91 protein-coding genes, 1 pseudogene and 1 riboswitch (1 of these 93 only partly in view) are annotated in these 115343 nt (G+C 73.3%); of the genes and pseudogenes, 57 read left to right on the forward strand and 35 right to left on the reverse strand.

The window, feature by feature from the left end; all coding sequences use genetic code 11:
• Positions 1-3, forward strand: the 3' end of a protein-coding gene (locus ACIRRU_RS06270; RefSeq protein WP_403676733.1) for a VOC family protein. It extends 471 nt beyond the left edge of the window; the window shows 3 of its 474 coding nt (coding positions 472-474); the start codon falls outside the window, past its left edge; its stop codon occupies positions 1-3.
• A 183-nt stretch (positions 4-186) separates the two neighbouring features.
• Here ACIRRU_RS06270 and ACIRRU_RS06275 read toward each other — a convergent pair whose 3' ends face one another.
• Positions 187-1470, reverse strand: coding sequence for a methyltransferase domain-containing protein (locus ACIRRU_RS06275; protein ID WP_403676736.1), 1284 nt, complete (start codon positions 1468-1470; stop codon positions 187-189).
• A 165-nt stretch (positions 1471-1635) separates the two neighbouring features.
• Here ACIRRU_RS06275 and ACIRRU_RS06280 point away from each other — a divergent pair, with 165 nt between their 5' ends.
• The 3 genes from ACIRRU_RS06280 (at position 1636) to groL (ending at position 4927) form a co-directional block, all read left to right on the forward strand.
• A complete protein-coding gene (locus tag ACIRRU_RS06280; RefSeq protein WP_403676739.1) occupies positions 1636-2535 on the forward strand; it encodes a polysaccharide deacetylase family protein in 900 nt (299 codons plus the stop codon).
• 356 nt (positions 2536-2891) lie between these two features.
• Entirely contained in the window at positions 2892-3200 is a 309-nt protein-coding gene (gene groES / locus ACIRRU_RS06285) for a co-chaperone GroES (protein WP_363200553.1), read from the forward strand.
• Positions 3201-3301: 101 nt separating this feature from the next.
• Positions 3302-4927, forward strand: coding sequence for a chaperonin GroEL (gene groL, locus ACIRRU_RS06290; protein ID WP_403676743.1), 1626 nt, complete (start codon positions 3302-3304; stop codon positions 4925-4927).
• A gap of 114 nt (positions 4928-5041) precedes the next feature.
• Here the strand turns inward: groL and ACIRRU_RS06295 are convergent, their stop codons facing one another.
• Positions 5042-5815, reverse strand: a complete 774-nt coding sequence (locus tag ACIRRU_RS06295; protein ID WP_403676746.1) for an SDR family NAD(P)-dependent oxidoreductase — start codon at positions 5813-5815, stop codon at positions 5042-5044.
• Between the two features lie 123 nt (positions 5816-5938).
• The gene (locus ACIRRU_RS06300; protein ID WP_403676749.1) at positions 5939-6607 is read right to left on the reverse strand and encodes an MOSC domain-containing protein; all 669 of its coding nucleotides are present in this window, start codon (positions 6605-6607) and stop codon (positions 5939-5941) included.
• 89 nt (positions 6608-6696) lie between these two features.
• Here ACIRRU_RS06300 and ACIRRU_RS06305 point away from each other — a divergent pair, with 89 nt between their 5' ends.
• Positions 6697-7587, forward strand: coding sequence for a LysR family transcriptional regulator (locus tag ACIRRU_RS06305; protein ID WP_403676752.1), 891 nt, complete (start codon positions 6697-6699; stop codon positions 7585-7587).
• A 98-nt stretch (positions 7588-7685) separates the two neighbouring features.
• On the opposite strand, the gene ACIRRU_RS06310 is transcribed toward ACIRRU_RS06305, so the two are convergent.
• The gene (locus ACIRRU_RS06310; protein ID WP_363200558.1) at positions 7686-8018 is read right to left on the reverse strand and encodes a WhiB family transcriptional regulator; all 333 of its coding nucleotides are present in this window, start codon (positions 8016-8018) and stop codon (positions 7686-7688) included.
• 451 nt (positions 8019-8469) lie between these two features.
• Between ACIRRU_RS06310 and ACIRRU_RS06315 the strand changes: the two genes are divergently transcribed.
• From ACIRRU_RS06315 to ACIRRU_RS06330, 4 genes are all read left to right on the forward strand, one after another.
• Positions 8470-9081 carry a response regulator transcription factor gene (locus ACIRRU_RS06315; RefSeq protein WP_003948568.1) on the forward strand — a complete coding sequence of 204 codons (612 nt, stop codon included), beginning with the start codon at positions 8470-8472 and terminating at the stop codon, positions 9079-9081.
• A gap of 274 nt (positions 9082-9355) precedes the next feature.
• Positions 9356-9931, forward strand: coding sequence for a sigma-70 family RNA polymerase sigma factor (locus ACIRRU_RS06320; protein WP_032782904.1), 576 nt, complete (start codon positions 9356-9358; stop codon positions 9929-9931).
• A 139-nt stretch (positions 9932-10070) separates the two neighbouring features.
• Entirely contained in the window at positions 10071-11573 is a 1503-nt protein-coding gene (gene guaB, locus ACIRRU_RS06325) for an IMP dehydrogenase (RefSeq protein WP_363200559.1), read from the forward strand.
• A 105-nt stretch (positions 11574-11678) separates the two neighbouring features.
• Positions 11679-12803, forward strand: coding sequence for a GuaB3 family IMP dehydrogenase-related protein (locus tag ACIRRU_RS06330; protein WP_363200560.1), 1125 nt, complete (start codon positions 11679-11681; stop codon positions 12801-12803).
• Positions 12804-12876: 73 nt separating this feature from the next.
• Here the strand turns inward: ACIRRU_RS06330 and ACIRRU_RS06335 are convergent, their stop codons facing one another.
• Together ACIRRU_RS06335 and ACIRRU_RS06340 are read right to left on the reverse strand one after the other, a co-directional pair.
• Positions 12877-13497, reverse strand: coding sequence for a hypothetical protein (locus ACIRRU_RS06335; RefSeq protein ID WP_403676758.1), 621 nt, complete (start codon positions 13495-13497; stop codon positions 12877-12879).
• Positions 13498-13655: 158 nt separating this feature from the next.
• On the reverse strand, positions 13656-14918 hold the full coding sequence (locus ACIRRU_RS06340; RefSeq protein ID WP_403676761.1) for a nucleotide sugar dehydrogenase: 1263 nt from the start codon (positions 14916-14918) through the stop codon (positions 13656-13658).
• A gap of 242 nt (positions 14919-15160) precedes the next feature.
• On the opposite strand from ACIRRU_RS06340, the gene ACIRRU_RS06345 reads away from it, so the two are divergent.
• From ACIRRU_RS06345 to ACIRRU_RS06380, 8 genes are all read left to right on the forward strand, one after another.
• On the forward strand, positions 15161-16867 hold the full coding sequence (locus ACIRRU_RS06345) for a glycerol-3-phosphate dehydrogenase/oxidase (protein ID WP_403676764.1): 1707 nt from the start codon (positions 15161-15163) through the stop codon (positions 16865-16867).
• A gap of 437 nt (positions 16868-17304) precedes the next feature.
• Positions 17305-19566, forward strand: a complete 2262-nt coding sequence (locus ACIRRU_RS06350) for a protein kinase (protein ID WP_403676767.1) — start codon at positions 17305-17307, stop codon at positions 19564-19566.
• A gap of 181 nt (positions 19567-19747) precedes the next feature.
• Positions 19748-23080: a serine/threonine protein kinase gene (locus ACIRRU_RS06355; RefSeq protein ID WP_403676770.1), complete on the forward strand. Its 3333-nt coding sequence runs from the start codon at positions 19748-19750 to the stop codon at positions 23078-23080.
• A 229-nt stretch (positions 23081-23309) separates the two neighbouring features.
• A complete protein-coding gene (locus ACIRRU_RS06360; RefSeq protein ID WP_403676773.1) occupies positions 23310-25076 on the forward strand; it encodes a serine/threonine-protein kinase in 1767 nt (588 codons plus the stop codon).
• Between the two features lie 92 nt (positions 25077-25168).
• Positions 25169-26779, forward strand: a complete 1611-nt coding sequence (locus tag ACIRRU_RS06365; RefSeq protein WP_403676776.1) for a serine/threonine-protein kinase — start codon at positions 25169-25171, stop codon at positions 26777-26779.
• A gap of 173 nt (positions 26780-26952) precedes the next feature.
• The gene (locus ACIRRU_RS06370) at positions 26953-28569 is read left to right on the forward strand and encodes a succinic semialdehyde dehydrogenase (protein WP_403676779.1); all 1617 of its coding nucleotides are present in this window, start codon (positions 26953-26955) and stop codon (positions 28567-28569) included.
• Positions 28570-28618: 49 nt separating this feature from the next.
• Positions 28619-30496 (forward strand): GMC oxidoreductase, encoded by a 1878-nt coding sequence (locus tag ACIRRU_RS06375; protein WP_403676782.1) that lies wholly within the window; start codon positions 28619-28621, stop codon positions 30494-30496.
• A 117-nt stretch (positions 30497-30613) separates the two neighbouring features.
• Positions 30614-32404: a peptidase gene (locus ACIRRU_RS06380; protein WP_403676784.1), complete on the forward strand. Its 1791-nt coding sequence runs from the start codon at positions 30614-30616 to the stop codon at positions 32402-32404.
• A 525-nt stretch (positions 32405-32929) separates the two neighbouring features.
• Here ACIRRU_RS06380 and ACIRRU_RS06385 read toward each other — a convergent pair.
• The gene (locus ACIRRU_RS06385) at positions 32930-33250 is read right to left on the reverse strand and encodes a chorismate mutase (RefSeq protein ID WP_403676787.1); all 321 of its coding nucleotides are present in this window, start codon (positions 33248-33250) and stop codon (positions 32930-32932) included.
• A 341-nt stretch (positions 33251-33591) separates the two neighbouring features.
• Between ACIRRU_RS06385 and guaA the strand changes: the two genes are divergently transcribed.
• From guaA to ACIRRU_RS06410, 5 genes are all read left to right on the forward strand, one after another.
• Complete coding sequence (gene guaA / locus ACIRRU_RS06390; protein WP_363200571.1) at positions 33592-35178, forward strand: glutamine-hydrolyzing GMP synthase; 1587 nt, start codon at positions 33592-33594, stop codon at positions 35176-35178.
• 118 nt (positions 35179-35296) lie between these two features.
• Entirely contained in the window at positions 35297-35575 is a 279-nt protein-coding gene (locus tag ACIRRU_RS06395) for a hypothetical protein (RefSeq protein WP_403676791.1), read from the forward strand.
• A 102-nt stretch (positions 35576-35677) separates the two neighbouring features.
• Positions 35678-36463, forward strand: a complete 786-nt coding sequence (locus ACIRRU_RS06400) for a class II aldolase/adducin family protein (protein WP_403676794.1) — start codon at positions 35678-35680, stop codon at positions 36461-36463.
• Positions 36464-36576: 113 nt separating this feature from the next.
• Complete coding sequence (locus ACIRRU_RS06405; protein ID WP_403676797.1) at positions 36577-37845, forward strand: hypothetical protein; 1269 nt, start codon at positions 36577-36579, stop codon at positions 37843-37845.
• A 161-nt stretch (positions 37846-38006) separates the two neighbouring features.
• Entirely contained in the window at positions 38007-38519 is a 513-nt protein-coding gene (locus tag ACIRRU_RS06410) for a DoxX family protein (protein ID WP_363200573.1), read from the forward strand.
• On the opposite strand, the gene ACIRRU_RS06415 is transcribed toward ACIRRU_RS06410, so the two are convergent.
• Together ACIRRU_RS06415 and ACIRRU_RS06420 are read right to left on the reverse strand one after the other, a co-directional pair.
• A complete protein-coding gene (locus tag ACIRRU_RS06415) occupies positions 38426-38689 on the reverse strand; it encodes a hypothetical protein (protein ID WP_363200574.1) in 264 nt (87 codons plus the stop codon). The genes ACIRRU_RS06410 and ACIRRU_RS06415 overlap by 94 nt on opposite strands.
• Positions 38676-40001, reverse strand: a complete 1326-nt coding sequence (locus ACIRRU_RS06420) for a PspC domain-containing protein (RefSeq protein ID WP_403676801.1) — start codon at positions 39999-40001, stop codon at positions 38676-38678. The genes ACIRRU_RS06415 and ACIRRU_RS06420 overlap by 14 nt, the downstream gene beginning before the upstream one ends.
• 296 nt (positions 40002-40297) lie before the next feature.
• On the opposite strand from ACIRRU_RS06420, the gene ACIRRU_RS06425 reads away from it, so the two are divergent.
• Complete coding sequence (locus tag ACIRRU_RS06425) at positions 40298-41584, forward strand: PspC domain-containing protein (RefSeq protein ID WP_403676803.1); 1287 nt, start codon at positions 40298-40300, stop codon at positions 41582-41584.
• Positions 41581-42276, forward strand: a complete 696-nt coding sequence (locus tag ACIRRU_RS06430) for a LuxR C-terminal-related transcriptional regulator (protein WP_403676807.1) — start codon at positions 41581-41583, stop codon at positions 42274-42276. Before ACIRRU_RS06425 ends, ACIRRU_RS06430 begins: the two co-directional genes overlap by 4 nt.
• 19 nt (positions 42277-42295) lie before the next feature.
• Here the strand turns inward: ACIRRU_RS06430 and ACIRRU_RS06435 are convergent, their stop codons facing one another.
• Both ACIRRU_RS06435 and ACIRRU_RS06440 read right to left on the reverse strand, forming a co-directional pair.
• Positions 42296-43375, reverse strand: coding sequence for an NlpC/P60 family protein (locus tag ACIRRU_RS06435; RefSeq protein ID WP_403676810.1), 1080 nt, complete (start codon positions 43373-43375; stop codon positions 42296-42298).
• 191 nt (positions 43376-43566) lie between these two features.
• Positions 43567-44775 carry an NlpC/P60 family protein gene (locus tag ACIRRU_RS06440; protein WP_403676813.1) on the reverse strand — a complete coding sequence of 403 codons (1209 nt, stop codon included), beginning with the start codon at positions 44773-44775 and terminating at the stop codon, positions 43567-43569.
• Positions 44774-44941: riboswitch (cyclic di-AMP (ydaO/yuaA leader) on the reverse strand. Its footprint overlaps the gene before it by 2 nt.
• Before the next feature lie 291 nt (positions 44942-45232).
• Here ACIRRU_RS06440 and pcrA point away from each other — a divergent pair.
• On the forward strand, positions 45233-47671 hold the full coding sequence (pcrA, locus tag ACIRRU_RS06445) for a DNA helicase PcrA (protein ID WP_403676816.1): 2439 nt from the start codon (positions 45233-45235) through the stop codon (positions 47669-47671).
• A 182-nt stretch (positions 47672-47853) separates the two neighbouring features.
• Here the strand turns inward: pcrA and ACIRRU_RS06450 are convergent, their stop codons facing one another.
• The gene (locus ACIRRU_RS06450) at positions 47854-49566 is read right to left on the reverse strand and encodes a M23 family metallopeptidase (protein ID WP_403676819.1); all 1713 of its coding nucleotides are present in this window, start codon (positions 49564-49566) and stop codon (positions 47854-47856) included.
• 527 nt (positions 49567-50093) lie between these two features.
• On the opposite strand from ACIRRU_RS06450, the gene ACIRRU_RS06455 reads away from it, so the two are divergent.
• A complete protein-coding gene (locus ACIRRU_RS06455; RefSeq protein WP_403676822.1) occupies positions 50094-50507 on the forward strand; it encodes a cobalamin B12-binding domain-containing protein in 414 nt (137 codons plus the stop codon).
• Positions 50508-50660: 153 nt separating this feature from the next.
• On the opposite strand, the gene ACIRRU_RS06460 is transcribed toward ACIRRU_RS06455, so the two are convergent.
• Together ACIRRU_RS06460 and ACIRRU_RS06465 are read right to left on the reverse strand one after the other, a co-directional pair.
• Positions 50661-52517 (reverse strand): DUF5691 domain-containing protein, encoded by a 1857-nt coding sequence (locus tag ACIRRU_RS06460; protein ID WP_403676825.1) that lies wholly within the window; start codon positions 52515-52517, stop codon positions 50661-50663.
• Positions 52518-52628: 111 nt separating this feature from the next.
• The gene (locus ACIRRU_RS06465; RefSeq protein ID WP_403676828.1) at positions 52629-54425 is read right to left on the reverse strand and encodes an SWIM zinc finger family protein; all 1797 of its coding nucleotides are present in this window, start codon (positions 54423-54425) and stop codon (positions 52629-52631) included.
• A gap of 149 nt (positions 54426-54574) precedes the next feature.
• Between ACIRRU_RS06465 and ACIRRU_RS06470 the strand changes: the two genes are divergently transcribed.
• The 6 genes from ACIRRU_RS06470 to sucD all read left to right on the forward strand — a co-directional run bounded on the left by ACIRRU_RS06470 (position 54575) and on the right by sucD (position 62734).
• Positions 54575-55009, forward strand: coding sequence for an MmpS family transport accessory protein (locus ACIRRU_RS06470; protein ID WP_403676832.1), 435 nt, complete (start codon positions 54575-54577; stop codon positions 55007-55009).
• Positions 55010-55209: 200 nt separating this feature from the next.
• Complete coding sequence (locus ACIRRU_RS06475; RefSeq protein ID WP_403676835.1) at positions 55210-56355, forward strand: AAA family ATPase; 1146 nt, start codon at positions 55210-55212, stop codon at positions 56353-56355.
• 32 nt (positions 56356-56387) lie between these two features.
• Complete coding sequence (locus ACIRRU_RS06480) at positions 56388-58964, forward strand: DUF5682 family protein (RefSeq protein ID WP_403676838.1); 2577 nt, start codon at positions 56388-56390, stop codon at positions 58962-58964.
• 226 nt (positions 58965-59190) lie between these two features.
• The gene (locus tag ACIRRU_RS06485; protein ID WP_403677037.1) at positions 59191-60357 is read left to right on the forward strand and encodes a VWA domain-containing protein; all 1167 of its coding nucleotides are present in this window, start codon (positions 59191-59193) and stop codon (positions 60355-60357) included.
• Positions 60358-60648: 291 nt separating this feature from the next.
• A complete protein-coding gene (gene sucC / locus ACIRRU_RS06490; protein WP_403676841.1) occupies positions 60649-61830 on the forward strand; it encodes an ADP-forming succinate--CoA ligase subunit beta in 1182 nt (393 codons plus the stop codon).
• 19 nt (positions 61831-61849) lie between these two features.
• Positions 61850-62734: a succinate--CoA ligase subunit alpha gene (sucD, locus tag ACIRRU_RS06495; protein ID WP_403676844.1), complete on the forward strand. Its 885-nt coding sequence runs from the start codon at positions 61850-61852 to the stop codon at positions 62732-62734.
• A gap of 114 nt (positions 62735-62848) precedes the next feature.
• On the opposite strand, the gene ACIRRU_RS06500 is transcribed toward sucD, so the two are convergent.
• Positions 62849-64102 (reverse strand): helix-turn-helix domain-containing protein, encoded by a 1254-nt coding sequence (locus ACIRRU_RS06500; RefSeq protein ID WP_403676847.1) that lies wholly within the window; start codon positions 64100-64102, stop codon positions 62849-62851.
• 125 nt (positions 64103-64227) lie between these two features.
• Between ACIRRU_RS06500 and ACIRRU_RS06505 the strand changes: the two genes are divergently transcribed.
• Positions 64228-66234 (forward strand): DUF6350 family protein, encoded by a 2007-nt coding sequence (locus ACIRRU_RS06505; protein WP_403677040.1) that lies wholly within the window; start codon positions 64228-64230, stop codon positions 66232-66234.
• Here ACIRRU_RS06505 and ACIRRU_RS06510 read toward each other — a convergent pair.
• The gene (locus tag ACIRRU_RS06510) at positions 66224-67075 is read right to left on the reverse strand and encodes a hypothetical protein (RefSeq protein ID WP_403676850.1); all 852 of its coding nucleotides are present in this window, start codon (positions 67073-67075) and stop codon (positions 66224-66226) included. The genes ACIRRU_RS06505 and ACIRRU_RS06510 overlap by 11 nt on opposite strands.
• Positions 67076-67369: 294 nt before the next feature.
• Between ACIRRU_RS06510 and purN the strand changes: the two genes are divergently transcribed.
• The 3 genes from purN to ACIRRU_RS06525 all read left to right on the forward strand — a co-directional run bounded on the left by purN (position 67370) and on the right by ACIRRU_RS06525 (position 71248).
• Complete coding sequence (purN, locus tag ACIRRU_RS06515) at positions 67370-68023, forward strand: phosphoribosylglycinamide formyltransferase (RefSeq protein ID WP_403676853.1); 654 nt, start codon at positions 67370-67372, stop codon at positions 68021-68023.
• Complete coding sequence (purH, locus tag ACIRRU_RS06520) at positions 68010-69563, forward strand: bifunctional phosphoribosylaminoimidazolecarboxamide formyltransferase/IMP cyclohydrolase (protein WP_403676855.1); 1554 nt, start codon at positions 68010-68012, stop codon at positions 69561-69563. Before purN ends, purH begins: the two co-directional genes overlap by 14 nt.
• A gap of 155 nt (positions 69564-69718) precedes the next feature.
• Positions 69719-71248, forward strand: a complete 1530-nt coding sequence (locus ACIRRU_RS06525; protein ID WP_403676857.1) for a DUF2079 domain-containing protein — start codon at positions 69719-69721, stop codon at positions 71246-71248.
• A gap of 101 nt (positions 71249-71349) precedes the next feature.
• Here the strand turns inward: ACIRRU_RS06525 and ACIRRU_RS06530 are convergent, their stop codons facing one another.
• Positions 71350-71973, reverse strand: a complete 624-nt coding sequence (locus ACIRRU_RS06530; RefSeq protein WP_403676860.1) for an RDD family protein — start codon at positions 71971-71973, stop codon at positions 71350-71352.
• Positions 71974-72191: 218 nt separating this feature from the next.
• Between ACIRRU_RS06530 and ACIRRU_RS06535 the strand changes: the two genes are divergently transcribed.
• From ACIRRU_RS06535 to ACIRRU_RS06550, 4 genes are all read left to right on the forward strand, one after another.
• The gene (locus ACIRRU_RS06535) at positions 72192-73073 is read left to right on the forward strand and encodes a bifunctional methylenetetrahydrofolate dehydrogenase/methenyltetrahydrofolate cyclohydrolase (RefSeq protein ID WP_363200594.1); all 882 of its coding nucleotides are present in this window, start codon (positions 72192-72194) and stop codon (positions 73071-73073) included.
• Positions 73074-73097: 24 nt separating this feature from the next.
• The gene (locus ACIRRU_RS06540; protein WP_403676863.1) at positions 73098-73736 is read left to right on the forward strand and encodes a DUF3017 domain-containing protein; all 639 of its coding nucleotides are present in this window, start codon (positions 73098-73100) and stop codon (positions 73734-73736) included.
• 552 nt (positions 73737-74288) lie between these two features.
• Positions 74289-75560: a helix-turn-helix domain-containing protein gene (locus ACIRRU_RS06545; RefSeq protein WP_403676866.1), complete on the forward strand. Its 1272-nt coding sequence runs from the start codon at positions 74289-74291 to the stop codon at positions 75558-75560.
• A 261-nt stretch (positions 75561-75821) separates the two neighbouring features.
• Complete coding sequence (locus ACIRRU_RS06550) at positions 75822-76811, forward strand: malate dehydrogenase (protein WP_403676870.1); 990 nt, start codon at positions 75822-75824, stop codon at positions 76809-76811.
• A gap of 84 nt (positions 76812-76895) precedes the next feature.
• On the opposite strand, the gene ACIRRU_RS06555 is transcribed toward ACIRRU_RS06550, so the two are convergent.
• Positions 76896-77420 (reverse strand): carboxymuconolactone decarboxylase family protein, encoded by a 525-nt coding sequence (locus ACIRRU_RS06555; protein ID WP_403676873.1) that lies wholly within the window; start codon positions 77418-77420, stop codon positions 76896-76898.
• Between the two features lie 47 nt (positions 77421-77467).
• On the opposite strand from ACIRRU_RS06555, the gene ACIRRU_RS06560 reads away from it, so the two are divergent.
• A complete protein-coding gene (locus ACIRRU_RS06560; RefSeq protein WP_403676876.1) occupies positions 77468-78868 on the forward strand; it encodes a PLP-dependent aminotransferase family protein in 1401 nt (466 codons plus the stop codon).
• A gap of 76 nt (positions 78869-78944) precedes the next feature.
• Here the strand turns inward: ACIRRU_RS06560 and ACIRRU_RS06565 are convergent, their stop codons facing one another.
• A complete protein-coding gene (locus ACIRRU_RS06565) occupies positions 78945-79802 on the reverse strand; it encodes a hypothetical protein (protein ID WP_403677042.1) in 858 nt (285 codons plus the stop codon).
• A gap of 122 nt (positions 79803-79924) precedes the next feature.
• Here ACIRRU_RS06565 and ACIRRU_RS06570 point away from each other — a divergent pair, with 122 nt between their 5' ends.
• Positions 79925-80200, forward strand: coding sequence for a hypothetical protein (locus tag ACIRRU_RS06570; RefSeq protein ID WP_363200599.1), 276 nt, complete (start codon positions 79925-79927; stop codon positions 80198-80200).
• A gap of 4 nt (positions 80201-80204) precedes the next feature.
• Complete coding sequence (locus ACIRRU_RS06575) at positions 80205-81392, forward strand: glutathionylspermidine synthase family protein (RefSeq protein ID WP_403676879.1); 1188 nt, start codon at positions 80205-80207, stop codon at positions 81390-81392.
• Positions 81393-81487: 95 nt separating this feature from the next.
• Here ACIRRU_RS06575 and rocD read toward each other — a convergent pair whose 3' ends face one another.
• Positions 81488-82696 (reverse strand): ornithine--oxo-acid transaminase, encoded by a 1209-nt coding sequence (gene rocD, locus ACIRRU_RS06580; RefSeq protein WP_403676881.1) that lies wholly within the window; start codon positions 82694-82696, stop codon positions 81488-81490.
• 302 nt (positions 82697-82998) lie between these two features.
• Between rocD and trpS the strand changes: the two genes are divergently transcribed.
• The gene (gene trpS, locus ACIRRU_RS06585; RefSeq protein ID WP_363200662.1) at positions 82999-83991 is read left to right on the forward strand and encodes a tryptophan--tRNA ligase; all 993 of its coding nucleotides are present in this window, start codon (positions 82999-83001) and stop codon (positions 83989-83991) included.
• Positions 83992-84115: 124 nt separating this feature from the next.
• Positions 84116-84715 carry a 2'-5' RNA ligase family protein gene (locus tag ACIRRU_RS06590; RefSeq protein ID WP_363200603.1) on the forward strand — a complete coding sequence of 200 codons (600 nt, stop codon included), beginning with the start codon at positions 84116-84118 and terminating at the stop codon, positions 84713-84715.
• Positions 84716-84785: 70 nt separating this feature from the next.
• On the opposite strand, the gene ACIRRU_RS06595 is transcribed toward ACIRRU_RS06590, so the two are convergent.
• Positions 84786-85541 (reverse strand): decaprenylphospho-beta-D-erythro-pentofuranosid-2-ulose 2-reductase, encoded by a 756-nt coding sequence (locus ACIRRU_RS06595; RefSeq protein ID WP_403676884.1) that lies wholly within the window; start codon positions 85539-85541, stop codon positions 84786-84788.
• Between the two features lie 71 nt (positions 85542-85612).
• Positions 85613-87088 carry an FAD-dependent oxidoreductase gene (locus tag ACIRRU_RS06600; protein WP_403676888.1) on the reverse strand — a complete coding sequence of 492 codons (1476 nt, stop codon included), beginning with the start codon at positions 87086-87088 and terminating at the stop codon, positions 85613-85615.
• Between the two features lie 172 nt (positions 87089-87260).
• On the opposite strand from ACIRRU_RS06600, the gene ACIRRU_RS06605 reads away from it, so the two are divergent.
• Positions 87261-88220, forward strand: coding sequence for a YihY/virulence factor BrkB family protein (locus ACIRRU_RS06605; RefSeq protein ID WP_403676891.1), 960 nt, complete (start codon positions 87261-87263; stop codon positions 88218-88220).
• Between the two features lie 234 nt (positions 88221-88454).
• On the opposite strand, the gene ACIRRU_RS06610 is transcribed toward ACIRRU_RS06605, so the two are convergent.
• Positions 88455-89699 (reverse strand): D-alanyl-D-alanine carboxypeptidase, encoded by a 1245-nt coding sequence (locus tag ACIRRU_RS06610; protein ID WP_363200607.1) that lies wholly within the window; start codon positions 89697-89699, stop codon positions 88455-88457.
• Between the two features lie 136 nt (positions 89700-89835).
• Here ACIRRU_RS06610 and ACIRRU_RS06615 point away from each other — a divergent pair, with 136 nt between their 5' ends.
• From ACIRRU_RS06615 to ACIRRU_RS06625, 3 genes are all read left to right on the forward strand, one after another.
• Positions 89836-90081, forward strand: coding sequence for an SCO4848 family membrane protein (locus ACIRRU_RS06615; protein WP_403676894.1), 246 nt, complete (start codon positions 89836-89838; stop codon positions 90079-90081).
• 38 nt (positions 90082-90119) lie between these two features.
• Complete coding sequence (locus ACIRRU_RS06620; protein WP_403677045.1) at positions 90120-91583, forward strand: metallophosphoesterase; 1464 nt, start codon at positions 90120-90122, stop codon at positions 91581-91583.
• A 301-nt stretch (positions 91584-91884) separates the two neighbouring features.
• A complete protein-coding gene (locus ACIRRU_RS06625; protein WP_403676897.1) occupies positions 91885-93438 on the forward strand; it encodes an ABC transporter substrate-binding protein in 1554 nt (517 codons plus the stop codon).
• A 37-nt stretch (positions 93439-93475) separates the two neighbouring features.
• On the opposite strand, the gene ACIRRU_RS06630 is transcribed toward ACIRRU_RS06625, so the two are convergent.
• The 7 genes from ACIRRU_RS06630 to ACIRRU_RS06660 form a co-directional block, all read right to left on the reverse strand.
• Complete coding sequence (locus ACIRRU_RS06630; protein WP_403676900.1) at positions 93476-94243, reverse strand: TetR family transcriptional regulator; 768 nt, start codon at positions 94241-94243, stop codon at positions 93476-93478.
• Positions 94244-94284: 41 nt separating this feature from the next.
• Entirely contained in the window at positions 94285-94890 is a 606-nt protein-coding gene (locus tag ACIRRU_RS06635) for a hypothetical protein (RefSeq protein ID WP_403676904.1), read from the reverse strand.
• Between the two features lie 141 nt (positions 94891-95031).
• A complete protein-coding gene (locus tag ACIRRU_RS06640; RefSeq protein WP_363200612.1) occupies positions 95032-95799 on the reverse strand; it encodes a succinate dehydrogenase iron-sulfur subunit in 768 nt (255 codons plus the stop codon).
• Entirely contained in the window at positions 95799-97553 is a 1755-nt protein-coding gene (gene sdhA, locus ACIRRU_RS06645) for a succinate dehydrogenase flavoprotein subunit (RefSeq protein ID WP_363200613.1), read from the reverse strand. Before sdhA ends, ACIRRU_RS06640 begins: the two co-directional genes overlap by 1 nt.
• Positions 97554-97584: 31 nt before the next feature.
• On the reverse strand, positions 97585-98067 hold the full coding sequence (locus tag ACIRRU_RS06650; RefSeq protein ID WP_363200614.1) for a succinate dehydrogenase hydrophobic membrane anchor subunit: 483 nt from the start codon (positions 98065-98067) through the stop codon (positions 97585-97587).
• A 5-nt stretch (positions 98068-98072) separates the two neighbouring features.
• The gene (sdhC, locus tag ACIRRU_RS06655) at positions 98073-98453 is read right to left on the reverse strand and encodes a succinate dehydrogenase, cytochrome b556 subunit (protein WP_030112669.1); all 381 of its coding nucleotides are present in this window, start codon (positions 98451-98453) and stop codon (positions 98073-98075) included.
• 228 nt (positions 98454-98681) lie between these two features.
• Positions 98682-99323, reverse strand: a complete 642-nt coding sequence (locus ACIRRU_RS06660) for a 2-oxo-4-hydroxy-4-carboxy-5-ureidoimidazoline decarboxylase (RefSeq protein WP_403676909.1) — start codon at positions 99321-99323, stop codon at positions 98682-98684.
• A 438-nt stretch (positions 99324-99761) separates the two neighbouring features.
• On the opposite strand from ACIRRU_RS06660, the gene ACIRRU_RS06665 reads away from it, so the two are divergent.
• From ACIRRU_RS06665 to ACIRRU_RS06675, 3 genes and pseudogenes are all read left to right on the forward strand, one after another.
• Positions 99762-101372 (forward strand): glycoside hydrolase family 20 protein, encoded by a 1611-nt coding sequence (locus ACIRRU_RS06665; protein WP_403676912.1) that lies wholly within the window; start codon positions 99762-99764, stop codon positions 101370-101372.
• Positions 101373-101508: 136 nt separating this feature from the next.
• Entirely contained in the window at positions 101509-102090 is a 582-nt protein-coding gene (locus ACIRRU_RS06670; RefSeq protein WP_403676915.1) for a hypothetical protein, read from the forward strand.
• Between the two features lie 324 nt (positions 102091-102414).
• Positions 102415-103169: pseudogene (locus ACIRRU_RS06675) on the forward strand (SDR family NAD(P)-dependent oxidoreductase).
• Between the two features lie 94 nt (positions 103170-103263).
• On the opposite strand, the gene ACIRRU_RS06680 reads toward ACIRRU_RS06675, so the two are convergent.
• From ACIRRU_RS06680 to ACIRRU_RS06700, 5 genes are all read right to left on the reverse strand, one after another.
• Complete coding sequence (locus tag ACIRRU_RS06680) at positions 103264-104298, reverse strand: NAD-dependent epimerase/dehydratase family protein (protein WP_403676918.1); 1035 nt, start codon at positions 104296-104298, stop codon at positions 103264-103266.
• Positions 104295-104930, reverse strand: coding sequence for a dTDP-4-dehydrorhamnose 3,5-epimerase family protein (locus ACIRRU_RS06685; protein ID WP_403676921.1), 636 nt, complete (start codon positions 104928-104930; stop codon positions 104295-104297). The genes ACIRRU_RS06680 and ACIRRU_RS06685 overlap by 4 nt, the downstream gene beginning before the upstream one ends.
• Before the next feature lie 73 nt (positions 104931-105003).
• Complete coding sequence (locus ACIRRU_RS06690) at positions 105004-106344, reverse strand: NDP-hexose 2,3-dehydratase family protein (protein ID WP_403676924.1); 1341 nt, start codon at positions 106342-106344, stop codon at positions 105004-105006.
• 52 nt (positions 106345-106396) lie between these two features.
• Positions 106397-107506: a DegT/DnrJ/EryC1/StrS family aminotransferase gene (locus ACIRRU_RS06695; RefSeq protein WP_403676927.1), complete on the reverse strand. Its 1110-nt coding sequence runs from the start codon at positions 107504-107506 to the stop codon at positions 106397-106399.
• Positions 107503-108216 (reverse strand): LmbU family transcriptional regulator, encoded by a 714-nt coding sequence (locus tag ACIRRU_RS06700; protein WP_363200623.1) that lies wholly within the window; start codon positions 108214-108216, stop codon positions 107503-107505. The genes ACIRRU_RS06695 and ACIRRU_RS06700 overlap by 4 nt, the downstream gene beginning before the upstream one ends.
• A gap of 447 nt (positions 108217-108663) precedes the next feature.
• On the opposite strand from ACIRRU_RS06700, the gene ACIRRU_RS06705 reads away from it, so the two are divergent.
• The 5 genes from ACIRRU_RS06705 to ACIRRU_RS06725 all read left to right on the forward strand — a co-directional run bounded on the left by ACIRRU_RS06705 (position 108664) and on the right by ACIRRU_RS06725 (position 115275).
• The gene (locus tag ACIRRU_RS06705; RefSeq protein WP_403676931.1) at positions 108664-108921 is read left to right on the forward strand and encodes an acyl carrier protein; all 258 of its coding nucleotides are present in this window, start codon (positions 108664-108666) and stop codon (positions 108919-108921) included.
• Between the two features lie 74 nt (positions 108922-108995).
• The gene (locus ACIRRU_RS06710) at positions 108996-110111 is read left to right on the forward strand and encodes an AMP-binding protein (RefSeq protein WP_403676934.1); all 1116 of its coding nucleotides are present in this window, start codon (positions 108996-108998) and stop codon (positions 110109-110111) included.
• Position 110112: 1 nt separating this feature from the next.
• Entirely contained in the window at positions 110113-111645 is a 1533-nt protein-coding gene (locus tag ACIRRU_RS06715; protein WP_363200626.1) for an aromatic amino acid ammonia-lyase, read from the forward strand.
• Positions 111626-113530: an ABC transporter ATP-binding protein gene (locus ACIRRU_RS06720; RefSeq protein WP_403676937.1), complete on the forward strand. Its 1905-nt coding sequence runs from the start codon at positions 111626-111628 to the stop codon at positions 113528-113530. The genes ACIRRU_RS06715 and ACIRRU_RS06720 overlap by 20 nt, the downstream gene beginning before the upstream one ends.
• Positions 113527-115275 (forward strand): fatty acyl-AMP ligase, encoded by a 1749-nt coding sequence (locus ACIRRU_RS06725; RefSeq protein ID WP_403676940.1) that lies wholly within the window; start codon positions 113527-113529, stop codon positions 115273-115275. Before ACIRRU_RS06720 ends, ACIRRU_RS06725 begins: the two co-directional genes overlap by 4 nt.
• Positions 115276-115343: the final 68 nt, after the last annotated feature.

A 115343-nucleotide genomic window follows, 5' to 3' on the forward strand; every position in this document is an offset into this window, starting at 1 on the left:
TGAACACCCGGCGGCCGCGCTGACCGGCCCACCCCGAGGGGGCCCTGCGGCTGCCCGGCCGAAGCCCCTGCCCGGCCTGAGCCCATCCCGAGGAGGCCCGCCGGAGCGCCCTCCCGCCCGGCCGGGGCCCCACCGGGAGGGCGCCCCGCAGCTGCCCGCCCCGCGCCTGCCCGCCCCGCGTCCCGGTCAGCGCAGCGGGTGTCCGAGCAGCATCGTCGGGGCGCCCGCCACCCGGGTCAGGAACACCGTCGCCGAGCCCGGACCGCTCAGCTTCATCCGGCGGCGCAGTTCCTCCGGCTCGACCGGCGAACCCCGCTTCTTGACGGTCAGCACGCCCACCTCGCGCTCCCGCAGCAGCGCCTTCAGCCTCTTCATGTTGAACGGCAGCTGATCGGTGATCTCGTACCCGGCGACGTACGGGGAGGAGTACGGGGCGTCGCTCGTGACGTACGCGATCGTCTCGTCCACCAGCCGCCCGCCGCACCGCTCCACGATGTCGGCGACCAGACGTGCCCGGATCACCGCCCCGTCCGGCTCGTACAGATAGCGCCCGACCGGGCCCACCGGCGGGGCGGGCAGCGGGGCGGGGGCGGTCAGTGTGGCGCCGGACGGCAGCAGCGTGGCCCGGAACGTGCCGGGCTCGACGCCCTCCCCGTACCAGAGCACCGCTTCCTTCACGTCCCCGCCGTCCGAGATCCACTCGGCCTCCGCCTCCGGGCCGATCGCCTCGTGCGGGATACCCGGCGCGATCTTCAGCGCCGCCCGGGGGGCCTTCAGCGCGGCGGCCGTGGCCCAGGAGAGCGGCGGCGAATAGGCCTCCGGGTCGAAGATCCGCCCGCCCGTCGCCCGGCCGCCGCCCCTGCCCGACGCGCCGCGCGCGGCCCCACCTGTCCGGCCGCGCCGCGCCGGGTCCACGAAGACCGCGTCGTACGGGGAGGTGTCGGTCTCCGTGACATCGGCGCACCGCACCTCGATCAGGTCCCCGAGCCCGAGCGCGGCCGCGTTGGCGCGGGCCACCTCGGCGGTGAGCGGATCGTGGTCCACGGCGAGGACGGAGATCCCGGCGCGGGCCAGCGCGATCGCGTCGCCGCCGATGCCGCAGCACAGGTCCGCCACGCTGCGCACACCCAGCGCGGCGAACCGGGCGGCGCGGTGGGCGGCGACCGAGGTGCGGGTGGCCTGCTCGACCCCGTTCGGCGTGAAGTACATCCGGTGGGCGTCCCCCGCCCCGAACTTCGCGACCGCCCGCTGCCGCAGCCGGGCCTGCCCCAGCGCCGCCGACACCAGCTCCGCCGGGTGCGTGCGGCGCAGCCGGGTCGCGGTGGCCAGTTCGTCGGCCGGGTCGTGGTCGCGCAGCCCGGCCAGCAGCTGTTCGCCCTCGGGGGTGCGCAGCGCGGCGAAGGCGGCGCGTGCGGGGTCGTCGGCCGAGGGGGAGGAGGCGGGGGGCGTCGATGCGTTCACCCGGTCCATTGTGAGCCAGCCGCGCCGGGCCGGGTTCCTGTGGGCCGCCCGGGGGACGGGGCCCGTCCGCTCGCGGTGTCGGGACGGGGGGCGGTCGGGTGGCTGGCAGGATGCGGCGCCATGCGACTAGTACGACAAAACGAAAAATACGTCAGAAGTCGGCACAGGTCGGGCATGGTCGCGCTGGCGGCCCTGTTGACCGCCGCCGTCGCCTCCGGATGTGCGGCGGAGACGGGCGGCGGCAAGACCCCCGGCGGACCCGCGACGCCCGCGGCCGGGGGGCAGCCCGGCGAGGCGGCCCCGCAGGGCGGCCCGGCCCGCGCCCTGGACTCCTACGCCGAGCAGCTCCAGCGCAAGCAGGCCGCACGGGCCGTCGCCGCCAGGAAGTGGGGGCTCGCCAAGGTCCCTCTCGCGGCGCCCGAGCCGCCGGAGGTGAAGCCGGACATCCCCACCCGCAAGGGCTTCGAGGTCCGTGACGACGCGGGCCTGCCGCCCGTCTTCACCACCGTCCCGACCAAGGAGAAGATCGTCTTCCTGACGATGGACGACGGAGCGGAGAAGGACCCCGAACTGCTGCGGATGATGACCGAACTGGACATCCCCTACAGCGCGTTCGTCAGCGACTACGTCATCAACGACGACTACGGCTACTTCAGGAAGATGCAGAAGCGAGGGGTGACCATCAGCAACCACACCCTCAACCACCGCTATCTGCCCGGTCTGTCGTACGCCGGGCAGAAGAAGGAGATCTGCGGCCAGCAGGAGAAGATCCTCAAGCACTACGGGAAGCGGCCGACCCTCTTCCGCCCGCCCTACGGCAACTACAACCGCGACACCCTGGTCGCCGCCAAGTCCTGCGGCATCACCGCCGTACCCCTGTGGACCGCCGAGGCCTTCCCCGGCCACATGGAGTGGCGCGAGTGGGACCGGGACCTGCACCCCGGCGACATCGTCCTCACCCACTTCCGGGGCAAGGGCGACTGGAAGGGCTCGATGCCCGACATGGTCCGCCGGGTCATGAAGACCATCACGGACAAGGGGTACGCGGTGGCGAAGCTGGAGGACTACGTCTGACCCGCACCCCTCCCACGTACGTCCCGCGAACGCGCGCTCAGCCCCTGCCGAGCGCGCGTTCGCCGTTCCCGGAACACCGCGTCCCACCTCCGCGTTGTGCCGGTGGGCGACCCGGGAGCCCGAGGGGGACGGCGAGCCGCCAGGACCGTCACCGGGGTGGCGCGCGGGTGGTGAATTGGCACTCCGCTTGACCGAGTGCTAATCGCGGTCATAGTCTCGGTTCTGGCACTCCCCCAGGGAGAGTGCCAGCATCACCGCGCGACAGGGCAGGTCCGGCACCCGCGACGACGGATCGGTCCGATCGCCACCCACAGACTGTTAAACCCCGTGAGATCTCCGAAGGGGGAGACCGGATCGTGTCGACCACCAGCTCCAAGGTTGCGATCAAGCCGCTCGAGGACCGCATCGTGGTCCAGCCGCTCGACGCCGAGCAGACCACCGCTTCCGGCCTGGTCATTCCGGACACCGCGAAGGAGAAGCCCCAGGAGGGCGTCGTCCTCGCCGTCGGTCCGGGCCGCTTCGAGAACGGCGAGCGGCTTCCGCTCGACGTCAAGGCCGGCGACGTCGTCCTGTACAGCAAGTACGGCGGCACCGAGGTGAAGTACAACGGCGAGGAGTACCTCGTCCTCTCGGCCCGCGACGTCCTCGCGATCATCGAGAAGTAAGTCACCCACGTCTGCTTGTGTTCTGCGCCCCTGGCCCCCTGCGTAACAACTAGCCGGGCGGCGAGGGGCGCAGTTCGTTTTGAGAGGGAAAAGAACAGCCCATGGCGAAGATTCTGAAGTTCGACGAGGACGCCCGTCGCGCCCTTGAGCGCGGCGTCAACAAGCTTGCCGACACCGTCAAGGTGACGATCGGCCCCAAGGGCCGCAACGTCGTCATCGACAAGAAGTTCGGCGCGCCCACCATCACCAACGACGGTGTCACCATCGCCCGCGAGGTCGAGCTCGACGACGCCTACGAGAACCTCGGCGCCCAGCTCGTCAAGGAGGTGGCGACCAAGACCAACGACGTAGCGGGTGACGGCACCACCACCGCGACCGTCCTGGCCCAGGCGCTCGTCCGCGAGGGCCTGCGCAACGTCGCCGCGGGCGCCTCCCCGGCCGCCCTGAAGAAGGGCATCGACGCCGCCGTCAGGGCCGTGTCCGAAGAGCTTCTCGCGACCGCCCGCCCGATCGACGACAAGTCCGACATCGCCGCCGTCGCCGCGCTCTCCGCGCAGGACACCCAGGTCGGCGAGCTCATCGCGGACGCGATGGACAAGGTCGGCAAGGACGGTGTCATCACCGTCGAGGAGTCCAACACCTTCGGTCTGGACCTGGAGTTCACCGAGGGCATGGCCTTCGACAAGGGCTACCTGTCCCCGTACATGGTGACCGACCAGGAGCGTATGGAGGCCGTCCTCGACGACCCGTACATCCTGATCCACCAGGGCAAGATCGGCTCCATCCAGGAGCTGCTCCCGCTGCTGGAGAAGGTCATCCAGGCCGGTGGCTCCAAGCCGCTCCTGATCATCGCCGAGGACGTCGAGGGCGAGGCGCTCTCCACCCTCGTCGTCAACAAGATCCGCGGCACCTTCAACGCCGTCGCGGTGAAGGCCCCCGGCTTCGGCGACCGCCGCAAGGCCATGCTCGGCGACATCGCCACCCTCACCGGTGCGACCGTCATCGCCGAGGAGGTCGGCCTCAAGCTCGACCAGGCCGGTCTGGACGTGCTCGGCACCGCCCGCCGCGTCACCGTCTCCAAGGACGACACGACCATCGTCGACGGCGGCGGCAACGGCGACGACGTCAAGGGCCGCGTCAACCAGATCAAGGCCGAGATCGAGACCACCGACTCCGACTGGGACCGCGAGAAGCTCCAGGAGCGCCTCGCGAAGCTGGCCGGCGGCGTGTGCGTCATCCGGGTCGGCGCCGCCACCGAGGTGGAGCTCAAGGAGAAGAAGCACCGCCTCGAGGACGCCATCTCCGCCACCCGCGCCGCGGTCGAGGAGGGCATCGTCTCCGGCGGTGGCTCCGCCATCGTCCACGCCGTGAAGGTCCTGGACGGCAACCTCGGCAAGACCGGCGACGAGGCCACCGGTGTCGCGGTCGTCCGCCGCGCCGCCGTCGAGCCGCTGCGCTGGATCGCCGAGAACGCCGGCCTGGAGGGCTACGTCATCACCTCCAAGGTCGCCGACCTCGACAAGGGCCAGGGCTTCAACGCCGCCACCGGCGAGTACGGCGACCTGGTCAAGGCCGGCGTCATCGACCCGGTCAAGGTCACCCGCTCCGCCCTGGAGAACGCCGCGTCCATCGCGTCGCTGCTGCTCACGACCGAGACCCTGGTCGTCGAGAAGCCGGCCGAGGAAGAGGCCGACGCCGGTCACGGCGGCCACGGCCACTCCCACTAGTACCGCCCGTTCCGTCCGGCCGCTCCCTTCGGAGCGCCGTTCGGAACGCCCGAGGCCCGGTGCCCCCGTCGCGGGGGCACCGGGCCTCGGCGCGTGTCAGCGACCCGGGCAGGTCTACCGGGGGCCGTACGCGCGCCCCGTACGCGAGGTGACCCCGCCCAGCAGTCTGCGCGGGGTCACCTTCGCCAGCCCCATCAGCGCCTTGTAGCGCGGGTCCGGGATCGACACCGCCTTGCCCCGGGCCAGGTCCGCCAGCGCCGACGTCACCAGCTTGTCCGCGTCCAGCCACATCCAGCCCGGGATGTTGTCCGTGCCCATCCCGGCCCGCTCGTGGAACTCCGTCCGCACGAACCCGGGGCACAGCGCCATCAGCCGCACCCCCGACCCGTCCAGGTCCTTCGCCACGCCGTGGGTGAACTGCACGACCCACGCCTTGGACGCCCCGTACGTACCGCGCGGCACGAACGCCGCGACGGACGCCACGTTGATCACCCCGCCCCGGCCGCGCTCCCTCATCCCCGTGACGGCCGCGGCGGTCAGCCGGAGCACGGCCTCGCAGTGCACCTTCAGCATCGTCAGCTCATCGGCCATGGACACCTCCAGGAAGCGCCCCTTGTTGCCGAATCCGGCGTTGTTGACCAGCAGGTCGACCGGGTGTCTGCGGTCTCCGAGCCGCTTCACGACCGCCTCGATCCCGCTGTCCGTGGACAGGTCGGCGGAGAGCACCTCGGCCTCGATGCCGTGCCGGTCGTGCAGTTCGGTGGCCTGCTCGCGCAGCCGCGCGGTGTCCCGCGCCACCAGCACCAGGTTGTGCCCCTGGGCCGCGAGCCGCCGCGCGAACGCGGCCCCGATACCCGCCGTCGCGCCCGTGATCAGTGCAGTCGTCATACGCGGCACGTTAGTGCCCCGGACGTTCCGGCGGCCCACCCGCCCGCCGCCTCGTCCCCCCGGTGACCCGCGGCGCGCCGGGGCTGCCGCGGGCGGGGGAGCGACGCAGGCGGCGCCGGGGCGTCACCCCTGGGCGGCCGTGTACTCCCGGGCCTTGCGCAGCGCCTCGGGGTGCAGCGCCTCCCCGGCGGCCAGCAGCGCGGGCAGCAGCGTCCGCTCGGTCGTCACGGCCCGGAACTGGAGGGCCGCCGTGACCTCGTGGTCCGGCCGGTGCACGATCTCGATCGGGTCCCCGGAGCGGACCACGCCCGGCCGGATGACGCGCAGATAGGCGCCGGTCACGGCTTCCTGCGTGAACCGGCGGACCCACCCCTTCTCCCCGAGGTGACCGGCGAACGTCCGGCACGGGACGCGGCCCGAGGTCACCTCCAGCACCAGCTCCCCGCCCACCTGCCAGCGTTCGCCTATCCGGGCGTTGCTCACGTCGAGGCCCTGGGTGGTGAAGTTCTCGCCGAACGAGCCGTTGGCCAGCGTCCGGCCGCCCAGCTCCCGCTCCCAGGCGTCCAGCTCCTCCCGGGCGAAGGCGTAGACCGCCTGGTCGCTGCCGCCGTGGTGGCGCAGGTCGCACACCGCGTCCCCGGCGACCCCGCTGCCGCCGGTGCCCTTGGGGCCGGGGTCGCGGACCTCGACGGGGCCCGGCGCCGGTCGCTTGTCGATCCCGGTGAGGCCGCCGGGGCCGTCGGTGTGCGCGGAGGGACGGGGGAGCCCGGTGTTCACGGTCAGCAGCTTCATACGGTCACGCTAACGGCTCCGACGCCCCTTTACTCAAAGAACCTGATCATTAATTCGCCCCGCACCCAAGAACCTCTTATGGTGGTGGGGTGATCGAAGCCCGCCACCTCCGTGTCCTGCGCGCCGTCGCCGCCACCGGCTCGTTCTCCGCCGCCGCCCGTGAACTGGGCTGCACCCAGCCCGCGGTCAGCCAGCAGATGAAGGCCCTGGAGTCCTCGGCGGGCACCACGCTGCTGATCCGCACCGGGCGCGAGATGCGCCTGACCCAGGCGGGCGAGGCGCTGGTCCGGCACGCCTCCGGCATCCTCGCGGGGCTGACCGCCGCCGAGGAGGAGGTCGCCGCCATCGCCGGACTGCGGGCCGGCCGGGTCCGCCTGGTCTCCTTCCCGAGCGGCAGCTCCACCCTGGTCCCCGGCGCGCTGGCGGCCCTGCGCGCCGAACACCCCGGCACCCGCGTCTCCCTGGTCGAGGCCGAGCCGCCACGCTCGGTGGACCTGTTGCGCGAGGGCGACTGCGACATCGCGCTGGCGTTCCGCTACGGGGCCACCGGCGGCGAATGGGACGACCTGGTGGTCCGGCCGCTGCTCACCGACCGGCTGATCGGCCTGGTCCCCGCGGGGCACCGGCTGACGGACGCCCCGGAGGTGTCCGTCGGTGAACTGGCCGACGAGTCGTGGATCGCGGGCTGCCCGCGCTGCCGCCGTCAGCTCGTGGAGGTCTGCGAGGAGTCCGGCTTCACCCCGCGCATCGACTTCGCCACCGACGACTACCCGGCGGTGATGGGCCTGGTCGGGGCCGGGCTCGGGGTGGCGGTGCTGCCGGAGCTGGCCGTCGAGTCGGTCCGCCCCAAGGGGGTCAGGACCCTCGCTGTCGAGCCCGCGATCGAGCGGGAGATCGTGGCGCTCACCCTCCCGGACCTGGCCCGGGTCCCGGCGGTGGCGGCCACCCTGGACCAGCTGTCCCGGACGGCCGCCCGCTGAGCACACACGTGTGCCCGGTCCGGTCGGCCGGAGACCCGGAGCCGGATGGCTGACGTTATTGAAGAAACGTTTCTGCGATCGGTGCTGCCGGGTGGGTGTCAGGTACCGCCGGGGCCGCCGGCGGCGCCCGAGGGGGACGCGCTGATCAGCCGGTTCCTGGCCCGGCCCATCAGCTCCTCGCGCTCGTCCTCCGTCAGGCCGCCCCACACCCCGTAGGGCTCTCGCACGGCCAGGGCGTGCGCCGCGCACTCGGCGCGTACCGGACACCGCATGCACACCTCCTTCGCGGAGGTCTCGCGGGCGCTGCGGGCCGCGCCGCGCTCCCCTTCGGGATGGAAGAACAGGGAACTGTCCACGCCTCGGCAGGCGGCGAGCAGCTGCCAGTCCCACAGGTCTGCGTTGGGTCCGGGAAGGCGGGAGAAATCTGCCATTGCTTGTCCCCTCGGAGCTGTGCTGCGTCGTGAGCGGCGTCCTCGACCGTCGGGATCAACGGCCCTCTCTGATCGACCGTCGGTGATCGGTGTGACCGGAGTCTCGACCGTACATCTACGGTGCTAGTAGATGTAAATATGACTGATTGCGAATCTAGCCACAGACACCCTCGAAAGGGAAGAAATAGTGCCAAATAGGGCACGCAGGGGAGTGAAGAAGTGGTTGACGGGTGAATCAGCCGTGCCGTTCTCCTCCGTATCCGGCCCTTCACGTAGAGTGCCGAACCCGACGGTCCGACCCGTAACTCTTTCGAGTGACCATCGTTAAGAGAGCGGATGCGGTTGACGGAGAACGAGCTCGGGCACATGTCCGAGGGGGTCGACCGCACAGGTGACGACTTGTATCAGCCTGGAGGCTCAAGGTGACGCGCATCAGCTGCGGAGGACGGTCATGACATCCGTCCTCGTCTGCGACGACTCCCCGCTTGCCCGAGAAGCGCTCCGTCGCGCGGTGGCCACCGTGCCCGGCGTCGAGCGGGTGACGACGGCGGCCAACGGCGAGGAAGTCCTCCGCCGCTGGGGTGCCGATCGTTCGGATCTGATTCTGATGGACGTACGCATGCCCGGCCTGGGGGGTGTGGAGACCGTCCGGCGGCTGCTCTCCGCCGACCCCGGCGCCCGGATCATCATGCTGACCGTCGCCGAGGACCTGGACGGCGTCGCGCTCGCGGTCGCCGCCGGAGCCCGCGGCTATCTGCACAAGGACGCGTCCCGCGCCGAGCTGCGGGCCACCGTCACCCAGGCGCTGGCCGACCCGACGTGGCGGCTCGCCCCGCGCCGGCTGCGGTCCGCCGAGATGGGCGCGGCCCCCACGCTCACCGCGCGGGAGATCCAGGTGCTCGAAGGCATGAGCCACGGCCGCTCCAACGCGGAGATCGGCCGGGAGCTGTTCCTCTCCGAGGACACCGTCAAGACGCACGCCCGGCGGCTGTTCAAGAAGCTCGGCGCCTCGGACCGCGCCCACGCGGTGGCCCTCGGATTCCGCTGGGGCCTGGTCCGCTGACGGCACCCCCAGGGCCCGTCCGCGCTCCGGCGGACGGGGGCGGGGAGCCGGGCCACCGGCTCCACACCCCGTATCCGGGCGGCCCCCAGCGGCGCCATGTGACGCTTCCCGGCCGATGACGCATCCTTGAGTCGTGGAGTTCCTCGGGAACGATTCGGTCGAGCGGAAGGGGAGGGCGCAGGAGATGACATCCGGCGCACCCGCTCATAACGCTTCGGTGCACAACTCGGGACGCGGTGCAGCGGACCGGGTGGCATCAGGGCACCATGGTTCGATGCGCGATGACGAAACCACGGTGATCGGTGCCCTGGTGCATCGCGCCGTCGACGGAGACGCGCAGGCCACCCACGATCTGCTGGCCCACGTCCACCCCCTCGCCCTGCGCTACTGCCGCTCCCGGCTCAACCGGCTGCCCGGTGACGCCCGCCACTTCGTGGAGGACCTCGCGCAGGAGGTCTGCGTCGCCGTGCTGATGGCGCTGCCGCGCTACCGGGACACCGGACGCCCCTTCGAGGCCTTCGTGTTCGCCATCGCCGGGCACAAGGTCGCAGACCTCCAGCGCGCCGCGATGCGCCACCCCGGCTCGACCGCTGTCCCCTCCGACGAGATGCCGGAGCGGCCCGACGACTCCCTCGGCCCCGAGGAGCGCGCCCTGCTCAGCAGCGACGCCGCCTGGGCCAAGAAGCTGCTCGCCAACCTCCCCGAGAGTCAGCGCGAACTGCTGGTGCTGCGGGTGGCGGTCGGGCTGACGGCGGAGGAGACCGGGCGGATGCTCGGCATGTCCCCGGGTGCGGTCCGGGTCGCCCAGCACCGTGCGCTCAGCAGACTGCGGGCGCTCGCCGAGCAGTAGGGTCCGGAGCGGGAACTGCGGCCGATCATTTCGGGTGAAGCTACAGAACAGCCAAGTGATCTTGATCGTGGAATGAGACACCCGCAGAGGCCGTTAGCATGGACATCCGCACCGATCAAGGCCATTTGGGGAAGGTGTCATGACTGCAAACGTCGACGGAGTGCCCGAGAAATTCGCGACGCTCGGGCTGACATACGACGACGTGCTGCTCCTGCCGGGCGCGTCCGACATGGCGCCCGACCAGATCGACACCTCCTCGCACGTCTCGAAGAACGTCAAGGTGAACATCCCGCTGCTCTCCGCGGCGATGGACAAGGTCACCGAGTCCCGCATGGCCATCGCCATGGCGCGGCAGGGCGGCGCGGGCGTGCTGCACCGCAACCTCTCCATCGCCGACCAGGCCAACCAGGTCGACCTGGTCAAGCGCTCCGAGTCCGGCATGGTCACCGACCCGATCACGGTGCACCCCGACGCGACGCTCGCCGAGGCCAACGACCTCTGCGCCAAGTTCCGCATCAGCGGGGTCCCGGTCACCGACGCCGCGGGCAAGCTGCTCGGCATCGTCACCAACCGCGACATGGCCTTCGAGCCGGACCGTACGCGCCAGGTCCGCGAGGTCATGACGCCGATGCCGCTGGTCACCGGCAAGGTCGGCATCTCCGGTGTGGACGCCATGGAGCTGCTGCGCCGCCACAAGATCGAGAAGCTGCCCCTGGTGGACGAGGCCGGACTCCTCAAGGGCCTCATCACCGTCAAGGACTTCGTCAAGGCCGAGAAGTACCCGAACGCGGCCAAGGACCGGGACGGGCGGCTCATCGTCGGCGCCGCGGTCGGCGTGGCGGGCGACGCCTACGAGCGCGCCCAGGCCCTGATCGAGGCGGGCGTCGACTTCATCGTCGTCGACACCGCCCACGGCCACTCGCGGCTGGTCGGCGACATGGTCGCCAAGATCAAGTCCAACGGCGCGGTCGACGTCATCGGCGGCAACATCGCCACCCGCGACGGAGCCCAGGCTTTGATCGACGCGGGCGTCGACGGCATCAAGGTCGGCGTCGGCCCCGGTTCCATCTGCACCACCCGCGTCGTCGCGGGCATCGGCGTCCCGCAGGTCACCGCGATCTACGAGGCGTCCCTCGCCGCCAAGGCGGCCGGGGTCCCGGTCATCGGCGACGGCGGCCTCCAGTACAGCGGGGACATCGCCAAGGCCCTGGTGGCGGGCGCGGACACGGTGATGCTCGGCTCGCTGCTGGCGGGCTGCGAGGAGTCCCCGGGCGAGCTGATGTTCATCAACGGCAAGCAGTTCAAGTCCTACCGCGGCATGGGCTCGCTCGCCGCGATGCAGACCCGCGGCGACCGCAAGTCCTTCTCCAAGGACCGCTACTTCCAGGAGGGCGTCGCCTCCGACGAGAAGCTGGTGCCCGAGGGCATCGAGGGCCAGGTCCCCTACCGGGGTCCGCTCTCCGCCGTCGTCCACCAGCTCACCGGCGGTCTGCGCCAGTCGATGTTCTACGTCGGCGGCCGCACCGTTCCCGAGCTCCAGGACAACGGCCGCTTCGTCCGGATCACCTCGGCGGGCCTCAAGGAGAGCCACCCGCACGACATCCAGATGACGGTCGAGGCGCCGAACTACAGCAGGAAGTGACGCGCCACCGGAGGTGAGGGGCGGCACCGGGATCGGTCCGGTGCCGCCCCTGCCGTGTGTCGGGGATACTGGTCAGCGCAGACGTAGAGGGAAAGGCCACACATCGTGACTGAGATCGAGATCGGGCGCGGCAAGCGCGGCCGCCGGGCTTACGCATTCGACGACATCGCCGTCGTGCCGAGCCGCCGCACCCGTGACCCGAAGGAGGTCTCGATCGCCTGGCAGATCGACGCCTACCGCTTCGAGCTGCCGTTCCTGGCCGCTCCCATGGACTCCGTGGTCTCCCCGCAGCAGGCCATCCGGATCGGTGAGCTCGGCGGCCTGGGCGTCCTCAACCTGGAAGGGCTGTGGACCCGGCACGCCGACCCGCGGCCGCTGCTGGACGAGGTCGCCCGGATGCCGGTCGAGGCCGCGACCCGCCGCCTCCAGGAGATCTACTCCGCGCCGATCCAGGAGGAGCTGATCGGGCAGCGCATCAAGGAGGTGCGCGACTCCGGTGTCGTCACCGCCGCCGCGCTCTCCCCGCAGCGCACCGCCCAGTTCTCCAAGGCCGTCGTCGACGCGGGCGTGGACATCTTCGTCATCCGCGGTACGACGGTCTCCGCCGAGCACGTCTCGGGCGCCGCCGAGCCGCTCAACCTGAAGCAGTTCATCTACGAGCTGGACGTCCCCGTCATCGTCGGCGGCTGCGCCACGTACACCGCCGCCCTGCACCTGATGCGGACCGGCGCGGCCGGGGTCCTCGTCGGTTTCGGCGGCGGCGCGGCGCACACCACGCGCAACGTCTTCGGCATCCAGGTCCCGATGGCCACCGCCGTCGCGGACGTGGCCGGGGCCCGCCGCGACTACATGGACGAGTCCGGCGGACGGTACGTGCACGTCATCGCCGACGGCGGCGTCGGCTGGTCCGGCGACCTGCCGAAGGCGATCGCCTGCGGTGCGGACGCCGTGATGATGGGCTCCCCGCTGGCCCGTGCGACGGACGCGCCGGGCCGCGGCCGCCACTGGGGCATGGAGGCGGTCCACGAGGACGTCCCGCGCGGCAAGCTGGTCGACCTCGGCACGGTCGGGACGACGGAGGAGGTCCTCACCGGCCCCTCGCACACCCCCGACGGCTCGATGAACATCTTCGGCGCCCTGCGCCGCGCGATGGCCACCACCGGCTACAGCGACCTGAAGGAGTTCCAGCGCGTCGAGGTGACGGTGGCGGACTCCCAGCACCGCCGCTGACCCGCCCGTACGGCACGCGGAAGGGCCCGGACCGTTCGCCGGTCCGGGCCCTTCCGTATGGTCCTACGGGCCGTCAGTCCGCCTTCTTGGCACCGCCGATGGCGGCGATCGGGGCGAGGGCGAGGAAGAGGTACGTCATGAAGTCGGCCTCCTCCTTCCAGACCTTCGTCACGGTGTCGAAGTGGTCGAAGAAGACCTCGGAGAAGGGGACGCCCGCCGCGTCCGCCATCACCATCGACATGCCGACGAGCTGCCCGAGGTAGACCGCGCCGAGCGAGAACAGCGCCGCCGCCGCGACGATCGCCGGATTCCGGCCACCGCTCTTGCTCGCCGCGAAGCCGGTCAGGAAGCCGACGCCGAGCGCCGCGTAGCCGATCTCGCGCTCGATGGAGCCCGACAGCACGCCGTACAGGACGCCCGCGACGAGCGCCGCGCCGAGGGCGGCCAGGACGCCGAGCGCGATGTTGTTCCGGGCCGGAGCGGGCGGCGGAGCCGGGGCGAAGGGCGCGCCGCCGTACGGTCCGGGTTGCGGGCCCTGGCCCGCGAAGGGGTTGCCGGTCGCCGGGGGCTGGCCGTACGGGCTGCCGGTCGGGGCGGCGGGCTGCCCCGGCTGGTTCGCGTACGGGTTGCCTTCCGGAGGCCTGCCGCCGTAGGGCTGCTGAGGCTGGTCGGACGGTGGCACGGGATGGCTCACGGTGTAACTCCCCCGGGGACGGATGCGTACGGCGGTGTCCTTGGGACGGTTGCGTACGACTGTGCTGGATGCGCACGTCTGTGCGCTCTGCGACGCCGCACAGTAGCAGGACGCCCCGGAACCGGTCACCGGAGACGGACCGTGTGGTCCGCCCCGGGTCAGAGCCGGTGCGCGGCGCCCGCCGGGGTGGCTCCGCGGGTGTCCAGGAGCAGCTGGGCCTTGACCGCGAGGCCCTGGAGGTCGTAGGTGCGGTGCTGCTGGAGCAGGACGGTCAGGTCGGCCGCGGCGGCCGCCTCGTAGAGCGAGTCCGCGCGGGGGACGGGACGCTCGCGGACCCGCCAGTCCAGGACGTGCGGGTCGTGGAAGCCGATCTGGGCGCCCATGTCCATCAGCCGGGTGGCGATCTCCCGGGCGGGGGCGGCCTCCTGGTCGGCGGTGTCCGGCTTGTAGGTGACGCCGAGCAGCAGGACGCGCGCTCCCCGGACGGATTTTCCGTGCTCGTTCAGCAGGGTGGCGCAGCGCTGGATGACGTAGCTGGGCATCCGTTCGTTGATCTCCTGCGCCACCGAGACCATCCGCAGCGGGGGGCCGGGGGTGCGGGTGCCGTAGGGGAGGCAGCCGGGGTCCACCGGGACGCCGTGGCCGCCGACGCCGGGCCCGGGGCGGAAGGGCTGGAAGCCGAAGGGCTTGGTCTCGGCGCACCGGATGACGTCCCACAGATCGACGCCGAGGTCGTGGCAGGCCACCGCCATCTCGTTGACCAGGGCGATGTTGACGTGCCGGAAGTTGGTCTCCAGCACCTTGGTCATCTCCGCCTCGCGCGGCCCCCGGGCCCGGACGACCTTGTCGGCGAGCCGTCCGTAGAAGGCGGCGGCCGACTCGGTGCAGGCGGGGGTGAGGCCGCCGATGACCTTGGGGGTGGAGGCGTAGGTGTGGCCGCGGTTGCCGGGGTCGAGCCGGCTGGGGGAGCAGGCGAGGTGGAAGTCGCGTCCGGCGACGAGCCCGGAGCCCTCTTCGAGCAGGGGGCGCAGGACGTTCTCGGTGGTGCCGGGCGGTACGGCGGACTCCAGCAGCACCGTGGTGTGCGGGCGCAGCCGGGCGGCCAGCGCGCGGGCGGCGTCGCGCAGGGCGGTGAGGTCGACGGTGCGGTCGGGGCCGAGGGGGGTGGGGGCGCAGATCACGGCGGTACGGACCCGGCCCAGCTCGGCGGCGCTGGTGGTGGGGCGGAAGCCGCCGGAGAGCATCCGGCGGACCTCGGACGCGGTGAGGGTGCCCTCGACCGGGCTGCGGCCCGCTCTCAGCTCCGCGTAGGGGCGTGGATCGGGGTCGTAGCCGATGGTGTCGATGCCGGCGGCCACGGCGGCCTGGGCGAGAGGCAGGCCGAGGTGACCGAGTCCGATGACGGCGAGGTCCGCGGGCATACGGGAAGACCCCCTAAATGCGGAGAGCGAAGAGCGCAACTGCTGTGGACAGTGCTATGTCAGACTAGGCGTAAATATGACCTATATGTCGCATTCTGTGATTCCCGACGTCCGGGTGTTGTCCACAGGCGGTGGCTGAACTCGGGGAGCGCGGACAGAATCGAGGGGTGGACACGGGTGGCCGGCCCCTCGGCCGGGTGGCACTCCCGCGTCCGACCACCCCGACCCACCGGGAGGCAGCAGTGAGGACAGCGACACTGGGACCCGCCGAGCGCACCGCCGCGCTCGCCGCCATGGCCGAGCGCGAACTGGACGTGCTGGTCGTGGGGGCGGGCGTGGTCGGAGCGGGCACAGCCCTGGACGCCGCCACCAGAGGACTCGCGACCGGCCTGGTCGAGGCGCGCGACTGGGCGTCGGGCACGTCGAGCAGGTCGAGCAAGCTGATCCACGGCGGGCTGCGCTATCTGGAGATGCTCGACTTCGCCCTGGTCCGGGAGGCGCTGAAGGAGCGCGGACTCCTGCTGGAGCGGCTCGCCCCGCATCTGGTGAAGCCCGTCCCCTTCCTCTACCCCTTGCAGCACAAGGGGTGGGAGCGGCTGTACGCGGGCTCCGGCGTCGCGCTCTACGACGCCATGTCGGTCTCCTCGGGCCACGGCCGGGGCCTGCCCGTCCACCGCCACCTCTCCCGCAAGCGCGCCCTGCGCGTCGCCCCCGCGCTGAAGAAGGACGCCCTGGTCGGCGCCTTGCAGTACTACGACGCCCAGATGGACGACGCCCGCTTCGTCACCGAGCTGGTCCGCACCGCCGCCTCCTACGGGGCCCAGGTCGCCAACGGGGCCCGGGTGACCGGCTTCCTCCGCGAGGGCGAGCGGGTCGTCGGCGCACGGGTGCAGGACGTCGAGAGCGCCGAGGAGTACGAGGTCCGGGCCAAGCAGGTGGTCAACGCGACCGGCGTCTGGACCGACGACACCCAGGGGCTCATCGGGGAGCGCGGGCAGTTCCACGTCCGGGCCTCCAAGGGCATCCACCTCGTCGTTCCCAAGGACCGCATCCACTCCTCCACCGGCCTGATCCTGCGCACCGAGAAGTCCGTCCTCTTCGTCATCCCCTGGGGCAGGCACTGGATCATCGGCACCACGGACACCGACTGGGACCTGGACAAGGCCCACCCGGCCGCCTCCAGCGCCGACATCGACTACCTCCTCCAGCACGTGAACTCCGTCCTCAACACCCCGCTGACCAGGGACGACGTCCAGGGCGTCTACGCCGGACTGCGGCCCCTGCTGGCCGGTGAGTCGGACGCCACCAGCAAGCTGTCGCGCGAGCACACCGTCGCCCACCCCGCCCCCGGCCTGGTCGTCGTGGCGGGCGGCAAGTACACGACGTACCGGGTGATGGCCAAGGACGCGGTGGACGAGGCGGTGCACGGCCTGGACCAGCGGGTCGCCGCCAGCGTCACCGAGGACATCCCCCTGCTCGGCGCCGAGGGGTACAAAGCCCTGTGGAACGCCCGCGCCCGGATCGCGGGCCGGACCGGGCTCCACGTCGCCCGGGTGGAGCATCTGCTCAACCGGTACGGCTCCATGGCGGAGGAGCTTCTGGACCTGATCCTGGCCGACCCCACCCTGGGCGAGCCGCTGCCCGCCGCCGACGACTACCTGCGCGCGGAGATCGTCTACGCCGCCTCGCACGAGGGCGCCCGGCACCTGGACGACGTGCTCACCCGGCGCACCCGGATCTCCATCGAGACCTTCGACCGGGGCACCCGCAGCGCCCGGCTCTGCGCCGAACTGATGGCGCCGGTGCTCGGCTGGGACAAGGACCATGTCGACCGGGAGGTCCAGCACTACGAGAAGCGGGTCGAGGCCGAGCGCGAGTCGCAGCGGCAGCCGGACGACCTGACGGCGGACGCGGCCCGGCTCGGTGCGCCGGACATCGTGGCCATCTGACGGGGCGGGTGAGAGGGGGGCCGGTCATCCCGGGCCCCGGGGCGGTCACCCCCGGTCTCGGGTCCGGTCATCCCGGGTCTCGGGGGCGGTCATCCCCGGCCCGGGGGCGGGAGTTGGCGCCGGGGCGCCCGGACCCGGGGCGAGGGCCGGGGCGGGCGGCCCTGGACGGGGAGGCGGGGTTGGTAGGAGGCTGTGAGGGTGCGGTGTGGTTCGCTGGGCAGACGCACGGCCGTTGACAGGGCAGACGGGTGACGGGCGGACGGAGGACCCGCCGAGAACTTCCGGGAACGGCCGACGGTGCTTCAGGCGTCGACAGGGTGAGGGTTCTTCCCCTGCCGGGCCGCGTCGCGGCGGACCCCGGACCCGGCACCAGGACCGGTCCCGGGGTGAGGGACAATGAACGCTCTGCCAGGGCGGGTTGATCGCAGAGGGGACGCATGTCGGAGGCGGAGCAGGCACGGGAGCCCCAAGGGGACAAGGGCGGTCGTCTTCTCGCGGGGCGTTACCGGCTCGGTGAGGTGCTCGGCCGGGGCGGCATGGGCACGGTCTGGCGCGCCGACGACGAGACGCTCGGCCGTACCGTCGCGGTCAAGGAGCTGCGGTTCCCGTCGGCCATCGAGGAGGACGAGAAGCGTCGGCTGATCACGCGCACCCTGCGGGAGGCCAAGGCGATCGCGCGGATCCGCAACAACAGCGCGGTCACCGTCTACGACGTGGTCGACGAGGACGACCGCCCGTGGATCGTCATGGAGCTCATCGAGGGCAAGTCGCTGGCCGAGGCGATCCGCGAGGACGGCACGCTGACGCCGAAGCGCGCCGCCGAGGTCGGGCTGGCCATCCTCGACGTGCTGCGCTCGGCGCACCGGGAGGGCATCCTCCACCGCGATGTGAAGCCGTCCAACGTGCTGATCTCCGAGGACGGGCGCGTCGTGCTCACCGACTTCGGCATCGCGCAGGTCGAGGGCGACCCCTCGGTCACCTCCACCGGCATGCTCGTCGGCGCCCCCTCGTACATCTCGCCGGAGCGGGCCCGCGGCCACAAGCCGGGGCCGCCCGCCGACCTGTGGTCGCTCGGCGGACTGCTGTACGCGAGCGTCGAGGGCTGCCCGCCGTACGACAAGGGCTCGGCCATCGCCACCCTCACAGCCGTGATGACCGAACCGCTCGACCCGCCGAAGAACGCCGGTCCGCTCACCGAGGTCATCTACGGGCTGCTCGACCGGGACCCCGAACAGCGGCTCGACGACGCGGGCGCGCGGGCCCTGTTGAACAAGGTGATCAGGGCCCCCGAGACCCCCGCCCCGGCGCCCGTGGACTCCACCCAGCTCATGTCCCTGCCGCCCACGCCGCCCGCGGGCCCGCTCGCCAAGAGGCCCGCCAAGGCGGCCAAGGCCCCGAAGCCGCCCAGGCAGTCCACCGCGGCCGGGGAGTCCGGCGAGAGCGCGCGCGACCGGCTGCGCGGAGCCCTGCGCTCCGTCCGCAACGCGAAGGCGGCTCCGGCCGCCGGGGCCGCCGGGGCCGCGGGTGCGGCAGCCGCGACGGGCTCTCCGGCGGCCGCGGCGACCGGTTCGCCCGCCGTACCGCCCAAGCCCGCCTCCCCGCCCGGTCCGTCCGCCCCGGGCGGGCCGAAGGACCGGACCGCCGCCGGTGCGGGTTCCGGTGCCGCGGGGGCGAAGGACCGGACCACCTCGGGTGTTTCAGGTACCTCCGGGGCCTCCGGGACGAAGACGGAGAAGGCCGGCGGGGCCGGTGCTGCCGGTGCGAACGGATCCGGGAACGGCGCGACCTCCGTCGCCACCGCGAAGGCCCCCGCCGGAGCCTCGCGGTCCGCGACGGCGGCGCACGCCTCCGTGCCCGGTCAGCGGCCGCCGTCCGGCGCGGCCGCCCCGCGCGCCTCGATCACCGACGTGGTGCCCCGCCGCACCCTCGTCATCATCGCGGCCGTCGTCGCGCTGGCGATCCTGGGCACGATCCTCGCGATCGCCCTCGGCGGGGACAGCACGGACAAGGGCGGTAAGGACGGCACCGCGGCGTCGGCCGGAGCCTCGGGCGGCGACGACAAGCAGGGCGGCGACACGGGCGGCGGGCCGGGCGGCGAGAAGGACGACGGCCAGAAGGAGGGCCAGGGTTCGGACGACGGCCAGGCCTCCGCGGACCCGTCCGGCGACGCCTCGGGCGATCCGTCGAAGGAGCCGGAGGACCCGGCGTCCGGCGATCCGGGCGGCAGCGGCGACGAGTTGCCCGACGGGTACGCGGAGGTCACCGACGACCGCTTCCGCTTCACCATGGCGATGCCGGACGACTTCCAGCGCACCGCCATAGCGGGCGCCAACTCCGGCGGCATCTACAACGCCGAGCGCGGCGGCTTCCCCCGGGTCCAGGTCGACTTCACCAACTCGCCCAAGGACGACGCCGCCGCCGCCTGGCGCGGGGCCGTCGGCAGCGCGAAGCTCCTCAGCGACGGCTACCAGCACGGCGGCATAGAGAAGGTCGAGTACAACGGCTATCCGACCGTCGCCGACTGGACCTTCGAGCGCGACCACGACGGCGTCCGGGTCAAGGTGCTGAACCGCGGCTTCAAGGTCGACGCCCAGCGCGGCTACTCCATCATGATCAGCTGCAAGGCCGACGAGTGGGACGACGACGGGTGCCGGACGCTGCGGGAGACCGCGTTCGGAACGTTCAAGCCCGCGGGCTGAAACGGCAAGCGGGCGGGCCAGGTTGGTGCGACCCGGCGCGTGGATCGGCGTTGCCACGTATCGTAAGACGTCGGAGACCGTACGCAGCCGGAACAGTTGGCCAATTGCCCGCCAAATGACCGTAACTGACGGATTCGTGCGGTCCTGATGACCGGGGGACAGCGCGCTCTGGGGAGGTGTCGTGGACGACTACGCGGGTCGGGTGCTCGCCGACCGCTACCGCCTGCCGCTGCCCCCGTCCGACGGGTACGAACTGATCGTCACCCGGGCGTTCGACACCTACAGCGGCCAGGAAGTCCTGGTCCGCCAGGTGCCGTTGCCGGAGATCGTGGACGCGGAGGTGCTGGACGCCGACGGACTGTCCCCGGCGTCCGGGCGCACCATGGGGCGGGCCGTCCGCCGCAGCACCGACCCCGCGGTCCGGCGGGCGATCGAGGCCGCGCAGGCGGCGGCCCAGGTGCCCGACCACCCCCGGCTCGACCAGGTCTTCGACGTGTTTGCCGAGGCCGGTTCGCTGTGGATCGTCAGCGAACTGGTCGCTGCCCGACCGCTGTCCGCGCTCCTCGCCGAGCGCCCCCTCAACCCGTACCGGGCCGCCGAGATCGGCTCCGACGTGCTGACCGCGCTGCGGGTGCTGCACGCCCACGGCTGGACCCACCGCAACATCACCGTCCACACCGTCCTGGTCTGCGACGACGGCCGCGTCATGCTGACGGGCCTCGCGGCGGGCGCCGCCGAGGAGGCGCTCTGCGGTTACGCTACCGCCCCGCTGCCCGACGCCGAACCCGACGCCGAAGCAGGATCCGACCCGGGTGCCGGTCCGGAGTTCGGCCCCGCGGACGAGCCGGTGGACGAACTGGCGGGCGAACCGGTCGACGAGCCGGGGGGCGTTCCGACGGTCGGGCCCGCGACCCGGGGTGTCCCGGCGGTCGAGGCGGCCCCGCCGAGGTACGGGGGCCTCAGCGATGCCTACGCGCTTCCGCCGGTCGGCGCCGACGAGGTCCGCGGCGACGGGCGCGGACCGCTCGTCCCACCGCTGCCGCAGGGCTACGCGCCGCAGTACCCCCAGGGGCCGTACAGCGCGCGGGCCCCGTGGGAGCCGCACGACCACGAGCCGTACGAGACGCGGGAGCTGACCGAGCGGCAGGAGACGTACGCGCCACGGGAGACGTACGACGGGCGGCAGGAGTCGCAGGCGTCGTACGGGAGCTACGAGCCGTACGAGAGCGACGAATCCCCGGCGTCGTACGAGCCTTACGAGGGCGGTGAGTCCCCGGACTCCTACGAGCCGTACGGGACTGACGAATCCTCCGGAGCGCCCGCCGCACGCCCGGATACCTCGAACACCCCGGAGTCCCCGGGATCCCGGCAGGACGGTGCCCCGGAGGCCGGGCAGGCGATCGTTCCGCGTCCTGCCGCCCCCGCCGTCCCGTACGCCCCCGTGCCGCCGCCCGCCGAGCCGGGTGCCGGGAGCGCCGCCCAGCTGCGGGCCGCCCGAGCCGGGGCCATCGCCGCCTACCGGGCGGGGGCGCGCGCGGCCGCCCGGGTCACCGAGGACCGGCAGCAGGCCGACCGCGCGCCCGCCGACCTCACGAAGCGGCCCCCCGCCCCCGGGGCGGAGGGCGCGGGGTCAGGCAGCACGAGCAGCACGGGCACCGACGCCCCCGACGCCCCGGCCGGTGCGGACACCGGCACGGCCACACCCACCGGCACCGCCCCCGACGCGGCGTCCGCCCAGGACGCCACCGGCACCGCCCCCGACGCGGCGCCCGGCCCGCGGACCGGCGGCCCCTGGAGCCGTCCCGCCGAAGCCCCCTACCCGTACGCCTACGACGACGAGGACGACGAGGACGACGAAGAGGGGCCCCGGCCGCCCGGCCGCCGAGTCCATCTGGCCGGGACCTGGGACGACGGGCCCGGCTCCGGGCGGTCCGTGCCCGCGGGCGGCTCCGGCGCGGACGCGCTGCGGGCCGACTCCCGGCGGCCCGGACCGCCCGCCCCGGCCCCGAAGCCGGTCGGGCGCACCGCCGCGCTCCCGGTGGCCCGGACCGCGCCCCGGGCCTGGGAGGAGGCCGTCGCGGGCGGCGAGCCAATCGTCTACCGGGGCCCCGCCACCCCCCTCGCCGCCGAACGGGCGCGCCAGGCCCGGATCGCCGTCGTCGGTCCCGTCACCGAGCGGTGGGCCCCGGAACAGGCAGGGCCGGTCTACGAGAACTGGCAGCTCGCACCGCCGATCGGGCCCTCCACCGACCTGTGGGCGCTCGGCGCGCTGCTCTACCGGGCCGTCCAGGGGCACGCCCCCTACCCCGAGGAGAACGCCGCCGAGCTGGTTCAGATGGTGTGCGGCGAGCCGCCCGCCTTCGCCGAGGAGTGCGGTCCGCTGCGGCCCGTCGTCGAGTCGTTGCTGCGTCAGGACCCGACCGAGCGCCCGGACTTCGAGGAGCTGAGGGGCTGGCTGCGCTCGCTGGTGCGGTCCGCTCCGGAGCCCGAGGCGGGCGTGGACGTCGTCACGCTGCCCGCGGCCGACGCCACCCGGCTCCCCGTCGTACGCCGCCGGGGCGAGCTGGTGCGCAGGAGGCGCGGGCGTTTCGGCGGGGGCGCGGCGCAGGGCAGGCACCGCCAGGGCAAGCGGCAGCGGCCGCCGAAGCAGCGCGGCGCCGAGCGGCGGGACTGGCAGGAAGCGCTGCCGCCGCCCGGGCGGTCCGTGCGCAGGCCCGTGGAGAGCTGGGAGGAGGACCGCCGCCGCCCGGCCCGCGCCCCGCGTGAGCCCAAGGGCCCCCGGGTGCTGCGGGAGCCGCCGCGCAGGGACGACGGCACCTCCCCCCGCCGGCTGGGCCGCCTGCTGATCGTCCTGATCTTCCTGCTGATGGCCGCCGCCATCGCGTACGCGGTGATGTTCCTGCCGAAGTCCGGCGAGGAGAGCGGCGCGTCGGGTGCGCCGAGCCGGTCCGCGTCCGGGCCGCCCGCCGCCTCGGGGGCACCCCAGCCGTCCCCGTCGGCGGGGGAGAGCGGCGGCACCGGGTCCCAGCAGCCGCAGACCAGCCGTTCCGCCGCGGCGCTCGCCCCCGGCTACGCGCTCCGCAAGGACGCGGAGGGCTTCGAGGTCGGCGTACCGAAGGACTGGCAGCGCAGCCCCGCCAACGCGGACCGCCAGATCCGCTACGGCAGCGACGGGTTCACCCTGCTCGTGGTGCCCGGCCGGGACACGGTGAAGGCGGCGGGCGACGATCCACTGGCCTACCAGGCGGACAAGGAGCGTGAGCTCCAGGCGTTCCGGGATTCCAGCTGGTCCACGTCCACCGGGGTCCGCCGCGTCGACGTGGGCCGACAGGCCATGGCCGAGGGGCAGTTCACCTGGCTGGAGAGCGGTGGCCGCGAGGTGTACGCCCGCAACCTCGCGATGATCGTCAAGGGCCGCTACCACGTGATCCAGGTCATCGGCCCGGCCAACGACAGCGACCGGGTCACCGAGATCTACGAGCAGGCCATCGCCTCGTACCGGGTGAACGCCTGACGGTCCGTCACTGATCGACGCTCCGTCACTGCCCGACGCTCCGTCACCGGCCGGACCGCCCGTCACGCCTGCTGGAGCACGAGTCCGGCGGCAGCAGACTGATCGGTGGCCTCCGCCGTTGTGCGGTGCCGACAACCATCACAGTGCGGTCTCGTGGGCGATCCCCCGTATCCCCGCCGTGCCCCGCTCCGTAACCTGGCAAGCAGAGGAAACGGGGCGGGGACATCACGTGGATCGAACACAGGGCGCGGACGCGGGGCTGGTGCTGGCGGGGCGGTACCGGCTGGGCGAGGTCATCGGCCGCGGCGGCATGGGCAAGGTGTGGCGCGCCCACGACGAGATCCTGCACCGCACGGTCGCCGTCAAGGAGTTGACCGCCGGACTGTACGTCTCCGAGGCCGACCGGCTCGTCCTGCACGCCCGGACCCAGAAGGAGGCGCGGGCCGCCGCCCGCATCACGCACCCCGGCGTCGTCACGGTCCACGACGTGATCGAGTACGACCACCGCCCCTGGATCGTCATGCGGTACGTCGACGGGCCCTCGCTCGCCGACGCGGCCAAGGAGAGCGGCGAGGTCGCCCCGCGCGAGGCGGCCCGTATCGGCCTGCACGTGCTGAGCGCCCTGCGCGCCGCGCACGGGGCCGGGGTGCTGCACCGCGACGTGAAACCGGCCAACGTCCTGCTGGCGCGCGACGGGCAGGTGCTCCTCACCGACTTCGGGATCGCCGCGATCGAGGGCGACTCCACCATCACCCGCACCGGTGAACTGGTCGGCTCCATCGACTACCTGGCCCCCGAGCGGGTCCGCGGCGGCGACCCGGGCCCGGCCTCCGACCTCTGGTCGCTGGGCGCGACGCTGTACACGGCGGTCGAGGGGACCAGCCCGTTCCGCCGCGGCTCACCGATCTCCACCATGCAGGCCGTCGTCACCGATGAGCCGCCCGCGCCGGTCAACGCCGGTCCGCTCGGGGCCGTCATCACCGCGCTGCTCCGTAAGGACCCGGCCGAACGGCCGACGGCCGCCGAGACCGAACAGCTGCTGCTGGACGCGATGGAGGGCCGCGAGCCCCGCGCCGCGCAGGCCCATGTGCCCACGCAGCGGCTGCCCGAGGACGCCCGGTACCCGGCGCCGGACCCGGGCGGCCCCGACACCTCCGTACGCGGGGGCCGTTCCGGCTCCGGCGGTCCCGGGGAGCCGTCCGGCCTCACCGGCCCCGGCGGCTCCGCGTCCCGGCAGTCCGGATCGGCCTTTTCCACTTCGGCTTCCGGCACGCCGTCCGGCCCCCTGGCTCCGCACGGTTCCCTCACCCCGCCCGCCGCCTCCGCGCCCGCCGCCTCCGGCGTCCATGCCCCGGTGACGCGGCGCGCTGGGTCGCGGTGGCGCACGGTCCTCGCCGTGGTCGTAGCCGCCGCGGTCCTCGGCGGCGGGGCCGGGCTGCTCGCGATGAAGTACGGCGACGATTCGGGCGGTTCCGGCGGCACCGCGTCCCCCGGGTCCTCGGCCTCCCCGTCGCCCGGCGGCCCCGGGCAGGGGGCGACGGAGATACCCGACGGCTGGCGCCGGGTCGAGGACCCCGCGGGCTTCAGCCTCGTCGTGCCGCGGGACTGGACCCGGCAGGTGAACGACGGGCAGATCGACTACACCCCGGACGGCGGGGCGCACCGGATACGGATCAGCGTCGACCCGGACCCGGACTTCGACCACCCGTACCTGCACCTGCGGAACATGGAGGAGCAGCTCTCCGAACGGCTCCCCGGCTACCGGCGGATCGAGCTGGAGAGGAACACCTACCGCGACCGGCCCGGCGCGCGCTGGGAGTTCACCTGGAACGAGACCAAGGACCACGCGGGACCCCGGCACGGCATCGACCAGATGTACTACGGCGGCGCGGGCGGCCCAGAGTACGCGCTGTATCTGACGGCCCCGCAGGAGGGCTGGGAGACCAGCCGCGAACAGTTCGACACCATGCTGCGCAGCTGGCGCGCGCCGGACTGACCCTCCCCGGGGGTGTTCTCGTCCCGTCACGGCTCGGTATCCGGACGCCAACCCGGTGGTGCCGGGCGCCGGATGTGGATGAGGATGGCCCCATGACTGATGACGGGGGACGGGCCGACGAGCCCACCAGCTACGAACTCCGGCCGCCGATCGCACCCGTGCCCCCGGCGCGGGTGCCCACCCCCACGGTCGCCGCGACGGCCCAGGACGCGGACCCGGAGGCCGGACGGCGCGTCGGCGGACGCTACCGGCTGCTTTCCCGGCTCGGGCACGGCGGCATGGGGACGGTCTGGCGGGCTCACGACGATGTCGTCGACCGCGAGGTGGCCGTCAAGGAGCCCCGGGTGCCGGAGAATCTGGGCGAGCGAGGGCGCGAGGGGGTGCACCGGCGCATGCATCGCGAGGCGCAGTCCGCTGCCCGGATCGGCCACCCCTCGGTCGTCACGGTCCACGACGTGGTCGTCGAGGACGGGCGGCCCTGGATCGTCATGGAACTGGTGCACGGCCAGTCCCTCGGCGAACGCCTCCAGGGAGGCACCCTGGACCCGCGCGAGGTGGCCAGGATCGCCCTGCCGGTGCTGGACGCGCTCGCGGCCGCGCACGCGGAGAAGGTCCAGCACCGGGACGTCAAGCCGGACAACATCATGCTCGGCACGGGCGACCGGGTCGTCCTCACCGACTTCGGGATCGCCTACGTCGAGGGCGAGCAGCGGCTCACCGAGACCGGCGAGTTCGTCGGCTCGCCCGAGTACATCGCTCCGGAGCGGGTGCTGGGTCAGGAACCTGGCCCGGCGTCGGACCTGTGGTCGCTGGGCGTCGTGCTGTATTCGGCGGTCGAGGGGATGTCCCCGTTCCGCCGCTCGCACACCCCGGCCACCCTCCAGGCCGTGCTGCACGCCGAACCGCAGTCGCCGGCCCGGGGAGCGGGACCGTTCGGTGAACTCGTGATGCGGATGCTGCGCAAGGACCCGGCCCAGCGCCCGTCGGTGCCCGAGATCCGCCAAGCCCTCCAGCGGATCGCCGCCCCGGTGCCGGTCCCGTCGCGGAGCGCCGGGCCGGACACCGGCGGGCGACGGTGGATTCCCCCGGTGTTTCTCGGCAACCGCCCCGCTCAGCTCGCCTTCGGCGGCGGAGTGCTGGCGGTGGTGCTGGCGCTCGTCCTGCTCCTGGTCAACCCGTTCCAGGGCGACGGGCCGCCCGAGGGGTGGAAGACCCGCACGGAGACCGAGCTCCTGTCGGCGGAGGTAGCCGTGCCGGGGGACTACAAGCGGGACGAGGACGCCGAGAACGAACTCGTCTGGTACGCGGATCCCAGCGGCGTCTTCGAGATCGACTTCTGGTACCGAACGGTCGACGAGGACAGCGAGGGCCCGGGGCCCGACCCGGAGGCCCGCAAGAGGTACTACGAGAAGGGAGGGGCCGACACCACGCAGATGGACGAAGGCGCCGAGGTCACCTACGGCAAGGTCACCCATCAGGGACGTCCCGCGTTCGAGATGACCACGGACTACTTTCCCTATGGGGCCTCGTCCGACGACGAACCGGTCCGCTACCGGTTCCGGGAGCTGCTGATCCCCGGCGAGAAGAAGAGCGACCCCTACTGGCACGTCCGGGTGAGGATGCCCGCGAAGGGGCAGGCGGCAGAGGACGGGGGCACGATCTTCGACGAGGTGACAGCAGGTCTGAAGATGGACGGTGCCTGACTCCGCAGGCACGCCCGTCGGCCCCGGGGCCGCCGCATAGCCACTGATCAGGGGTTATGTCGCCAGCGATCACTGGCTTGATCGTGGCGGTGACCGGACGGCGTCGGCGGGTCCGGTGAAAAACTGTTACCGACGGGTACCCAAAGGTCCCGGCTGGACCTACTCTCGGCCTCATGACGGACTCGCAGGCGCCTGACGCCCCTCTCGGCACCAACCCCGTGGCGGTCGCCCCCGCCGGCGTGCGCACGGCCGCCGACGTGGTCACCCCCGAGGTGGTCGCCCAGCTGATCCGCGGGGTCGTCGGATCGGGGCGTACGGCCAACCACACGCCCTTCACCGGCGAGAAGCTGGCCGACCTGCCCGAGTCCACGCCCGAGGACGTCGCCACCGCCTTCGACCGGGCCCGCGCCGCGCAGCCCGCCTGGGCCGCCACCCCCGTACGGCAGCGGGCCGCGGTCCTGCTCCGCTTCCACGACCTGCTCCTCGGCCGCCAGTCCGAGGTGCTCGACCTCATCCAGCTGGAGGCCGGCAAGGCCCGCCTGCACGCCCACGAGGAGGTCCAGGCCGTCGCCGTCGCCGCCCGCCACTACGGCCGCCGGGCCGCCGCCTACCTCAAGCCCCGGCGGCACACCGGCGTCGTCCCGGTCCTGACCAAGGTCACCGAGCTGCGCCAGCCGCGCGGGGTGGTCGGCCAGATCGCCCCCTGGAACTACCCCCTCGAACTGTCCGTGGGCGACGCGCTGCCCGCGTTCGTCTCCGGCAACGCCGTCGTGATGAAGCCCGACACGGAGACCGCGCTCACCGCGCTCTGGGCCCGTGACCTGCTCGTCGAGGCCGGACTGCCCCCCGAGCTCTTCCAGGTCGTGCTGGGCGAGGGCCCGGTCGTCGGCCCGGAGATCGTCAGCCGCGCCGACTACGTCTCCTTCACCGGCTCCACCCGCACCGGCCGCGAGGTGGCCGTGGGCGCCGCCTCCCGGCTGGTGGGGGTCTCCCTGGAGCTGGGCGGCAAGAACGCCATGCTCGTCCTGGAGGACGCCGACGTGGAGAAGGCGGCCCAGGGCGCGGTCCGCGCCTGCTTCTCCTCCGCCGGACAGCTGTGCGTCTCCATCGAGCGGCTGTACGTCCACGAGTCCGTCGCCGACGAGTTCGTGCGGCGCTTCGCCACCCGGACCAGAGCCATGCGGCTCGGCAGCTCCCTCGCGTACGGCGCCGACATGGGCTCCCTCGTCGGGGAGCGCCAGCTGGAGACGGTCAGCCGGCATGTCGCCGAGGCCGTCGAGAAGGGCGCCACCCTCGTCGCGGGCGGGGTCGCACGCCCCGACATCGGCCCGCTCTTCTACGAGCCGACCATCCTGGACGGCGTCCAGGCCCCCATGGCCATCTGCACCGAGGAGACCTTCGGACCGGTCGTCGCCGTCTACCGGTTCACCGACGAGGACGAGGTGATCGCCCTCGCCAACGCCACGCCCTACGGCCTCAACTCCAGCGTCTGGACCACCGACTCCGGGCGCGGCCACCGGATCGCCGCCCGGCTGCGCACCGGCACCGTCAACATCAACGAGGGGTACGCCCCCGCCTACGGCAGCGTCCAGTCCCCGATGGGCGGCATGAAGGACTCCGGTCTCGGACGGCGGCACGGCTCCGAGGGGATCCTCAAGTACACCGAGGCCCAGACCGTCGCCCAGCAGCGGCTGCTCCCGCTCGCCCCGTCCTTGGGCATGGACGACGAGAAGTACGCCGCGCTCATGACCCGCGGCCTCCAGGCGATGAAGGCGTTCCGGATGCGCTGAGCGCCCGCCGAGACGCCGTGACCCAGCCCTTTTCGTACCGAGGAGAGCCATGTCCCAGGACAGCCCTGCCCAGAAACAGTCCGTGAGCCACGTCCCGGCCGAGGACGACGCCGCCTACGACTACGACGTCGTGATCGTCGGTTCGGGCTTCGGCGGCGCGGTGTCGGCGCTCCGGCTGACCGAGAAGGGCTATCGCGTCGGCGTCCTGGAGGCCGGCCGCCGCTTCACCCCCGGCACGCTCCCCAAGACCTCCTGGGACCTGAAGAACTACCTCTGGGCCCCCGCGCTCGGACTCTTCGGCATCCAGCGCGTCCACCTCCTCGGCAACGTCATGGTGCTCGCGGGCGCCGGGGTCGGCGGCGGCTCGCTCAACTACGCCAACACGCTGTACGTGCCGCCCGCCCCGTTCTTCGAGGACCGCCAGTGGGCCTCGATCACCGACTGGCAGGACGAGCTGAAGCCGTACTACGACCAGGCCCGCCGGATGCTCGGGGTCCGCCTCAACCCGACCATGACCCCCTCCGACGTCCACCTCAAGGCCGCCGCCGAGGCGATGGGCGTCGGCGACACCTTCCACCTGGCCCCGGTCGGTGTCTTCTTCGGCGACGGCAAGGACGCCGACGGCACCGCGAAGGCCGAGCCGGGCGGCACCGTCCCCGACCCGTACTTCGGCGGCGCCGGACCCGCGCGCAAGGCCTGCACCGAGTGCGGCGAGTGCATGACCGGGTGCCGTCACGGGGCGAAGAACACCCTCAACGAGAACTACCTCCACCTCGCCGAGAAGGCCGGAGCGGTCATCCGCCCGATGACCTCCGTCGTCGCGGTCACCGAGGACCCCGAGGGCGGCTACCGCGTCCTCACCGTCCCCTCCGACCGCCGCCGGGCCAGGCCCACCCGGCTGCGCGCCCGCGAGGTCGTCGTCGCGGCGGGCACGTACGGCACCCAGAGCCTGCTGCACGCCATGAAGGACCGGGGGCTGCTGCCCCGGCTCTCCGCGCGGCTCGGCGAGCTGACCCGGACCAACTCCGAGTCCCTGGTGGGCGCCCAGACCAGCGACCGGCGCTACCGCAGGAAGCACGGCATCGCGAAGGCCGACTTCACCAAGGGCGTCGCGATCACCTCCTCCATCCACCCGGACGACGACACCCACATCGAGCCCGTCCGCTACGGCAAGGGCTCCAACGCCATGGGCGCCCTGTCGATATTCCAGGTGCCCCACGGAGCGCACCGGGTGCGCGGATGGCTCGTCAACATGGTCAAGCACCCGACGATCGCGGCCCGTTCGTTCTCCAACCACCACTGGTCGGAACGGACCATCATCGGCCTCGTCATGCAGTCCCTCGACAACTCCCTGACGACGTACCGCAAACCGGGCGGGCTCGGCAAGGGACTGCTCACCGCCCGCCAAGGCCACGGCGCGCCCAACCCGATCCAGATCCCGGAGGCCGCCCGCGGCGCCGACCTGCTCGCCGAGGAGATCAACGGCTTCGCCGGGTCCAACGTGGGCGAGCTGATGGGCACCCCGCTCACCGCCCACTTCCTCGGCGGCTGCCCGATCGGCGCCGACGCCGAGGAGGGCGTCATCGACCCGTACCACCGCCTCTACGGCCACCCCGGCATCAGCGTCGTCGACGGCTCCGCGGTCTCCGCCAACCTCGGCGTCAACCCCTCGCTGACCATCACCGCCCAGGCCGAGCGCGCCATGTCCTTCTGGCCCAACAAGGGCGAGGCCGACCCGCGCCCGGAACAGGGCGGGGCCTACGAACGGCTCACCCCCGTCGAGCCGTTCGCGCCCGCCGTGCCGAAGGAGGCGTTCGGGGCGCTGAGGCTGCCCTTCCTGGGCATCCCCGTCGTCCCGCCGAGGGGGACCACGGAGGCCGGGGCGGACGTCGAGGGGGTCGGGAACACCCCCGTACCCCATCCGTGATCCTCGCGCGGGCAGCGGTCCGCGGGGTTGCGCGGTCGAACCCGTACCGGCTCAACTGTCACAGCAGCCACACAGCTTGCGCTGCGCCACAGCTCCCCGCCGAGTACAGAGGTCCCGATGCCACGCTTGTCCCCGAGAACCGCACTGCGCCGCGCGGCGGGCACCTTCGCCGCCGCCGGCCTGCTCGCCGCGGCCGGGCTCACCGGGGCGGCGGCCCCGGTCCAGGCCGCCGCCCCGGTGTTCACCCTCGGCGGTCCCGCCGACACCGCCCTGCACCCCCACCCGTCCCCGCAGGACGGCGAGCCGCGTCCCGCCACGCTCGGCATCACCCTGCACAACCCGCACGAGAACGACGGGGGCGACGGGGGCGACGAGAACGCAGGGTACGAAGGGGCCTACACCCTCACCTTCGACCTCAGCGGCGTCGCGGGCGTCGCCGACGTCTCAACCGACGACGCGGACTGCGAGGTCACCGGAGCCGAGGCGGTCTGCGAGGAGCGGGACATCCGGCCCGGCCTCCAGGGCAGCAGCGAACTCCTGCTCACCGCCGCCGAGGGCAGCGCGGAGGGCGACACCGGCACCATCAAGGTGACCGGCCGGGCCGAGGGCGCGACGTTCACCCCGTTCACCGCCCGCGTCACCGTCGGCGGCCCCGACCTGGTCATGGAGGAACTGCCGCTGCGCACCGAGACGAAGGTGGGCGACCGGCAGCAGGCCCCGGTCACCTTCACCAATCGCGGCACCCGGGCCGCCGACGGCGTCCTGCTCGGCCTGGTCCACTCCCGCGGCATCGATATCCCGCAGCGCTACTCCAACTGCGAGTACACCGAGGACGCGAGCATGCCGGGCACCGGCTGGACCACCGCCCTCTGCTCCGTCCCGGGCTCCTTCGAGCCGGGCGGGACGTACACCCTGGCGACCCCGCTGACCCTGGAGACCACCACTCGGGCCCTCAACGACCTCTTCGTCTACCGCATCCACGAGGACAGCGCCGACCAGCGCACCGCCCTGCGCGCCGACGCCCCCTTCGAGCGGGGCACCGGCGGTGTGCTGACGGCGGTCCCGGCCAAGGACCGGGCGGACACCACGACCGCCGGGAAGCGCCGCGCGGCCGCCGGGGGCGGGGACCTGGAACCGGGGGACAACCAGCACGAGGCCGACTTCCGTACGAAGAACACCGCCGACTTCGTCGCGTACGGGGACGAGGTGACGGGAGCCGAGGGCTCCACGGTCACGGCCACCATCGGCTTCCGCAACGAGGGCCCGGCCTGGGTCGGCCACATCCGCTCCGGCGAGACCGTCGCCACCCTCGACTTCACCGTCCCCCCGGGCACGACCGTCACCGCGAAGCCGGACCGCTGCCGCGCGGTGACGGCGGGCGGCGGCCACCGGGAGGACCAGAAGAGCCCCGCGCCGCGCTACTTCTGCAACACCTCCACCACCGTGAAGGACCGCGGCGGCCTGGACCTGCCCTTCGGCCTGCGCGTCGACGAGAGCAGGATCGGCGCGTCCGGCAAGGTCACCATCCGCAGCCCCTGGCTCGTGGACCCCGCGCTGCCCTTCGACCCGGAGCCCGGCAACAACACCGCGTGGCTGGTCCTGAACGGTGAGGGCGGCGGCTCCGGAGGCCCGTCCGACGGGTCCGACGGCGGCTCCGGCGAGCCGTCCACCCCGTCGGCCCCGGACCCGGACGAGAGCGCTCCGGCGACCCCGGGCCCTTCGGCCTCCGACGCGTCCGCCACCTCCGGCGGGGGCCCGGCGGCCACGGCCGGGGGCTCCGGCGGAGGCGGCCTCGCGGCGACGGGTTCTGTGGCGCTCATCGCCTCGGGCGCGGCGGTCGCGGCGCTGGTGGCGGGCCTGGTGCTGTTCGTCGCGGGACGGCGAAGGGCCGCATGGCCGACGGTCTGACCGGAACGAGGAACCTGACCGGAACAGGAGATCTGACCGGGGCAGAGGAAGAGGGGAGCGGGCGGAGGGGGGAACGGCCTCCGCCCGGCACATCCTGAAACGTTCCGAAGCGGTCCGGACCGCTCGGAAACCTTCCGATGCGGCCGACCCGGGCGTCCCCGGGGTCGGCCGCATCGGGGTGACCGGGCCGCTGTCCCCTGCGGACCGGTCACATGAGCCGGTTCGTGGTCCCACGGCGCACCTCGCGGTGCGCCACACGTCCCGGCGGAGCCACGCGTGGTTTTCCTACCGGCGCCGCCCCTGGTTGGCACGGACACCGGGACCAACGAAGGCGGCGTCGTGCCGGTCACGCGCCGTACGGGTGAGACGGGTCCCGAACGCAGATACGGGCCGTGTCCGACGGGCGGAGAACCGTTCCCTCCCACCGCGACGCCCCGCCCCGCCGCCGTCCTGCGGTGCCCCGCCCCGCCGTCCTGCGGTCTCCCCGCTGTCCCGCCCCGCGGCTGCCCCGTCGCCCCGGCGCGCTCAGACCCGGCCGCGGCACAGCTCCAGCAGCGTCATCGCGAGCGCGGTGCCCGGCTTGCCCAGCGCGTCCCGGAAGTGGCCGAGCACGGCCGTCTCCCGGGAGAGGTTGACCCGGCGGCCGCCCGAGGTGATCCGGGCCTCCTGGATCACCGCCGAGACGGCCATCCGTTCCTGGACGAGGCCGATGATCCGGTCGTCGAGGCTGTCGATGCGCTCCCGGGCGCCGCCGATCAGGGCGGCGGCCTCGTCGGTGCGGGCTCCGGTGCGCTCGGCGGCGGTGGCCTCGGCGGTGGTGGCCTGGGCGGTGGTGGTGGTGTTCATGCTGGTGACTCCCGGTGGGTGGTAGCCCCCGGGGCCGCGGGCCCGGATACGCAGAACGCCCCGGGCCGTATGGCCCGGGGCGCCTGGAACGTTGCTCGTCAGTAGCTCAAGCAGCACGACCATGGCAGCCGGCGGGCCGGATGCCATAGGTAAAGACGAAGGTCGTGTGCTGACGCATGGGGGACAGTATGGCCCCGCCCCGGCGCGGTCACCAAAGCGCGGCCCGCATCGTGAGACGACCCCGAGGCGGCTCCCGGTGGCGCCCGGCCCGGCGGGGGGCACCCGTACGGCCGGTAGAATCGGCAGAACCGACCCCCTCATCACCGCCGGAAGGCCGCCCCGTGCCAGCAGCACCCCCCGCCGCCCCCGACACCACGGCCGACGTGGTCCTGGTTGTCGACTTCGGCGCGCAGTACGCCCAGCTCATCGCCCGCCGCGTCCGCGAGGCCCGGGTCTACAGCGAGATCGTCCCGTCCACCATGCCGGTGGCCGAGATGCTGGCCAGGAACCCGCGCGCGATCATCCTCTCCGGCGGCCCCTCGTCGGTGTACGCGCAGGGCGCGCCGTCCCTGGACCGGGCGCTGTTCGAGGCCGGGGTCCCGGTCTTCGGCATGTGCTACGGCTTCCAGCTGATGGCGACGGCGCTCGGCGGCACGGTCGACGACAACGGGGCCCGCGAGTACGGCCGTACCCCGCTGCACGTCACGAAGGCGGGCTCCACGCTCTTCGAGGGCACGCCCACCGAGCAGCCGGTGTGGATGTCGCACGGCGACGCCTGCTCCGCCGCCCCCGAGGGCTTCACCGTCACCGCCTCCACCGACGTGGTCCCGGTCGCGGCCTTCGAGAACGACGAGAAGAAGCTCTACGGCGTCCAGTACCACCCGGAGGTCATGCACTCGACCCACGGCCAGCAGGTCCTGGAGCACTTCCTCTACCGCGGCGCGGGCATCGAGCCGAACTGGACGACCACCAACGTGGTCGAGGAGCAGGTCGCCCTCATCCGCGAGCAGGTCGGCGACAAGCGCGCCATCTGCGGTCTCTCCGGCGGCGTCGACTCCGCCGTCGCGGCCGCCCTCGTCCAGAAGGCCATCGGCTCCCAGCTGACCTGCGTGTACGTCGACCACGGGCTGATGCGCAAGGGCGAGACCGAGCAGGTCGAGAAGGACTTCGTCGCCGCGACCGGGGCGAAGCTGAAGGTGGTCGACGCGGAGAAGCGCTTCCTCGACGCCCTGGCCGGGGTCTCGGACCCGGAGCAGAAGCGGAAGATCATCGGCCGCGAGTTCATCCGGGTCTTCGAGCAGGCCCAGCTGGAGATCCTCCAGGAGGAGGGCCCCGAGGTCGCCTTCCTCGTCCAGGGCACGCTCTACCCGGACGTCGTCGAGTCCGGCGGCGGCACCGGCACCGCCAACATCAAGTCCCACCACAACGTGGGCGGCCTTCCCGACGACATCGAGTTCCAGCTCGTGGAGCCGCTGCGCCAGCTGTTCAAGGACGAGGTCCGCATGGTCGGCCAGGAGCTGGGCCTGCCCGAGGAGATCGTCCAGCGCCAGCCCTTCCCCGGCCCCGGCCTCGGCATCCGCATCGTCGGCGAGGTCACCAAGGAGCGCCTCGACCTGCTCCGCGAGGCCGACGCCATCGCCCGCGAGGAGCTGACGGCGGCCGGTCTGGACCGTGACATCTGGCAGTGCCCGGTGGTCCTCCTCGCCGGTGTCCGCTCGGTCGGCGTCCAGGGTGACGGCCGCACCTACGGTCACCCGGTCGTGCTGCGCCCGGTCTCCTCCGAGGACGCCATGACGGCGGACTGGTCGCGCCTGCCGTACGAGACGCTGGCGAAGATCTCCACCCGCATCACCAACGAGGTCGCCGACGTCAACCGCGTCGTCCTCGACGTGACGAGCAAGCCGCCGGGGACGATCGAGTGGGAGTGACCCCTCCCGCCCCCTGAGAGCCCACACGCCGACGGTCTCCGGGGAGCCCCGGGTCAACGCCGATGCCGTCGCTCATTTGTCCGGGCGGCGGCATCGTCGTATCTCATGGGTACGCTGAGTGAAGAGACGAGACTCCGGCGTATCGGCCCTTCTCGCGCACGTTCCTGCGGATCTGGACGTCGACCGGGAGATGACCATCAGGCTGGACTCCGGCAACCGCCCGGAGCCCGGTCTGCTGGTGTACCGGGCCGAGGCCGACACCGGCGCCGACCCGCCGCCCGCGCCAGGCTCCCCGGGCAGGTCCGCCGAGGAGGTCCGCGCGCTCCTGCCCGCCGCCGGTCCCGGACCCGCCGCCGGGAACGACCGCCTCAGCTGGAGCACTCCGCTCTCCGACTGAACCGCGCGGAGCCGTCCCTCTTCTCACCCGTCCCACCCGGCGGTAACTTCCGGTCCCGTACGCCCTGGGAGAGCCACGCCCCGGAGAACGTGAGGAGCCGCCATGTCCGAGCCCGTGCCCGCCGCCCCCGCTCCGATCCCCGTCGAACAGCTCCAGTTCGCGATGCCGCCCGTCCACGCCTCGCCGGGCGAGGAACGCGCGTACCGCAGGGAGCGGCTGGCGGGCGCGCTGCGGCTGTTCGGGGAGCTCGGGTACGAGGACGGGGTGTCCGGCCACATCACCGTGCGCGATCCGGAGCTGGAGGACTGCTTCTGGGTCAACCCGTTCGGCGCGCCCTTCTCCGACGTCACCCCGGGGGACCTGATCCTCGTCAACGGCGACGGGCAGGTTCTGCGGGGCCGTTTCCACGTCAACCAGGCCGCGTTCGCCGTGCACGCGGCGGTGCACCGGGCCCGGCCGGACACGGTGGCCGTCGTGCACACCCACTCCGTGCACGGCCGGGCGCTCGCCGCGCTCGGCGAGCCGGTCGAACCGATCACCCAGGAATCCTGCGCCTTCTACGAGGACCACGCGCTGTTCGACGCGTACACGGGCGTCGTCGTGGACGAGGAGGAGGGGCGGCGGATCGCCGGGACCCTCGGGCCGCACAAGGCGATCATCCTGCGCAACCACGGGCTGCTGACCGTCGGGGACTCCGTGGACGCGGCCGCCTGGTGGTTCCTGACCCTGGAACGCGCCTGCCAGGTGCAGCTGCTGGCACGGGCCGCCGGGAAGCCCGTCCTCATCGCCCACCGGGACGCCGTCACCACCCGCGAACACCTCGGCAGCGACCTGGTGGCCTGGATCAACTACCAGCCCCTGTGGCAGCGGATCAGTCGAACATTCTGACGCCCATCGTCGGCCGGCCGCCCCGATGCGGCACGCCCCCGCTTGGTGCGGCACAATTCGCTGACATCACAAGTGAGTTGGCTGGACCGGGGCGGGAAAGGGCGTAATCCTCCGTGGCGTTGGACGAGGCGAGGACGGGCGGCGGCCACGGAGGCGGCTGCACCTGCGGGGACTGCCCGCACGGGGCACGCGAGGGACACCGGCGCGCGGTGGCGGCCTTCCTCGCCCGGCGCGACGAACTCGCCGCCGGGAAGGGGCTGCCCGCCGGGGTCGCCCAGTCCGCGTCCGCGTCCCGGCAGTGGGTCTCCGACGAGCTGACCGGCTCCGCCAGGACCGTCGCGGAGACGGCCAGGGCGGCCGGGGACGCCTGGCTCCACCGGGTGTGGCGGTCCACGCTGTTCACCGTCTGGGGTGCGGCCGGGGCCCTGCTCCTGGGAACCTGCGCCACCGCGATCGGGGCCGGCTGGTCGACCGCCCGCACCGCCGCACTGCTCGCCGCCCTCGCCACCGCCGCGCTGCTCACCGTCGCCGCCCGCTTCCACCGGGCCCGCGGCGGCCTCCTCGCCCCGCTGATCGGCGAGGACAACCGGCTCTCCACCTCCCGCACGGTCGCCGCCTCCTGGGTGCTGCTCGCCGTGTTCGCCGTCCTCGTCCTCGCCCTGCAACTGGCGGGGGCCTCCGACCCGGCCGACCGGGACGCGCTGATCGAGGGCCTCGACCTCGTGCGCTCCGCCGGGGTGGTGAGCGTGCTGGCGCTGGTGTGCGCGGTGGCCGTCGTGGTGCGCCGCGTGGTGACCGTACGGGTGCTGGGCCAGCGGCTCCAGAAGCTGCGCGCGGACCGGCCGCGCGCAGCCGACCTGCTCACCGACGACGCCGGGCGCGGGTCGTTCACCGATGTGCAGTACGTGCTGGTCAGCGCCGTCGCCGTGCTGTTCGCGGCGGTCCGCCTGGCCCGCCGCCCCGAGCAGCTGCCCGACCTGCCGTGGGGGCTCGCGCTGCTGGTGGCGGTCTCGGCGGCGACCTACTTCGCCGGGAAGTACGCCGAGGGCGGCCGCCCGGTGGTGCTGTCGGTGGTGCGGGCCCGGGAGGCGGGGGACCTGGACGGCGCGATCCGTACCGGTGACGACATCGAGATCCGGGGCGCGGGCTTCGTACCGCCGGGCGCGGGCGCCCCCGACCGGCTGGCGCGGCTCGTCGTGCGGATCGGGACGGTCCATGTCCACGTCCCGCTGATCCCGGTCGCCGGGGGCTTCGCCAACCCGACCGACACCGTCCTCACCGTGCCCGTCCCGGTCGAGGTCGAGCCGGGCGCCGTCGACGTCCAGGTCGTCACCGCCGCCGGGGTGGAGACCAACCGCTGCCCGATCGACGTCACGGACTGACCGGCGCCCCGGAAACGGACTGACCGGCCGCCTCGGAAAGGGGTGAGCGGCACGGGCCGCCGCGCATTTCTCCGGCCGATCACGTCCCCACCCTGGTGAGCGGCGCCCCGAAGGCGTACGTATGGTCCCAGTGACGGGACGTCGGGAGGCGGGCAGCGGTGATGAACGGTTACGGCGACAACGGTTCGAACGGGCTGGGCGAGCGCGGGACGCTGAGAGAGCGGGCGGGGCTCCTCGCCCTGCTGCCGCTGCGGCTCTTCCTCGGCGTCACCTTCGTCTACGCGGGCCTGGACAAGCTCACCGACAGCGGCTTCCTCGCCGCCGACGGCGCCGGGTCCATCGGCGAGATGATGCGCGGGGTGCGCGACTCCTCCGCGATCCCCGCCCTCGTCGACCTGGCGCTCAAGAGCCCCGAGGGCTTCGGCTACGCCATCGCGATCGGTGAACTCCTCGTGGGCCTCGGCACCCTCGTCGGGCTCTGGGCCCGGCTCGCGGCGCTGGGCGGGGCGCTGATCTCGCTCAGCCTGTGGCTGACCGTGAGCTGGCAGGCCACCCCCTACTACTACGGCAACGACCTGCCCTATCTGGTGGCGTGGCTGCCGCTGCTGCTCGCGGGGGCCCCGATGTTCTCCGCCGACGCCTTCCTCACCGAGCGCCGCCGCCGGATCAGGTAGGCCGCCCAGGTCACCGTCGCGGCCAGCCCCAGCCCGCCGAGGAACAGCGGGAGGACGAACGTCCAGGGGACCTCCCACGCCCCGGCGGCGTCCGCCGCGTACCCGGCGGCCAGACCCAGCATCACCAGGCCCGCCACCGCCCGCCCCGGCCGGAACTCATGACGCAGCACGGGTGACCTCCACCTGTCCGATGCCCACTTCCACCACCAGCTCGATCACCCCGGCGGGCTTCGAGCCCCCGGGCGGCGGCAGCGTACGCTCCCGCGTCTCGTCGTTGTTGATCCGGACCTGCACCCGCCGTCCCTCCTCCAGCCGGATCTCCCCGAGACCCGCCTCGGCGCGCACCTTCACCGTCGCGTTCTCCGGCACGACGACGAGCGCCCGGCCCGCCGCCACGTCCAGCCCCGTGCGCACCGTCCCGCCCTTCGGCACCTCCAGCCCGGACAGGTCCAGCCGGGCCTCGCCGGTGCGCAGTGCGTAGCGCGGCTCGACGGCGGTCACCGAGGCGGGCCGCCACTTCTGGCGCGCCCAGGAGGTGTCGATGTCCTTCGGCAGCGCCGCCGCGCCCGCCAGCAGGCCCGCCGTGACCATCGCCATGAACACCGTGCCGACACCGGTGCGGCCCAGCACCGAGGCGACCAGCAGACCGAGCCCGAACACGGCGAGCGCGGCGACCAGCCCGATCTGGAGGGCGGTGCCCAGCGGCTGCTGATCCCAGCTCAGCCCCGTGCCCAGCCCCGCCGCCACCAGCGCGGCCAGGAGGACCGGGCCGCCGACCGAGCGCGGGCCGGACGGCGCGGGCGGGCGCGGCGACCGGAACGGGGCGTCCGCGCTGGGCCGCCCGGCCCGTGCCGCCGCCGCGTCCGTGTCCGCCGGGCCCCACAGATACCCGGAGCCCACCGGCCCGGTCGTGCCGTCCTTGACGATCGGGTCCCGCCACCACGACGGGCCGCCCGGTGCCGGCGGGGCCTTCACCTCCGGCGGGGGCGCGCCGAGCCCGCCGGTGTGCGCGGGGCCGGGCGGGGCGGCCGGAGCGCCGGGCGGGGCCGCCGGGTCCTCCGGCCTGCGGGACTGCGTCCATACGGAGAACCCGACCACGGCCACCGCCAGCAGCGCGGCGAACGCCAGCATCCCCCGGTTGTGCAGCATCGACAGGAACAGCCCGCAGCCGATCAGCGCCAGCAGCAGCGCCACCAGCGACGCCCCGTCGACCCGCCCCGACAGCAGCTTGCGCGCCTCGTTCTCCTCCTCGCCCTCGGCGGGCAGCAGCAGCCAGGCGAAGCCGTAGAAGATCAGCCCGACGCCCCCGGTCACCGACAGCACACCGACCACGATCCGGAAGATCACCGGGTCCACGTCGCAGTACCGGCCCAGCCCGCCGCACACCCCGGCGACGACCTTCTGCCGGGGGGTGCGCCGCAGCTGGGGCTTCGGCGCGTCGGGGGGCGCGACGCCGGGAGCGGCGTCCGAGGGAGCGGTCATGCCTCCATGGTGACGGTCCGGACCGCCCGCCGGGACCCGCCCCGACCCTGGACGGTCCCTGATATTGCCCGCGTACGGCCCTGAAGGGCACCCGGCGGCGGCACCCCGGCCGCGTATGCGGAACCGGGCGCGCCGGGGCACCGAGGCAGACGCGAAGGGCCGCACGCCCCGACGCGTGCGGGCCGGACCGTCGGGGAGGGGCGTCACCACCACCCACGGCAGGGGGGACAGCATCAGGGTCACTTCGGGGGCTGACCCTGATGCCGCCCGGCGGCCGCGCGTGTGACGATCGGGGTATGCCAGCCGCCACCGCCCGAGCCGCCAGCTCCCTCGCCGCCGACCCGGACGAGGCGCCGCTGCGCAAGCTCTACCGCAGCGCCGACGGACGGCTGCTCGGCGGCGTCGCGCGCGGACTGGCCGGCCATCTGGGGCTGCCGGTCGTCTGGGTGCGGCTCGTCTTCCTCGGGCTGTTCCTCACCGACGGGCTCGGGGCCCTGCTCTACGCGGTGTTCTGGATCGTCGTCCCGCTCGGCGTCGGGGGCGTCGAGCCCGCCCGTTCGGTGTTCGAGACCGTCGCGGAGGGCCGCCGCAGGCTCCGCAAGCCGGACCGGGGGCAGGTCTTCGCCCTGGTCGCCCTCGCGGTCGGGGCCGTCGCCTACTTCGTCAACGTCGACATGGGCGGCGAGACCGGCCGCTACATCTGGCCCACCCTCATGATCGGCGCGGGCTCCGTGCTGGTCTGGCGGCAGGCGGACAACGCCCGCCGGGCCCGCTGGATGGAGGTCGGCCGCAACCGCGGGCTGCTCCACCTCGCCCGGACCCTCGCCGGAGTCGCCCTGGTCGGTCTCGGCCTCGCCGTCTTCCTCGTCGTGCGCGGCTCGGCCGCCCAGCTGGGCAACGTGCTGACCGCCGCCATCGCCGTCCTGACCGGCATCTTCCTGCTCGCGGGCCCCTACCTCGTGCGGATGACCCAGGACCTCTCCGAGGAGCGTCTGATGCGCATCCGCGCCCAGGAGCGGGCCGAGGTCGCCGCCCACGTGCACGACTCGGTGCTGCACACCCTCACCCTGATCCAGCGCAACGCCGACGACGGCGGCGAGGTCAGACGCCTGGCCCGCGCCCAGGAGCGCGAGCTGCGCAACTGGCTCTACAACCCCGAGGGCACCGGCAAGGACGAGGACGACGAGCCGGAGACCCTCGCCGAGGCGGTGAAGCGGTCCGCCGCCGAGGTCGAGGACCAGCACGGCGTGCCGCTGGAGGTCGTGGTCGTCGGCGACTGCCCGCTCGACGAGAAGCTGGCCGCGCAGATGCAGGCCGCGCGCGAGGCGATGGTCAACGCCGCCAAGTACGGTGGCGAGGGCGGGGCGGTGCAGGTCTTCGCCGAGGTCGAGGGCCGCACGGTCTTCGTGTCCGTACGGGACCGGGGCCCCGGGTTCGACCTGGACGAGGTTCCCGGCGACCGGATGGGCGTACGAGAATCAATCATCGGCCGGATGCAGCGCAACGGCGGCACCGCTCGGCTGCGTCCGGTGCCCGGCGGGGGCACCGAGGTCGAGCTGGAGATGGAGAGGGCGGGCGAATGACCGAGAACACCGAAGCCACCGGGGGCCCGGAGCGACGGGTACGGGTCGTGCTCGTCGACGACCACCGGATGTTCCGCACGGGCGTGCAGGCCGAGATCGGCCGCACCGAGCAGACCGGCGTCGAGGTGGTCGGCGAGGCCGCCGACGTCGACCAGGCGGTCACCGTCATCACCGCGACCCGCCCCGAGGTCGTCCTCCTCGACGTCCACCTCCCGGGCGGCGGCGGCGTCGAGGTGCTGCGCCGGTGCGCCCCGCTGATGGGCGCCGCCGAGGACCCGGTCCGCTTCCTCGCGCTGTCCGTGTCGGACGCCGCCGAGGACGTCATCGGGGTCATCCGGGGCGGCGCGCGCGGCTACGTCACGAAGACCATCACCGGCACCGACCTGGTCGACTCCATCTTCCGGGTCCAGGAGGGCGACGCGGTCTTCTCGCCCCGCCTGGCCGGGTTCGTCCTGGACGCCTTCGCCTCCACGGACGCCCCGCCGGTCGACGAGGACCTGGACCGTCTCACCCAGCGCGAGCGCGAGGTGCTGCGGCTGATCGCCCGGGGCTACGCCTACAAGGAGATCGCCAAGCAGCTGTTCATCTCGGTCAAGACGGTCGAGTCGCACGTCTCGGCGGTGCTGCGCAAGCTCCAGCTCTCCAACCGGCACGAGCTGACCCGCTGGGCCACGGCCCGCCGCCTGGTCTGACCCGGGGGCAGGACCTCCCCTACGCCACCCGGGTCGCGCCCGCGAACGGCATCTGGTCGATGGGGGCGACCCGGACCGGCGCGCCGGGGCGCGGCGCGTGGATCATCTGCCCGCCGCCGATGTAGAGCCCGACATGGCTGATCCCGGAGTAGAAGAACACCAGGTCGCCGGGGGCCAGTTGGGAGCGCGGAACCCGCTGCCCGGCGTTGATCTGGGTGTAGGTGGTGCGCGGCAGGCCGACGCCCGCCGCTCTCCAGGCCGCCTGGGTCAGCCCCGAGCAGTCGAAGGCATCGGGGCCGGTCGCGCCCCAGACGTACGGCTTGCCGATCGCCCCGCGCGCGAAGGCGATGGCCTGGGCGGCGCGGCCGTTCGGCGCGGCGGCCACGGCGCGGCCGGTGGAGCGGTCGGCGTGCGCGGGGCCGCCGCCGTGCCGGTCGTCGGCGTGCCGTTCGTACGCCGCGCGCTCGTCGGCGGTCAGGGTGGCCAGGAGCTTGCGGGCGTCGGCCAGTCTGGTGCGGATCGCGGTGCGGTGCTCGTGCAGTTCGGCGCGGCGGGCGGCCAGCGTCGCGGTCTCCCGGTCGGCGCGCTTCTTGACCTCGGCGATACGGGAGACCTGCCGCCGGATGCCGTTCAGGACACCGCGCTGACGGTCGCCCGCCCGGTCGAGGTAGGCGGCGCGCTCCAGGTAGGAGTCCGGGTCGGAGGAGAGGGCCAGCTGCACGGCCGGGTCGAGCGTCCCGGTGCGGTACTGCGCGGTGGCCAGCGAACCGAGCGCGTTGCGGGCGGTGTTGAGGCGGCCGGTGCGGCGGGCGGCCTCCTCGGTCAGGGCGTCCACGGACCGGGTGGCGGCGGCCGCCTTCTCCTTCGCCCCGTTGTACTTCTCGGTGGCGACCTCGGCGTCGTGGTAGAGCCGGTCGACCTTGGCCCGCACCTGGGCGGCGGAGGGGGTGGCCGGTTCGGGGGGGGCGGCCCCGGCCCCGGTGACCGACCCGGCGGTGGCGGCCCCGGCGAGCGCCAGGGTGGCGGCGGTGCGGGCGGCGGGGCCGGTGAGCGGGCGCTGCCTGGGTTTTCGGTGAGCTGGTGTCCGGTGCGCGGCCACGGGGGCGCCATCCTTCCTGTCGGCTGCCCGCCGGGGGATGCCGACAGGTCCGGGATGGACGCTAGATCCAGGCGCGGGGAAAGGAGTCGCCATGACAGCTATTGCCCTGATGTGATGTTTCGCCGGTCACGAATGATCACCGGTACCGCTGCCTTCCTGGCCTCGGGTGCCAGGTGCCGGGTCCCGGGGCCCTACGCCGGGCGCACGCTTCCGTAGATCGGCATGGAGTAGACCGACTCCTCGCGCACGTTCGCCCCCGGCTTCGGGGCGTGGATCATCATGCCGCCGCCCTTGTAGATGCCGACGTGGCTGATGTCGTCGTAGAAGAAGACCAGGTCGCCCGGTGCGAGGTCGGAGGTGGCGACCCGGGTGCCGGTCTTCACCTGGTCCCAGGTGGTCCGGGGCAGGTCCACGCCCGCCTCCCGCCACGCCGCCTGGGTCAGCCCCGAGCAGTCGTACGAGGACGGGCCCGAGGCTCCCCACACGTACGGCTTCCCGATCTGGGCGCGGGCGAAGGCCAGCACCTTCTCCGCCTTGGCGGCGTAACCGCTCCCGGTACCGCTGCCGCCTCCGGTGCCCGTGCCGCTGCCGGTGCCCGTGCCGCCGCCCGAGCCCGGCCCCGTGCCGCCGCCGGACTCCCTCGCGGCCTCCTCGCGGGCCCGCTCCTCGGCCTCGGCCCGCTCCTTCGCCTCGGCGGCCTGCCTGCGGGCCAGCCGCTCCGCCTTCTCCCTGGCCTCCGCCTCCTTCCTGCGCTCCAGCTCCGCCAGCCGCGCCTTCTCCGCCGCGGTCAGCCGGGAGAGCAGGCCCCGGGCCTCGGTGAGCTTGGTCTGCACGTCCCTCTTGCCGGCGGCGAGCGCGGCCTGCGTCTCGGTGAGGCTCTCCAGGCTCCGGACCGCCTCCGCACGCTTCCTCGCCGCCGACGCCTGCTGCGTCCGGACGTCCTCCACGGCCCGCTGCTGGCGCTCGGTCACCCGGTTCATCAGCTGGTCCTGGTCGAAGTACTCCTGCGGGTCGTCCGCCAGGAAGAACGTCGCCGTGGGGGCGATCCCGCCGCTGCGGTACTGCGCGGCCGCGTAGGAGCCCAGCGCCCTGCGCGCCTCGTTGATCTTCTCGGCCCGCTTCGCCACCTCGGTGAGCAGCGCGTCGACCTTCTTCTGCTGGGACGCGGCGGAGACCCTGGCCCGGTTGTACTCCTGGGTCGCGGCGCCCGCCTGCCGGTAGAGGGCGTCGACCTTCTTCTGGACGTCCTCGACGGCGGGCTTCGGTTCGGCGGGGGCGGCCGTCGCGCTCTGCGTGGAGAGCAGGGTGACGGAGGCCAGCGCGGCCGTGGTGAACCCGATGGCGGGTGTGGCGGTGCGCACGTTCGCGCGCGGCTTGCGATGCGATGCCAAGGCAGGCATCTCCTTCCGTGGACCGCCTACCGGGTTAGCTGTCGGGTTCGGACGGAACGGAAGGCTGTCCTACGGTCCGGACGGGGGAGGTACGGACCGATTCACCCCGGTGCTGCGTGTGGGTCCCCGGTTCCGGACCACCGCGAGGGCGGGCCGGATTCGGCAGAGGTGTCCGTCAGGCGTGGTTCGCCTCAGGGAGGTACGGATCACCTGAGCGAGCACGCTAGCCAAAGCGCCCCGCCGCTGGGAAGGACGATGAGCGATATGCCCGATACATTTTCGTGACCTTTCCGGACCCGGGCCGCCCGCACCCCCTCCGACCGGGCACTCCCGCACGGAACGTGGGCGTCCGATCCCCGTGCGTACGGGTGAGGGGCGGGCGATTCGCCGGTGCGGGCTGCCGCTCCCGACCGCTTCCCGGCTTCGGCGGAACGTTGTCGGTCCGGCCGCCTAGACTCGGTAGGCGATGAGCAGCCTCTTTGACGACAACTTCCTGACCGCCCTCCAGTCCGCGGGGGACGGCCCTCCGCCGCCGCCCGAGGACCACGCACCCGAAGCGGTGCCGGAGGGACTCTTCGAGGGCGACTTCGACGCGCCCCCGCCGCCCCGCGACGGGTATTACCGCGACGGCCACCCCCGCCCGGTGATCGACTCCGCGGCGCTGCTCGACGGGCTGAACACCGAGCAGCGCGCCGCCGTGACGCACGCCGGGTCCCCGCTGCTCATCGTCGCCGGGGCCGGCTCCGGCAAGACCCGGGTGCTCACCCACCGCATCGCCCATCTGCTGGCCGAGCGCGGGGTCCACCCCGGGCAGATCCTCGCGATCACCTTCACCAACAAGGCCGCGGGCGAGATGAAGGAGCGCGTCGAGCAGCTGGTCGGCCCGCGCGCCAACGCCATGTGGGTCATGACCTTCCACAGCGCGTGCGTCCGCATCCTGCGCCGGGAGTCGAAGAAGCTCGGCTTCACCTCGTCGTTCTCGATCTACGACGCCGCCGACTCCAAGCGCCTGATGGCCCTGGTCTGCCGCGACCTCGACCTGGACCCCAAGCGCTACCCGCCGAAGTCCTTCACCGCCAAGGTCTCCAACCTCAAGAACGAGCTCATCGACGAGGAGACCTTCGCCGGACAGGCCACCGACGGCTTCGAGAAGACCCTCGCCCAGGCGTACTCGCTCTACCAGGCCCGGCTGCGCGAGGCCAACGCCCTGGACTTCGACGACATCATCATGACGACGGTCCACCTCCTCCAGGCCTTCCCGGACGTCGCCGAGCACTACCGCCGCCGCTTCCGCCACGTCCTGGTCGACGAGTACCAGGACACCAACCACGCCCAGTACACCCTGGTGCGCGAGCTGGTCGGCCCGGCCGGGGAGCACGACGCCCCCGCCGAGCTGTGCGTGGTGGGCGACGCGGACCAGTCGATCTACGCCTTCCGGGGCGCGACCATCCGCAACATCCTCCAGTTCGAGGAGGACTACCCGGACGCGAGGACGATCCTCCTGGAGCAGAACTACCGCTCCACCCAGACGATCCTCTCCGCCGCCAACGCGGTCATCGAGCGCAACGAGAGCCGCCGCCCCAAGAACCTCTGGACCAACGCCGGCTCCGGCGCCCGGATCACCGGCTACGTCGCGGACACCGAGCACGACGAGGCCCAGTTCGTCGCCGAGGAGATCGACCGCCTCACCGACCAGGGCGACGCGAAGGCGGGCGACGTCGCCGTCTTCTACCGGACCAACGCCCAGTCCCGCGTCTTCGAAGAGATCTTCATCCGCGTCGGCCTGCCCTACAAGGTCGTCGGCGGCGTGCGCTTCTACGAGCGCAAGGAGGTCCGGGACGTCCTGGCCTACCTCCGGGTCCTCGCCAACCCCGAGGACAGCGTCCCGCTCCGCCGCATCCTCAACGTGCCCAAGCGCGGTATCGGCGACCGCGCCGAAGCGATGATCGACGCCCTGTCGCTGCGCGAGAAGATCTCCTTCCCGCAGGCGCTGCGCCGCGTCGACGAGGCGTACGGCATGGCCGCGCGGTCCGCCAACGCCGTCAAGCGGTTCAACACGCTGATGGAGGAGCTGCGCACCATCGTCGAGTCCGGCGCCGGTCCCGCCGTCGTCCTGGAAGCCGTCCTGGAGCGCACGGGCTATCTGGCCGAGCTCCAGGCCTCCACCGACCCGCAGGACGAGACCCGCATCGAGAACCTCCAGGAACTCGCCGCCGTGGCCCTGGAGTTCGAGCAGGAACGCGGCGACGAGGAGGGGGCTGGCACGCTCGCGGAGTTCCTGGAGAAGGTCGCGCTGGTCGCCGACTCCGACCAGATCCCCGACGAGGACGAGGACGGCTCCGGCGTCATCACCCTGATGACCCTGCACACGGCGAAGGGCCTGGAGTTCCCGGTCGTCTTCCTCACCGGCATGGAGGACGGCGTCTTCCCGCACATGCGGGCCCTCGGACAGACCAAGGAGCTGGAGGAGGAGCGCCGCCTCGCCTACGTCGGCATCACCCGCGCCCGCGAACGCCTCTACCTCACCCGGGCCTCGATGCGCAGCGCCTGGGGACAGCCCTCCTACAACCCGCCCTCGCGGTTCCTGGAGGAGATCCCGGACGAGCACCTGGACTGGAAGCGCAAGGGCCCGATGGCCGCCCCGGCCGGACCGACCTCGGGCATCTCCTCCTCGCTCTCCGCCTCCCGCTCCCGCTCCGGCCCCTCGGGCTTCGCGACCCGCCGCTCCTCCGAGAAGCCGGTCGTCGCCCTGGCGGTGGGGGACCGGGTCACGCACGACCAGTTCGGCCTGGGCACGGTGACAGCCGTCGAGGGCGCGGGCGACCAGGCCAAGGCGACGGTGGACTTCGGGGACGAGCGCCCCAAGAAGCTGCTCCTGCGGTACGCGCCGGTCGAGAAGCTGTAGAGCCCGTAGGGCCGTCAGGCCGCGGGGCGGTCTTCCGACCGTGGAGCTGGCTGTCACGTGGAAACGGGTGAGGGGGAGGGCCGCGAAGCCCTCCCCCTCACCCGTTGGCCGTCTGCCGTTCCGTCGGTCCGGATGCGTCAGGCCGGATTCCTCAGACCGGATGCGTCAGCCCGGGGTGTTCGTCAGGTCGGATCGACGCCCTTGCTGCGCAGCCACGCCAGCGGGTCGACCGCCGAACCGCCGCCGGGCCGGACCTCGAAGTGCAGGTGCGGGCCGGTGGAGTTGCCGGAGTTCCCGGAGTACGCGATGACGTCACCGGCCTTGACCGGGCCCGAGCGGATCCTGGCGCTGCTGAGGTGGCAGTACCACGTCTCCGTACCGTCGGCCGCGGTCACGATCGCCATGACCCCGTACGCGCTGTTGAGCTGGGTGCGCACGGTGCCGTCGGTCGCGGCCATCACCGGAGTGCCGTACGAGACGGGGAAGTCGATACCCGTGTGCACGGACATCCAGTTGACGCCCGCCTGGCCGTAGTAGGCGCTGAGCCCGTGCTGCTTGACCGGCAGGACGAACTTGGGGCGCAGCGCCTCGCGGCGTGCGGCCTCCTCCTCGCGCTTCTTCTTCTCCGCGGCCTGCCGCTCCCGGAGGTCGATGCGCTCCTGCGTACGGCTCGCGCGCTCGCGGAAGTCGGCGCTGCCCGCGGAGAGCTGCTCCAGCTGGTTGTTGAGCTGGTCGTTGGCGGCGACCGACTTGACCGTGGTGGGGTCGGCGACCGCCAGCGAGGAGGTGGTCTCCTCCGGCTTCTCCTCGTCGCCGGAGATCCCGTTGACCGAGGCGGCGGCGATGCCCGCCACGCTCATCACGCAGGCCGAGGGCACCGCGACGGTCAGGAGCGCGGAGCGCTTGGCGGGACGGCGGCGGGCCCGGCTGCGGGTTGCGGAAGTGCGGGCGGCGGTGTGGCCCACGGGGTGCGCGGCGGGGGAGTGGTCCGCGGCGTCGGACTCGGGGAGGGCGTCGGTGACGAGGGTGTGGTCCCCGGCACCGGGCTCCGGCGCGGCGTCCGCGGCCAACTCCGGGGCGAATTCGGCGGTGAACTCGGAGGGGGAGGGAGCGTCGTCCGTCTCCCCGGCCGTCCCGGCCGCTCCGTGCGCCTGCTGTTCGTACAGCGGATACGACGTCTGTTCGGGTCCGTACGCGGACTCCTCGGGCGTGGCGCCGGAGTTCCAGGCGGTCGCGTCGTAGGCGCCGGTGTCGTACGTACCGGTGTCGTAGACCCCCGTGCCGTACGCGCTCGTGCTGTACGCGCCGGTCTCGTAACCGTCACCGTCGCCCGCGTAGCCACCGGTGGCGAAGGCGCCGGGCGTCAGGACGTCCTCGCCGTAGCCGCCGCCGGTCGCGTACGCGGTGTCGGCGGGGAAGGCACCGGTGTCGGTCGGGAACGCGCCGGTCTCGTAGGCGTCCGTGCCGTACGGGGCGGTGGGGAAGGCGCCGGTGGGAAACGCGCCGGTCTCGTCGGCCGTCCACTGCCCGGTGACGTCCTGGCCGGCGGTGTGCTGCCAGCTCTGGAGGGCGTCCCGCTGCTGTCCGGTGGTGTCCCACGGCTGGTGGGCCTGCGCGTGGTCCTGGTAGCCGTCATACGTGGCGGTCGCGGTCGCCGTGGCCGCCTGCTGGGCTCCGGTGTCCCACCCGGACGCGTCGTACGCGCTGTTGTAGTCGGCGTAGGAGCCGCTGTATCCGGGAGCGCTGGGGGCCTGGTAGGCCGCGTCGTAACCGGTGGCGTAATGGCTGGATTCGGGGGCACCGGGAAGGGAACCGAAGAGCGGGTCGGTGTCGAAGCTGCCGGTCGGGTGACTGTCGTATCCGACGGTCCCGGCGTGGGGGTGCTGGTCGTTCACCAACTTCTCTCTCGCCTCGGCAGCAGGACTGTTCTGGGTCCCGGCCAGGGGGGTCCCCAGGGGGAAGCAGTGGCCGCGACTGTACCCGGCAGTATGTGGGGACGACAATCTTCGACAGGTTTTACGGCCGCAGGAAACGGGCAATCGAGCGTCTTTCGGTGAACGACAGGCACAGCTTTGGCCCTACGTTCGAGAGCTGTTCTATTTCAGGCCATGAACGCCGTTCCCCCGGATGCAGCAGCGGCCTCCGGTGCTCTCCACGCCTCCCGCGCCTCGGGATGACGCCTGTTCCTCGCGCCGACCGAGCAGGTGGCGGCGCTCCGGATGGTGAAGAGCCGTACCGCCGCGCCGTGCGGCTGGCGGCGCGGTGGTACGGCGACCTTTGTTGCGGCTCCCCTGGGGAAACGGGTCCCTCGTGTGATTTCCCCCTCCCCGCCTGCCGCGAAACGGCCGCTTGCGGGATGCTGTGGATAACGTTCGTTCACATCCCCGGCCCTTCCGGCGCGGGAGACCATGTGGAGGCAGTGATGGGTGTGACCGGTCCGATCCGTGTGGTGGTGGCCAAGCCGGGTCTCGACGGCCATGACCGCGGGGCCAAGGTGATCGCACGGGCCTTGCGGGACGCCGGCATGGAGGTGATCTACACGGGGCTTCACCAGACGCCCGAGCAGATCGTCGACACGGCCATCCAGGAGGACGCCGACGCGATCGGTCTCTCGATCCTCTCCGGGGCGCACAACACGCTGTTCGCGAAGGTGATCGAGCTGCTGAAGGAGCGGGACGCGGAGGACATCAAGGTGTTCGGCGGGGGGATCATCCCGGAGGAGGACATCCCGCCGCTGAAGAAGCTGGGTGTGGCGGAGCTGTTCACGCCGGGAGCGACGACGACCGAGATCGTCTCCTGGGTCAACGCCAACGTCCGCCAGCCCGCCCAGACCTGAGGCCCGAGCCGGTTTCTGCGCGCCGGATTCTTGGGCCAGGCGGGTCGGATTCTTGGTCAGGCAGGTCGGGCAGGTCGGGCTGGGTCTGGGGGAGGGAGGGGCGACCGGGCTCGGCCTGAGCTGGGGCTGGGGCCGAGGCCGGAGCCGGGTTGGTCAGGGGGTCAGCTCCGCCTCCATCGCGGCGCGCAGCCGCAGGGTGGAGACCAGGCGCTGAAAGGCCTCCGACCAGTATCCGCCCGCTCCGGGCGACGCCCCTTCCTGTTCGTCCTGCGCGGCTGTGAGGACCTCCAGCCGATCGGCCTCGGCCGGGTCCAGGCAGCGTTCGGCCAGGCCCATCACCCCGCTGAAACTCCAGGGGTAGCTCCCGCCGTCCCGCGCGATGTCGAGCGCGTCCACCACGGCCCGCCCGAGTGGCCCGGCCCAGGGCACCGCACACACCCCGAGCAGCTGGAACGCCTCCGACAGACCGTGCGCCGCGATGAAATCGGCTATCCAGGAGGCCCGTTCGGTCGTGGGCAGGATCGCCAGGAGCTTCGAACGCTCGGCGATCGAGGACGTCCCCGTGCCACCGGCCAACGGTGCCGAGGGGGCCCCGAGCAGAGCTCGTGCCCACCGCGGGTCGCGCTGCCGCACCGCCGCCCGGCACCACGCGGTGTGCAGCTCTGCGGCCCATTCGTCGGCGACGGGCAGGGCCACGACGTCCTCGGCGGGGCGGCCGCCGAACCGCTCCTCCCAGACGCCCAGCGGCGTGGCCTCCACCAACTGGCCCAGCCACCACGACCGTTCACCCCGGCCCGTGGGCGGAGTCGCGACGACGCCGTCGCGCTGCATCGCCGCGTCGCACTCGTGCGGGGCCTCCACGGCGATGGACGCGCCGCCTCCCGAACGGTCCGGGCTCACACAGGACGACGCGCGCGCCGCCATCCTCCCTGCGAGGGCCGAACCGGGCAGTGCGGAGAGCAGTTCGGCGGCGGTGGCGCGGACGTTGCGGCTGCGGTCCGACAGGGCCTGTTCCAGGAACGGCTCGTCCTCGCCGCTCAGCCCGGTCCGCAGCGAGTCCAGGAACATCAGCCGGTCCTCGGCCCGTTCGGCGGGCCAGGTGGTGGCCAGGAGGGCGAGCGCGGCCGCCGGCTCCCGCGTCCGTACGGTGTCGAGCAGCGCGATCCGCTCCGCGAACAGCCCCTCCTCCCACAGGCGGCGCACCGCCTCCTGGTCGGTCAGGTCGGGCCATAGCGAACCGCTCGCGCCCCCGCGCAGGGCGAACTTCCACTCCGGGTTCAGCCCGGCCAGCCACAGCCCGCGCGGACCGGCGAACGCCAGCGCCTGCGGCCGCAGGTCCGTGCGGGCACGCGCGGCGTCCAACAGGGCGGGCACCAGGGCGGCCGGGGCCCGGAACCCTCTCCGGTTGGCGGTGGCCAGCCACTGCGGGATCAGTTCGGTGAGGTCCGGCGCGGTGCCCCTCCGGCCGGCGCCCGAGGGGGCGGCCCGGTCGGCGAGCAGCTGGGCGAGCCGGTGCCGGGCGGCCTCGGGCAGGGGCGGCCGCGGGTCGGGGGCGGCGGGCTCCGGCCGTGCTTCGGACGCGGCGGGCAGCAGCCCCGCCCGCTGCCGCACAGTGTGCAGCGCGGCGGCGTCCAGCAGGGCGGTAGGGGCGTCGACGGGGGCGGGGGTGCCCGGGGGCACCGGCGGTCGGCGGTCGGTGCCCAGCAGCGCCGCGGTGACCAGCACCTCCCAGGGAAGCGATGTGACGGCCGAGGCCGCGGCAGATGTCCCGGTGGAGGTGGGGGTGCCGTCCTCACCGGGCTGGGTGGCCTCGCCGGGCTGAGTGGCCCCACGGGGCTGGATGTCCTCACCGGGCTGGGTGGCCTCGCCAGGCTGAGTGTCCCCACCGGGTGGGACGGTCTCGCTGGGCGTGGTGGCCTCGCGGGGCGGGACGGGGGTGCCGGACGCCGCGTTCCCGTACGGGGCCGTGGGCGCGTCTGCGGTCAGGTGGTCGGCGGTCGTGCGTGGCATGGTTCCCCTCCAGATCCGGTTCCGGGCCCGCCCTCGTGGTCGGTGGCGGCCGCGGGGGCGTGGGTGTCGTACGCGTGCGACGGGTGCTGGCGGCCGTAACGGCGCCCGAGGTCAGATGAGTTGGACGAGTGCACCGCCCGAGGGCGCGGTGCGGGCCGCTCCGCCCGTCGAAGGCGCGCCCGCGCCGGAGGCCGTTCCGCCCGCCGGGGGCGGACCGGTGACCGGTCCGCTCTGCTGGTCGGCGCCGGGCGCCGTTCCGGCACCCTGGGGGGCGCTGTGCACCGTCCCGCCTTCCGGGTCCCAGGCCGCGAACGGGTCGAAGCCTCGGTGGCCGATCTCGCCGAACACGGTGACCGGGGCGCCGCCGGACACCGCGACGAGCTTCCACAGGCCCGGCCGGGACAACGCCGCCGGGGCGATGGGCAGGGCGGCGCCGGTCCCGGCGTCCGCCAGCTGCCAGCCGTCCTTCGACGGCACGGGTATGACCTCGCGCAGCGTGACCGGCCAGGCGTCGAGCCAGGGGTCCTCCCGCAGCGCCGCCCCGTAGACCCCGGGCGCGGCGGCCGCGGTGATCCCGGGCGGAGGTGAGGCCGGGCCGATCCGCGCCGGGCGCCCGGCCGGTGCGGCTCCCGCGACGTCGCCGGTCGGTGCGGCCCCCGCGATGTCCCCGTCCGGTGCGGCCCCTGCCTCGGAGGCGGCCGGGGCGGAGGGCCCGAACTGTCTGCCCAGCTCTACCCGGAGCTGTCCGCCGCCCGGATAGGGGGTCAGCTCGGCGTCGATCGTTCCGCCCACCGGCAGCGCCTGGGCGGGGGACCGGCCCGCCGCGCCGAACGACAGCAGCAGCGCCGTGCGGCCCGACTCCCGTCCGTACAGCCAGATCCGGCGGGCGACGATCCTGCCGTCGGGGGTGTCGTACTGGGCGAGGACCAGCCAGTGGTCGCGGACCGGGGGGCCTTCGGCGGAGGACGGCAGGCCCACCCGCGTCCGGACCGTCGCGGCCAGGGCGTCCGGCAGCCGGTCCCGGCCGAGCCAGGCGGTGGCCAGCAGATGGAGGAGGCCGCACTCCTCCAGCAGCCGGAGCGGCCCGCCCGGACCAGCCCCGGCGATCGCGCCCAGCTCCCGCGCCCTGGCGGCCAGTCCGGGGGCCTGGGCGTCGACCATCCGGGCCGCGGTCTCCTCCCACAGGGCGTAACCCGAGCGGTCGGCCGTCGCGAGGCCGCCCCGCAGCAGGTCGGCCAGCCGCTGTTCCAACTCCTCGGCCCCGTCGGTGATCCGGGCCGCCCGGCGCTCCGCCCGCTTCCGGGCGGCGGCCTCGGCCGGCCTCGGAGTGGCAGGCGGCGGCACGGTGTCGCCGCGCTCGGAGTCACCTAGCTGACGGTCGACTTGGTCCTGCCGGGATCCCCCTTCCTGATCCGTGACGTGGCCCTGCCCGGTGCCCTGGTCGTCCCCGGTGCCCTGGCCGCGCCCGGTGTCCCCGTCGTGCCCGGTGTCCCGGTCGCGCGCGGCGTCCTGGACCTTCGCCGCCGCGCGGGCCCGGCGGACCTCGATCCAAGGGGCGGCCCAGTCGTCGGGCTCCTTCTGCCGGAACGCGTCCTCGTCGGACGCCCGGAGCAGCAGCAGACCGAGCGCGTGCTTGCACGGAAACTTCCGGCTGGGACAACTGCACCTGTACGCCGGGCCGGTGGTGTCGACCACCGTCTGATACGGCGTGCTGCCGCTCCCCTTGCACAGCCCCCACACCGCGCCCGCGCCGTCGGCGCCCGTGCCGGACCACGGCCCGGCCGTCCCCAGCCGGGTGCCCGCCCGGCGTGAGGCGTCGTCAGGGGCCAGGGCCAGCACCTGTTCCACCGTCCAGCGCGCCACCGGTGCGCCGGTGGGCGAGGACTCTCCCCCGTGAGATAGCTGCATGTCTCCGACGGTAGAGGGCACCACTGACAATCCCTTTGACCTGCGAAAGTCCCCCCTCGGCGGGATTTGACTTTGCCTCCCCTTTGCGTTTTTCTGCGGTCTCCGCATACGGAACGCATCCGGGCGGACCGATCCAGGGGGGATCCCACATGAACCGCACCACCCGCACCACCCGTGTCACCCGCGCCCTCGCGGTCTCCGTGCTCGTGCTCGGACTCGGCGCCTGTTCCGCCGAGTCGGTGGACAACGCGGTCAACAAGGCGGTCGACGAGACCGTGAACGAGACCTACGAGGTCACCTACGAGGTCACCGGTACGGGCGTCGACGAGATCTCGTACCACGGGGGCGGCGGCGACGCCATGGAGCCGAAGCTGGAGTCCGTCGAGGCGCCGGACCTGCCGTGGAAGAAGACCGTCACGCTGCGCGGCATCATGCCGCCCGCCGTGATGCCGCTGGCCGTGGACGCGGACGGCACCGACGTCGCCTGCACCATCACCTACAAGGGCAAGGTGATCAAGGAGGCGAAGGGCGACGGCGTGCTTTCGGCGGGCGGCTGCGTCGCCGTGTCACCGATCGCCGACTGACCCCGCGTACCGGCTCGTCCGGCCCGGTCGGCTCGTGCCGCGTGGTCGGGCCGCGTGGTCGGGCCGCCGGGCCCGACCGGGTCGTCCCGGGCGATCGTGGGGAGGCGGGAAACGGGCTCCGAGCTGCGGCCGGGGCCCGTTGTCAGTGCCATGGTGCACGGTGGGAACCACATCGGGTCGACCGATCTGGAGGGGGATCCATGACCGTGCCCGCAACCACCCCGGCCACCCCGGCCACGACAGCCGAGGTCACCGACGCCGCCGTGCCGGTGGCGCTGCGTCCGCACGCCGAGCACGCGTTCGCCGACGAGCTCGCGGCGCTCACGGCCGCCGACGACCGCCCCCGGCCCGCCCGTTGGCGGCTGTCGCCCTGGGCCGTCGCCACCTACCTGCTGGGCGGTGTCCTGCCGGACGGGACGGTGATCACCCCCAAGTACGTGGGCCCGCGCCGTCTGGTCGAGGTCGCCGTGACCACGCTCGCCACCGACCGCGCCCTGCTGCTGCTCGGCGTCCCGGGCACGGCCAAGACCTGGGTCTCCGAGCACCTGGCCGCCGCCGTGAGCGGAAATTCGACGCTACTGGTGCAGGGCACGGCCGGGACCCCCGAGGAGGCCGTCCGGTACGGCTGGAACTACGCGCAGTTGCTGGCCCACGGCCCCAGCCGCGAAGCGCTGGTGCCGAGCCCGCTCATGCGGGCCATGTCCGAGGGCATGACCGCCCGGGTCGAGGAGCTGACCCGCATCCCCGCCGATGTGCAGGACTCGCTGATCACGATCCTGTCCGAGAAGACGCTGCCCGTCCCCGAGCTGGGGCAGGAGGTCCAGGCCGTCCGCGGCTTCAACCTCATCGCCACGGCCAACGACCGGGACCGCGGGGTCAACGAGCTGTCCAGCGCGCTGCGGCGCCGGTTCAACACCGTCGTCCTGCCCCTGCCCGCCACCCCCGAGGCCGAGGTCGACATCGTGTCCCGCCGCGTCGACCAGATCGGCCGCTCGCTCGATCTGCCCGCCGCACCGGAGGGACTGGCCGAGATCCGCCGCGTGGTCACGGTCTTCCGTGAACTGCGCGACGGGGTGACCGCCGACGGGCGCACCAAGCTGAAGTCCCCCTCCGGCACGCTCTCCACGGCCGAGGCCATCTCCGTCGTCACGAACGGGCTCGCCCTCGCCGCCCACTTCGGCGACGGCGTCCTGCGCCCCGGCGACATGGCGGCGGGAATCCTCGGCGCGGTCGTGCGGGACCCGGCGGCGGACCGGGTGGTCTGGCAGGAGTATCTGGAGACCGTGGTCCGCGAGCGGGACGGCTGGAAGGACTTCTACCGCGCCTGCCGAGAGGTGTCCGCATGACGCTCCCGGGGCCGGGCGGGCGGGGGGCGCCCGTGCCCACGCCGACCGGGCCCGGGACGGGGCCGCCCCCGGCCACGCCTGCCGGTGCCGGGCCCGCGGCGACCGGGGCGGAGGGCGACCGCGGGGCCGTTCCGGCGCGGGCCGGGGCGGGGGACGGGCCATGGGTGCTCGGTGTGCGGCACCACGGTCCGGGGTCGGCCCGTGCCGTTCGCGCGGCGCTCGCCGCGGCCCGGCCCGCCGTGGTGCTCATCGAAGGGCCGCCCGAGGGAGACGTGTTGCTGCCGCTCGCCGCCGACCCGGCAATGCGTCCACCCGTCGCGCTGCTCGCGCACGCCGCGGACGATCCGGGGCGCGCCTCCTTCTGGCCGATGGCCGCCTTCTCTCCCGAGTGGGTGGCGATCCGGTGGGCCCTCGACCATCAGGTCCCCGTGCGCTTCATCGATCTTCCGGCCGCTCATTCCCTGGCCCTGAAGGAGGCCGCACCGGACGTCGACGCCCTCGCCGCACCCGAGGAGGAGACGGCGGACGACGTCACTCCGGCCGCCCTCGCCCCGGTCCTCGACCCGATCCGGGTGCTCGCCGAGACCGCCGGATACGACGACCCCGAACGCTGGTGGGAGGACGTCGTCGAGCACCGCTTTCCGGGCACCGTCACACACCGCGCGCAGGCGACAGAGGCACGGGAGGCAACAGGGAGCCCGGAGGCGGCACAAACCCCGGAGATCACGCGGGGCGCGGAGGCCACCGACGTCGCGGGCGGAGCTGACGAGGTGGAGGAGGTGGCCGACGCGCTCGCGCCGTTCGTCGCCCTGGGGGAGGCCATGGCGGCGCTCCGGGAGGCGTACGGAGACGGCGGGCAGCCCCGGGACGCCGTGCGCGAGGCGTACATGCGCATCCAACTGCGCGCCGCTCGGAAGGAGTTCGGGGAGGACGTCGCCGTGGTCTGCGGCGCCTGGCACGTCCCCGCGCTCACCGCGCGGACCACCCTCGCCGCCGACCGCTCCCTGCTCAAGGGGCTACCGAAGGTCAAGGCCGAGCTGACCTGGGTCCCCTGGACCCACCGCAGGCTGGCGCGGCGCAGCGGATACGGGGCCGGGATCGACGCCCCCGGGTGGTACGCCCACCTCTTCGACGCCGCCGACCGGCCCGTCGAGCGCTGGATGACCAAGGTGGCGGGACTGCTGCGCGCGGAGGACCGGCCCGTCTCCACCGCCCACGTCATCGAGGCCGTCCGGCTCGCGGAGACCCTCGCCGCCCTGCGCGGACGCCCGCTGGCCGGGCTGGGCGAGGTGACCGACGCGGTACGGGCCGTGATGTGCGAGGGGTCCGACGTCCCGCTCGCCCTCGTCCAGGACCGGCTGATCGTCGGGGAGACCCTCGGTGAGGTGCCCGACACCGCACCGGCCGTCCCGCTGCAACGGGACCTGACCCGCAGCCAGCGCACCCTGCGGCTCAAGCCCGAGCCGCAGGAGCGCGAGCTGGACCTCGACCTGCGCAAGGAGACCGACGCCGCCCGCAGCCGGTTGCTGCACCGGCTTCGTCTCCTCGACATCGACTGGGGCGACCCGGTCGCCGGGCGGGGCAGCACCGGCACCTTCCGGGAGAGCTGGCTGCTGCGCTGGGAACCGGAGTTGCACATCCGGGTCGCGGAGGCCGGGGTGTGGGGCACCACCGTCCGCACCGCCGCGACGGCGAAGGCCGAGTGGGGGGCCGTCGAGGCGAGAGCGCTGTCCGAGGTCACCGCTCTTGCCGAGCACTGCCTCCTCGCCGGACTGCCCGGCGCGCTGCCCGTCGTGATGCGGGCGCTCGCCGACCGGGCCGCGCTCGACGCCGACGTCGGACACCTCGCGGACGCGCTGCCCGCCCTCGCCCGTTCCCTGCGCTACGGCGACGTGCGCGCCACGGACACGGCGGCGCTCGCCGAGGTCGCCGCCGGTCTCGCCGAGCGCGTCTGCGTCGGGCTGCCGCCCGCCTGCACGGGCCTCGACGCGGACGGGGCGGAGGCGCTGCGCGGTCAGATCGAAGCGGTGCACGGGGCGATCGGCCTGCTGACCACCGGGGCGCGAGCGGCCCCGGGGCTGCGGGAGCGCTGGGACGCGGCCCTGCACAAGCTGGCGGGCCGGGACACGGTCGCCGGGGTGATCCGGGGCCGGGCCACCCGGCTGCTCCTGGACGAGGGGCGGCTCCCGGAGGACGAGGCGGCCCGGCTGATGGGCCTGGCGCTGTCCCCCGGCACCCCGCCGGCCGACGCCGCCGCCTGGATCGAGGGGTTCGTCGGCGGCGCCTCCGGCGGCGGCACGCTGCTGATCCACGACGAGAGGCTGTTCGGCCTCCTCGACAGCTGGCTGACCGGTGTCCCCGCCGACACCTTCACCGATGTGCTGCCCCTGCTGCGCCGTACGTTCTCCGCGTACGAGGCGGGCGTACGCCGCACGCTGGGTGAGCTGGCCCGGCGTGGGCCCACCCTCGGCAGCACCCACCGGGCGGCGCCGGGCCAGGCGCCCGAAGGGTTCGGCCCCGGGCTCGACCCGGCCAGGGCCGACGCGGTGGAGCCGGTGGTGCGCCTGCTGCTGGGCGGACACCCGGAGCCGCAGGGAGCGCCCTCATGACGACCAGCGCGGCGAGCGGGAAACCAGCGTGAGCGCGGCCATCGGAGAGACCGGCACGACCACGGCACGCACGGTGCGAGAGCGGGCGGGGGAGACGGTGGACCGTCAGACCAGCAGGACCAACACGGCCAACACGGCCAACACGGCCAACACGGCTAGTACGGCCAACACGGCCAGCGCCACCGCGGAGACGTCGGGCGCGCGGCACGCGGACGACGCGGAGCGGCTGCGGCGCTGGCGGATGGTGCTCGGCGCGGGCGGCGCCGACAGCAGCGACCCCGCGCTCACCGGCCGGGACGCCGCGATGGACAGCGCGCTGAGCGCGCTCTACGGCGAGGGCGAGGGGAAGAGACCGGCCGGCCGGGGGAGCGGTGGCCGTTCCGCGGGACTCGGGGCGTCGGCCCCCTCCGTCGCCCGCTGGCTCGGCGACATCCGGACGTACTTCCCCAGCTCCGTCGTCCAGGTCATGCAGCGGGACGCGATCGACCGGCTCGGCCTGGCGGCGCTGCTGACGGAGCCCGAGATGCTGGAGGCGGTCGAGCCGGACGTCCACCTCGTCGGCACCCTGCTCTCCCTCAACAAGGCCATGCCCGAGACGACGAAGGAGACCGCCCGGACCGTCGTCCGCAAGGTGGTCGAGGACCTGGAGCGGCGGCTGGAGAGCCGCACCCGGGCCACCCTGTCCGGGGCCCTGGACCGCTCGGCCCGGGTCAGCAGGCCGCGCCACCGGGACATCGACTGGGGCCGCACGGTCCGGGCCAACCTCAAGAACTACCTGACGATCCCGGGCCCGGACGGCACGACGACGGGCACGGTCGTGCCGGAACGGCTCATCGGCTACGGCCGCGCCGCCCGGTCCCTGAACAAGGACGTCGTCCTGTGCATCGACCAGTCGGGCTCGATGGCCGCCTCCGTCGTCTACGCCTCGGTCTTCGGCGCGGTCCTCGCCTCCATGCGCGGTCTCACCACCCGGCTCGTCGTCTTCGACACGGCGGTCGTCGACCTCACGGACCAGCTCGACGACCCGGTGGACGTCCTCTTCGGCACCCAGCTCGGCGGCGGCACCGACATCAACAGAGCACTCGCCTACTGCCAGTCGAGGATCACCCGCCCCGCCGACACCGTCGTCGTCCTCATCAGCGACCTCTACGAGGGCGGTATCCGCGACGAGATGCTCAAGCGGGTCGCGGCGATGAAGGCGTCCGGGGTGCAGTTCGTGACGCTGCTCGCGCTGTCCGACGAGGGCGCGCCCGCCTACGACCACGAGCACGCGGCGGCGCTCGGGGCACTGGGCGCACCCGCGTTCGCCTGTACGCCGGACCTCTTCCCGGACGTCATGGCCGCGGCGATCCAGAAACGGCCCCTGCCCCTGCCGGACGGCGGCCCAGGGTGACCCGGGCGGTGGCCCGCGGTGACCTGGCGGCGGCCCGGGGTGGCGCGGACGGCGGAGCACCGGGGCCGGGTGGCGGTCGGGGTCCCGGCCGTCCCCCTGTGACCGTTATCACCGCTCAGGTGCGATCTGCGATTTAGAGGCACACGGAGTGCGGGGATAACCTGCCGGATGGACATGCCGCGTACTCGGACACCGTGGACGCCTTCCTGGTGACAGCGCAGTCACGTTGCCCCTCGCGGCACGCCCACGCAGAAGAACGAACCGCGAGACCACTAAAAGGGACGGACGCGCGTGGACCTGTTCGAGTACCAGGCGAGGGACCTCTTCGCCAAGCACGGTGTACCGGTGCTGGCCGGTGAAGTCATCGACACGCCTGAGGCAGCCCGCGAGGCGACCGAGAAGCTGGGCGGCAAGTCGGTCGTCAAGGCGCAGGTGAAGGTCGGCGGCCGCGGCAAGGCCGGTGGCGTCAAGCTGGCGGCCGACGCCGACGAGGCGGTCGCGCGGGCGACCGACATCCTCGGCATGGACATCAAGGGCCACACGGTCCACAAGGTGATGATCGCCGAGCTGTCCCCGGAGATCGAGGCGGAGTACTACGTCTCGTACCTCCTCGACCGCACCAACCGCACCTTCCTGGCCATGGCCTCGGTGCAGGGCGGCATGGACATCGAGGAGGTCGCGGAGAAGACCCCCGAGGCCCTCGCGAAGGTCCCGGTCGACTCCAACTCCGGCGTGGACATCGCCAAGGCCCGCGAGATCGTGGCCCAGGCGAAGTTCCCGGCCGAGGTGGCCGAGAAGGTCGCCGAGGTCCTGGTGACGCTGTGGGACACCTTCGTCGCCGAGGACGCCCTCCTCGTCGAGGTCAACCCGCTGGTGAAGACCAAGGACGGCCGCATCCTCGCGCTGGACGGCAAGGTCTCGCTCGACGAGAACGCCGACTTCCGCCAGCCCGACCACGAGGCGCTCGAGGACAAGGCCGCGGCCAACCCGCTGGAGGCCGCGGCCAAGGCCAAGAACCTCAACTACGTCAAGCTGGACGGCGAGGTCGGCATCATCGGCAACGGCGCCGGCCTGGTCATGTCGACCCTGGACGTCGTCGCGTACGCCGGTGAGAAGCACGGCGGCGTGAAGCCCGCCAACTTCCTCGACATCGGTGGCGGCGCCTCCGCCGAGGTCATGGCGAACGGCCTGGAGATCATCCTCGGCGACGCGGACGTCACGTCCGTCTTCGTCAACGTCTTCGGCGGCATCACCGCCTGCGACGAGGTCGCCAACGGCATCGTGCAGGCGCTCGCGCTCCTGGAGTCCAAGGGCGAGAAGGTCGAGAAGCCGCTGGTCGTGCGTCTCGACGGCAACAACGCGGAGCTGGGTCGCAAGATCCTCTCCGACGCCAACCACCCGCTCGTTCAGCGCGTGGACACCATGGACGGCGCGGCCGACAAGGCCGCCGAGCTCGCCGCGGCTGCGAAGTAAGGACGAGGGACTCCACACCATGGCTATCTTCCTCACCAAGGACAGCAAGGTCATCGTCCAGGGGATGACCGGCGCCACGGGCATGAAGCACACCAAGCTCATGCTGGCCGACGGCACCAACATCGTGGGCGGCGTGAACCCGCGCAAGGCCGGTACGTCCGTCGACTTCGACGGCACCGAGGTCCCGGTCTTCGGCTCCGTCAAGGAGGCGATGGAGAAGACCGGCGCGAACGTGTCCGTCCTCTTCGTGCCGCCGGCCTTCTCCAAGGCCGCCGTCGTCGAGGCGATCGACGCCGAGATCCCGCTCGCGGTCGTCATCACCGAGGGCATCGCCGTTCACGACTCCGCCGCCTTCTGGGCGTACGCGAACGAGAAGGGCAACAAGACCCGGATCATCGGCCCGAACTGCCCCGGTCTCATCACCCCGGGCCAGTCCAACGCGGGCATCATCCCGGGCGACATCACCAAGCCCGGCCGCATCGGTCTCGTGTCCAAGTCCGGCACGCTGACCTACCAGATGATGTACGAGCTGCGTGACATCGGCTTCTCCTCCGCCGTCGGCATCGGTGGCGACCCGGTCATCGGCACGACGCACATCGACGCCCTCGCGGCGTTCGAGGCGGACCCCGAGACCGACCTCATCGTCATGATCGGCGAGATCGGCGGCGACGCCGAGGAGCGTGCCGCCGACTTCATCAAGGCGAACGTCACCAAGCCGGTCGTCGGGTACGTCGCGGGCTTCACCGCCCCCGAGGGCAAGACCATGGGCCACGCGGGCGCCATCGTCTCCGGCTCCTCCGGCACCGCGCAGGCGAAGAAGGAGGCCCTGGAGGCCGCCGGGGTCAAGGTCGGCAAGACGCCCACCGAGACCGCCAAGCTGGCGCGCGAGATCCTCGGCGCCTGACGCGGCTGACGCGGGCCGGGCGGCCCGCGACGCACACGCGACGGCGCGGGCCCGCACCCTGTCCGGACCAGGGGTGCGGGCCCGCGCCGTTCGCGTACCGGGTGACCGCCCGGCTCACCCGATCTGCGGGACCAGCCGCTCCGGGCCGTGGGCCACCTGCTCGCGCAGCGACCTCTGGAGCTCCAGGTCCTGGGCGGTGAGCTTCTGCGGACCCCCGCGCGGCGGTACGCCCCCGACCTGTTCGGCGGGGGAGAGCGGCTGCTCGTAGTGGGTCGGCGCGGTGTGCAGGGTCAGCCCCGTCACGCCGATGAGCAGGACACAGCCCGCGATCGCGGCGCGCGTCCACAGCGCGGCCTTCTTGTCGCTGCCGGTGCGCACGGCGCGCGCGGGCGACGGCACGGGGACGTGCTCGGCGCGGGCGAGACCGCCGAGCCGGTCGTGCAGCAGCGCGGACTGCCCGTCGGGCGACCCGTCCCCCGCGAGCTCGGGCACCCGTTCCGCGACGGCGGCGCGGGCGGTCATCAGGCGGCCCGCCGCGGCCGGGGTGCTGGCCTCCGTCTCGGCCGCGGTCTCCGGAAGGTCCAGGCCGACCCCGTCGTACAGGAGCAGGGTGCGCCGGTAGGCCGGGGGGAGGTCGAGCAGCGCGTCGAACAGCGCCCGCTTGCCCGGCTCGGTGGGCGGGGCGTCGGGGTGCCGGTGGGCGCCGCGCAGCCGGTGCCAGGGGGACATGGCGTACTCGTACGCCGCCGCCCGGACCCACCCGGCCGGATCGCGGTCGACGGCGACCTCGGGCCAGCGGTGCCAGGCCAGTTGGAAGGCGCGCTCCACGGACTCGCGGGCCAGGGCGCGGCGACCGGTCATCAGATAGGTCTGCCGGACCAGGGCGGGTGCGCAGCGGCCGTACAACGCGTCGAAGGCCTCGGCGGGGGAGGGACCGGACGGCTCCTCGGGCTCCACCGGCTCCTCCGGCTCCTCGGCCGACGCCTTGGCCGGCTCCTCGGTGGCCTTGACGGTCTCGTCGGCGTCGGCGTCGGCGGCCTCATCCGGCTCGGCGGGGGCGCCCGACGGCTGCGAGGCGACCGGCTCCGGCGAGGGGGGTGGCTCCGGCGGAGCGGTCGGCTCCGGGGCGGTGCCCGTCGACTTCGCCTTCTGCGGGGGGCCGGAGGCGATCAGCCTGGCGTACAGCGTGCGCTTGCGGCCGCGCGGGCTCGTGCGCCCCGTCTCCCAGGAGCGCACGGTGGCGCGCGTGACGCCGACGGCCGCCGCCACCTGAGCCTCGCTCAGCGACTTCGCCTCACGCAGTCTGCGGCGCTCCTTGGGGGAGGGCAGCGGGGGCGTGGGCGCCTCATCGGTGCTGCTCCGGGTCATGGGTGACCCCCGGCAGCCCTGCACGGGGAGAAAAAGTACATAAACGTATATTGAGCGACACAGCGGCTGTTCGCGCGTTACGCGAAACAAGCGCGTGTCGTTGGCAGCATGGCCGCGTGACCCACATGACGCAGCGCAGCCCGATGGCCCCGGCCGAGCGGAACCGCACCCTCGCCCTGGCCTCCGCCCTGGCCCGGGGCGCGATCGCCGCCGGACTCGGCCTCGGGGCGCTGGCCGTGCTGGTCATGGTGGCCTGGATCAGCTCCCCGTACCCGGACAGCGGACCCGGCGGGGCGCTGCGGGCGGCGGCCGGGGTCTGGCTGCTCGCGCACGGGGCCGGGCTCGTGCGGCCGGACACCCTGAGCGGAGCGCCCGCCCCGGTCGGCCTGGTGCCCCTGCTGCTCATGGCGGGCCCGGTCTGGCTGGCGCACCGCGCGGCGCGGGACGCGGCGGAGCCGGAGGAGGACGGCCCGGCCCGGCTCTCGAAGGCGGCGGCGTTCTGTGCGGTGACGGCCGGCTACCTCCTGGTCGTGGCGGGCGCGGCGGCCTATGCGCGCTCCGGTGCGCTGCGCGCCGTCCCGGACACCCTGGCGTTCCCGGTGGCGGTGGTGGTGGCCGGTTCGGTGGCGGCCGGGGTGTGGACGGCGGCCGGGCGACCCCTCGGGCCGCTGCCGTCCTGGTCGCCCCTGGTGCTTCAGGAGGGCCTCGCGCGGACGCTCTTCCGCGACCGGGCCGAGGCGGCGTGCCGGTCGGCGGCGGCCGGGGTGATGGTGCTGCTCGGCGGTGGCGCGCTGCTGGTCGCGGCCGCCCTCGGCCGGAACGCGACGGCGGCCCAGGAGGCGTTCCTGGCGCTCGCGGGTGACTGGCCGGGGCGGTTCTCGGTGCTCCTGCTGGCTGCGGCGCTGGTGCCGAACGCCGCGGTGTGGGGGGCGGCGTACGGGCTCGGCCCCGGGTTCTCGCTCGGCGCGGGAGCCACCGCCACCCCGCTGGGCCTGGAGGGCGCCCCGGCGCTGCCGCACTTCCCGCTGCTGGCGGCGGTGCCGGACCCGGGGCCGGGCTCCCCGCTGAACGCGGCGGCTCTCGCGATCCCGATGGCCGCCGCGCTGGCCGTCGCCTGGTTCACCGTACGCAGGGCTGCCCCCGCCGACGCCCCGCGCGAGGAGGCTTGGAGCCCGCGCGAAACGGTGCTGGTGACCCTGCTCGCCGCGCTGGGGTGCGGTATCGGGACGGCGCTGCTGACGGCGTTCGCGGGCGGGCCGCTGGGCACCGGGGCGCTCCGTGCCTTCGGGCCCGTGTGGTGGCTGACCGGCTCCGCCGCGCTGGTGTGGACGGCGGTGATCGGCGTACCGGCGGCCCTGCTGCTCCGGATGTGGCGGCTGCGTACGCCCGGCTGGGCCTGGCGCCGGGACGTACCGCAGGGCGGCCCGGCGGCGGCCCGGACGGCGTCCCCCGCCGCGGCCGGAAACACGGGAGCCGACGGCGGGAGCGAAGGCGTCGGCAAAGGTATCGGCAAGGGCGCAGGCAAGAGCGAAGGCATCGGCAAGGGCATCGGCGGAGGCGGCGGCAAGAGCGAAGGCGTCGGCGCCGACGGCCGGGACGGCGCCGATGGCCCGGACCGCGGCGGTGAGGACGGCGACGAGGAGGCCGGGGCGCTCATCGGCAGGCCGCGCCGCTGGTGGGCTCCCTGGCGCGGGGGCGGCCCGGCGGGCGACGGTACGGAGAGCGGGTCCGCGCAGGCCGGCCCGGCCGCCCGGGGCTCCGTACCGGCCCCTGGCGCGGAGCCCGGAGGGGCGTCCGGAGCGGCGGGGTTCGAGCCCTACGACTTCCTGCCGACCGACCCCTGGCACGAGAAGGAGGCCCGGCAGGCCCGGTGGGCCTCGCTCAAGCACAGCTCCGGCGGGCTGATGGCCGACTTCCCGGCCGGGCAGGCCGCCCGGAAACCGGTCACGACGGAGCCGGAAGGCCGGCCGGAAAGTCCCGACGACCCGGACGGCTCGGGCGCTCCGGACGGCTCGGGCGCCCGCGAGGGTTCAGCTGACCCGGGCGGTCCGGTCGCCCCGGGCGGTCCGGACGACCCGGGTGATTCGGTTGCCCCGGGCCGGGCGAGTGACCCGGGACGCGCTACTCCTTGACGCCGAAGAGCGGTTCCAGCGGCTTCGGCAGCTGGTCGTTGCAGGACAGCGCGCCGGTCTTGGTCAGCGCGTCGTTCACGCACGTGTAGTAGTCGCGGTAGACGAGCTGCACGGTGAACGTCGTCACCACGATGAGCAGGGCGAGCGAGGCGGTCACCAGTCCGCTGATCGCCGCCGTGGTCTGCTGCTTCCTGTTGGCGGCCGCTCCGGCGCCCTGTGCGACCGCGGGAGCCGTCCCGGCGCCGCCCGCAGCCGCGCCGCCCGCAGCCGCGCCGCCCGCCGCGGCGTTCTTCGGCGGGGTGCGCAGCGCGCTGATCGCCCAGTACACCGCGAGCGACCCCAGGAGCAGGGCGATCTCCGGGAAGTCGAAGAGGGCGAAGAAGACGGCCCACATGCCGCCGAGCAGCGCGTAGCGGGCGCGCCGCTGCGTGGGGTCCGTGGGGTCCCAGCGCAGTCCGCCCGGGGCGCCGCCGGGTCCGCCCCGGCCGCCGGAGCCGTTGCCGCCGGGGCGGCCGCCCCAGCCGCCGTTCCCCCGGCCCGGCTGCTTGCTGCTCCACTTGCTGCCCCAGCCGGACCGGTCGCCCGGGGAGTCGTCACCGGAGCCCTCACCGTCCCCGGTGCCCCGCCCGCCGTCCTGGCCGGAGGGGTGGCGCGGCTGCCACGGCTGGTCCGGCCGGTCCGCGGGCGGAGCGGCGAACGGGTTGTCGCTCCCCGGCTTCCGGTCCCGCGGCCTGTCGGCCTCGGAGGAGGGGGACGGGCGGTCCTGGCGGTCCCGCGTCAGCGGAGCGGCCCGCTCGGGCAGCGGGAGGCGGAAGGCGGTGCGGCGGCGTCGGTCCGGCATGTGGTGAACGTCTTCCCCATCTCGTCAGGTCCGCCCGGAGGACGGTTCGCCCGCCCGGTGGACCCCGGGGGACGGTGAGCTGTCCCCTGACGCTACCTCCCGGTCACGCCCCCGTCCCGTGGGGGCCGCCGGGTGTGCCGGTATCGTTGCTGACGGTCGGCCCGTTCGTAGGGTTCCCCGTATCGGGCGAAGCGCTCGCTTCGTACGACCCTACAAAGAGCACCACCGCACCTGCGTCACCGCGCGTCCACCACGCGCCCAGCACGCGTCCGCCACGCGAGAAAGGGCCCCGACGTGGCCTCCCCGCCCCCCTCCGCCGCTCCCGCCCGGCTGGTCGTGCTGGTCTCCGGATCCGGTACGAATCTCCAGGCCCTGCTCGACGCCATCGGTGACGACCCGGCGTACGGGGCGCGGATCGTCGCGGTCGGCGCGGACCGCGCGGGGACGGGGGGCGTGGAGCGGGCCGAGCGGGCCGGGATCCCCACGTTCGTGCGCAGGCTCGGGGACCACGCCGACCGCGCCGCGTGGGACGAGGCGCTCACCGCGGCCGTCGCCGAGCACCGCCCGGACCTCGTCGTCTCCGCCGGTTTCATGAAGATCGTCGGCCCGGCGTTCCTCGCCGCCTTCGGCGGCCGTACCGTCAACACCCACCCCGCCCTGCTGCCCAGCTTTCCCGGCGCGCACGGAGTGCGTGACGCACTCGCGTACGGCGTGAAGGTCACCGGCTGCACCGTCCACTTCGTCGACGACGGCGTCGACACCGGCCCGATCATCGCCCAGGGCGTGGTCGAGGTGACCGAAGAGGACACCCCGGAGGGCGAAGCGGCCCTCCACGAACGCATCAAGGAAGTCGAGCGCACACTGCTCGTCGAGGCCGTGGGGCGGATCGCCCGTGACGGCCATCGCATTGAGGGACGAAAGGTTCATCTCGGTCATGTCGGTGAATAAGCCCATCCGTCGCGCCCTGATCAGCGTCTACGACAAGACGGGGCTCGAAGACCTCGCCCGCGGTCTGCACGAGGAAGGCGTCCAGCTCGTCTCCACCGGCTCCACCGCCGGGCGGATCGCCGCCGCCGGAGTCCCGGTCACCAAGGTCGAGGAGCTGACCGGCTTCCCGGAGTGCCTGGACGGCCGCGTCAAGACCCTGCACCCCCGCGTCCACGCCGGCATCCTCGCCGACCTGCGCCTGGACGCGCACCGCGAGCAGCTGGCCGAACTGGGCGTGGAGCCCTTCGACCTGGTCGTGGTGAACCTCTACCCCTTCACGGCGACCGTCGCCTCGGGCGCCTCCGACGACGAGTGCGTCGAGCAGATCGACATCGGCGGCCCCTCCATGGTCCGCGCCGCCGCCAAGAACCACCCCTCCGTCGCCGTGGTCACCAGCCCCGAGCGGTACGGGGACGTCCTCGCGGCCGTCCGCGCGGGCGGCTTCGACCTGACCGCCCGCAAGCGGCTGGCCGCCGAGGCGTTCCAGCACACCGCCGCCTACGACGTGGCCGTCGCCTCCTGGTTCGCCGACGGCTACGCGGCCGACGGCGACACGGGCCTGCCGGAGTTCCTGGGCGACACCTTCACCCGGAAGAACGTCCTGCGCTACGGCGAGAACCCGCACCAGCCCGCCGCCCTCTACACCTCCGGTGACGGCGGCCTCGCGGAGGCCGAGCAGCTGCACGGCAAGGAGATGTCCTACAACAACTACACGGACACCGACGCCGCCCGCCGCGCCGCTTACGACCACGCCGAGCCGTGCGTCGCGATCATCAAGCACGCCAACCCGTGCGGCATCGCGACCGGCGCCGACGTCGCCGAGGCGCACCGCAAGGCCCACGCCTGCGACCCGCTGTCCGCGTTCGGCGGGGTCATCGCCGTCAACCGCCCGGTGACCGTGGAGCTGGCCGAGCAGGTCGCGGAGATCTTCACCGAGGTCATCGTCGCCCCCGGCTACGAGGACGGCGCCGTCGAGGTGCTGGCCCGCAAGAAGAACATCCGCGTGCTGCGCGCCCCCGAGGCCCCCACCGCCGCGTTCGAGGTCAAGCCGATCGACGGCGGCGCGCTGCTCCAGGCCACCGACCGACTCCAGGCCGAGGGCGACGACCCGGCCCACTGGACCCTGGCCACCGGGGACGCGCTCCCCGCGGCGGAGCTGGCGGAGCTGGCCTTCGCCTGGAGGGCGTGCCGCGCGGTCAAGTCCAACGCGATCCTGCTCGCCAAGGACGGCGCGTCGGTCGGCGTCGGCATGGGCCAGGTCAACCGGGTCGACTCCGCGAAGCTCGCCGTCGCGCGGGCGGGCGCGGAGCGGGCGTCCGGCGCGTACGCCGCGTCCGACGCGTTCTTCCCGTTCCCCGACGGGCTGGAGATCCTCACCGCCGCCGGGATCAGGGCCGTCGTCCAGCCCGGCGGCTCGGTCCGCGACGAGCAGGTCGTCGAGGCCGCGCAGAAGGCCGGTGTGACGATGTACTTCACCGGCACGCGCCACTTCTTCCACTGACCGGCCGCCGACCCGCTACCGGCCGCCGACCGGCCGTCGGCCGGTAGCGGGTCGCCGCCGATCGAGCCCGGTCCGGGACCTGACGGGTCCCGGACCGGGCTCGCCGCTCTGTTCTAATGACACGGCCGTAGCAATCCCCAGCAGGGACAGTCACCGTGCTTGAGCTGAACAAGAGTGGAACGGACCGGTCGGAGCCGGGACGCCTGCCCGCCCAGGGGCCGGGTCCGCGCAGCCGCCCGGCAGGCGGTTCCCCGAGCACGGGGGAGGCCGCCCCGGACCGGGTGCCCTGGCGTCCCTACCTCATCGCCGCCGCGGCCCTGTGCGCGCTCTACTTCCTCTATTCGTTCCTCCAGTACGCCCGCTTCGCCTCGCCCTCCTGGGACCTCGGGATCTTCGAGCAGGAGGTCCGGGCCTATGCCGCGTTCGAGGCGCCGGTCGTCGACATCAAGGGCCCCGGCTACCTCATCCTCGGCGACCACTTCTCGCCGATCGTCGCGCTGCTGGCCCCGCTCTACTGGGTCTGGCCCTCGGCCACCGCCCTGCTCTTCGCCCAGGCCGCGTTCTTCGCGCTCGGTGCCGCCGTCGTCGGCCGCACCACCCAGGAGCTCCTCGGCGGCCGTTCCGGGCTCTGCGCCACGATCGCGTACGGACTCTCCTGGGGCATCCAGGAGGCGGTGAAGGCCGACTTCCACGAGATCGCCTTCGCCGTACCGCTGCTCGCCCTCGTCTGCCGGGCCCTGCTCCTGAAGCGGTACACCGCCGCCCTGCTGTGGTCGCTGCCGCTCGTCCTGGTCAAGGAGGACCTCGGCGCGACCGTCGCCGTCGTCGGCTTCCTGCTCTTCGTGTACGGCCGCCGCCTCCAGGGCGCGCTGCTCGCCGCGTTCGGGACCGCCGCCTTCGCGGTCACCCTCACCGTGCTCATCCCGGCCGCCAGCAGCGCGGGCACCTACGACTACTGGCAGAAGATCGACAAGAACGGCGAGCGGGACGTCTCGATGCTGGACTCGGTCCTCGGCGTCCTCGACTCCTCCGTCAAGATCGAGATGCTGGTCTTCCTGCTCGGCATCACCGCGTTCATGGCGCTGCGCTCCCCGCTGACGCTGCTGATCCTGCCCACCCTCGGCTGGCGGCTGCTCTCCCAGGACAGCAACCACTGGGGCATGGTCTGGCACTACAGCGCGATCCTCATGCCGGTGCTGTTCCTCGCGATGGCCGACGGCGTCCGCCGCAGCCGCGACGCGCGGCGCCCCTGGCTCGCCTCGTACGCGAAGGTCGCCCTGCCCGTGGCCGCCGCGATCGCCGTCGCGATGACCCAGCACCTCCCGCTGCGCGACCTGCTGCGCCCGGAGACCTACCGCACCGACGACGCCCGCGCCCAGGCGGCCCGCGCGGCGCTGGACGCCATCCCGCCCGGCTCGCGCGTCGAGACGGACATCACGCTCATGGCCCACCTCACCTCGGACCGGACCGTCTACTGGGTGGGCGGCGCGCCGGGCACCGCGCCCGACATCGTCGCCGTCAACCTCGACTTCGGCTGGTCGCAGCCGATCCAGGACCCGGTGGCGTACGCCGAGCAACTGCACCCCGAGGCGCGCTACCGGCTCAAGCACCGGGGCGGCAGCTTCGTGGTGATGGAGCGGACGACGCCGGAACCGGCGGACATCCCGGGCGTACGGAAGGACTGAACGCCGGGTACGTACGAGGGCCGCCCGGCCACCGGGTACGTACGAGGGCCGCACCCGGTGACCGGGTGCGGCCCTCACGTCGTGCGGGTGGGCGCGGCGGGTCAGCCGGCCTTGACGACCACGGACGAGCAGACCTTGTCCGCGAACGTCTGCTTCTTCTCGTCCCACAGCGGCCACAGCCAGCCGATGTAGCAGGCGATGCTGTCGAGGAAGTGGGCCAGGCGGCGCACGAAGGCCATGCCGAAGCCCAGCGGGCTGCCGTCGGCCTCGCGCAGCAGGCGGATGCCGACAGCCTTCTTGCCGATCGTCTGACCGGTGGTGCCCTCCTGGTACACCTGCCATATGGCGAGGGCGATGACGCCCAGGAAGCCCACGATGGCGAGGATGCCGCCGAAGGAGTCGCCGACCGCGCCGCCGATGATGACGAGGATGTACGGGACCATCAGGACGAGCATGTCCACGATCAGACCGCCGAACCGCAGGCCCCAGTGGGCCAGTTCCGGCATGCCGCCGCCGAAACCGGGCTGCTGTCCGCCGTACCCCGGCTGCTGCGGGTAGGCGCCGTACGGCTGGCCGGGCTGCTGCTGGGGGTAGCCGTAGCCCTGCTGCGGGACTCCCTGCGGAGCCTGCTGCGGGTAGCCGTAACCGGGCTGGCCCTGCTGCGGGCCCTGAGGCTGCTGACCGGGCTGCTGCCCGTACGGGTTTTTCGGGTCGCCGAAGCTCATATGGCGTGTTCCTTCAACAGACGTGGGGACGAAAGGCCACACGGAGAAGAAGAACGACGTTCAGCGGCCCGCCCCCCGTGCAACCGCGGGCTTCATCGTGATGAGCGGCCCCCGCGTTTGTCCAGCCCAGGGCCCCAGGCGTTGTGCAAGTGCAACCTCGGGCGCGGGGAGGCGACGGCAATTGGTACGCGGGCGGGGTCATCCGCGAGGATGGGGCCATGACTGCCCAGATTCTCGACGGCAAGGCCACCGCTGCCGCGATCAAGTCCGACCTGACCGTCCGCGTGGCGGCCCTCAAGGCCCGAGGGGTCACTCCCGGCCTCGGCACCCTGCTCGTCGGCGACGACCCGGGCAGCCGCTGGTACGTCAACGGCAAGCACCGCGACTGCGCCGAGGTGGGCATCGGCTCCATCCAGCGCGAACTCCCCGGCACCGCCACCCAGGAGGAGATCGAGGACGTCGTACGGGAGCTGAACGCCGACCCCGCCTGCACCGGCTACATCGTCCAGCTGCCGCTGCCCAAGGGCATCGACACCAACCGGGTCCTGGAGCTGATGGACCCGGCGAAGGACGCCGACGGGCTGCACCCGACGAACCTCGGCCGCCTCGTCCTCAACGAGACCGGACCGCTGCCCTGCACCCCGCAGGGCGTCGTCCAGCTGCTGCGCGCGCACGGTGTGGAGATCGCCGGGGCGCACGTGGTGGTCGTCGGACGCGGTGTCACCATCGGCCGGTCCATCCCGCTGCTGCTGACCCGTAAGTCGGAGAACGCCACGGTGACCCAGTGCCACACCGGCACCCGGGACCTCTCCGCCCACCTCCGGCAGGCCGACATCATCGTCGCCGCCGCGGGCGTCCAGCACCTGATCAAGCCCGAGGACGTCAAGCCGGGCGCGGCCGTGCTCGACGTCGGCGTCAGCCGGGACGAGAACGGCAAGATCGTCGGCGATGTGCACCCCGGCGTCCGCGAGGTGGCCGCCTGGGTCGCCCCGAACCCCGGTGGCGTCGGCCCGATGACCCGAGCCCAGCTGCTGGTCAACGTGGTCGAGGCGGCCGAGCGCACCGCCGCCGAGGCGGCCGACGCCGCCGCCGCGAGCTGACGTCCGGACGGCGGAGGGAACCCCATGGGTGCTGCTACGAGCCCGGCCGAACCGGAGAGGACGGACCCCGCGTCCGCCGAGAACGCGCCCCCGGGCGCCGGATCCCCGGAGGCCTCGGACGACGACGCCACCGCCACCGGCACGGCCGATGCCTCCTCGGACGCCACCGCCACCGCCGGTGGAACCGCCGACGAGGGAACCGGTGGCGAGGGCTCCTCGGCGACCCCGTCCCCCGACCCGGCCGGGAGCGGCGGCGCTCCCCGGCGGCGCTCCCGGCGGTTCCCGAAGTTCACCCGGGACACCGCCCGCCCCGAGGGCGGCGGCCGGGCCGCGCCCGGCGACGCGCCCGCCCCGGCCCGGCAGTGGCCGCTGCTCACCGTGCTCGGCGCGGCGGGCGTGGGACTGCTGATCGTGGGCCTGGACCCGTTCGAGGAGGCGTTCCGGGTCGGCGCCATCCTCATCGGTGCCGCGCTGATCACCGGTGCCGTGCTGCGCTGGGTGGTGCCGTCCGTGGGGATGCTGGCGGTGCGTTCGCGGTTCACCGACCTGGTGACGTACGGGCTGATGGGCACGTTGATCGTGCTGCTCGCGCTGGTCGCGCAGCCCCAGCCCTGGCTGGACGTCCCGGTCCTGGAGGACGCGGTCCGCTTCACGATCCGCTGAGGCCGTCCGCCCGGGACCTGCTGCCGGGCGTGAACGGGCGGCCGGGGCCTGCCCGGAGTGAACGGCCGAGGTGCCCGTCCCCTCCCCCGAGGGAGGACGGGCACCCCGGCGCGGGGCGGAAGCGACGCCGCCGCCCCGGCTTAAGCGTCATGCATACGCAGTACCGCTTCAAGGGTTTCCGGAGGCCTGTGGCACGGAAGTGACCATTCCGTCACGGTGTGATCGCCGCGCGACGGGTGGCAGACTGGCACGGCGCACAGAGCGGTACGGACACATCGAGCCGTCGTCCGGTGCGGTGACGCGGGCGGTGACGACTGCGTGATCGTCGCCGCGACCGGGGCGCGCGACGACGCGCGCCCCGTCCCGAACGCTCCCGTGCGCCCCCTCGTCAGGAACTGACACCCTGGCTTCGCGCATCCTCGTGGGTAGTCCGGCCGAGCGGTCCGAAAACGGAACCGGGGCGGCGGACGGAACCGGCGGGGACGCGTGGCCCGGGGGACCGGCCGCCGCGGGGCACAGCACGTACGTCCGGGGGACATGAGGGGGGAAGCGATGCCTCGTTGGAAGGCACTGCCCGAAGAACTCGATCCGCAGATCAGGGAGTTCACCAGCCAGCTGCGCAGGCTCGTCGACCGCGGCGGGCTCAGCATCAACGCCGTGGCCGACCGCACGGGGTACAGCAAGACGTCCTGGGAGCGGTATCTGAACGGGCGGCTGCTCGCCCCGCGCGGGGCCGTCGTCGCCCTGGCCGAGGCCACGGGCACCCCGCAGCACCACCTCACCACCATGTGGGAGCTGGCCGAACGGGCCTGGAGCCGGGCCGAGATGCGCCACGACATGACGATGGAGGCCATCCGCATCAGCCAGGCCCGCGCCGCGCTCGGTGAGTTGGGGACGACGGGCTCCGACGCCCGGGGCCGCGGCCGGTCCGCCCGGCCCGCCCCGTCCGGCGGCCGGCCCGGCTCCGACGCCCGGGTCCCCGCCGGGGGCGCGGACGCCCCGCCGCGCGACACCCGGAGCGGCGAGACGCGCCCCGGGGACGCGTACGCCGAGGATCCGTACACCAAGGCCCTCCACGGGCAAGCCCCGTACGGCGGCGACGCCCATGGCAACGGCCCCCGCGGCGAAGCCCATGGCAGCGGCCCCCACAGCAACGGCCCCCGTGGCGGCGGGGCTTCCGGGCTCCTCGACGAGGACACGCGCCAGCTCATCGTCCCCACCCAGCGCGCCGCCGCCCCCCACCCCGCCCCCAACGCCGCGGCCGGGAGCGCCGGTCCGGCCTCCGGCAGCGGCACGGGCCCCGGACCCGGCTCGGGCACGGCGGGCCCCGGCGGCCGTCGCACGTGGCCCATGCTGGTCGTCGGGGCCGTCGGCGCCCTGGTCGTCGTGGTCGGCGCGGTGCTGCTCGCGCCGGGCGGGGACGAACCCGCCAAGGCGTCCCCGTCCCCGTCGGCCACGCCCAGCACGGCCGCCTCCGAACTGCCCGTGGGCGTCGAGTGCAACGGCGCGGACTGCGCCGGGCAGGACCCCGAGGCGATGGGCTGCGGCGGCGAGTTCGCCCGTACGGTCGCCAGCGCCGTGGTCGGGGCCGGAAAGCTGGAGGTCCGCTACAGCGAGGTCTGCTCGGCCGCGTGGGCCCGGCTCACCGAGGCGGCGGTCGGCGACACCGTGCGCATCACCGCGGGCGAGGGGGCGCAGGACGGCGAGGTCATGGGGGACACGGACGCGTACACCCCGATGGTGGCGGTGAGGAAGGCCGACGACGCGAAGGCCTGCGCCACGCTCACCTCCGGCACGCAAGGGTGCACCGACCCGGAGGAGTGAGACGCTCGCCGCGCCCGCCCGGAGGCCGGCGCCGGTCGCACTTCCCCTCTTCGGACGCGCGTGCGGTACGTGACCGGCTGTGTGCGGTGCCACAGGGGGGCGGGGGGCCCGGCCCGGCCGGGTCCGATAGCCTGACCGCCGGATATCTCTTCACGTCAAGATTGGTCGTCAGGACGGGTCGGGGCGGGGAGGGGCATCCAGCACCAGGGTCCGGCACCAGGGGCCGGGACCCCCACCGCCAGCTGTCTAACGGAGACCGCCATGACCCGCACTCCCGTGAATGTCACCGTGACCGGCGCAGCCGGCCAGATCGGCTACGCGCTGCTCTTCCGCATCGCCTCCGGCCACCTGCTCGGCCCGGACGTGCCGGTCAACCTGCGCCTCCTGGAGATCCCGCAGGGTCTCAAGGCCGCCGAGGGCACGGCGATGGAGCTCGACGACTGTGCCTTCCCGCTGCTGCGCGGCATCGAGATCACCGACGACCCGAACGTCGGCTTCGCCGGCGCGAACGTGGCCCTGCTCGTCGGCGCCCGGCCGCGGACCAAGGGTATGGAGCGCGGCGACCTGCTCGCCGCCAACGGCGGCATCTTCAAGCCGCAGGGCAAGGCGATCAACGACCACGCCGCGGACGACGTCAAGGTCCTGGTCGTGGGCAACCCGGCCAACACCAACGCGCTCATCGCGCAGGCCGCCGCCCCGGACGTACCGGCCGAGCGCTTCACCGCGATGACCCGCCTGGACCACAACCGCGCGATCTCGCAGCTGGCCGCCAGGACCGGCGCCGCCGTCTCCGACATCAAGAAGCTGACGATCTGGGGCAACCACTCGGCCACCCAGTACCCGGACATCTTCCACGCGGAGATCGCGGGCAAGAACGCCGCCGAGGTCGTCAACGACGAGGTGTGGCTCGCCGACGCCTTCATCCCGACCGTCGCCAAGCGCGGCGCCGCGATCATCGAGGCCCGTGGCGCGTCCTCCGCCGCCTCGGCCGCCAACGCCGCCATCGACCACGTGCACACCTGGGTCAACGGCACCGCCGCCGGCGACTGGACCTCGATGGGCATCCCGTCGGACGGCTCCTACGGTGTCCCCGAGGGCATCATCTCCTCCTTCCCCGTCACCACGAAGGACGGAACGTACGAAATCGTCCAGGGCCTGGACATCAACGAGTTCTCCCGCGCGCGCATCGACGCGTCGGTCAAGGAGCTCACCGAGGAGCGCGACGCGGTCCGCGAGCTGGGCCTGATCTGACCTGCCCCAAGCGGTACGGGAGCGCCCCCGGCGGTACGTGCCGCCGGGGGCGCTCGCGCGTCCGCGCCCACCGGGCGCCCGGGGTCAGTGCTGGACGTCGCCCGGCGTGTAGTGGCCCGGGGTCAGCCGCCCGGTCACCCCGAAGCGGTTCCAGGCGTTGATCACCGTGATGGCCGCGACCAGCTGGGCCAGCTCGGTCTCCTCGAAGTGCTCGGCGGCCGCCGCGTACACCTCGTCCGGGACGAAGCCGTCGGTGAGGACGGTGACCGCCTCGGTCAGGGCGAGCGCCGCCAGCTCCCTCTCGGTGTAGAAGTGCCGCGACTCCTCCCAGGCGCTCAGCTGGACGATCCGCTCGGCGGACTCGCCCGCCGCGAGCGCGTCCTTGGTGTGCATGTCCAGGCAGAACGCGCACCGGTTGAGCTGCGAGGCCCGGATCTTGACCAGCTCGACCAGGACGGGGTCCAGACCCTTCCGGGCGGCGATGTCGAGCCGGATCATCGCCTTGTAGACGTCGGGGAGCAGCTCGGAGACGGAGAGCCGCGGCGGGTGCTCGGCGGCCCGGCCGGCCGGGCGGGCCGGGGTGGCGGGGTGTTCGTGTGCGGTGGTCATGGGGACGACGCTACGGGTCCGGTGGCGCACCGCTATGGTCCATTTCCATGACGGATTCCTGGGCCGCTTTCGGCGCCGACCTGCATCTGGAACCGGTCGGTACGGGGCTGCGCAGCGGGCTGACGGCGGCGCTGCGGGAGGCCGTGCGCGGTGGGCGGCTGACCCCCGGCACCCGGCTGCCGTCCTCCCGGGCGCTCGCCGCGGACCTGGGCGTGGCCCGCAACACGGTCGCCGACGCCTACGCCGAACTGGTCGCCGAGGGCTGGCTCACCGCTTGCCAGGGCTCGGGGACCCGGGTCGCGCGGCGGGCCGTGCCGCGCCGCGCGGACCGGGCGGCGGCCCCCGCGCGGCCGGTGCGGACCGGGCCCGCTTACAACCTGAAGCCCGGCTCCCCGGACCTGTCCGGCTTCCCGCGCACCGCCTGGCTCAAGGCCGCCCGCAAGGCGCTCACCGCCGCACCCGACGAGGCCTTCGGCTACGGCGACCCGCGCGGACGCGTCGAACTGCGCACCGTCCTGGCCGAGTATCTGGCGCGCTCGCGCGGGGTGTACACCGACCCGGAGCGCGTCGTGATCTGCTCCGGCTTCGTCCACGGGCTGGCCCTGCTGGGCCGGGTACTGCGCCGGCGCCGGGTCCGGGAGGTCGCCGTCGAGTCCTACGGCCTGGCCCCGCACACCGAGCGCCTCACCGAGGCCGGGCTGCGCACCCCGTGCCTGCCCCTGGACGGACACGGCTCGCGCACCGGGGAGCTGGCCGCGCTGCGCGGGGCGGGGGCGGTGCTGCTGACCCCGGCGCACCAGTTTCCCACCGGCGTACCGCTGCACCCGGACCGGCGGGCCGCCGCCGTCGACTGGGCCCGGTCCACCGGTGGTCTGATCCTGGAGGACGACTACGACGGGGAGTTCCGCTACGACCGCCAGGCGGTGGGCGCGCTCCAGGGGCTGGACCCCGAGCGCGTCGTCTACCTCGGCACCGCCAGCAAGTCCCTGGCCCCGGGGCTGCGCATCGGCTGGATGGTGCTGCCCCCGGGGCTGGTGGAGGAGGTGGCGGCGGCCAAGGGCGGCGGCGACTGGATGACCGGCGTGACCGAGCAGTTGACGCTCGCGGAGTTCATCGCCTCGGGGGCGTACGACCGGCACGTCCGGTCCATGCGGCTGCGCTACCGGCGCCGCCGCGACCAGCTCGTCACGGCGCTCGCCGAGCGCGCGCCTGGCGTCGAGGTCAGCGGGATCGCGGCCGGGCTGCACGCGGTGCTCGAACTCCCGGCGGGCGCCGAGCGGTCGGTGGTCCAGGCGGCGGCGTTCCAGGGCCTGGCGCTGGACGGCCTCGCGCGCTACCGCCACCCGGACGCCCCGGCGGGACGCGACGCCCTGGTCATCGGCTACGGCTCGCCCACGGAGAGCGCCTGGGCGGGCACCCTGGACGCGCTGTGCCGGGTGCTGCCGTAGGGAGCCCCCGGGATGCCCGGCGGCTCGGCGTGGGCGGGCGGCGCCGAGTCCGCGCAACGCCCCCCGCCGTGCCGCCTCACGAAGCGTGCTGCCCGTCCCGCGCGCCCGGTTCCGGCTCCGGGGCCTCCCCGAAGCGGGCCAGGGCCAGGGAGCCCGCCACCGCCACCGCGAAGCCGCCGGCCGCCAGCCAGCCGAGGCCCGGCCGGGTCCCGTCGCCCAGCCACACCACCCCGGCCAGGGCCGGGCCGACCGTCTCGCCGAGCACCATGCCTGCCGTCGCCGTGGTCACCGACCCCCGCTGCAACGCCGAGGTCAGCAGCAGGAACGCCGCCCCGCCGCCCAGCAGCAGCCCGTACGCCGCGGGATCGCGCAGCAGCGCCCCCGGCGACACGTCGTCGATCAGCCGGACCGACACCTCGACCACCCCGAAGCCGAACCCCGCGCCCAGCCCCAGGGCCAGCGCCCGGGGCCGGGGCGGCAGCCGTCCGACCGCCGCGCCGGTCAGCAGCACTCCGAGCGCCGCCGCGGGCATCGCCCAGGGCAGCGCGTCCGGGCCCGGCCGGTGGCCCTCCGCGCCCGAGGCGAGGGCGAGCATGCCGAGCCCGGCGCAGACCACCGCCACCGCCCGCCACTCCGCGGCACTGAGCCGGACCGCCAGCAGCCGCGACGCGACGACCGCGGTCACCGCGAGGGAGGCGGCGAGCGCCGCGCCCACCGCGTAGATCGGCAGGGTGCGCAGCGCGACGACCTGGAGGACGAACCCGCAGCCGTCCAGGGCCAGTCCGGCCACGTAACGCCACTGCCGCACCGCCCGCAGCAGCAGCGCCGGATCGACCCCCGCCCCTGATTCCGGCCGGGCGGCGGCCCGCGCGGCGACCGCCTGGAGAACGGACGCCGTCCCGAAACAGACCGCGGCCCCGAGCGCACAGATCATCCCGATGAGCACCAGGGGAACGTAACGCGCGCGAAGGGCACAGGCGCGGCACCAGGTTTCGAACCGGCCCCACGTCGAACTAGTCTGACAAGAGGTCCACGCACCACGGGGGAGAACAGAACATGGCCAAGCGGAGGCTGAGGTCGAGCACGGTCGTGCTCGGCGGCATGGGGCTGCTCGCGCTGACGATCACGTCCTGCGGGTCGGAGCCGGACAAACGCTGCGCCGACCGGAGCACCCAGAAGACCCTGCCCAGTTCCGAATGCCGCAGCGGCGGCAGCGGTTCGTACTACTACGGCGGCGGCAAGAGCGGCGACGGCAAGGTCAAGGGCGGCAGCTTCGACAAGTCCGCCGTCGACCGCGGCGGCTTCGGCTGCGCCAAGTCCGGCGGAGGCTGAGCGCGTGGAGCGCCGCACGATCGAGCCGCGCCCCGGCTGGCAGGAGACCGTCGAGTCCCAGGGCGTCGTCTACCCGCTCACCCGGCACCCGGACGGATCGCTGCGCCCCTACTGGGACGAGAGCGCCTGCTACGTCTTCTCGCTGCCCGAGGTCGAGGCGCTGGAGGAGACCGTCGAGGAACTGCACTCGATGTGCCTGGCCGCCGCCGCGCACATCGTGGAGCGGGGCCGCTTCGCCGACCTCGGCATCACCGACCCGCGCCTCGCCGCGCTGGTCGCCGAGTCCTGGCAGCGCCGCGCCGAACTGCCCTCGGTGTACGGGCGGTTCGACCTGCGCTACGACGGGAGCGGCCCGGCGAGGCTGCTGGAGTACAACGCCGACACCCCGACCTCGCTGGTGGAGGCCGCCAGCGCGCAGTGGTTCTGGATGGAGGACCGCTTCCCCGGGGCCGACCAGTGGAACTCCCTGCACGAGCGGCTGGTCGCCGCCTGGAAGCGGCAGGCGCCCCTGCTGCCGCCGGGCCCGCTGCACTTCGTCCACTCCGAGGGCGACGAGATCGGCGAGGACCTGATGACGGTCGCGTATCTGCGCGAGACCGCCGACCAGGCCGGTCTGGAGACGCACGCGCTGTCCGTGGAGGAGATCGGCTGGGACCGGCTGTCGGGGCGGTTCGTCGACGACCGGCTGCGCTTCGTCCGCAGCTGCTTCAAGCTCTACCCCTGGGAGTGGCTGGCCACCGACCGCTTCGGCCCGCGCGTCCTGGACACCCTCGACAACGGCGGCGGCTCCGGCACCACCTGCTGGATCGAGCCCGCCTGGAAGATGCTGCTCTCCAACAAGGCGCTGCTGGCGGTCCTCTGGGAGCTGTATCCCGGCCACCCGAACCTGCTGCCCGCCTACCTCGACGGCCCGCGCGAGCTGGCGGGGCCCGGCGGGGCGGGGTACGTCTCCAAGCCGCTGCTCGGCCGCGAGGGCGCCGGGGTCGACCTGCACGGCCCCGGCTCGCCGCCCGTGATCCGCGACGAGCCGTGCTGCTACCAGGAGCTGGCCCCGCTGCCCGACATCGACGGCAACCGGGTCGTGCTCGGCGCGTGGACCGTCGAGGACGAGGCGGCGGGGCTCGGCATCCGGGAGTCGGCGGGGCCGGTCACCGACGAGTACGCCCGCTTCCTGCCCCACGTCATCCTCTGAATCCCGCCTCCTACCGGGCGCGGAGTGAAACCCGCGCCCGGCAGGAAGCCGGGCGCGGTCCCGCCTCCTACCGGGCGCCGGGCGAATCCCGCCTCCTACCGGGCGCCGAGCACCGAACGCAGCCGGTCCAGGCCCCAGTCCAGGTCCTCCTTGGAGATCACCAGGGGCGGCGCGATCCGGATCGTGGAGCCGTGGGTGTCCTTCACCAGCACCCGCTCCGCCATCAGCCGCTCGGAGACCTCCCGGCCGGTGCCCAGCGCGGGCGCGATGTCCACGCCCGCCCACAGCCCCCGGCCGCGCACCGCCTCCACCGCGCCGCCGCCCACCAGCAGCCCCAGCTCCCGGTGGAGGTGGTCGCCCAGTCCGGCGGCGCGCTCCTGGTACTCCCCGGTCCGCAGCATCGCGATCACCTCCAGCGCCACCGCGCAGGCCAGCGGGTTCCCGCCGAAGGTGGAGCCGTGCTCGCCGGGCCGGAACACCCCCAGGACCTCCGCCGAGGAGACCACGGCCGACACCGGCACCACCCCGCCGCCCAGCGCCTTGCCCAGCACGTACATGTCCGGGACCACGCCCTCGTGGTCCAGCGCGAACGTCCTCCCGGTCCGGCCCAGGCCCGACTGGATCTCGTCCGCGACGAACAGCACGTTCCGCTCGCGGGTCAGCTCCCGTACGCCGGGGAGATAGCCGGCCGGCGGCACCAGCACCCCCGCCTCACCCTGGACCGGCTCGATCAGCACCGCCACGGTGTTCTCCGTCATCGCCTCCCGCAGCGCGGTGAGGTCCCCGTACGGCACGATCTCGAAGCCCGGGGTGTAGGGGCCGAAGTCGGCCCGCGCCTCCGGGTCGGTGGAGAAGCTGACGATGGTCGTGGTGCGGCCGTGGAAGTTGTCCGAGGCCACGATGATCTTGGCCATGCCGTCCGGGACGCCCTTCACCCGGTAGCCCCACTTGCGGGCGGTCTTCACCGCGGTCTCCACGGCCTCCGCCCCGGTGTTCATCGGCAGCACCCTCTCCATGCCGCACAGCGCCGCCAGCTCCGTGCAGAACGCGGCGAACCGGTCGTGGTGGAAGGCGCGGGACGTCAGCGTGACCCGGTCCAGCTGGGCCTTGGCCGCGTCGATCAGCCGTCGGTTGCCGTGGCCGAAATTGAGCGCCGAGTACCCGGCGAGCAGGTCCAGGTACCGGCGTCCCTCGACATCGGTCATCCACGCGCCGTCCGCCGAGGCCACGACGACCGGCAACGGGTGGTAGTTGTGCGCGCTGTGCGCCTCGGCGGAGGCGATGGCGGTTTCCGTGGCGGACACGGGATCTCCGTTCGTCGTGCGGCGTGGGCGGGGGTGGTGCCCACTTTGTATCGTCGGTCGGATACCGCGCCGGGAAACCTGCACCGCGCGGCGCGCCCGCCGCCCCGCCCCCGGCGGCCGGAACACGCCGTTCGTCCCGGCCGTGCGCTCCCGTGCTCCGGGACGGTGCGGTGACGCGCCCTCGGCGCCCCGCACCGGCTGCCGGAGAAGGGCCCGACACCTGAGACAATGGGGCCATGGCCTCTGACCTCCCCACCGACCAGCCGCTGACGGGCCGCACCGGCGGCGCCGCCCGGCCGCGCGTGCTCTCCGGGATCCAGCCCACCGCGGGCTCCTTCCACCTCGGCAACTACCTGGGCGCGGTGCGCCAGTGGGTGGCGTTGCAGGAGTCCCACGACGCGTTCTACATGGTCGTGGACCTGCACGCGATCACGGTGCCGCAGGACCCGGCCGAGCTGCGGGCCAACACCCGGCTCGCCGCCGCCCAGCTGCTCGCCGCCGGTCTGGACCCGGAGCGCTGCACGCTCTTCGTGCAGAGCCATGTGCCCGAGCACGCCCAGCTCGGCTGGGTGATGAACTGCCTCACCGGCTTCGGCGAGGCCTCCCGGATGACGCAGTTCAAGGACAAGTCCGCCAAGCAGGGCGCCGACCGCGCCACCGTCGGCCTCTTCACCTATCCGGTGCTCCAGGTCGCCGACATCCTGCTCTACCAGGCCAACCAGGTCCCGGTGGGCGAGGACCAGCGCCAGCACATCGAGCTGACCCGCGATCTCGCCGAGCGCTTCAACGGCCGGTACGGCCCGACGTTCACCGTCCCGGCGCCGTACATCCTCAAGGAGACGGCGAAGATCTTCGACCTCCAGGACCCGGCGGTGAAGATGAGCAAGTCCGCCTCCACGCCCAAGGGCCTCATCAACCTCCTCGACGACCCGAAGGCCACGGCGAAGAAGGTGAAGAGCGCCGTCACCGACACCGACGCGGTGATCCGCTACGACGAGGAGAAGAAGCCGGGCGTCAGCAACCTGCTCACGATCCTCTCCACCCTCTCCGGCAGCTCCGTGGCGGACCTGGAGCGGAGCTACGAGGGCAAGGGGTACGGCGCGCTGAAGACCGACCTGGCCGAGGCGATGGTGGAGTTCGTCACTCCCTTCCGGGCCCGCACCCAGGAATATCTGGACGACCCGGAGACGCTGGACTCGATCCTGGCCAAGGGAGCGGAGAAGGCCAGGGCCGTGGCCGCCGAGACCCTGGCACAGACGTACGACCGGATGGGCCTCCTGCCCGCGAAGCACTGAGTCCAAGGGCCCTGGCGAGATCACGGCCCCAGGGGTCACACTGGCGGCGACACGACGCGCGGGCCGCTCACCCGGCCCGCGCGGCTTGACCGGAAATCGACCATCGACGGTGGAGGAGAACGACGTGGGGACCGTAACGCTCGGCGTTTCGATCGCGGTCCCGGAGCCCTACGGCAGCCTGCTCCAGGAGTGCCGTGCCAGCTTCGGGGACCCTGCCGCCTACGGCATTCCCACCCACGTCACCCTGATGCCCCCGACCGAGGCGCAGGCCGTGGACCTCCCGGCGATCGAGGCCCACCTGGAGAGGATCGCCACGGCGGGCCGCCCGTTCCCGATGCGGCTCTCGGGCACCGGCACCTTCCGCCCGCTGTCACCGGTGGTCTTCGTCCAGGTCGTCGAGGGCGCCTCGGCCTGCTCCTGGCTCCAGAAGCGGGTCCGGGACGCCTCCGGGCCGCTGGTGCGCGAGCTCCAGTTCCCCTACCACCCGCACGTCACCGTCGCCCACGCCATCGCCGAGGAGGCGATGGACCGGGCCTACGAGGAACTGGCCGACTACGAGGCCGCCTGGACGTGCGGCTCCTTCGCGCTGTACGAACAGGGCCCGGACGCCGTGTGGCGCAAGCTGCGGGACTTCCCGTTCGGCGCCGGGGGCGGCACCCCCGCCGTCCCCGCCCAGGGCGGCTACGTGATCGACGCGCCGTCCGCCCCCTCGCTGAGCCCCTGAGGGAGCCCGCCGAGCCCCTGAGCCCCTGGGCCCCTGAGGGAGCCCGCCGAGCCCCTGAGGGAGCCCGGGGTCAGACCGGCAGCCGCCGGAACAGCGGACGCGGCACGTGCCGCAGGGCCGTCATCACCACCCGCAGCGACCCGGGCACCCACACCGTCTCCGTACGCCTCCGCAGCCCGGAGACGATCGCCCGCGCCACCTCGTCCGGCCCGGTGGCGAACGGCTGCTCGGGGCGTCCCGCCGTGGCCCGGGTACGGACGAAGCCCGGCCGGACCACCAGCACCTGCACCCCGGTGCCCTGGAGCGCGTCGCCCAGGCCCTGCGCGAAGGCGTCCAGGCCCGCCTTGCTCGACCCGTAGATGAAGTCCGCGCGCCGGGCGCGCTCCCCGGCCACGGAGGACAGCACCACCAGCGACCCGTGTCCCTGCGCCTGGAGCGCGCCCGCGCACACCAGCCCGGCGGAGACCGCCCCCGTGTAGTTGGTCTGGGCGACCCGGACGGCCGCCATCGGCTCCTCCTCGTCGCGCGCCTGGTCACCGGCGACCCCGAACGCCATCAGCACCACGTCGACGTCCCCCTCCGCGAAGACCTTGCCGAGGACCACCTCGTGCGCCGCGGAGTCCAGCGCGTCGAAGTCGACGGTGCTCACCTCCGCGCCGCGCCCGCGCAGTTCGGCGGCGGCCGCGTCCAGGGCGGGGGAGGGGCGCCCGGCCAGCCAGACCCGCCGGGTGCGCAGGGCGATCAGGCGACGGGCGGTGGCCAGGGCGATCTCGGAGGTGCCGCCGAGAACGAGCAGGGACTGCGGGGCGCCGAAGGCGTCCTTCACGGATCACTCCTGTTGCAGAGAGGGAGGGGCGGGGCCGGTGGAGGGGCAGGGGGACGTCGCGGGGCGGCGGGTCACAGCCCCAGGCGGCGCGCCAGGTCGGAGCGGAACGCGTCGGTCGCGCCCAGCGCCTCCCGCAATGCGCGGAACTCCGCCAGCCGCGGGTACATCGCGGCCGCCGTCTCCGGCCGCATCCGGGAGTCGGCCGCCAGGCAGACCCGGCCCCCGGCCGCCGCGACCTCCTCGTCGACCCCGTCCAGGAGCCGGGCGAGCGAGGGCAGGGCGGCGGGCAGATCGAGCGAGAGGACCCAGCCGGGCGAGGCGAACGACAGCCACCCCGGGTCCGCCGCCCCGAGCCGGCGCAGCACGGCCCGCAGCACCGGGGCCCGGTGCGCCGCGATCCGGCGCACCACCCGGTGCAGGGTCTCCGTGTGGTCGTACCCGACGCTGAACCGGTAGCGCACCAGACCGCCCCCGCCGTGGAGCCGGGCCGTCCCGGGTGCGGCGTCCGGGGCGAGGAAGAAGGCCGGGACCGGCCACGACTCCCCGCCCCGCGCGCGGGGCGCGCTCCGGTAGCGGATCTCGTGGCACAGGGCGGCGGAGGCCCGGCCGAGCGGTCCGCTCGGGACGGGAAGCGCCGGCAGCCCGGCGGCGGCCGGGGCCCACAGGCCCGCCCCGGCCAGGGCACCCGCCCTGGTCAGAGCGCCCGTCTTGGTCAGAGCGCCTGCCTTGGTCAGCAGTCCGGCCGTCGTGCGCTGGGCCGAATGAATGCGCCGGTCGTGCGCCGGGCGCACAAAGGGGGGCGTGTGCTCCCCCGCCGGATACGGGTCCGGGGGCGCGTGCTCGCCGCGGGTGATGATCCCGCGCCCCGTCGCGCGGCCCCGCGCCAGCAGATCGAGCCAGGCGGAGGCGTACGGCTGCCGGTCGCCGCCCGTGGTGAGGCGGGCCAGCACCTCGTCCAGGTCCCCGGCGCGTTCGGTCGACACGAGCATCCGCGCGCAGGGCGCCCGCCGGAGGCGGAGCGTGGCGGAGAGGATCACCCCGGTCAGCCCGAGCCCCCCGGCGGTCGCCTCGAACAGGGCGGTGCCCGGCAGCACCGTACGCACCTCGCCGTCGGCGGTGAGCAGTTCCAGGGCGCCGACGTGCCGGGTGAAGGAGCCGTCGGCCGGGTGGCCGGAGCCGTGCACGTCGGAACCGATCGCCCCGCCGACCGTGATGCCACCGGCCTCCGGCAGCACCGGCGGCAGCCAGCCGAGCGGCAGCAGCACCCGCAGCAGCCGCTCCAGGCTCACGCCCGCCTCGCAGCGCACCGTACCGGCGGCCGGGTCGACCGCGCCGATCCTGGCCAGGCCCGTCATGTCGAGCACCGAACCGCCCGCGTTCTGCGCGGCGTCGCCGGGCGCGCGGCCGGACCCGCGGGCGAGGGCGCCCCGGGGTCCCCGGCCCCGGACGACGGCCACCGCCTCCTGCTGACTGCGGGGGCGGAACCGCACGGCGGTCGTCGGGGCGGTCCGGCCCCAGCCGGTCAAGGACACCGTGTCGACGGACATGAGGGTGACCGTATCGTCCGGTAAACCCCTTTCGAGGCATTGGTCAATTCGCTCACCGGAACGGGTGATGGAGGGAGTGTCAGCCCGGCGTGACGGGGATCCCGGCAGCGGGTCGGGAAGAGTCCGGTGCGGGCCGCTGGTGTTCCGGGCCCAGGAGGGTACGCGTACGGTCATGGACTGGCTCAAGAAACTCCCGGTCGTCGGGCCCCTGGTCGCCCGGCTGATGGAGACGCACGCGTGGCGTTCCTACGAGACGCTGGAACGGGTCCACTGGGCCAGGCTCGCGGCGGCGATCACCTTCATCAGCTTCCTCGCCCTCTTCCCCCTGATCGCGGTCGGCGCGGCGATCGCGGCCGCGCTGCTGAGCGACGACCAGCTCGACACCATCAAGGACAAGCTCGCCGAGCAGGTCCCCGGCATCTCCGACCAGCTCGGCATCGACGGCCTGGTCGCCAACGCGGGCACGGTCGGTCTGGTCGCGGGCGCGCTGCTGCTGTTCACCGGCGTCGGCTGGGTCGGCTCGATGCGCGAGTGCCTGCGCGCGGTCTGGGAACTGGACGACGTCCAGGAGGCCAACCCGGTCGTCGCCAAGGTCAAGGACGCCGTGCTGCTGGTCGGCCTCGGCGGCGCGGGACTCGCCACCCTGGCCGTCTCCACGGTCGGCTCGACGGCCGTCGGCTGGACCGCCGACCGCCTCGGCATCGACGGCGGCGGGGTGGGCGGCGTCCTGCTCCGGGTGGCCGCCCTGGCGGTGGCGGCGCTCGGCGGCTTCCTGCTGATGCTCTATCTGCTGTCGCTGCTGCCCGGCGTCGAGCCGCCCCGCCGCCGTCTGGTGGTCGCCGCCGTGATCGGAGCGGTCGGCTTCGAACTGCTCAAGCTGCTGCTCGGCAGCTACATCAGCAACGTCGCAGGCAAGAGCATGTACGGCGCGTTCGGGGTGCCGATCGCGCTGCTCCTGTGGATCAACTTCACCGCGAAGCTGCTGCTGTTCTGCGCCGCCTGGACGGCCACGCCCAGCAAGGGCGAGCAGAGGGACGAGGCGGCGGAGCCGGACGGGGCCCCGGTCCGGGCCGGAGCCGGACCGGCCGAGCGCGCGGAGCCGGACGCCAAGGGAGCGACCCGCACGGCGTGAAACCGTCCGGAGGGCGTGGACGGGCCCGGGGGGCGTGAACCGGCGTCCGCACGCCATGAACCGGCGTCCGGACGAGGTCGGGACGACGAAGAGGACGGCGGACCGCCCGCCGTCCTCTTCTGTGTGCCGGGGCCGCTCAGCCCGCTTCCGTGCGCCGGGGCCGCTCCGCCCGCGCGGTCGGACCCTTCCCCCGCCGGGTCCGCTCCGCCCGCTTCCGTGTGGCGAGGCCGTGGGTCAGCGGCGGGGGAGCCGCAGCGGCCAGCGGCGGTTGACCAGGAACACCCCGGCCGCCACGGCCACCAGCACTCCGCCGACGACCGCCAGGGCGATCCCGACGCCGCTGGAGCCGTCGGACGCCGACGCGTGCGTGGCCTTCGCCTGGCCGCCCGAGCCCTGGTCCGCCCCGGCGGCGGGCTCGGCGCCCTTGCCCCCGGTGGTGGTCCCGGTGTCCACGGACTTCGGCGGGACCAGCTCGCCGATCGGGGTCACCTTGCCGCTCGCGGCGAAGCCCCAGTCCAGCAGCTTGGCGGCCTCCTTGTAGACCGCGTGGCTCTCCTCGTCCGACGGGTTCATCACCGTGACCAGGAGGACCTTGCCGTTGCGCTCGGCGACACCGGTGAAGGTGCTCCCCGCGTGGGTGGTGTAGCCGTTCTTGACGCCCGCGATGCCCCGGTACGGGTCGACGCCGATGTCCCCGGTGATCAGCCGGTTGGTGTTCTGGATCTCGAAGCTCTCGCGCTTCTTCCCCTTCTTCGTCTCCCCGGGGAAGTCGGCCGACGCGGTCGCCGCGTACTCGCGGAAGTCCTTCTTCTGCATCCCGCTGCGGGCGATCAGCGTCAGGTCGTAGGCGCTGGAGACCTGGCCCGGAGCGTCGTACCCGTCCGGGGAGACCACCTTGGTGTCCAGCGCCTGGAGCTCCTCGGCGTGCTTCTGCATCGAGGCCACCGTCTGCGGGACGCCGCCGAACATCTCGGACAGCACGTGCACCGCGTCGTTGCCGGAGCGCAGGAACACCCCGAGCCACAGGTCGTGCACCGTGTAGGTGTGGTCCTCCTTGACCCCGACCAGGCTGCTGCCCTCGCCGACCCCCGCCAGCTCACGCTCGGTCACCTTGTGCTTCAGGGTGGTGGGCTGGAGCGCGGGCAGGACGGTGTCCGCGAACAGCATCTTCAGGGTGGAGGCGGGCGGCAGCCGCCAGTGCGAGTTGTGCGCGGCCAGCACGTCCCCGTTCTCCGCGTCCGCCACGATCCACGACCGCCCGGTCAGCCCCTTGGGCAGCACCGGGGCGCCCGCGCCCAGCTCGACCTGGGGACCGGCCTTGCCGAGCCGCTCGCCGCCGAGGCTGGACATGGTGCTCGGCGGCTTGGGCTGTTTGTCGTCACTCTTGTCCTTGTCGGCCGCCGCAGCGGGACCGAGGACCAATCCGGACAACAAGGCGGTGGAGGTGACCGTCAGGGCGATCTTCTTCAGAGCAGGCACGGTCGGAAACGTACAGGGCGAAGATGTGGATGCCGACCCGGACCGGCTGACCCGCCGCAGGGAACGCCGGGACGGCCCTGTCCGGACGACGCCACCCCGGTCGAGGGGGCCCAGGGACGCCGGTGATACTGGACCCATGAAGCTCAGCCGCCCCGTGTCCTGGTTCCTGCTCGCGTTCGGGGTGTGGAGCTGGTTCATCTGGATCACCTTCGTCAAGAACCTGTGGCAGGACGGCAGCGGCCTCGCCTTCGACGACGCGGGCGAACCGACCGGCTACTTCTGGGTCCACCTGCTGCTCGCCATCACGTCCTTTCTTCTGGGGACGGTGGTCGGCGTCATCGGGTTGCGTGGGGTCCGGGCTTCGCGCGAGCAGCGCACCTGACGGGAACGAGAAGGCGTAGGTAGGCACGGATGGCAGCAGTGGTGTTCGTTCTCGTGGCGCTGGTGGTCCTGGCGCTCCTCGCCGCCGTGCACCGGTATCTGTGGCGCCGCTTCGTCGGCGACACGACCGCCCCCGGCAGCGTGCTGCGCAAGGCGGGCACGGTCGCGGCCTTCGTGCTGCCGCTGCTGACCGTCGGGGCCATGACCTCCGGCCGGATCGGCGCCCCCTTCTGGCTCCAGCAGGTCCTGGCCTGGCCCGGCTACCTGTGGCTGGCCTGCCTGCTGTACCTGACGCTGGCGCTGCTGGTGGGCGAGCTGGTACGTCCGCTGCTGCTGCGCTTCCTCGCGCGGCGCGACCGGACGGCGGCCGGACCGGCCGCCGCTCCTGCCGGGGCCGCGAGCGGAACGTCCACCGGGGCGCCTGCCGAAACCCTGGCGGAGACCCCGGACGGCGCCCGCCCCCGTACGGAGGAACTCCTCCCGGTCGGTTCGGCCGGGGCACCCGCCACCCCGGACGCTCCGGTCCGCACCGCCCCCGAGGCCGCACCGGAATCAGCGCCGGACACCGGAACGGAACCGGACGCGGCGGCCGGGCAGGCGAAGGACCAGCAGACGGAGGCCGGTCGGGCGGGGGGCGAGCGGGCGGAGACCGCGTCCGCCTCCCCGGCGGCCCCCGGCCCCTCCCGCCGACTCTTCGTCTCCCGGGTCGTCGGCGGCGCGGCCGCCGCCGCCGGGCTCGCCACCGTCGGGCTCGGCACCCACAACGTGCTCAGCGGGCCGAGTGTCCGGCGGATCACCGTGCCGCTGGCGAAACTGCCCCGCGCCGCCCACGGCTTCCGGATCGCCGTGGTCAGCGACATCCACATCGGCCCGATCCTCGGCCGCGCGCACACCCGCCGCATCGTCGACACCATCAACCGGACCTCGCCCGACCTGGTCGCCGTCGTCGGGGACCTCGTCGACGGGTCCGTCGCGGACCTGGGCTCCGCCGCCGAACCGCTGTCCGCCCTGCGGGCCCGGCACGGCAGCTACTTCGTCACCGGCAACCACGAGTACTTCTCCGGCGCGGAGCAGTGGGTCGACCACGTCCGCGAACTGGGGCTGATCCCGCTGGAGAACGCCCGCGTGGAGATGGGCGGCTTCGACCTCGCCGGGGTCAACGACATCGCGGGCGAGAGCGAGGGCCAGGGCCCCGACTTCGGCCGCGCCCTGGGCGACCGGGACCGCTCCCGGGCCGCTGTCCTCCTCGCGCACCAGCCGGTCGTCATCCACGACGCCGTCAAGCACGGCGTCGACCTCCAGCTCTCCGGCCACACCCACGGCGGACAGCTCTGGCCCGGCAACTACTTCGCCGAGCTGGCCAACCCGACCGTCGCCGGGCTCGAACGCTACGAGGACACCCAGCTGTTCGTCTCGCGCGGCGCGGGGGCGTGGGGCCCGCCGGTCCGGGTCGGCGCCCCGTCCGATATCACCGTCGTGGAGCTCGCCTCCCGTCAGGCCTGAGAACTCTCCTCCCGTCAGCCTCCCCAGCAACGTTGCGGATGCGATCTTCTGTTCGGCCGTCGAACGTCCGCCGTCATGAAATCCGCACCGAAGCGTCACCGTCAGCTACGGAAAACCGCAGGTGGGAGGCGGGAAATGAGCTTTTCGGACCGAGGATGTCCCGGCTGTCCAAGAAAAGCCGGTCAGAGCCCGCTTTACTCTTCCAGATGTGAAAATCGTGTGATTGGGTGAACCCGAATGTGCGGCGGTGCGCGTGTCTTGGCGCACCCGCCAGGTGGGGCTGGTAAGGGAGAGCACGGCAATGCGGTCGGTCCGGGTACGGATTCTCGCGATTCTCGCGGTTTTGGTCATAGCGGGCGTCGGCGCCTGGCAACTGCTCCCCTCGGGGGAGGGAAGCTCCGACGCGGTCACGATCGGCACCTCGGACGAGGTCACCTCGCTCGACCCGGCCGGCGCCTACGACGCGGGTTCCTGGGCGATGTACAGCAACATCTACCAGTCGCTGATGACCTTCCGGGCCGGATCGGTCACGCCGGAGCCGGACGCCGCCGAGAGCTGCGGCTTCATCGGCCAGAAGCTCCAGACCTACCAGTGCAGGCTCCGTGACGACCTGACGTTCTCCAACGGCAGGAAGCTCACCGCCGAGGACGTCAGGTACTCCTTCGAGCGGATGATGCGGATCAAGTCCGACGTCGGCCCGGCCGCCCTGTTCCCGACCCTGGACACCGTCGTCTCCGAGGGCCGCACGATCACCTTCAACCTGTCCGGGAAGGACGCCACCTTCCCGCAGAAGATCGCGACCGGCGCCGGGGCGATCGTCGACGCGGAGAAGTACCCGCGGGACAAGCTCCGCACCGGCGACCAGGCCGACGGCTCGGGGCCGTACGTCCTGAAGTCCTACGAGCCGGGCGCACGCGCCGAGCTGGTGCCCAACCCGACGTACAAGGGCGCGGTCAAGAAAACCGGCCACGCGGTCGACGTCCGCTACTTCAAGGGCTCCGAGGACCTGCTGGCCGCGTGGGACAGCGGCGAGGTCGACGTCAGCCACCGCCAGCTGCCCCCGAGCCGGCTCTCCGAGCTGGACCCCAACGACCCCGACCTGCGGATCACCGAGGCGGACAGCGCCGAGATCCGCAACATCATCTTCAACGTCCGTGACGACTCGCCGTTCTCGGACAAGCGGGTCCGCCAGGCCGTCGCCGCGCTCATCGACCGCGGGCCGCTGGTCCGGGAGGTCTACCGGAGCACCGTCGAGCCGCTGTACTCGCTGATCCCGCAGGGCTTCATCGGACACAGCACCCCCTTCTTCGACGCCTACCCCTCGCCCGATGCCCAGCGCGCCAGGCAACTGCTCCAGCAGGCCGGGGTGCAGATGCCGGTGCCGGTGAAGTTCGCCTACCGGGACGACGACGCGTACACCAAGGAGAGCGCCGAACTGCGGCGGCAGCTGGAGAAGGACGGGCTGTTCAAGGTCTCCGTCAAGGCCGTGGAGTGGACCACGTACCAGAAGGGGTACGCCGCCGGGGAGTACGACATGTACACCGTCGGCTGGCTCCCCGACTTCCCGGACCCCGACACCTTCAGCCAGCCGCTCGTCGGCACCGGCAACGTCCTGCACAGCGGCTACTCCAGCAAGCGCATGGACAGGCTGATCGCCGCCACCCAGCAGTTCAGCGACCGCAGCCGGACCGCGGGCGACTTCAAGGACATGCAGACCCTGATCGGCGAGGACGTCCCCCTGCTGCCGCTCTGGCAGAAGAAGGACTACGTCGTCGCCAAGTCCGAGGTCGCGGGCTCCCAGTACCTCTCCGACGGTACGGGCGTGTGGCGCCTGTGGGAGCTGGGCCGGATCTGATCCCGCCCGTCCCGGGTCGGCCCCGGCCCGGGGCGGCTCACTCCTCCGGCGGCCGGGGCTTCGTCCCGGCCGCCGCCGCGCCCGGCAGGAACTCCACCAGCACCCCGTGGACCTGCCGCACGAGCGGGCGCAGCACCCGGAACCGGGAGAGCGCGACGGCGCGGGCGGCGATCGGCGCGGTGCGCTCGACGAGCCGGCGGCTGCGCTCGGCGCCCGGGGACCGGTCGTACACCCAGAACAGCACCAGGCCCATGTGCATCAGCCACATCAACTGCGGCAGCAGCGGCGCCAGTTCCGGGTCGCTCTTGACGTCCGCCCCGGTGAGGCACCGTTCGTGGAGGGAGATCACCGCCTCCCGGGCGGCCGCGGAGTCCTCGGAGAACGGGGAGAGCGGGCTGTCCGGGTCGGCCGCGTTCTTGAAGAACTGGGCGGCGAAGCGGTGGTACGGCTCCGCCACGTCCAGCCAGCCCAGCAGCAACCCCCGCAGGCGCGCGGCCAGATCGCGGTCCCCGTCCAGCACGGGCCCGACCCGCGCCGCGTGTTCGGCGGCGATCCGGTCGTAGAAGTTCTGGACCAGATGCTCCTTGGAGGAGAAGTAGTAGTACGCGTTCCCGACCGAGACGCCCGCCTCCTGGGCGATGGCCCGCATGGTGGTGCGGTCGTAGCCGCGCTCGGCGAAGAGCCCGAGCGCCGTCTCCAGGATCAGCGTGCGGGTCTGCTCGCTCTTCGGCGCCCGGCCGGACCGCGCCGCCCGCGCGGGCTTCGCGGCCCCGTTCCCCCGTACGCTCTTCTCTTCCTCCACCACGGCCCCAAGGTTAACCGGGCCGGGTCGGCGGGCCCTTCCGGTCAGGCGCTCATGGAGCGGGCCGCGTTGAGCTGGGCCATGACCGCGGGGAAGGTGTGCGGACCCGCGGCCGGGATCATCGTGGAGTGGTGACGGCCGCCGCTGGTGACCGTCACCTGCACGAAGCCGGTCGTCCGCTTCTCCTTCATCAGCAGGAACAGCAGCCCGATCAGGCAGAACAGCGCGAAGATGATCGCCAGCACGATCGCGTGCGCCGGGATCTTCTCCTCCGTGCGGGACATGTCCGTCGCCGTCCAGACCGCCCCCTTCAGCGGCATCGTCCCGGACGGGGTGACGATCGCGTCGCTCAGCACCGTGATGTCGCCGATCGCCATCATCGGAGCCCCGCCCTGGCCGGGCGCCCCCTGCGGGAGGGGGAGGTACTGGCCCGGCAGCGTCGGCTGCGCGGGGTAGGGATAGCCGTAGCCGGGGCCGGGCTGGGCCGCGGAGTCGGGCAGCGGCTGCGGGTAGCCGTAGACGGGGGCACCGCCCGGGGCCGGGTAGCCGTAGCCGTGGACCTGGCCGTCGGCGACGGTCGGCGGGTGGCCCGGCTGCTGGGGCGGGCCCCACTTGTACGCGTCGCCCTCGGAGGGATTCGGCTCGCTCACGACTGTCCCCGTTTCTCTTTCCTCGTCCTCAGTGCTGAACCGTACCGCCCGGGGCCCGCCCCGCGCAGCAACGGGCCCCGCTCCGGCAGCGGTGGGGCTGCTCGGGCGGGGCCCGTCGACGTCATCGGTGGTACGCGGCGGTCAGAAGCGACGCGTGATGAGCGCGCGCTTCACCTCCTGGATCGCCTTGGTGACCTCGATGCCACGCGGGCAGGCGTCCGTGCAGTTGAACGTGGTGCGGCAACGCCACACGCCGTCACGGTCGTTGAGGATCTCCAGCCGCTGCTCACCGGCCTCGTCGCGCGAGTCGAAGATGAAGCGGTGCGCGTTGACGATCGCCGCCGGACCGAAGTACTGCCCGTCGTTCCAGAACACCGGGCACGAGGATGTGCACGCGGCGCACAGGATGCACTTGGTGGTGTCGTCGAAGCGCTCGCGGTCCTCGGCGGACTGAAGGCGCTCGCGGGTCGGCTCGTTCCCCTTGGTGACAAGGAAGGGCATGACGTCGCGGTACGCCTGGAAGAACGGGTCCATGTCGACCACGAGGTCCTTGAGGACCGTGAGGCCCTTGATGGCCTCGACCATGATCGGCTTGTCCGGGTTGATGTCCTTGATCAGCGTCTTGCAGGCGAGCCTGTTCTTGCCGTTGATCCGCATCGCGTCGGAGCCGCAGATCCCGTGGGCGCAGGAGCGGCGGAACGTCAGGGTGCCGTCCAGCTCCCACTTGATCTTGTGAAGGGCGTCCAGGACACGCTCCTTCGGGTCGATCTCGATCTGGAAGTCCTGCCACTGGACCTCGTCCGACACCTCGGGGTTGAAGCGGCGGATGCGGAACGTGGCCAGGATGAACGGCGAGTCGGCGAAGCCGGCCTCGGCGTTGTCGGTCGTGTCCAGGGTCGGGGTAGCCATCAGTACTTACGCTCCATCGGCTGGTAGCGGGTCGTCACGACCGGCTTGTAGTCGAGCCGGATCGACTCGGCGCCGTCGGCGGCCACCTCGCGGTACGCCATGGTGTGGCGCATGAAGTTGACGTCGTCGCGGTTGGGGTAGTCCTCGCGGTAGTGACCGCCGCGGGACTCCTTGCGGGCGAGCGCGGACACCGCCATGACCTCGGCCAGGTCGAGCAGGTTGCCCAGCTCGATCGCCTCCAGCAGGTCGGTGTTGAACCGCTTGCCCTTGTCCTGGACGGACACGTTGAGGTACCGCTCGCGCAGCTCGGCGATCTTGTCGACCGCCGTCTTGATCGTCTGCTCGGTGCGGAACACCATCACGTTGGCGTCCATGCACTCCTGGAGCTCCAGGCGGAGCGTGGCGACGCGCTCGGAGCCGGTGGAGTTCCGCAGCCGCTCGACCTGGTCGGTGACCAGCTGGGCCGGGTTCTCGGGCAGGTCGACGAAGTCGTGCGCCGCCGCGTACTCGGCGGCCGCGATGCCCGAGCGCTTGCCGAAGACGTTGATGTCGAGCAGCGAGTTGGTGCCCAGGCGGTTGGCGCCGTGCACGGAGACGCAGGCGACCTCGCCGGCGGCGTACAGGCCCGGGACGACGGTGGTGTTGTCGGCCAGCACCTCGCCCTCGACGTTGGTCGGGATGCCGCCCATCGCGTAGTGGGCGGTCGGCTGGATCGGGATCGGGTCCGTGTAGGGCTCGATGCCGAGGTAGGTCCGCGCGAACTCGGTGATGTCCGGGAGCTTGGCGTCCAGCTGCTCCGGCGGCAGGTGGGTCAGGTCCAGGTAGACGTGGTCACCGGCCGGACCGCAGCCGCGGCCCTCGCGGATCTCGGTGTAGATGGAGCGCGAGACGACGTCGCGCGAGGCGAGGTCCTTCATGACCGGCGCGTACTTCTCCATGAAGCGCTCGCCGTCCTTGTTGCGGAGGATGCCGCCCTCACCGCGGGCGCCCTCCGTCAGCAGGATGCCCATGCGCCAGATGCCCGTCGGGTGGAACTGGAAGAACTCCATGTCCTCCAGCGGCAGACCGCGCCGGTAGCAGGCGGCCTGGCCGTCGCCGGTCAGGGTGTGCGCGTTGGACGTCACCTTGAAGAACTTGCCGGTACCGCCGGAGGCGTAGATGACCGACTTCGCCTGGAAGACGTGGATCTCGCCGGTGGCCAGCTCGTACGCGACGACGCCGGAGGACTTCTTGACCCCGTCGACCTCGGTGATCAGCTGGTCCAGGACGTAGAACTCGTTGAAGAACTCCACGCCCTCCTTGACGCAGTTCTGGTACAGCGTCTGGAGGATCATGTGGCCGGTGCGGTCCGCGGCGTAGCAGGACCGGCGGACCGGGGCCTCGCCGTGGCTGCGGGTGTGACCGCCGAAGCGGCGCTGGTCGATGCGGCCCTCGGGCGTCCGGTTGAACGGCAGGCCCATCTTCTCCAGGTCGAGGACGGCGTCGATGGCCTCCTTCGCCAGGATCTCCGCGGCGTCCTGGTCGACCAGGTAGTCACCGCCCTTGACCGTGTCGAAGGTGTGCCACTCCCAGTTGTCCTCCTCCACGTTGGCGAGCGCGGCGGCCATGCCGCCCTGCGCGGCGCCCGTGTGGGAGCGGGTGGGGTAGAGCTTCGTGAGCACGGCGGTGCGGCTGCGCTTGGTCGACTCGATGGCCGCGCGCATGCCGGCGCCGCCGGCGCCGACGATGACGGTGTCGTACTTGTGGATCTGCATGGTTTTCCTCTGGTCCCTCTTATCCCGGCGTCTAGCGGATGTTCGGGTCGAAGGTGAAGATCACCAGCGTGCCCAGCAGGACGGTGAACACCGTGGCGGTGTACAGGAGCATCTTCAGCCAGAAGCGGGTGTTGTCCCGTTCGGCGTAGTCGTTGATGACCGTACGGAGGCCGTTGGCGCCGTGGAGCATGGCGAGCCAGAGCATCAGCAGGTCCCAGACCTGCCAGAACGGCGAGGCCCAGCGGCCCGCCACGAAGGCGAAGCCGATCTTGGAGACGCCGCCGTCGAGCACCAGCTGGATCAGCAGGTGCCCGATGACGAGAACGGTCAGGAGGATGCCCGACAGGCGCATGAAGAGCCAGGCGTACATCTCGAAGTTGGTGCGCGAACCCCTGGGCGTCTTGTCCGTCCGCTTGCGCGGGGGCTCGATCACCGGCGCGGGGTTGTCGACGTCGTAGAGCCGCACGCCCTCGACCTCGCCGATCGCGGCCGCGGAAGAAGTCTCGCTGGACATGGGCCTCAGCTCCCGAAGAGATCGCGTACGGCGTGCCCGAGGACGGGGTACAGCGCCCCCACCATCAGCACGATCCAGATGCCCACCACGGTCCAGAGCATCTGCTTCTGGAGGCGGGGGCCCTTGGCCCAGAAGTCCACGGCGATGATCCGCAGACCGTTCAGCGCGTGGAAGAGAATCGCGGCCACCAGGCCGTATTCGAGGAACGCGACGGGCCACGTCTTGTAGGTGGCCACGACGTCGTCGTACGCCTCGGGGGATACGCGGACGAGTGCGGTGTCCAGGACATGTACGAACAGGAAGAAGAAGATGAGGACACCGGTGACTCGATGAGCCACCCAGGACCACATGCCTTCCCGGCCGCGGTACAGCGTTCCAGCCGGCACGGAAGAACCCTCCGGGAGCGGGGATTGGGGTCGGCCGGCTTGACTGTCGGTCTGACCCGGCCGGGTACGGTCCACCGGCCCCGGCCATCGTAGCGACGCTTTGTCGGTTCGTTCGCGCGGGGGCCTCTGGTGTGATCAAAGTGGCAGACAAACGGGCACGTACGGGCTAGGCGTGGCTGAGGGGTGAGGGCTGCGGGCTGCGGGCTCGGGGCCGCGGGCGCGGTGGGCTCACTCGCCCGAGAGCAGCTCCACGATGCGGCTGCGGGCGACCCGTCGCAGCTCCTCCGCCGTCACCGCCCGCTCCTCGTCCGGGTCGTGCGCGAGTCGGCCCCGGATGCCCGCCAGGACCTGGTCCACGTGCTGGGCGGGCGGGAAGGCGTCCAGGCAGATCACGAACGCGTGGCCGAAGCTGCTCTCGTACGCGGCGTGGGCGGCCCGCAGCGCCAGGTGGGCGGCGCGGGGCGCGTCGTGGTGCAGGCAGGGGGCGGGCTCCGCCGCCAGCGCCTCCGCGATGTCCCCGGGCGCCAGGTCGTAGCCCGCCTCGTCGGACGCGGCCAGCAGGGAGCCCAGGTCCGGGTAGGGGCGGTGGGCGGCCATCCGGTGGGCCCAGCGCAGGCTGCCGCAGCACTCGAGGAAGGCCGCCTCGGCGACGAGGAAGGGGAGGGCGTTGAGATGGGCCAGCCCGGCCGCGTGCTCCCCGGCCGGGGCGTCCGGTCCGGGCAGTCCGGAGGCGGCGGAAGGACCGGCGGGCCCGGTCGGGCCGGTCGCGGGGGAGGGGCCGGAAGGGCCGGCGGGGCCGGTCGGGTCGGCTGGCGGGGAGGGGGCGGTCGCGGGAGACGACGGGCCGGGGGACGGCCGTCGGGGCTGCACGGGTATGCCCGACCGTCCGGCCGGGGGCGCGGATCGCTTCGGCAGGCCGGCGGGGGGCTCGCTGGACCTGGACAGCGGGGACTCCTCGCGTGAACGACGACTGTGACCCTGAAGACGGGCCGGAGTGCAACGAGGTTGCACGGGGGTTCTCCAGGGTGTTCTACGGGACGGGCGGAAATGTTCTACGGGACGGGGTGAAAGGAGAGACGAATGTGCCGCAACGCTAGCGAGACCGATCGGAGGCCGTCCGGCGGACCCCTGAAAAATCACCCGAACGGGAGAGTTTCGGAACGGGTGATGGACGTCTGACCTGCGGAGCCGGGGGTACCGGCTGATCCGGACCGCCCCTCGATGGGCGAACCTCCCCCATCAATGCCATCTTTCAGACTGTTCACCCGTTTCCCTCGCACCTGGCCCCTAGACGGAGGAATCTGCCCGATGTCGCCCACGCGTGGAGCCCTCGTCACCGGCGCGGCGGTCACCGCCGCGGCCGCCGTCGCCCTCACGGTCGCCGTCTGGCCCGAGGGCTCCGGAAGCCACCCCTCCCGGGACGCGGCGTCGCCCTCCGGCACGTCCGCCGAAGCCGTCGCCCCCTCGCCCTCCCGCAGCTACCCGATGTCCACCGCCCCGAGTGCGATCCCGGCCGTCCGCGAGCACCGGGCGGCCCGGGGGCCGGGCTGGCGGCCGGGCCAGGACAGCGCTGTGGTCGTCGCCCGGGGCAGCCAGGTCCTCACGGACGAGGCGAAGCTGCTGGCCAAGGAGCTGAAGATCCGCTACGGGGGCACCGGGGCGGCCCGCGCCGGGGACGTCGAGCTGGCCCTGGGGGCGAAGGACGCGGGCCCCACCGAGTCGTACACCCTCACCGTGCGGGACCGGAAGGTGCGGATCACCGGCCCCGACGAGTCGGGCGTCTTCTACGGCACCCGCACCCTCAAGCAGTCCCTGAAGGCCGACGGGACCGTGCCCGAGGGCGTCGTCAACGACCGGCCGGACCGCCCGCAGCGCGGACTGAACCTAGACATCGCGCGCAAGCACTACAGCGCCGGGTGGATAGAGGACCGGATACGCGAGATGGGCGACCTGAAGCTCAACCAGCTCGGCCTGCACTTCTCCGACGACCAGGCCTTCCGGATCGAGTCGACGTCCCACCCCGAGGTGGTCTCCGACCAGGCCCTCACCCAGGACGAGGTCCGCCGGATCGTCGGCCTCGCCAACAGCAGGCACATCGAGGTCGTCCCCGAGATCGACTCGCCCGGACACCTGGGCGCGGTGCTGCGCGCCCACCCCGACCTCCAGCTCCGCAACACCGCGGGCGTCGTGTCGAAGGGGTCCATCGACATCTCCAAGCCGGCCGCGGCCAAGCTCATCGACGAACTTCTGGAGGAGTACACCGAGCTGTTCCCGGGCCGCTTCTGGCACCTCGGCGCGGACGAGTACCAGGCGCTGACCGTCCGCAATCCGGCCGCCTCCTACCCCCAGCTCCAGCGGGCCGCCGAGGAGCGGCACGGCGCGGGCGCCACCATCGAGGACCTCGCCACCGGCTGGCTGAACGACCGTGCGGCCGTCGTCGTCCCCAAGGGCCGGACCGCCAAGGCCTGGAACGACGGGCTGTTCCGGGACACGAAGGTCAAGGCCGACGAGAACATCGAGATCGAGTACTGGACGGGCAAGGAGATCGGCGCCCGCCCGCCGCAGGAGTACCTGGCCGCGGGCTACACGATGCTCAACCTCAACGACGAGTTCCTCTACTACGTGCTCGGCGAGCCCAACGACTTCGTCTACCCGACCGGTGAGCGGATCTACGAGCAGTGGACCCCGCTGGTCCTGCGCGGCACCGCACCGGTGGCCGAGCGCTACGGGAAGCAGATCCTCGGCGGCCGGTTCGCGGTCTGGGGCGATCTGCCGGACGCGCAGACCACCCAGCAGGTGGCCGACGGCATCCGGATGCCGCTGGCGGCGACCTCGCAGAAGCTGTGGGACCCGAGAAAGCCCGCGCTGAGCTGGGCGGAGTTCCAGAAGCTGGCCGCGCGGACGGGCGGCGCGGGATGAGCCGCCCGTCCGGCTGACGGGGGGCGGGGCGGGGCGGCCGCCGTCCCGTGGGTGACGTCTCGCCGGGATACCGATGCGCCGATGTGACGATTTTCAGCCATTCGGCGCAGTATCCGGTAGACCGAGGGAGACGTCGATGAGTCTGCTGGAACTGATCGAACGCGCCGACGAACGCGCGCTGGCCGCAGGCGCGCTGGCCTGCCTGGACCGGTGTCTGCCGCTGCTCGCGGAGCCGGACGGGCCGGAGCCCCTGCGGCCGCTCTGGGCGAGCTGCGAGGACGGTCGGGAATGGGCCATCCGGCTCGCCGCCGCCCGCACCGCGATGGATCAGGCACCCGTCCCCGACGGACCGGCCGCCCTCGTGCGCGCGATGCTCGCGGCCGCCCCCTCCGACTTCGCCGCCGCGCCCTTGCGGGAGTGGGCCGAGCGCTGCTCACTGCTCGCGCTGCGCGTCCACGGCCGCTTCGACGCCCCGGCCGGTGACGCGGGCGTGGACGAAGACCTGCTGCTGGAACGGGCCCGCGGCGGCGAACCCGCCCCGGTCGGCCCGCTTGTCGCGGGCGACCTGGAGCGCCAGGTCCGCATCCTGGAGATCCTCGCGGAGACCGGCGGCACGGCGGGCAGCGGCGCCGGTCTCCGCCAGGCGCTGGACCTGTCCACGGAGGGCCGCCGGGTGCTCCGCGCGGTGATGTCGCGCCGGGCCCGCGTCCGGGGCTGACACCGGCAGGCCGCCCGCGCCGTCCCGGGTCGGCGCGGGCCCCGGTCAGACCCGGCCGGAGAGAAGCGGCCGGGCGGACACCGCCGGACAGTCACCGCCGGAAGGACACAGCGGCCCAGCGGCGGAAAAGACCGCTGGAAAATCCCGCCGGAAAAGCGCAGCTGAAAGGACCGCCGGTCCCTCGGCCCGGGTGTCCTTCTTCCCGGCGCGGTTCCGCTCTTGAACAGTTCCGGGCGCTGTGCTTGGCTCCTTTTCCAAGGGCGATCGGGGGGCGCGCTGTTCCTCCGGTCCGCCGGGAATCTCGGGGAATTCAGGAGGCACGGCATGGCGCGTTCGGTTCTCGTCACCGGGGGAAATCGGGGAATCGGGAGGGCGATAGCCCTTTCCTTCGCCGAGGCGGGGGACCGGGTCGCCGTCACCCACCGCTCGGGCACCCCGCCGCAGGGGGTCCTCGGGGTCTCCTGCGATGTGACCGACACCGACCAGGTGGACCGGGCGTTTCAGCAGGTGGAGGCGGAGCACGGGCCCGTCGAGGTGCTGGTGGCCAACGCCGGTATCACCCGGGACAAACTGCTGGCCGTGATGCGCGACGACGATTTCTCCTCGGTGTACGACACCAATGTCGGCGGCGCTTTCCGGGTATCCCGGCGGGCGCTTTATCCGATGATGCGGGCCCGGGGCGGACGGATCGTACTGATCTCCTCGGTGGCCGGAATGCTGGGATCCGCCGGGCAGACGAATTACGCCGCGTCGAAGGCGGCCATCATCGGATTCGCCCGTTCCCTGGCGCGTGAGGTCGCCTCCCGGAACATCACGGTGAATGTGGTCGCGCCGGGAATCATCGACACCGACATGACCGCCGCGGTCCCCGAGGCGCGCCAGAAGGAGATGCGGGGGGGCGGGGCCCCCGGGGGGGGCGGGCCCCCCCCCCCCGGGGGGGGGGGGGGGGGGGGCGGGGGGGGCCCCCCCCCCCCCCCGACGAGGTGGCGCGGGTGGTGCGGTTCGTCGCGGGCCCCGACGCGGGGTACGTCACGGGCGCGGTCATCCCCGTGGACGGCGGACTGGGCATGGGGCACTGACCCTGGGTCCCTGGGTCCCTGGGGCCCTGGGGCCCAAGTCCCGGAGACCCTGGGGCCCGGAATCCCTGGGTCCCAAGGCCCCTGGCCCCTGGTCTCAGCTTCCCGCGGGCTGCTCCCGGCGGATCTCCGTGAGGCCGCGGACCGTGCGTTCGAGGCCCGTGCGCAGCGGTACCTGTGGCGTCCACCCGGTCACCGCGCGGAACGCCGAGGCGTCCACGGTGTAGCTGTGGAAGTCGGGCGGCGTGGCGTGGGCGGGCGGATCGACGGTGACGACCGGGACCGGCGGCCGGCCGGTGTGCTCCGCGGCGATCCCGGCGACCGAGGTGAACAGGTCCCGCAGGCTGGTCGGCCGGCCGGTGCCCACCACCCAGCTCCGCCCCGCCAGCGCCTCGGCGTGGTCCAGCGCCGTGACGAGCGCCCGTGCCGCATCGCTCACGTACAGCATGTCGCGGGCGATCTCCCCGTCCCGCCAGACCGTCAGCGGCTCGCCCGCCAGGGCCCGCCGGGCCATCGCGGTCACGACCCCGCGGTCGGCCGCCGTCGGGACCGGGCAGTCCCCGAACACGGTGGGAAGCCGCACCGAGACGGCCCGGACCACGCCCTCGGCGGTGGCTGACAGCAGCGCCTGTTCCGCCAGCAGCTTGTGCCGGTCGTAGACGCTGGCCGGGCGGTCCGGCTCACTGCCGTCGATGCGGTCGGCGGACGTCAGGCCGACCTGACTCGTGGAGCCGATGAACAGGCAGACGGGGGGCGGTCCCCCGGCTCTCTCGCGCACCGTGTCGATCAGGTCGTGCACCATGCCGACGTTGACCCGCTCGCTCTCCGGATCGTTCCCCGTGCGCCAGGCGTGGCTGTCGGTGCGGTGACAGATCAGGTGCACCACCGCGTCCGCGCCCGCGACGGCCGCGCGCAGATGCCCGGGGTCCGTGAGGTCGGCGGCCCGGGTCTCCACCTCGGCGACGCCCGGGGGCACCGGGCTGGCCCGCCGGGCCACGAGCCGCAGCCGGACCGGGGTACGCGCGAGCATCGCCGCCACCGCGGAGCCGAGGAACCCGGAGGCCCCCAGCACGGTGATCAGGGGGGCGCGCCCCGCCGGGCCCGTCGCCGCCCCGTCCGCGGCCGCGCTCATCGGGCCGGTCCCGCCGCCGGGCCGGGGACCGCGGCGCACAGCTCGGCCTCCAGCTCCAGACAGGTGGCGTAGTCCGGCAGCATCCCGGACTCCCGCGCCTCGGCGAGCGTGGGGGCCGACCGGTCACGGGGAGACAGCACGGGCGGCGGGCTCGGGGTGACCGGCAGCGCCAGCGCCGGGTCGAACACCGAGACGGCCTTCTCGTCCTCGGCGCGGTACCCGCCCGACAGCAGGTAGGACATCACGGTGTCGTCCTCCAGGGCGGTGAAGGCGTGCCCGACGCCCAGCGGCAGGTAGACGGCGCGGAACTCCTCCGCGTCGAGCAGCACGGAGTCCCACTGCCCGTAGGTGGGGGAGCCCACCCGGACGTCGACCACCATGTCCAGGGCCCGGCCCCGCGCGCAGTAGACGTAGGTGGCCATGCCCGGTGGCGCGGCGGTGTAGTGGACGCCGCGCACCACTCCGCGCCGCGAGCGGCTGTGCGCGGTCTGGGCGAGCGGGAACGGCGGGAGGCCCACCGCCCCGGTGTAAGGGTCGCGCTGGAACGGGGCGACGAACAGGCCCCGCTCGTCCGGGAAGACGGTCGGGGTGAAGACGCGGGCCCCCTGCACGCCCAGGGTCTGCCATTGCACGGAGTGATCCTCTCGTTCGGTGCGGTCCTGCGGCCGTCGGCGCCGTGGTCCGGCCCGCCGCCGGCCCGGGCGCTCACCACAGGCTGTGCAGGCAGGCCAGCAGGCTGCGTGCCTCGACGTTGACGTAGTAGCCCTGCCGCGCCAGCTCCCGCAGTTGACGGACCGTCAGCCAGCGGTGGGACTCGGGCACGTCGACCGGGACCTCGGCGCCGACGTCGATCACCCGGTGCCGGGTGACCGCCCGGTGGAACCGGCCGCCCTCCTCGGAGTGCCGGGCGTCGTAGCGGACGCGCGCCGCGTCCGCCGTCTCCGCGAGCGCGTCGAAGGGGCCCGGCGGCTCACCCGGGTAGTGCCGGTGCACGGTCGGCGCCAGCTCCAGCAGGTCGTGGAGCCCCGGCTCGGCCCGTGCCTGGACGAGCAGGTGCAGGGTCCCGGCGATCTCGCGCACCAGGAAGGTCGCCACGCTCTCGTTGCGGGGCGCGAGCAGCGGCTGCGACCAGCCCGGGACCTCCCGGCCGCTCGCCGTCACGTCGACGGCGATGATCCGGAAGGCCGTGCCGTCGTCGTCGCCCAGCTCCCCGTCGCCGCGGGTCCACCCCTCGATGCCGGAGAGCGGCAGCAGCCGGGCGTGCGCGGCGCACCGGCTCTTGGCGTCGTTCAGCCAGGTGCGCACCTCCTGCTCGTCGTGGCGTCCGGCGCCCTCCTCGGCGTAGGAGCGGGCGAGGGCCCGGACGAACGGGTCGTCGCTGCCGGGCGGCGGGCGGAACAGCGGGGTGCTGCCCAGCACCGACCGGGCGTCCATGTTGACGAGGTGGTCGGTGCGGAGCAGCCGCCGCAGTTCGTCCAGCTCCACCCAGTGGTAGTCCGGGTGGTCGGCGACCTCGGCCGTGGTCTCCACCAGCATGTTGCGGTTGCGCTTGCGCCAGAACCACGCCCCCTGTTCGGACTGGAGGCAGTCCACCAGCACCCGGCCCCGCCGGTCGCCGGTGAAGTGCTCCAGGTGGCGGGTGCCGTGGCCGCGGTGCACGCGCGTGTAGTTGCTGCGGGTGGCCTGCACCGTCGGCGACAGCTGCACCGAACCCACGTTGCCGGGCTCGGCCTTCGCCTGCATCAGGGCGTGCGGTACCCCGCCGAGCCGTTTGACCAGGATGCCGAGCATCCCGATCTCGGGCTGGGCGATGACCGGTTGGTCCCGCACGGTCCCGTCGGCCTCGTACCGGCGCATCCCGGTGACGGCGAAGAACCGGCCACTGGCGTGGACCAGGTCCCCGCCCTCCGGTGCGAAGTGCCACTGGCGCAGGCCGGCGAAGGAGGCGGGGGTGACCGTCAGCGGGACCGCCCGCCGCCGCTCCTCCCACCAGCGGCCGAAGGCGCCGGTCACGGAGGGGTGCGGGCGGGTGCGGGACTCCTCCACGGCGGCTGCCTCCTCGGGGCGGGTGGAAGGGGAGCTGCGGGGGACGGGGGTGTCACAGCCGGTCCGTCACCTCGCGCAGGGCCTCGATGACGCGTGCCTGGTCGTCCGGGCGCAGGGACGGGTACATCGGCAGGGAGAAGATCTCGCCCGCCAGGTGCTCGGTCACCGGCAGGGAACCGGGCTCGTACCCCAGGTGCGCGAAGCCGCGCATCGTGTGGACCGGCCAGGGGTAGCTGATGTTGAGGGAGATGGACCGGTGCTCCAACTCCTTCATGATCAGCTCGCGTTGCGGGTGGCGCACCACGTACACGTAGTACACGTGGTCGTTGCCCGGGGCGAGGGCCGGGAGCACCAGGCCGGTGCCGGCCAGGCCCTCGGCGTACCGGTCGGCCACGGCGCGCCGCCCCGCGAGGTAGCCGTCCAGCCGGGTCAGCTTGCGCCGCAGGATCTCCGCCTGCACCTCGTCCAGCCGGCTGTTGTGACCGGGCGTGGCCTCGACGTAGTAGCGGTTCTCCATGCCGTAGTAGCGCAGCCTGCGCAGCGCCTCGGCGGTCTCGTCCCGGCGCGTGAGGACGGCGCCGCCGTCCCCGTAGGCGCCCAGCACCTTCGTCGGGTAGAAGGAGAAGGCGGCGGCGTCCCCGGTCGTCCCGGCGATCCGGCCCTCGCGCCGGGCGCCGTGCGCCTGGGCGCAGTCCTCGACGAGCGCCAGGCCGTGGGCGCGGGCGAGCTCCTCCAGCGGGGCCAGGTCGACGCACTGCCCGTAGAGATGGACGGGCAGCAGGGCGCGGGTGCGTTCGGTGACGGCCCCCGGCACCTGGCTCACGTCCATCAGATACGTGTCCTCGTCGACGTCGACGAACACCGGCACGGCTCCGACCGCGTCGATGGCGACGACCGTGGGGGCGGCGGTGTTGGAGACGGTGATGACCTCGTCCCCGGGTCCGACGCCGACCGCGCGCAGCGCGAGCACCAGGGCGTTGGTCCCGTTGTCCACCGAGACGCACTGCCCGCCGCCGTGGTACGCGGCGAACTCGCTCTCGAAGCCCCGCACGCTGTCGCCCAGGATCAGCCGGCCGGAGCGGAACACGCTCTCCACGGCGTCGAGGATGTCGTCGCGCTCCGCTTCGAACTCGTTCAGGTAGTCCCAGACAGCGAGCGTCATGGCAGGGAGGCTCCATTCTCCTGAGGGTGCTCGGCGGGGCCCGGGGTGAGCTGCGCGGTGGGTTCCCCCTGCCAGACGGCGGCGGACTCGTCCAGCACGGAGATGATCCACGCGGAGAGTTCCTGGCCCCGGTCGGCGGCCGCCCGCTCCCAGCGGGTACGGCGTTCGGCGGTGACGTCCACCCGGACGTTGGCCGGCAGCTTCTCGGACGGCGGGCGCAGTCCCGCCTTGATGCGGCGGCGCAGCTCGTTCCGCGACCAGCCGAAGCGCTCCGCCTGGTTGAGCCAGTCGTCCTGCATCTCGACGGTGAGGCCCGCGACTTCGGCGTGGTGCTGGAAGCTCAGCCGGTCCCGCCTGCGGTCGGCGCCGAACTGCCCGGCGACCCACGCGTAGTTACGCAGCGTCTGATAACTGAGCGAGGTTTCGGCGATGGCGTGTTTGTAGCGGTCCGGATAGTGCTGCTGGCCGTAGATCAGCCAATCGCCGAACCACCAGCCGGACGAATCGTTGATGACGTAGATGTGTTGGCCGAGATCACGCCATTGATCCATCGGCATATGGGGAGGGAGGGTGAGCGATGTCCGGCCGGTTCGCGCTGCCCCCGTGCGGCCCGTCGAGAAGTTTCCGGAATTCCGGTTCCCCTTTTCCGGGGCTTCTCGGGTGGAAAGACGTGTACGTCTGTTCGGAGTATTAGGTAACATGCGCTCCATATTTAGCGAAACCCCCGGTTCGCGATGATCTTGGGCGGGATTGTTGATCCAACCGATGCGCAGTCTGCCTCACATGTTCGAGTGGCGTCCAGCATCTGTTTACACGGGGAAATTCTTCGGCGGGCGGCTACCGGGTGGTATCCGCGAGTCCTGCGGTGAAACCGCCGAAGGGCGACGCGGGCGGTCGCGGGTCCGCCTCCGTCGATCTTGAGCGGACGGCCGGGGGCGCCCTCGGGGGTACGGCCCCCGGTCCCGTCCGACCCCCCGACCGGGGCGCGTAGGCCGAGTGCTGTCCCGCCGGCGGGACGGCGCGCCCCCCCGTGCGCCCCCGCGGCCGGCCTTCTCCGGGGCCGCCCGCCGGGCGGGCGCGCGTCGCGCGCGTCCCCTTTCCGGGGCCTCCGGATGAATTACTTGACGTTTCCGGGACCGAGGTAATAGGAGATACCCATGAAAACTTCCGAACAAGAGAGCACTCGCCTCGCGTTTGTGGCCCGAACCATCGAAGACGTATCCGGAGTTCCGGCCTCCGACGTCTCGCCGGAGAAGCTTCTGGTGGACGAGCTGGGAATTGACTCGCTCTCCCTGGTGGAAATCACCTTCACGTTGCAGAAGGCGGCGGGCGTGGAGATCCCCGAGGAGGAAATGGCCGGAGTCCGCAGCGTCGCGGACCTCGTCGGCCTGCTGCCGGACGACCGTTCCTTCTAGCCAATTTGTCCGGTTCATGTTGCGGAGTGTCCGAATGTTCCGGACACCCACGCCCCTTGACGTGAGGTCAACACGTGCGTTACCACGAACTGTCGCCGCATGAGTTGCTGGCCGCCGGGAACCACGCCCCGGAGATCAACGACACCCCCTGGCTCGTCCGCTGGGACCAGGTGCGCGACCCCGAGGCGCTCGTGACCGGCCTCCTCCCCGACACCGTGGTCTTCCGCACCTCGGGGACGACCGGACCCCAGGAGAGCTGGGTGCGCACCGGACGGCAGCTCTGGGACGAGGCGGGCCTGCTCGCAGGTCTCCTCGCCCCCCGGCGGCCCGAGGCCCTGCTGGCCTGCGCCCCCGCCCGCCACCTCTTCGGGGCCCTCGCCACCGTGCTGCTCCCGGCCCGGCTGGGAGTGCCCGTGTGGTACCGGCCGCAGTACTACGGCGCCATGCCCCTGACGGAGTACCGCCGTTGGGCCGTGGTGGGCGTCCCGTGGACCTTCTCCGTGCTGCTCCGGCACCGTGAGTGGGTCCGGGCGGCCGACCAGCTGGCCGTCCTGCACAGCACCGCGATGCTCCCGGCCACGGCCGCCCGGCTCGTCCAGGAGCAGGGCGCCGACCGGGTCTTCGTCACGGAGGTGTTCGGTTCCACGGAGACCGGCGGCGTCGCCAGCCGGGTCTGGGCCCCCGACGAGCCGCTGTGGGAGCTTCTGCCCGACGTCCGGCCCGCCTGGGGCGAACCCGACGCCACCGGCGACGTACTGCTGGCCGTCAGCAGCCCCCGGCTCGCCGCCCGGCCCGGCCGGCCCCAGCCCGCCAGCCACCTCACCGACGACTACATCCGCCTCGGCCCGGACCGCCGCTTCCGCTTCTCCGGGCGCCGGGGCCGTCTGGTCAAGGTCAACGGACGCCGGATCAACCTCGACGAGCTGGAGCGGCTGATGCGGGACGTCGTGCACTGCGCCGACCTGGCCTGCCTGCCCGTCACGGACCCGGTCAGCGGCGAGAACCTCGACCTGCTCGTCGTCCCCGCCCCCGGCGAGGCGCCGGACGCCGGCCAGGTACGCGCCGTCCTCGCCTCGGCCGGTCTCGTCGTCCGCCCCCGGCGGGTCCACGTCGTCGACCGGATCGACCGGTCCGACACCGGCAAGCTCCGCCACGTACAGCCCCCTCCGACCACCCGAGCAGGAGCGTGAAGTGATCGTTGACACAGTGGAATCCCCCAAGGTGGGGCTCGCCGACCTCCTCTCCCAGGCCCGGCCGGGCGCCCGGCTCGACGCGTGCGACGCCGCGGACGCCGAACGGATGCGGGAAGGGGTCACGGCCCTGGACGAACTCCTGGCTTCCGACGGGCAGTTGTACGGCGTCACCCAGGGATTCGGACCGCTCGTCCTCTACCCGGCCGCGGGCGCGGGCGAGGACCAGGGCAGCGGGCTGATCGCCCACCTGGCCAGTGCGCAGGGGCGGCCGCTCCCGCCGGAGGTCAGCCGGCTGGTGGTGTGGCTGCGGCTCAACAGCATCCGCAAGGGCCACTCCGCCGTCGCCCCCGAGTTCTGGGACCGCCTCGCCGACCTCTGGAACCGCGGGTTCACCCCGGTCATCCCGCGCGACGGCACCGTCAGCGCCAGCGGCGACCTCCAGCCCCTGGCCCACGCCGCCCTCGCCCTCGCCGGTGAGGGCGAGGCCTGGCAGTTCGACGAGGACGGCGGATGGTCGACCGTGCCCGCCGCCGACGCGCTCGCCGCCCTCGGGGCCGAGCCCGTCGCCTGGCGCGCCCGGGAGTCCCTCTCCTTCGTCAACGGCACCAGCGTCGGCCTGGCCGCGACCATGTTCAACCACCGCGAACTGCTGCGCCTGTCCCGCGCGGTGGCCCTCCTGACGGCCAGGGCGGTGACGCTGCTGGGGTCCAGCCCGCAGGCCTACCACCCGGCCGTCGGCCACATCCGCGGCCAGACCGGCCAGATCCAGGCCGCCCAGTGGATACGCGACGGGCTGCCACCCGGGATGCGGCGCGCCCCGCACCGCCCGCTCCAGGAGCCCTACAGCCTGCGGTGCGCCCCCCAGGTCATCGGGGCGGTCCTGGACCAGCTCTCCGCGACCGAGGAGATCCTGGTACGGGAGGCGACCGGCTGCACCGACAACCCGCTCTACTTCGAAGGGGAGTTCCTGCACGCGGGCAACTTCCACGCGATGCCGGTGGGTCTGGCCTCCGACCAGATCGGGCTCTGTCTCCAGCAGATCGCCTTCCTCGCCGAACGGCAGCTGGCACTCCTGTGCACCCCGGCGACCAACAGCGACCGGCCGCCCATGCTCACCCCGAACCCGGGCAGCAACAGCGGCCTGGCCGGCGTCCAGCTGAGCGCCACCTCCTTCGTCTCCCGTATCCGCCAGCTGGTCTACCCCTCCGGGCTGACCGCGCTGCCCACCAACGGCTGGAACCAGGACCACGTCCCGATGGCGCTCAACGGCGCCAACTCCGTCGGCGAGGCGCTGGAGCTGGCCTGGCTGGTCGTCGGCTCGCTGGGCCTGGGCGTCACGCAGTTCGCCGCGATCGACGGCCGGGAGCCGGAGGAGAGCGGGGTGTGGGCCGAACTCGCCCGCGTATCACCGCCGTTGAGCACCGACCGCCCGCTGGCCGCCGAGGTCCGGGCGGCCCGCGACGTCCTCGCCGCGACCGCCGCCGATCTCATCAGCCGTGAGGAGGTCGGGGATGACGGACACACACGTTGACCCGGTGACCCGCCCCGCCGACGACGCCGCTCCCGCCCCCGCGCCGGAGCCCGCCGACGAGAGCGGGACCGGAGCCGACCACCGGCTCCCCGCGGTACTGCGCGGCGACGCCTGGCGCGACATGCTGCGCTACCTGCGCCCCTACCGGGGCGTGATCCTGCTGGGCGGCGCGCTGACGCTGCTCGGCGGCCTCTCCGGACTGATCCAGCCGATCATGGCCAAGAGCGTCGTCGAGGACCTGCAGAGCCAGTCCTCGGTGACCGCCACCCTGCTGCTGCTGAGCGGGTTCGTCCTGTTCTCCGCGGCGCTCGGCGCGCTGGGCACCTTCCTGCTCATGCGGGTCTCCGAGACGGTCGTGCTCAACTCCCGCCGCGAGGTCATCCGCAAGGTGCTCTGGCTGCGGGTCTCCGAGACCGACAAGTTCCCGCCGGGCGACCTGATGTCCCGCGCGACGGCGGACACCACGCTGCTGCGCAGCGCCGTCACCACCACCATCGTGGAGACCGTCAACGGGGTGGTGATGCTCACCACCATCGTCGTCCTCATGGGCTTCATGGACGTGGTGCTGCTTCTCACCACGCTCGGCGTGCTGCTGCTCGGCGCCGTCGTCATCGGCGTCGGCCTCCCGCAGCTGGAGAACGCCTCCCGCCGCGTCCAGGAGGGCGTGGCCGAACTGAGCACCGCCCTGGAACGCGTCCTCGGCACCTTCCGCACCATCAAGGCGTCCGGCGCCGAACACCGCGAGGCCGAGATCGCCGAGCAGGGCGCCCGGCGGGCCTGGCGGTCCAGCCTGAAGGTGGCCCGGCTGGAGGCGTTCATCAGCGCCTTCATCACCATCATGATCCAGATCTCGTTCCTGGCCGTGCTGGGCGTCGGCGGCGCGCGCGTGGCCTCGGGCGACATGAGCCTGGGCAGCCTCATCGCGTTCCTGCTCTACCTCTTCTACCTGGTCCCCCCGCTCGGCGCGCTCGTCACCGCGATGATGCGGTTCAACGTGGTCGCCGCCGCGCTCGGCCGGGTCAACGAGATGCTGCGGCTGCGGACCGAGCCGGAGCAGCCGCCCGCCCCGCGGACCGCGCGGGAGACGGCGGAACCCGCCTCGGTCGCCTTCCAGGACGTGGTCTTCCGCTACCCGGGCAACGACACCGTCGTCCACCACGACGTCACCTTCGACATCCCCCGCGGCGGCATGACGGCCTTCGTCGGCCCCTCGGGCGCCGGCAAGTCCACCGTCTTCGCCCTGATCGAGCGCTTCTACGAGGTGGAGAGCGGCCGGGTGACCCTGGACGGCAAGGACGTCACCCAGTGGTCCCTCGGCGATCTGCGCGCCTCCATCGGCTACGTCGAGCAGGACGCCCCGGTCCTGGCCGGGACCCTGCGCGAGAACCTGTGCATCGGCGCCCCCGACGCGGACGACGCGGCCCTCGCGGACGTGGTCCGCCAGGCCCGGCTCGAAGAGGTCGTCGCCCGGCTGCCCCAGGGCCTGGACACCGAGGTCGGCCATCGCGGGAACAAGCTCTCCGGCGGGGAACGGCAACGGGTGGCCGTGGCGCGGGCCCTGCTGCGCAGCCCCCGCCTGCTGCTGCTCGACGAGGTGACCTCCCAGCTCGACGCCCGCAACGAGAACGCGCTGCGCGAGGTCATCACCGAGGTGAGCGGCAGGACGACCGTGGTCGTCGTCGCCCACCGGCTGTCCACGGTCTCCATGGCCGACCGGATCGTGGTCATGGACGCCGGACGCGTCCGGGCGACCGGCACCCACGAGCAGCTGCTCAGCAAGGACGCCCTCTACCGCGAACTGGCGGCCACCCAGCTGCTGCTGCCGACCAACAGCCTGGACCCCTCCGCGATGCACCCCGCCGGGGACCTGGGGAGGACACCATGACCACCGACGTCTCCGCCCGCACCGCCCCGGACGGGATGCGGCTGCCCTTCGGCGACGGGGAGCCGGTCCGCCTGGAGTTCCTCGCCGACAGCGTCGCCCGGCTGGCCGAGGAGACCCCGCGGCAGCCCGCCCTCACCGTGCTCGACCGGCGCAAGGTGCCCGGCGTCGCGGGCCGCCAGGAGACCGTCACCACGCTCAGCTACCGCGAACTGCACGCGAGGGCACGGGCGGTGGCCTCCGAGCTGCACCGGATCTGCCCGCCGGGCGAGCGCGCCGCGGTGCTGTGCCGCCACGACGAGCACTACGTCGTCGCGTTCCTCGCCTGCCTGTACGCGGGGGTGGTGGCCGTACCGCTGTACGCCCCCGAGCTGTTCCGCAGCCAGACCCGGCTGCGGTCCGTCGTCCAGGACAGCGCGCCCGTGTGCGTCCTGACCACCTCGCACACCGACGCCGACGTGCGGGCCGCCCTGGCCGAGGCCGACTGGAAGGGCGACCGGGTCCTGCTGGTGGACACCGCCGCCACCGGCGAGGCCCAGGAGCTGGACGTACCCGCCGCGCTCCCGGGGGACGTCGCCTACCTCCAGTACACCTCCGGCTCCACCGGCGCCCCCTCCGGGGTCCGGGTCACCCACGCCAACCTCGCGGCGGCCGCGTACCAGATGCGGGCGCGGTTCATGCCGGCCCGCACCGCGGTCTCCTGGGTCCCGTTCTTCCACGACATGGGGCTGATCTGCGGCATCGCCGCCCCGCTCAGTGCCGGGCTGCACATGGTGCACCTGAGCCCCATGGGCTTTCTGCACCACCCCTACCGCTGGCTGCGGGCGATCTCCGACCACCGCGCCGAGTGGACCGTGACGCCGAACTTCGGCATGGCGCACTGCGTCCAGCGGATCAGCGCCGAGGAGGCCGCCGGGCTCGACCTCAGCTCTCTGGAGGCGCTGGCGATCGGGGGCGAACCGGTGCACGCCCGGTCCGTCGAGGCGTTCGTGACGGCGTTCGGGGCGTCGGGGCTGAACGCCTCGGTGCCCGTGCCGTGTTACGGGCTGGCGGAGGCGACCCTGTCGGTGGCCATGACGCCCGCGGGCGAGGGCGCGGTCGGCCGCCACTTCGACCGGGCGGCCCTCGCCGCGGGCGAGGTGGTCCCCGTCCCGCCAGGCCCGGACGCCACCACGCTGGTGAGCAGCGGGCGGCCGGTGGCCGGGGCCGCGATCCGGATCGTCGACCCGGACACCGGGCAGGACGTCACCGGGCGGGTGGGGGAGATCCTCGTCGCCGGGCCGAACGTCACCGACGGCTACTGGAACCGGCCCGGGAGCACCGCCCGCACCTTCGCGGACGGCTGGCTGCACACCCGCGACTGGGGCTTCTTCCACGAGGACCTGCTGTACGTGGTGGGCCGGATCGACGACGTGATCATCGTGCGGGGCCGCAACCACTTCCCCGAGGACATCGAGCACACCGTGGAGGGAGCCGCCCCGGTGTCGGCCACGGCGATCGCGGTGGAGGGCGTCGAGGAGCAGCGGGTGGTGGTCCTGGCCGAGACGGAGGCGTCGATGCTGAACCTCCCCGAGACCGACCGCACCGCCCTGCGGGAGCGGGTCCGCCAGGCGGTCAGCCGCCACCACGGCCTCGCCGTCAGCGACCTGGTGCTGCTGCGCAGGGGCGTGCTGCCGCGCACCACCAGCGGGAAGATCCAGCGCCGCGCGGCCCGGGAGCGGTACGCGGCCGGGGAGCTGGGCGGGTGAGCCGTCCCGCGGCCGGCGGACCACGTCGGTGGTCCGCCGGCCGCGGGACGGCGGCGCGTGGTCGTCGG

Source organism: Streptomyces sp. NPDC101181 (assembly GCF_044767975.1).
In the GTDB taxonomy this organism is placed as follows: Bacteria; Actinomycetota; Actinomycetes; order Streptomycetales; family Streptomycetaceae; genus Streptomyces.

Excerpts from the sequence above, each read along its gene's own strand:
- pcrA (WP_403676816.1), top strand. The coding sequence starts at position 45,233 with ATGAGCAGCCTCTTTGACGACAACTTCCTGACCGCCCTCCAGTCCGCG.
- ACIRRU_RS06625 (WP_403676897.1), top strand. The coding sequence starts at position 91,885 with ATGCGGTCGGTCCGGGTACGGATTCTCGCGATTCTCGCGGTTTTGGTC.
- ACIRRU_RS06500 (WP_403676847.1), bottom strand. The coding sequence starts at position 64,102 with ATGACCCGGAGCAGCACCGATGAGGCGCCCACGCCCCCGCTGCCCTCC.
- ACIRRU_RS06510 (WP_403676850.1), bottom strand. The coding sequence starts at position 67,075 with ATGCCGGACCGACGCCGCCGCACCGCCTTCCGCCTCCCGCTGCCCGAG.
- ACIRRU_RS06315 (WP_003948568.1), top strand. The coding sequence starts at position 8,470 with ATGACATCCGTCCTCGTCTGCGACGACTCCCCGCTTGCCCGAGAAGCG.
- ACIRRU_RS06310 (WP_363200558.1), bottom strand. The coding sequence starts at position 8,018 with ATGGCAGATTTCTCCCGCCTTCCCGGACCCAACGCAGACCTGTGGGAC.
- ACIRRU_RS06565 (WP_403677042.1), bottom strand. The coding sequence starts at position 79,802 with ATGATCTGTGCGCTCGGGGCCGCGGTCTGTTTCGGGACGGCGTCCGTT.
- ACIRRU_RS06545 (WP_403676866.1), top strand. The coding sequence starts at position 74,289 with ATGCCTCGTTGGAAGGCACTGCCCGAAGAACTCGATCCGCAGATCAGG.
- ACIRRU_RS06300 (WP_403676749.1), bottom strand. The coding sequence starts at position 6,607 with ATGAAGCTGCTGACCGTGAACACCGGGCTCCCCCGTCCCTCCGCGCAC.
- ACIRRU_RS06320 (WP_032782904.1), top strand. The coding sequence starts at position 9,356 with ATGCGCGATGACGAAACCACGGTGATCGGTGCCCTGGTGCATCGCGCC.
- ACIRRU_RS06530 (WP_403676860.1), bottom strand. The coding sequence starts at position 71,973 with ATGAGCTTCGGCGACCCGAAAAACCCGTACGGGCAGCAGCCCGGTCAG.
- ACIRRU_RS06340 (WP_403676761.1), bottom strand. The coding sequence starts at position 14,918 with ATGCCCGCGGACCTCGCCGTCATCGGACTCGGTCACCTCGGCCTGCCT.
- ACIRRU_RS06560 (WP_403676876.1), top strand. The coding sequence starts at position 77,468 with ATGACGGATTCCTGGGCCGCTTTCGGCGCCGACCTGCATCTGGAACCG.
- ACIRRU_RS06350 (WP_403676767.1), top strand. The coding sequence starts at position 17,305 with ATGTCGGAGGCGGAGCAGGCACGGGAGCCCCAAGGGGACAAGGGCGGT.
- guaB (WP_363200559.1), top strand. The coding sequence starts at position 10,071 with ATGACTGCAAACGTCGACGGAGTGCCCGAGAAATTCGCGACGCTCGGG.
- ACIRRU_RS06365 (WP_403676776.1), top strand. The coding sequence starts at position 25,169 with ATGACTGATGACGGGGGACGGGCCGACGAGCCCACCAGCTACGAACTC.
- ACIRRU_RS06670 (WP_403676915.1), top strand. The coding sequence starts at position 101,509 with ATGAGTCTGCTGGAACTGATCGAACGCGCCGACGAACGCGCGCTGGCC.
- ACIRRU_RS06440 (WP_403676813.1), bottom strand. The coding sequence starts at position 44,775 with ATGCCTGCCTTGGCATCGCATCGCAAGCCGCGCGCGAACGTGCGCACC.
- sdhA (WP_363200613.1), bottom strand. The coding sequence starts at position 97,553 with ATGCAGATCCACAAGTACGACACCGTCATCGTCGGCGCCGGCGGCGCC.
- ACIRRU_RS06700 (WP_363200623.1), bottom strand. The coding sequence starts at position 108,216 with ATGGAGCGCATGTTACCTAATACTCCGAACAGACGTACACGTCTTTCC.
- ACIRRU_RS06555 (WP_403676873.1), bottom strand. The coding sequence starts at position 77,420 with ATGACCACCGCACACGAACACCCCGCCACCCCGGCCCGCCCGGCCGGC.
- ACIRRU_RS06280 (WP_403676739.1), top strand. The coding sequence starts at position 1,636 with ATGGTCGCGCTGGCGGCCCTGTTGACCGCCGCCGTCGCCTCCGGATGT.
- ACIRRU_RS06570 (WP_363200599.1), top strand. The coding sequence starts at position 79,925 with ATGGCCAAGCGGAGGCTGAGGTCGAGCACGGTCGTGCTCGGCGGCATG.
- ACIRRU_RS06465 (WP_403676828.1), bottom strand. The coding sequence starts at position 54,425 with ATGCAGCTATCTCACGGGGGAGAGTCCTCGCCCACCGGCGCACCGGTG.
- ACIRRU_RS06370 (WP_403676779.1), top strand. The coding sequence starts at position 26,953 with ATGACGGACTCGCAGGCGCCTGACGCCCCTCTCGGCACCAACCCCGTG.
- ACIRRU_RS06295 (WP_403676746.1), bottom strand. The coding sequence starts at position 5,815 with ATGACGACTGCACTGATCACGGGCGCGACGGCGGGTATCGGGGCCGCG.
- ACIRRU_RS06430 (WP_403676807.1), top strand. The coding sequence starts at position 41,581 with ATGACCGAGAACACCGAAGCCACCGGGGGCCCGGAGCGACGGGTACGG.
- ACIRRU_RS06640 (WP_363200612.1), bottom strand. The coding sequence starts at position 95,799 with ATGGCTACCCCGACCCTGGACACGACCGACAACGCCGAGGCCGGCTTC.
- ACIRRU_RS06385 (WP_403676787.1), bottom strand. The coding sequence starts at position 33,250 with ATGAACACCACCACCACCGCCCAGGCCACCACCGCCGAGGCCACCGCC.
- ACIRRU_RS06600 (WP_403676888.1), bottom strand. The coding sequence starts at position 87,088 with ATGTCCGTCGACACGGTGTCCTTGACCGGCTGGGGCCGGACCGCCCCG.
- ACIRRU_RS06650 (WP_363200614.1), bottom strand. The coding sequence starts at position 98,067 with ATGTCCAGCGAGACTTCTTCCGCGGCCGCGATCGGCGAGGTCGAGGGC.
- ACIRRU_RS06540 (WP_403676863.1), top strand. The coding sequence starts at position 73,098 with ATGGGTGCTGCTACGAGCCCGGCCGAACCGGAGAGGACGGACCCCGCG.
- ACIRRU_RS06535 (WP_363200594.1), top strand. The coding sequence starts at position 72,192 with ATGACTGCCCAGATTCTCGACGGCAAGGCCACCGCTGCCGCGATCAAG.
- ACIRRU_RS06475 (WP_403676835.1), top strand. The coding sequence starts at position 55,210 with ATGACCGTGCCCGCAACCACCCCGGCCACCCCGGCCACGACAGCCGAG.
- ACIRRU_RS06420 (WP_403676801.1), bottom strand. The coding sequence starts at position 40,001 with ATGACCGCTCCCTCGGACGCCGCTCCCGGCGTCGCGCCCCCCGACGCG.
- ACIRRU_RS06375 (WP_403676782.1), top strand. The coding sequence starts at position 28,619 with ATGTCCCAGGACAGCCCTGCCCAGAAACAGTCCGTGAGCCACGTCCCG.
- ACIRRU_RS06400 (WP_403676794.1), top strand. The coding sequence starts at position 35,678 with ATGTCCGAGCCCGTGCCCGCCGCCCCCGCTCCGATCCCCGTCGAACAG.
- sucD (WP_403676844.1), top strand. The coding sequence starts at position 61,850 with ATGGCTATCTTCCTCACCAAGGACAGCAAGGTCATCGTCCAGGGGATG.
- groL (WP_403676743.1), top strand. The coding sequence starts at position 3,302 with ATGGCGAAGATTCTGAAGTTCGACGAGGACGCCCGTCGCGCCCTTGAG.
- ACIRRU_RS06725 (WP_403676940.1), top strand. The coding sequence starts at position 113,527 with ATGACCACCGACGTCTCCGCCCGCACCGCCCCGGACGGGATGCGGCTG.
- ACIRRU_RS06720 (WP_403676937.1), top strand. The coding sequence starts at position 111,626 with ATGACGGACACACACGTTGACCCGGTGACCCGCCCCGCCGACGACGCC.
- ACIRRU_RS06550 (WP_403676870.1), top strand. The coding sequence starts at position 75,822 with ATGACCCGCACTCCCGTGAATGTCACCGTGACCGGCGCAGCCGGCCAG.
- ACIRRU_RS06275 (WP_403676736.1), bottom strand. The coding sequence starts at position 1,470 with ATGGACCGGGTGAACGCATCGACGCCCCCCGCCTCCTCCCCCTCGGCC.
- ACIRRU_RS06425 (WP_403676803.1), top strand. The coding sequence starts at position 40,298 with ATGCCAGCCGCCACCGCCCGAGCCGCCAGCTCCCTCGCCGCCGACCCG.
- ACIRRU_RS06680 (WP_403676918.1), bottom strand. The coding sequence starts at position 104,298 with ATGAGCGCGGCCGCGGACGGGGCGGCGACGGGCCCGGCGGGGCGCGCC.
- ACIRRU_RS06705 (WP_403676931.1), top strand. The coding sequence starts at position 108,664 with ATGAAAACTTCCGAACAAGAGAGCACTCGCCTCGCGTTTGTGGCCCGA.
- ACIRRU_RS06460 (WP_403676825.1), bottom strand. The coding sequence starts at position 52,517 with ATGCCACGCACGACCGCCGACCACCTGACCGCAGACGCGCCCACGGCC.
- ACIRRU_RS06410 (WP_363200573.1), top strand. The coding sequence starts at position 38,007 with ATGAACGGTTACGGCGACAACGGTTCGAACGGGCTGGGCGAGCGCGGG.
- ACIRRU_RS06665 (WP_403676912.1), top strand. The coding sequence starts at position 99,762 with ATGTCGCCCACGCGTGGAGCCCTCGTCACCGGCGCGGCGGTCACCGCC.
- ACIRRU_RS06615 (WP_403676894.1), top strand. The coding sequence starts at position 89,836 with ATGAAGCTCAGCCGCCCCGTGTCCTGGTTCCTGCTCGCGTTCGGGGTG.
- ACIRRU_RS06380 (WP_403676784.1), top strand. The coding sequence starts at position 30,614 with ATGCCACGCTTGTCCCCGAGAACCGCACTGCGCCGCGCGGCGGGCACC.
- ACIRRU_RS06455 (WP_403676822.1), top strand. The coding sequence starts at position 50,094 with ATGGGTGTGACCGGTCCGATCCGTGTGGTGGTGGCCAAGCCGGGTCTC.
- ACIRRU_RS06505 (WP_403677040.1), top strand. The coding sequence starts at position 64,228 with ATGACGCAGCGCAGCCCGATGGCCCCGGCCGAGCGGAACCGCACCCTC.
- purH (WP_403676855.1), top strand. The coding sequence starts at position 68,010 with ATGTCGGTGAATAAGCCCATCCGTCGCGCCCTGATCAGCGTCTACGAC.
- ACIRRU_RS06605 (WP_403676891.1), top strand. The coding sequence starts at position 87,261 with ATGGACTGGCTCAAGAAACTCCCGGTCGTCGGGCCCCTGGTCGCCCGG.
- ACIRRU_RS06470 (WP_403676832.1), top strand. The coding sequence starts at position 54,575 with ATGAACCGCACCACCCGCACCACCCGTGTCACCCGCGCCCTCGCGGTC.
- ACIRRU_RS06695 (WP_403676927.1), bottom strand. The coding sequence starts at position 107,506 with ATGACGCTCGCTGTCTGGGACTACCTGAACGAGTTCGAAGCGGAGCGC.